A 115,099-nucleotide genomic window follows, 5' to 3' on the forward strand; every position below is an offset into this window, starting at 1 on the left:
GTCGACCACCGCGCCATCAACCTTCACCGCACCACCACTCAGCAGATCCCGCGCCTGCGCCGAGTTCTTCACCAGGCCAGCCCGGTTCAGCACGGCGGCGATCGGCAGATTTTCAGCAGCGGCCACTTCGATCTCCGGCAGGTCTTCTGGCAGCTCGCCTTCCTTCATGCGGTTACCCGCAGCACGGTGCGCATTGGCCGCGGCCTCTTCACCATGGAAACGCGCCACGATTTCCTCGGCCAGCTTGATCTTGATGTCACGCGGGTTGGCACCGTTCTCGACATCCGCCCGGAACTGATCGATCTCTTCCATCGAGCGGAAGCTCAGCAGCTCGAAGTAACGCCACATCAAGGTATCGGGAATCGACACAAGCTTGCTGTACATCACCCCAGGTGCTTCCTGGATGCCGACATAATTGCCCAGCGACTTGGACATCTTCTTCACGCCATCCAGCCCTTCAAGCAACGGCATGGTGACGATGTTCTGCGCCTCCTGGCCATAGGCGCGCTGCAGCTCGCGCCCCATCAGCAGGTTGAACTTCTGGTCGGTGCCACCCAGCTCGACATCGGCCTTCAAGGCGACGGAGTCGTAACCCTGCACCAGCGGATAGAGAAACTCATGGATCGCGATTGGCTGGTTGGTGGTGTAGCGCTTGTCGAAGTCATCGCGTTCGAGCATGCGCGCCACGGTGTACTGCGAGGCCAGACGAATAAAGTCGGCAGGCGTGAGCGTGTCCATCCAGGTGGAGTTGAACGCCACCTCGGTCTTCGCCGGGTCGAGAATCTTGAAGACCTGCTGCTTGTAGGTCTCGGCGTTGTCCAGCACCTGCTCGCGGGTCAGTGGCGGGCGGGTAGCGCTCTTGCCGCTGGGGTCGCCGATCATGCCGGTGAAGTCGCCGATCAGGAAGATGACCTGGTGGCCCAACTCCTGGAACTGACGCAGCTTGTTGATCAGCACCGTGTGCCCCAGGTGCAGGTCGGGCGCGGTTGGGTCGAAGCCCGCCTTGATGCGCAGCGGCTGGCCGCGCTTGAGCTTCTCCACCAGTTCCGACTCGACCAATACCTCTTCCGCACCGCGCTTGATAAGCGCCAGCTGCTCTTCAACCGACTTCATAGACAGACCCGCAACGCTAGGATTCAAGGGGAGCCAACCATACAAGATCGGCCATCAAATACAAGTTTCGCAACGGATTGTGACCCGAACGGCGCACCGCAACGTCTACGCGCCCTTGCGTGAGAATGGATTTGGTTATATTTTATACAGTTATTTCATCTTCATCATGTCATTCATCTTTTCCATTTCACCTTTTTCAAAGTCACCTTACCTATGACCAACGAAACGCCTAAAGCGCCCCCGCTTTATCCGAAAAGCCATCTGTTGGCCGCCAGCGGCATCGCCGCCCTTCTCAGTCTGGCTTTGCTGGTATTCCCGTCCAGCGAAGTGGAAGCCAAGAAAACCACCCTCAGCCTGGAGCTGGAAAGCCCGGCCGAACAGCTCAAGGACGAGTCCCGCGGCGCCCCGCTGGTACAGGCCGAGCAGAACAGCGACTCGCCCTTCGCCCAGATCGAAGGTGCAGAACCCGAAACCGCAAAGGCAGAACCCGTTCCAGCCCCTGCGACCAAACCGGAGGACAAGGCCCCGGGTCACCGCGAGGTGGTCGTCAGCCGCGGTGATACGCTCTCGACCTTGTTCAACAAGGTCGGCCTGCCTGCCAACGTCGTTCACGACGTACTGGCCAGCAACAAGCAGGCCAAGCAGTTCAGCCAGCTCAAGCATGGCCAGGTGCTGCAATTCGAGCTGGACAAGGACGGCCAGCTGGCAAGCCTGCACAGCAAGGTCAGCAACCTCGAGACCATCCGCCTGAACCGCACCGACAAGGGCTTCGCCTTCGAGCGCGAGGTCAGCAAGCCGGTGGTGCGCACCGCCTACGCCCATGGCGTGATCAAGAGCTCGCTGTCCGCCTCTGCCCAGCGCGCCGGCCTGTCCCACAGCATGACCATGGACATGGCGCGCATCCTCGGCTACGACATCGATTTCGCCCAGGACATCCGCCCGGGCGACGAATTCGACGTGGTCTACGAGCAGAAGATGATGGACGGCAAGGTGGTCGGCACCGGCAACATCCTCTCCGCCCGTTTCACCAACCGCGGCAAGACCTACACCGCCGTGCGCTACACCAACAAGCAGGGCAATACCAACTACTACACCGCCGACGGCAACAGCCTGCGCAAGGCGTTCATCCGCACCCCGGTGGATTTCGCCCGCATCAGCTCGCGGTTCTCCGCCGGCCGCAAGCACCCGATCCTCAACAAGATCCGTGCGCACAAGGGCGTGGACTACGCCGCGCCACGCGGCACGCCAATCAAGGCAGCAGGCGACGGTCGCATCGAGCTCGCCGGCCGCCGGGGCGGCTACGGCAACACCGTGATCATCGCCCACGGCAACTCGTACAAGACGCTCTATGGCCACATGCAGGGCTTCGCCAAGGGCATCAAGACCGGCTCCAGCGTCAAGCAGGGGCAGATCATCGGGTACATCGGCACCACCGGCCTTTCGACCGGCCCGCACCTGCACTACGAGTTCCAGGTCAATGGCGTGCACGTCGACCCACTGAGCCAGAAGGTGCCGATGGCCGATCCGATCGCCAAGGCCGAGCGCCAGCGCTTCAACCAGCAGAGCCAGCCCCTGATTGCCCGCATGGATCAGGAAAAGGCCACTCTGCTCGCAGCCAACAAGCGCTGAGCCCATGGCGCTCTACCTGGGGGTGATGTCCGGCACCAGCCTCGATGGCCTGGACATCGCCCTGATCGAGCAAGACGAGCAGCTGCGGCTGCTCGCCACCCACTACATCCCCATGCCCGTCGACCTGCGCCAGGACCTGCTCGGCCTCTGCGCCAGCGGCCCCGACGAGATCGCGCGTGCAGCCCTGGCAGAGAACCGCTGGGCCACGCTGGCCGCCCAGGGCATCAACCACTTGCTGGCCACCCAAGGCCTGGAACCCGAGGCCATTCGCGCCATCGGCAGCCATGGCCAGACTGTTCGCCATGAGCCGGCGCGCGGCTTCACCGTGCAGATTGGCAACCCGGCCCTGCTGGCCGAACTCACCGGCATCTGCGTGGTGGGCGACTTCCGCCGCCGCGACGTGGCGGCAGGCGGCCAGGGTGCCCCCCTGGTACCGGCATTTCACGAAGCCTTGTTCGGCCATCTTGGCCACAGCCTGGCGATCCTCAACGTAGGCGGCTTCAGCAACCTCAGCCTGATCGAGCGGGACCAACCGGTACATGGCTTCGACTGCGGGCCGGGTAATGTGTTGCTGGATGCCTGGATCGAGCGCAAGCAAGGCCAGGCCTTTGATGCCAATGGCGCCTGGGCGGCCAGCGGCTGCGTGCAGCACGATCTGTTGAAGGCGCTGCTGAGCGATCCGTTCTTCGCTGGCAGCGGCCCGAAGAGCACCGGGCGCGAGGTGTTCAACCTGCCATGGCTGGATGCCCACCTGGCCCGGCTATCCGCTTATCGCGACGAAGACGTCCAAGCCACGCTACTGGAGCTGACGGCCCACACCATCATCGAATCGCTACGCCAGGCTCAGTCAGGGACTCAAGCCCTGCTGGTCTGCGGTGGTGGCGCCCGCAACGGCGTCCTGATGGCTCGCCTGGCCGCCCTGCTGCCTGGGGCCAAGGTTGCCAGCACCGCCGCACATGGCGTGGACCCCGACTGGGTGGAGGCCATGGCCTTCGCTTGGCTGGCCCACTGTTGCCTGGAAGGCATTCCCGCCAATCGGCCCAGTGTGACCGCCGCCAGAGGCCTGCGCATCCTCGGCGCGATCTACCCCGCCTGAATGCAAAACGCCGCGCAAATGCGCGGCGTTTTTATGCCCGACCCGATCAGATCGAGAACGACGAACCGCAACCGCAGGTGGTGGTGGCGTTCGGATTCTTAATCACGAAGCGCGAGCCTTCCAGGCCCTCCTGGTAATCCACCTCGGCGCCGGCCAGGTACTGGTAGCTCATCGGGTCGACGACCAGCGCGACGCCTTCGCGCTCGACGATAGTGTCGTCATCGGCCACGTCCTCATCGAAGGTGAAGCCGTACTGGAAGCCCGAGCAACCGCCGCCGGTCACGAACACACGCAGCTTCAGCCGCTCGTTGCCCTCTTCGCTGACCAAGGTCTTCACCTTGTGCGCAGCCCCGGGGGTGAACTCCAAAGCCGTGGGGGTGAAGGATTCGACGCTCATGTTGATTCTCCCGGCGCAGTGCCGCCATAAAACTCGATGGGGCGTATTATCCGCTTGTCCGAGAAAATCGGTCAACAATTGTGCGGCTTTAGTCGGCCCCACGAAAAAGGCCCGCACGTGGCGGGCCTTGGCGACGTACGCTGGCTTACGGCAGCAGGCCCGCGTGGGACAGGCCCATGCGTTCATCCAGGCCGAACAGGATGTTGAGGTTCTGCACCGCCTGGCCCGACGCGCCCTTGACCAGGTTGTCGATCACCGACAGCACCACCACCAGGTCACCGCCCTGCGGCCGGTGCACGGCGATGCGGCAGACGTTGGCACCGCGCACGCTGCGGGTTTCCGGGTGGCTGCCGGCGGGCATCACGTCGACGAACGGTTCGTTGGCATAGCGCTTCTCGAACAGCGCCTGCAGGTCGACAGAAGTGTCGGCGACCGTCGCATAGAGCGTGGCATGGATGCCGCGGATCATCGGCGTCAGGTGCGGCACGAAGGTCAGGCCGATGTCCTTGCCGGCTGCCTGGCGCAGACCCTGGCTGATCTCCGGCAGGTGACGGTGGCCCTTGACCGCGTAGGCCTTCATGCTTTCACCAGCCTCACAGAACAGCGAGCCCACCGCGGCGCCACGCCCGGCGCCGCTGACGCCCGACTTGCAGTCGGCGATCAGGCGCGACGGATCGGCCAGGCCGGCTTCCAACAATGGCAGCAAGCCCAGCTGGGTAGCCGTCGGGTAGCAACCCGGCACCGCAATCAGGCGCGCTTGGCGGATTTTCTCGCGATTCACCTCGGGCAAGCCGTAGACCGCATCCTTGAGCAGCTCTGGAGCACCATGGGGCTGGCCGTACCACTTGCCCCACTCGACAGCGTCCTGCAGGCGGAAGTCGGCAGACAGGTCGATGACCTTGGTTCCGGCGGCCAGCAGCTCGCCGGCCAAGGCGTGGGCGACACCGTGGGGCGTGGCGAAGAACACCACATCGCAGGCCGCCAGGGTCTTGCTGTCCGGAACGCTGAACGCCAGGCCGTCGTAGTGGCCGCGCAGGTTCGGATACATGTCGGCAACCGCCACGCCCGCCTCGGAGCGCGAAGTGATGACCGCCACTTCGGCCTGTGGATGCTGCGCCAGCAGACGCAGCAGTTCGACACCGGTGTAACCCGTGCCGCCGACGATACCGACCTTGATCATGACGCTTGCCCCTTATCAACGAGACCACTGGAAAGCGCACGATAATAGGGGGCCAAGGCGCCTGTAACAACTCTTGGGATGACCCTTCGGCCCCTTGGCCTCTACTATCTGACGACCGTGAAAACCTGAAGGAACTCCCCATGCTCTATCTATGGATCAAGGCGCTGCATATCGTCAGCGTGGTCTGCTGGTTCGCCGGCCTGTTCTACCTGCCACGGCTGTTCGTCTATCACGCCCAAAGCCAGGACAGCATCAGCCTCGAGCGCTTCGTCACCATGGAGCGCAAGCTGTACCGGGGCATCATGAACCCGGCGATGATCGCCACCTATGTGTTCGGCGGCTGGATGCTGTACCTGAACCCCGGCTGGCTGAGCCAGGGCTGGCTGCACGCCAAGCTCACCCTGGTCGCGCTGCTCACCGTCTACCATCACATGTGCGGCGCCCAGCGCAAACGCTTCGCTGCCGGCACCAATACCCGCAGCCACGTGTACTACCGCTGGTTCAACGAAGCACCGGTGCTGATGCTGCTGGGCGTCGTAATTCTCGTGGTGGTCAAACCGTTCTGACGATATCCACCCGCCTACAGGAGTTTCGCCATGTCCCTGCCCGCCTCGCTCGCAAAACACCTGCGCCTGCCTCTGGTCGCGGCGCCGATGTTCCTGATCTCCAACCCCCGGCTTGTGCTGGCCTGTTGCGCCAATGGCGTGGTGGGCAGCTTCCCGGCCCTGAACCAGCGTGACAGTGCAGGGTTCAAGGCCTGGCTGGAGGAGATCGAAGCAGGGCTGGCCGAACTGCAGGCACCCGCTCCCTATGCGGTCAATCTCATCGTGCACCCGAGCAACCCGCGTCTGCAGGCCGACCTCGCACTGTGCGTCGAGCATCGGGTCCCCATCGTCATCACCAGCCTTGGCGCAGTGAAGGAGGTGGTCGACGCGGTGCACGGCTATGGCGGCCTGGTGTTCCATGACGTGACCACCCGCCGCCACGCCGAAAAGGCCGCAGAGGCAGGTGTCGACGGGCTGATCGCCGTGGCGGCCGGCGCCGGGGGCCATGCCGGCACCTGGAGCCCGTTCGCCCTGGTTGCGGAGATCCGCCAGTTCTTCGACAAGACCCTGCTGCTGGCGGGCTGCCTCAACCATGGCCACGAACTGCTGGCCGCGCAATTGCTGGGGGCGGACCTGGGCTACATGGGCACACGCTTCATCGCCACCCGCGAGAGCCAGGCCCAGGACGCCTACAAACAGATGATCCTGGGCGCAGGTGCGGCCGATATCGTGCATACCCCGGCGGTGTCCGGCATCCCCGCCAGCTTCCTGCGCCAGAGCCTCGAGCAGGCCGGGTACGACCTGGCCGCGCTCAAGAGCAACCACGAAGCCGGTAAGCTCAAGCCGCTGGACGAGGAAGCCAAGGCCTGGAAGACCGTATGGTCGGCCGGCCAGGGTGTCGGCGAAATCCATGACCTGCCCACTGCCGGTGACCTGATCGGGCGCTTGCAGGACGAATACCGAGCGGCCCTCGAACGCAGCCAGCAGCTGCGCAGCAACGCCTTGTAGCAAAACGGCCACGCTGTACACTAGGCGCCCCTTTCGCCCCAGGAGCCTTGCATGACCCGTTACGCCATGATCACTGGTGCTTCCAGCGGCCTGGGCCTGGCCCTGGCGGAGGCTCTGGCGCGGCGCGGGCGCAACCTGATCCTGGTGGCACGCCAGCGCGAAACGCTGGAGCCGGTGGCCATCGAACTCACCCAACGCTTTGGCGTGGAAGTGCTGTTCCGTGCCTGCGACCTCAGCCAACCCTTGCGCCTGTCGGGCTTCGTGCTCGAGCTGGAGGAAGGCGAGCGGCGTATCGATCTTCTGGTCAACTGCGCGGGGCAGCGCACCTACGGGCCATTCCTGGCGCATGAATGGGCCGATGAGCAGGACCTGCTCGAGGTCAACATCCTCGCGCTCAGTCGCCTGTGCCATGCGATCGGCAACCTGATGGCGATCCAGGGTGGCGGGCAGATCCTCAATGTCGCGGGACTTGCCGGCGTCGCCCCCGGCCCGTGGATGGCGGCCTACGCGGCCAGCAAGGCCTATGTGCTGAGTTTTTCCGAGGCGTTGCGCGAAGAGCTGAAACGCACCGGGATCAAGGTGTCGGTGCTGTGCCCCGGACCGGTGCGCTCAGCCAGACGTCGCATTCCCCGGCTGGAAGGCAACACCCGCTGCCTGAGCCCCGAGGAAATCGCCTTGTATGCGGTGCGCGCCCTGGACAAGAACCGTGCCCTGATCCTGCCCGGCAGGCGCAACCGCTGGCTGGCCTTCGCCCCACGCCTGCTGCCGCGCTGGCTGGCGCGCAAGCTGGCCGGTGTCATCCATCGGCGCTACTGCCCGGTCGGCATGGAATAGCCACTGGGCGAGCAGCGTCGGGCTCAGTACACTCAGCCCCGACACTCACCATGGAGCACGTGCTGTGGACGATCTATTCCTCAAAATCATCAACCGGGAAATCCCGGCGGATATCATCTACGAAGATGACCAGATCCTGGCCTTCAAGGACATTGCCCCAGCGGCACCTGTGCATTTTCTGGTTATTCCGAAAAAACACATCCGCACCCTCAACGACCTGACCGAAGAGGACAAGGCCCTGGCCGGCCATATCCTGTTCACCGCCCAGCGCCTGGCCGTCGAGCAGGGCTGCGAGGAAGGCTTCCGCGTGGTCATGAACTGCAACCCGAAAGGCGGCCAGACCGTCTACCACATCCACATGCACGTGCTTGGCCAGCGCCAGATGCACTGGCCGCCGGGCTGATCCAAGGCAAGCCCACCCAAGGGTATTGAGGTAGACTGTCGGGCATCACTTCAGCGGAGGTGCCCGATGGCTACCGAACGTCACTACTCGCCGCTCGACCGCTTGTTGCTGCAGGCCGATACCGCCATGCGCACCTTGCTGCCCTTCAGCGGCCAACCCGCCCGCCCCTCGCCGGCCATCGTCCAGCCGGACGCCGAGCTCGATGAGCAGCAGTCCCGCCATATCGCCGGCCTGATGCGCATCAACCACACCGGCGAAGTCTGCGCCCAGGCGCTGTACCAGGGCCAGGCCCTGACCGCCAAGCTGCCCCAGGTGCGCAAGGCCATGGAGCATGCGGCCGAAGAAGAAATCGACCACCTGGCCTGGTGCGAGCAGCGTATTCGCCAGCTCAACAGCCACCCCAGCGTGCTCAACCCGGTGTTCTACGGCCTGTCGTTCGGCATCGGCGCCCTCGCCGGGCTGGTCAGCGACAAGGTCAGCCTGGGCTTCGTCGCAGCCACCGAGCATCAGGTGTGCAAGCACCTGGACGAACACCTTGAGCAGATCCCCGAGAACGACGGCAAGTCCCGCGCCATCCTCGAACAGATGCGCGTCGACGAGGAACACCATGCCGAGTCCGCGCTGGAAGCCGGCGGCTACCGCTTCCCGGCGCCAGTGCGCTTTGGCATGAGCCTGCTGGCCAAGGTCATGACCAAGAGCACCTACCGTATCTGAGGTTTCCCCGCATGGACCGCTTCGACGCCAGGGACCTGGCTCGCGCCGTGACTGCCGGCATCCTGCAGCCCGGCCAAGACCAGGCCCTGCTGGCGTTCCTGCGCCAGCAACCGCCCAGCCGTGCCAGCTTCCAGCTGGCCCACGTCGCCTTCTACCTGGGCGCGCTGCTGATCATGGGCGCCATGGGCTGGATGCTCACCGAGGCCTGGATGCGCATCGGCGACAGCGCGCTGCTGGCTTTCGCCTTGCTGTATATCGTCGGTATCACCCTGTTCGCCCTCTCCCTGCAGCGTCGCGCCCAACCCATTGCCGCCGGCGTGCTGGCCGCCGTGGCCGTGAGCATCGTGCCGCTGGCGGTGTTCGCCATCGAGCGCTTGGTCGGCTGGTGGCCGCTGAACGACATCAGAGGTGGCTACGACTGGTACTTCACCCATGTACAGGGTGGCTGGGTGGTGATGGAGCTGGCGACGGTACTCGCCGGCCTGCTGATGCTGCGCCTGATTCCCTTCCCTTTCATCGTCATGCCGATTGCCGTGGCGCTGTGGTTCATGTCCATGGACCTCAGCGAATGGTTCCACGGTGAGGTATTCACCTGGGAACAACGGCGCACGGTATCGCTGTGGTTCGGCCTTGGCCTGCTGCTGGTGTTCCTCGTTGTCGACGGGCGCACCAAGCGCGACTATGCATTCTGGGGTTATCTCGCCGGGCTGGCGGCATTCTGGGGCGGGTTGACGCTGATGGACAGCAGCAGTGAATGGGGCAATTTCCTCTACTGCCTGGTCAACCTGGGACTGATGGGCCTGGCGGTGTTGCTGCGCCGGCCGGTATTCATGGTCTTCGGCGCGATGGGCGTGGCGGTCTACCTCGGGCATCTTTCCCACGAGGTGTTCGCCGATTCGCTGTTGTTCCCGGTGGTACTCAGCTTGATCGGCCTGGGTGTGATCGCCTTGGGCGTGCTCTACCAGAAACGCCGCGAGGCAATGAGCGAGCAGCTTCGAGCAAGATTGCCCGCCGGCCTGTTGCAGTGGCTGCCAGCGCTGCGTCGTTGATCGTGCGATTGGCGATGACCCGATTGCTGCAGAGCCTGGCGCTGGCCCTGGTCGCCTACCTGTTCGTCTGCCTGATGCTCGCCAGCGTCGGGCAAGATCCTTTCAGCCTGGAACTGCCAACGCTCACCGACCCCGAAAGCAACAGCACCGTCGAACTGTTGCTGGGTACATTACCCGGGCAACTGCTGTTCCTGCTGCTCGGTGGCTTTGTTGTCAGCCGCCGGTTGCTGGTCGGCACGTTCGTACTGGCCGGCATCATCACGGCGTGGCTGCAGTGCGCGCTGTTTGCCGAGCTCTTCGGCACCACCTGGAGCAACCTTGAAATCCTCATGTTGCTCGGCGTGAATACGCCGTGGCTGTTGCTCGCGCTGGTCCCCGGGCTGATGTTGCTGCTGGGCGCCGAACGCCTGCGCCAGCAAAGCGCCTGACGGTCAGGCGCCAGGGGCTTTCAACCGAGCTCGACGATTTCGTAACCGTGGGTGATCTCCACACCGGCACGCTCGAGCATGATCGACGCCGAGCAGTACTTCTCGGCCGACAGTTCCACTGCGCGCTTGACCTGCGCCTCTTTCAGCCCTCGCCCTTTGACCACGAAGTTCATGTGGATCTTGGTGAACACCTTGGGGTCTTCACCGGCACGCTCGGCTTCGAGGAAGGCTTCGCAGCTTTCCACGGCCTGGCGGGATTTCTTGAGGATGCTGACCACGTCGAAGCTGCTGCAGCCACCCAGGCCAAGCAGGAGCATTTCCATCGGGCGCACGCCCAGGTTGCGGCCTCCGGCTTCGGGCGGGCCGTCCATGACCACGACGTGGCCACTCCCCGACTCGCCAAGGAACATCGCTTCACCGGCCCACTGGATGCGTGCCTTCATCTATCCGGACTCCCGATCTCGTAAAAGGGTGTCAGCTTAGACCTTGCGAGGCTGTCGGAAAAGCTCAAGCCGCGTCGCTTTTGTGCCGATTCAAGTTGAAGTGTCTGATAAGCTGGCGCCAAATGACTGGCGCGTGCTGCCAGGCAGCCTCTATAAAAAGCCAATGCGTCGCATCGAACAGGATTTCGTGATGGTCTCCTCAGCCCTGCCACCCAAGATCAAGAACATCGACAAGCTGCTGGCCCACTGCCAACGCCGCCGCTACGCCGCCAAGAGCAACATCATCTGCGCCGGTGACCGGGCCGAGACCTTGTCGTTCATCATCAAGGGTTCGGTGACCATCCTGATCGAGGACGACGACGGCCACGAGATGATCATCGCCTACCTCAACAGCGGTGACTTCTTCGGCGAGCTGGGGCTGTTCGAACCCGCCGGCCAGGAGCATCAGCGCAGCGCCTGGGTCCGTGCCAAGACCGAGTGCGAAGTGGCCGAGATCGGTTACGACAAGTTCCGGGAGCTGGCGCGTCTGGAGCCGGACATCCTCTACGCCCTGGGTAGCCAGATGGCCCAGCGCCTGCGCAACACCACACGCAAGGTCGGCGACCTGGCGTTCTTCGACGTCACCGGCCGCGTCGCCCGCTGCCTGCTCGACCTGTGCAAGCAGCCTGATGCCATGACCCACCCCGATGGCATGCAGATCAAGATCACTCGCCAGGAGATCGGTCGTATCGTCGGTTGTTCACGGGAGATGGTCGGCCGCGTCCTCAAGGACCTCGAGGAACGCAGCCTGGTGCAGGTCAAGGGTAAGACCATGGTGGTCTACGGCACCCGCTAGGCTCTGTACGTAATGTATCTGCACTCGCCCATACTGCGTTGAAACGGGGCTCGGAATGCTCATGTACTCCAGTACACTCCGCTTCCTCCCCCCGTTTCGCCTTGTCTGGCCTTCGCGCAGACACATTTCGTACAGACCCTAGTCCGTAGGTAGCGCCGCGAGCACCTGCGCATAAGCTTGGTTCAGACGCTCGAACCACGGCGCGGCGGGCGCCACTTCGTGCAGGGCGATATGGCTGTCGGCCCGGCAGCGCTGCTCCAGGTCACAGCACTCGTTGAAGCGATTGACCGCCGCCACCATCGACTCGCGCTCGTTGTCCAGCAGCAACGCTCCATGTACCAGCACCACCGGGCGCTTGCCGCCCAGCCCCTGGCGCCAGCGCTGGGCCGTGCCGACCAGCTTGCGGCCATTGAGATTGACGTTGTAGCGGCCATCACAGAAGGCGCCGTCGATCTCGCCCACCGAGGCGACTCCGCCCCATTCGCGCAGGACATCGCACAGCGGCAGGCACAGACGCTCGTAGGCGTTCTCGATGCGACCATGGTCGCCTTCGCTGCGCGGCGCGGCATAGACCAGTGCCACGTTCACCGTTGCATGGGATTGCGGCACAGGCTCGCCGCCGGTTTCGCGCAGCAGCACCGGCCAACCGGCAATGGCCAGTTCCGCGCAGGCGGCCTCGAAGTTGTCCAGGCGGCTCATGCGTCGGGGCATGACCAGGGCATGGTCGGTCGGGCGCCAGAACAGCACGCCAGATTCGCGCTCGCCGCGGCACACGGCGGCCAGCAGGTCCTGTTCGGCATGCAGGCCTTGTTCGACGGTGAGTGCCAGGGGTTGATCGGTCATTGATCCACCTTTGATGTGATGTTCACCGGCCTCATCGCGGGGCAAGCCCGCTCCCACGCTGGGACGGTGCCGCAATGAGGCCCTCGAATACGAAAAAGCCGGCAAAAACGCCGGCTTTCGGTTCGATCAGTCCAGTTGCTGAACGGTCTTCTTCACTTGCTCGGGGAAGAACAACCGCTGCAGCTCCAGCCCTGGCTGTTCCGCGCGCATGAACGCCTCGCCGACCAGGAAGGAATACACCTCGTTGATTTCCATCAGCTCGACATCGGCCCGGTTGAGGATGCCGCTTTCGGTAATCGCCAGACGGTCACGCGGGATGCGCGGCAGCAGGTCGAGGGTGGTCTCCAGGCTGACCTCGAAGGTGTGCAGGTTGCGGTTGTTGACCCCGACCAGCGGTGTGTCGAGGGTCTTCAACGCACGCTCCAGTTCATCGCCATCATGCACTTCGACCAGCACGTCGAGACCGACGTCCTTGGCCGTGGCTGCCAGCTCGGCCATTTTCACGTCATCCAGCGCTGACACGATCAACAGCACGCAGTCGGCACCCAGGGCACGGGCCTCGACGATCTGATAAGGATCGACCATGAAGTCCTTGCGGATCACCGGCAGCGAAACGGCGGCACGCGCCTGCTGCAGGTAGATGTCAGCGCCCTGGAAGTAGTCCACGTCGGTCAGCACCGACAGGCAGGTCGCGCCACCCTTCTCGTAGCTGACGGCAATTTCCGCCGGCACGAAGTTTTCGCGGATCACGCCCTTGCTCGGCGAAGCCTTCTTGATTTCAGCGATGACCGCCGGCTGCTTGCGCCTGGCCTGCTCGATCAGGGCATTGGCAAAGCCACGCGGGGCATCGGCCGCCTTGGCCAGGCGCTCGAGCTCACCCAGGCTGACCCGCGCACTGCGCTCGGCCACTTCCTGGAACTTGCGGGCGATGATCCTTTCCAGCACCGTCGGTACACTCATGCTTCGTTCTCCACCTTGAATACCGCGGTAAAGGCGCCCAGTTCCTGGAGTTTTTCCCAGGCCAAGCCGGTGTGCAGGACATCGTGGGCCAACTCGACACCCTGGGCCAGGGTCATCGCGTGATCTGCGGCATACAGCGCCGCGCCAGCGTTGAGCACGATCATCTCGGCGGCCTTCTGGCCGTTCTCGGTCTTGCGCCGGCCCAGGGCATCGCGGATCAGTTCCAGCGAGGCCTGCGGGCCGTCGACCGCCAGGCCATGGAGGCTCTGGCTCTTCATGCCGAGGTCCTCCGGCTCGACCCAATACTCGGTGATCTGGTCGTTCTTCAGCTCAGCGACAAAGGTTGGCGCAGCCAGGCTGAACTCGTCCAGGCCATCCTTGGAGTGCACCACCAGCACATGCTTGCTGCCCATGCGCTGCAGCACTTCGGCCAATGGGCGGCACAGGGCCTGGGTGAACACGCCGACCACCTGGTGCTTCACACCGGCCGGATTCGTAAGCGGGCCGAGCATGTTGAACAAGGTACGCAGCCCCAGCTCGCGACGCGGGCCGGCGGCGTGCTTCATCGCGGTATGGTGGGTCTGGGCGAACATGAAGCCGATGCCGAGGCTGTCGATGCAGCGGGCCACCTGCACCGGGGTCAGGTTCAGGTAGATGCCGGCAGCTTCCAGCAGGTCGGCGCTGCCGCTCTTGCCGGAAACGGCGCGGTTGCCGTGCTTGGCCACCGTGCAGCCCGCAGCCGCCAGCACGAAGGCCGAGGCGGTGGACACGTTGAAGATGTTGGCGCCGTCGCCGCCAGTGCCGACGATGTCGACCACGCCGTCGAGGGTCTTGAGCTCGACCTTGTCGGCCAGCTCACGCATCACCGACACCGCGCCGACGATCTCGTCGATGCTCTCGCTCTTCATGCGCATGCCCATGAGGAAGGCGCCGATCTGCGCCTCGCTGCACTGGCCGGTCATGATCTGGCGCATGACGTCGCGCATTTCCTCGGTGGACAGGTCCAGGTGGCCGACAATGCGGCTCAAAGCGGTCTTGATTTCCATGATCGGTCCTTAACGGCGTCCGCCGGTCTGCTTGAGGAAGTTGGCGAACAGCTCGTGCCCCTGCTCGGTGAGGATGGATTCCGGGTGGAACTGTACCCCCTCCACGTTCAGGGTTTTATGACGCAGGCCCATGATCTCGTCGACGGAGCCGTCTTCATGCGCGGTCCAGGCGGTCACTTCCAGGCAGTCGGGCAACGTGTCGCGCTTGACCACCAACGAGTGGTAGCGGGTTACGGTGAGCGGATTGTTCAGGCCAGCGAACACACCCAGGTCGCGGTGGAACACCGGGCTGGTCTTGCCGTGCATCACCTGGCGGGCACGCACCACGTCACCGCCATAGGCCTGGCCGATGGACTGGTGGCCCAGGCACACGCCGAGGATTGGCAGCTTGCCGGCAAAGTGCAGGATGGCCTCGATGGACACACCGGCCTCGCTCGGCGTGCAGGGGCCCGGAGAGACGACGATGCGTTCGGGGTTCAGGGCTTCGATCTGGGCGATGGTCATTTCGTCATTGCGAATGACCTTGACCTCGGCACCGAGCTCGCCGAGGTACTGCACGACGTTGTAGGTGAAGGAGTCGTAATTGTCGATCATCAGTAACATCTGGAACGAACCTCTTGAATACTGACTTTTGATTCGAGCCTTCCCTGCTGCCATGGGCGCGGGAAAAATCCGCGGTGAGCGGCGGTTAAAGCGAAGGGAAGGCAAACAGGAGCGGGCCGGGCATGCCGGCAAGAGATAAAGTCAGGCGCGCCAACGCCAACGGGCGACGGCCTTGATAACGCGCATCAAGAGTTTGCTGACGATCAACACGGGGTAGGTCTCGTTCATACGTCAGGGCACAGTAGCCTACCGGGGCGACGGGCGCAATACGCCCGTAAACACTGGGAAACCAATGCGATGGTGGGCGAAGACCGGCGATTTGCTAAGGTCATGCGGCTTGCTTCGATAAAAACAACGAAAAGGATATTCATGCATGCGCAAGACTCCCTTCCTGTACTCCGCCCTCGGCATCCTCGCCCTGGCTTGCAGCCAGGCGATGGCCGGCCCCTCCCCTTATTCATCGCTCATCGTCTTTGGCGACAGCCTCAGTGATGCCGGGCAGTTTCCCGACCTGACCGGCGGCACGCCAGGCATGCGTTTCACCAACCGCGATGCCGATGGCAACTACGCGCCCGTCTCGCCGATGATCCTGGGGGGCAGGCTGGGCTTTTCGGGAACTGCCCTGGGACCATCGACATCACTCAGCAACCAGTTGCAAGGCACGCCCGACGGCAACAACTGGGCCGTGGGCGGCTACACCACCCAGCAGATCCTCGACTCGATCACCGACACTTCAAAAGCCGTCATCCCGCCCGGGCGCCCTGGCGCGGGGGCGGTCCTGCGCGAGCGTGACGGTTACCTGGCCAACGGCCTGCGCGCCGACCCCAATGCCCTGTACTACCTGACCGGTGGCGGCAACGACTTCCTCCAGGGCCTGGTCAACAGCCCCGCTACCGCAGCCGCAGCTGGCGCCCGCCTGGCGGCCAGCGCCCAGGCGCTGCAACAGGGCGGAGCGCGCTACATCATGGTCTGGCTGCTGCCAGACCTGGGACAGACACCGAACTTCAGCGGCACGCCCCAGCAAGGACCGCTGTCGCAGCTGTCCGGCGTGTTCAACCAGTCATTGGTCAGCCAGCTCGGGCAGATCGATGCCGAGATCATTCCGCTCAACATCCCCACCCTGCTGCAGGAGGCCCTCACCAGCCCCGCCCAGTTCGGCCTGGCCGCCGACCAGAACCTGGTCGGCACCTGCTACAGCGGCGACGGCTGCGTGGGCAATCCGGTCTATGGGCTGAATGGTACTACCCCGGACCCGACCCGGCTGCTGTTCAACGACTCGGTGCACCCGACCATCGCCGGCCAGCAACTGATCGCCGACTATGCCTATTCGATCCTGGCCGCGCCGTGGGAGCTGACCCTGCTCCCGGAAATCGCCCACGCCAGTATCCGCGCCCACCAGGATGAACTGCGCAACCAGTGGCAAACACCCTGGCAGGCCATCGGTCAATGGCAGGCTTTCGTCGCCACCGGCGGCCAGGACCTGGACTTCGGCAGCCAGCGCAGCGCCGCCAGTGGTGACGGGCGCGGCTACAACCTGACCCTCGGCGGCAGCTACCGGCTCGACGACGCCTGGCGCGTGGGGCTGGCGGCCGGTGTGTACCGGCAAAAGCTCGAGGCGGGCCAGGATGACTCGGACTACAAGCTCGACAGCTACCTGGCCAGCGCCTTCGCCCAGTTCCGCCAGGATCGCTGGTGGGCTGATGCGGCATTGACCGCCGGGCACCTGGATTACCGCGACCTCAAGCGCACCTTCGCCCTGGGTGTGAACGACCGCAGCGAGAAAGGCGACACCGATGGCGAGGCCTGGGCCGTCACCGGCCGGGTGGGCTACAACCTGGCGCCCGAGAGCAGCCACTGGCAACTGGCGCCGTTCATCAGTGCCGACTATGCGCGGGTCAAGGTCGATGGCTACGACGAGAAGAGCGGCCGCTCCACGGCGCTCGGTTTCGACGACCAGGAACGTACGTCGCGCCGGCTCGGAGCCGGCCTGCTGGGTAGCGTGCAAGTGCTGCCGACGACAAAGCTGTTTGCCGAGGTGGCCCGCGAGCATGAGTTCGAGGATGACCAGCAGAACCTGCGCATGCACCTGACCAGCCTGCCGGCAAACGACTTCACCCTCACCGGCTATACACCGCACAGCAACCTGACGCGGGCCAGCCTGGGGGTGAGCCATGAACTGGTGCCGGGGTTGAACCTGCGGGGGAACTACAACTGGCGCAAAAGTGATGAGTTGCGCCAGCAGGGGGTGAGCGTGGCGTTGAGTCTGGACTTCTGATTTGTCGGGGCCGCGTTGCGGCCCCGATCAACCTACTTGGAGCAGGTCTGCTCGGCCAGCGCCACCGCACGGAACATCGCCCGGCGCTTGTTGATGGTCTCTTCCCACTCCAGCGCCGGCACCGAGTCGGCGACAATGCCGCCACCGGCCTGCACATGCAGTTCGCCGTCCTTGATCACCGCGGTGCGGATGGCGATGGCGGTATCCATGTTGCCGTTCCAGGCAAAATAGCCCACCGCGCCACCGTAGACACCACGCTTGACCGGTTCGAGCTCGTCGATGATTTCCATCGCACGGATCTTCGGCGCGCCCGACAGGGTACCGGCCGGCAGGATCGCCCGCAGTGCGTCCATGGCGGTCAGGCCTTCCCGCAGCTGACCAGTGACGTTGGACACGATATGCATGACGTTCGAGTAACGCTCGATCACCATCTTCTCGGTCAGGCGCACACTGCCGGTGGACGATACACGGCCCACGTCGTTGCGGCCCAGGTCGATCAGCATCAGGTGCTCAGCGATTTCCTTGTCGTCCGACAGCAGGTCGTCTTCAAGCGCGCGGTCGGCTTCTTCGGTGGCGCCACGTGGGCGGGTACCGGCGATCGGGCGCACGGTCACCAGGTTGTCTTCCACCCGCACCAGCACCTCGGGCGAGCTGCCGACCACATGGAAGTCACCGAAATTGAAGAAGTACATGTACGGCGTCGGGTTGAAGCAACGCAGCGCCCGGTAAAGGTCGATGGGCGCGGCCTTGAAGTCGATGGACATGCGCTGGGACGGCACCACCTGCATGCAGTCACCGGCCAGGATGTATTCCTTGATCCGGCCCACCGCGCTTTCGTAGTCGTCACGGGTGTAGCTGGAACGGAACTCGGGCTCGGCCGCCTGCGGCCCGCTCAAGTCCAGGCCGCGGCGCGGGGTGATCGGCTGGCGGAGGGTGTCCAGCAAACCTTGCAGGCGGGCCTGGCCCTGCTCGAACGCTTGTTCTTCGGCTGGATCGACCAGCACGATCGCATGCATCTTGCCGGCCAGGTTGTCGAACACCACCACCGCGTCGGAGACCATCAGCAGGATATCCGGCACGCCCAGCGGATCGGGGTTCGGGCAGGCGCCCAGGCGTTTTTCCACGTAGCGCACGCAGTCGTAGCCGAAGTAACCGACCAGGCCACCATTGAAGCGCGGCAAGCCTGGGATGTCGGCGACCTTGTAACGGTCCTTGAACGCCTCGACGAAAGCCAGCGGGTCTTCGACGTCGTGGCTTTCCACCTCGACGCCATCCTGCAGGATGGTCACATGGTAGCCATGCACACGCATGACGGTGCGCGACGGCAGGCCGATCATCGAGTAGCGGCCCCATTTCTCGCCACCTTGCACGGACTCGAGCAGGTAGGAGTTGGGCTGGTCAGCCAGTTTCAGGTAGATCGACAGCGGCGTGTCGAAGTCAGCCAGGGTTTCGCAGGCCAGGGGGATGCGGTTGTAGCCGGCAGCGGCCAGGCGCAGGAATTCTTCGCGGGTCATGTGTAGCCTCGGGGCAAGCAGCAATGGGGGCGGGCAAATGGATGTACCGGCAGGCGCCGGCGGGCGGGAGTCAGGCGCGCCAGCGCCAGCGGGCCAGGGCCTTGATGACTTTCATCCAGAATTTGCCAGTAACCACCACGTCGTTGTCTCTGCTTTGCGGGGCTTGAAGGTCCGCCAACGTTATCCCAGTGTCGGTGACTAAGCAACCGGGCAGCAGCAGGCGCAGGTCGCTGAGCACCAGGCTGGGTGACTCCTCGTCGATGGGGCGGCCATGGTTGTAGCCATAGCTCAGGCCGACGCACTGCACCCCCGCGGCCTTGGCGGCCAGCACGTCGCTGCGCGAGTCGCCGACGAACAGCGCCTGCTCGGCGCTGACGCCGGCCATTTTCATCACAAACAGCAGCGCTGCAGGGTCAGGTTTCTTCTGTGGCAGGGTGTCGCCGCCGATGATCCAGCGGAAGTAGCGCCCGATCTTCATCTGGTCGAGCAAGGGGGCAACGAAGCGTTCGGGCTTGTTGGTGATCAGCGCCATCTCCACACCCTGCTTGCGCAACCAGCGCAGGGTGTCGCGCACGCCGGGGTAGACCACGGTGAGTTCATGGTTGTCGGCATAGGCCTCCATGAACAGCGCCAGCGCGCGCTCGGCCAGCTCGTCGTCCACCGCGGCGTGGTCGATACCACCGGCCAGGGCCCGGCGCACCAGCACCTGGGCGCCGTTACCCACCCAGTGGCGCACGGCCTCAAGGCCAGCAGGCGGTCGCCCGAGTTCGAGCAGCGTGCGGTCGACGGCTGCGGCCAGGTCGGGTACCGAATCGATCAGGGTGCCATCCAGATCGAACATCACCAGCCTGGGCAGTGTCCCCGGGAACAGCTGCTCGAAGCCGCTCATGCGCGTGCCAGCGCCATTTCGGCACGCATCTTGTCGATGACTTCCTTGTAGTCCGGGGCATTGAAGATTGCCGAGCCGGCGACGAAGGTGTCAGCGCCGGCAGCGGTGATCTCGCGGATGTTGTTGACGTTCACGCCACCGTCGATCTCCAGGCGGATGTCACGACCGCTGGCGTCGATCAGGGCACGGGCTTCGCGCAGCTTGTCGAGGGTGCCGGGGATGAACTTCTGGCCGCCGAAGCCTGGGTTGACGCTCATCAGCAGGACCATGTCGATCTTGTCCATCACGTACTTCAGCGCATCCAGGCTGGTGGCCGGGTTGAACACCAGGCCAGCCTTGCAGCCGCCGTCCTTGATGAGTTGCAGCGAACGGTCGATGTGCTGCGAGGCTTCCGGGTGGAAGGTGATGTAGGTGGCGCCGGCCTCGATGAAGTCACCGATGATACGGTCGACCGGGCTGACCATCAGGTGCACGTCGATGGGTGCGGTCACGCCGTACTTGCGCAGGGCACTGCAGACCATCGGACCGATGGTCAGGTTGGGCACGTAGTGGTTGTCCATGACATCGAAGTGGACGATGTCGGCCCCGGCGGCCAGGACCTTGTCGACGTCCTCGCCCAGGCGGGCGAAGTCGGCGGACAGAATGGAGGGGGCAATAGCGTAGGGCTGCATGGCGCACCTGTTGGGCAGAATCACGGTGGCGCGCATTGTAACTCAGGGAAGCGGATCGGGGCTGATTGGTATCAACGCCGGCGCGGCAGATGGTCGAACGGATGGCGTGGGAGCAGGCTTGCCCCGCGATTGCGATCGTGAATTCGATATGCCATCGCGGGGCAAGTCGGGTCGCCGCATCGCCGCTCCCACGTCACCCGCGTCGAAGATTCAACCTGGCTGCTGGGTCCTCAGTTTCTCACTGCGCCCGCGCAACCACTCCAGGGTCAGCAGCAGAATCACCGAGAAGGCGATCAACAAGGTGGCCGCCGCGGCGATGGTCGGGCTCAGGTTTTCGCGGATGCCACTGAACATCTGCCGTGGCAGGGTCGCCTGCCCAGGCCCGGCAAGGAACAGGGTCACCACCACCTCATCGAACGACGTGGCGAAGGCGAACAGCGCGCCGGAGATCACCCCGGGGGCGATCAACGGCAGGGTCACCCGACGAAAGGCCAGCAGAGGCGAGGCCCCAAGGCTCGCCGCCGCGCGCACCAGGTTGTAGTTGAACCCCTGCAGCGTAGCCGACACGGTGATGATCACGAACGGCACACCCAGCACCGCATGCACCAGGATCAGCGAGGTGAAGCTGTTACCCATGCCCAACGGCGCGAAGAACAGGTAGCTGGCCACGCCAATGATCACAACCGGCACCACCATCGGCGAGATCACCAGCGCCATCACCAGCGACTTGCCGGGGAAGTCGCCACGGGTCAGGCCGATGGCCGCCAGGGTGCCGAACACCATGGCCAGCAGCGTGGCTGCCGGGGCAACGATGATGCTGTTCTTCAGGGCGCGCATCCATTCGGCGGAGGCGAAGAAGTCCTGGTACCAGTGCAACGAGAAGCCTTGCAGGGGATAGACCAGGAAGCTCCCGCTGTTGAACGACAACGGGATGATTACCAGCACCGGCAACACCAGGAACAGCAGGATCAGGCCGCACAGGATGCGCAGGCTGTAGAACCACACCCGCTCCACGGGCGACATGTAAGGGCTCAGCATGACAAGGCTCCTCAGCTCAGGCGCAGGCGGCTGGCGCCGACCAGCCAGCTATAGATCAGGTACAGCAGCACGGTGGCCAGCAGCAACAGCCCGCCCAGGGCGGTGGCCATGCCCCAGTTGATGCTGGTGTTGGTGTAGAAGGCAACGAAGTAGCTGACCATCTGGTCGTTCGGGCTGCCCAGCAGCGCCGGGGTGATGTAGTAGCCGATGGCGAGGATGAACACCAGCAGGCAGCCGGCGCCGACACCGGCGTAGGTCTGCGGGAAGTACACCCGCCAGAAACTGGCGAACGGATGGCAGCCGAGGGAGATCGCCGCCCGCATGTAGCTGGGCGAGATGCCTTTCATCACGCTGTACAGCGGCAGGATCATGAACGGCAACAGGATGTGCACCATGGAGATGTACACGCCGGTACGGTTGAACACCAGCTCCAGCGGCTGATCGATGATGCCCATGGCCATCAGCGCACTGTTGATCAGCCCGCCTGACTGCAACAGCACGATCCAGGCCGCCACCCGCACCAGGATGGAGGTCCAGAACGGCAGCAGCACCAGGATCATCAGCAGGTTGCTCTGCCGGGTCGGCAGGTTGGCCAGCAGGTACGCCAGGGGATAGGCCAGCAACAGACAGATCACGGTGATCACCACACCCATCCACAGGGTGCGAGCGAAGATGTCCAGGTAGATGGCCTGGTCGGGGGTGGCCTTGGCCAATTCACCCAGGTCGTCGATACGGTGGTCCAGCGCGGCCAGCAGGTAGAACGGCGTGACACTGCTGGTGTTGCGACGGATCGCCTGCCAGTAGGCAGGATCGCCCCAACGCTCGTCGAGCGTCTGCAAGGCTTCTTTATAGGAGACAGGCTCGGCCTTGAACGGCAGCGCCCGCGCGGTCTTGGCCAACAGGCTGCGGTAGCCGGCCAGCTCCATGTTCAGGCGTTTGGAAAGGTCGCCCAGGGTCTGGTTCTTGCGAGACTCGGCCAGGTCCTGGCTCAGGGCCTTGTAGACCTCCTCGCCCGGCAGGCTCTTGCCATCCCACTGCGCCACTGCCTCGACGGTGCGCGGCAGGCCGGCGACCACCTCGGGGTTGCCGACGCTCTTGTACAACAGCGCCGCGATCGGCACCAGGAACACCAACAGGAGGAACAGCGCCAGCGGCGCGATCAACGCCTGGGCCTTCCAGCGGTTGACCCGCTCGGCATGCTTGAGGCGCTGCTTGAGGCTTTTACCCGCGCCTTCGTTGAGGGGCACTGCAATGGCCATGGCGAACTCCGCGATACAGGCTGAAATTGGGGCTGCTACGCAGCCCATCGCCGGCAAGCCGGCTCCCACAAGTACTGCACAGGTTTTATGGGAGCCGGCTTGCCGGCGATGAAGGCTCCAGATGGTTTACTTCTTAGCCGCCCAGGCGTTGAAGCGTTGCTCCAGCTGTTCGCTGTTGTCGGCCCAGAAGGCCACGTCGATCTGCACCTGGTTGGCAATGTTCTCGGGCGTGGTCGGCATGTCCTTCTTCACCTCGGCCGACAGCAGCTCTACCGCCTTGCTGTTGGCCGGGCCGTAGGCGATGTTCTCGGAGTAGGTCTTCTGCTGCTCGGGCTGGACGGTGTAGGCGATGAATTTCTTCGCCTCCTCCGCATCCTTGGCGCCTTTCGGGATGGCCCAGGCATCGAAGTCGTAGATGCCGCCGTTCCATACGACCTTGAGATTGCTTTCCTTCTGCACCGCGGCGATACGACCGTTGTAGGCCGAGCTCATGACCACGTCACCCGAGGCCAGGTACTGCGGCGGCTGGGCGCCGGCTTCCCACCACTGGATGCTCGGCTTGAGTTCGTCGAGCTTCTTGAAGGCGCGGTCCTGGCCTTCCTTGGTCGCCAGCACCTTGTACACCTCTTTGGGTGCGACGCCGTCAGCCATCAGGGCGAATTCGAGGGTGTACTTGGCGCCCTTGCGCAGGCCGCGCTTGCCCGGGAATTTCTTGGTGTCCCAGAAGTCGGCCCAGCTGGCAGGCGCGCTCTTGAGTTTGTCGGCGTTGTAGGCCAGCACCGTGGACCAGACGAAGAAGCCCACGCCGCACGGCTGAATGGCGCCGGGCACGAAGTCGCCTTCATTACCGAACAGTGCGGGATCAAGCTCTTCGAACATGCCTTCATCGCAACCCCGGGCCAACTCCGGCGACTCGACCTCGACCAGGTTCCAGCTGACGCTCTTGGTGTCGACCATGGCTTTGACCTTGGCCATCTCGCCGTTGTACTCACCGGCGACGATCTTGCCCTTGCCCGCCTTTTCCCATGGTTCGTAGAACGCCTTGGTCTGGGCCGCCTTGTTGGCGCCGCCGAAGGAAATCACGGTCAGGTCGGCCGCCATGGCCTGGCCGGCGGCGAACAGGCCAAGGGCCAGGGCGGTCAGTTTCAACTGCTTGCGCATTATTATTCTCTCCACAGTTCAGGGTTGGTGAAGCAATCCATCAATGGGCCTCGGCAATCGGATCGAGCGCGCGGGCGTGCTCCACCTCCCAGCCCAGCGGTACCACGTCGCCCACAGCCAGGGCCGGGTCGAGCTCGGCGATCGGCTGCTTGACGAAGAAATCGGCCTTGCCACAGACCTCCAGGCGCACCCGCACGTGGTCGCCGAGGTAGATGAACTCGGCGACACGACCGGAGAAGCGGTTGACGCAGTTCTCGCTGTGGCCGTTCAGGCGTACCCGCTCGGGGCGGATCGACAGGGTCACCGGGTCACCGGCCTGGCCAACGTTGACCGCCAGCGCATCGACCCGCTCGCCACGGGCCAGTTGCACCTGGCAACGATTACCGTCACTGGCCAGCAGGGTGCCGTTGATGCGGTTGTTCTCACCGATGAAGTTGGCGACGAAGGTGTTGCAAGGCTCTTCGTAAAGGGTGCGCGGGTCGGCGATCTGCTGGATCTCGCCCTGATGGAACACCGCCACCCGGTCGGACATGGTCAGCGCTTCGCCCTGGTCGTGGGTCACGTAGACCACGGTCACGCCCAGGCGCTGGTGGATATGCTTGATCTCCATCTGCATGTGTTCACGCAGCTGTTTGTCGAGGGCGCCGAGCGGCTCGTCCATCAGCACCAGTTGCGGCTCGAACACCAGGGCGCGGGCCAGCGCCACGCGCTGCTGCTGGCCACCGGAAAGCTGGCCGGGATAGCGCTTGGCGAAGGCATCGAGCTGGACCATGCCGAGTACGCGCTTGACCCGCTCGCTGACGTCGGTCTTGCTGAGGTTGCGCACGGTCAACGGGAAGGCCAGGTTCTCGGCCACGGTCATGTGCGGGAACAGTGCGTAGTTCTGGAACACCATGCCGATATCGCGCTTGTGCGGCGGCACATTGTTGATCGAGCGCCCGGCCAGCTGGATCTCACCGGCGGTAGGGGTCTCGAAACCTGCCAGCATCATCAGGCTGGTGGTCTTGCCCGAACCGGAAGGGCCGAGCAGGGTCAGGAACTCGCCCTTGCGGATGTCCAGGTTGAGGTCCTTGACGATCAGCGATTCGCCGTCGTAGCTCTTCTGCACACCTCGGAAGCTGACCAGCGTCTCGTTCGAATTCGCCTCGCTCATGCCCTGCACCTTCTTGTTGGAATGACTGCGTAGGCAAAAGCGTAGAAGACGCGCAAAGCCCCGGAAATCGGGGGCGCTGAGAGAATGCCATCATCCGGATGGAAGACTTCTTGTAGGGATCGCCCTACAAGGATGGCGTTTTCAGGTAACTCGAGCTTTGCCGGAGCTGCTTTAGCCGCGATCGCCCGCGAAGCGGGTGTCTGAGACAGCGGCGCTTGCATCGCGGCTAAAGCCGCTCCTACGCTGAGATCGCGTAAAAGCCATTGTCGTAACCAGAACACTCACACCAACTTGTGCTCCATGGCGTACTTCACCAGCTCCGCCAGCGAGTTGACCTTGAGCTTCTGCATCAGCCGCGCCTTGTGGGTGCTGATGGTCTTGCTCGACAGCGCCAGCTGCAGGGCGATGTCGTTGACGTTGGCGCCCTGGGCCAGGCGCTCGAACACCGAGAATTCGCGCTCCGACAGCAGCGTGTGCAGCGGCCGGGTTTCGGTCAGGCCCACCTCGAACACCATGCGGTCGGCCAGGGCCGGGTCGATGTAGCGCCCTCCCCCCGCCACCCGGCGGATGGCCGTGAGCAACAGCGCCGGGTCGCTGTCCTTGGTCGCATAGCCCGCCGCACCGGCCTTGAGTGCCCGCGCCGCCATCTGCGCCTCGTCATGCATCGACAGCATCAGGATCGCCGGCGGATTGTTCAGCGCGCGGATCCGCGGGATCGCCTCCAGGCCATTCACCCCAGGCATGGAGATATCCAGCAGCACCACCTCGCAGGGCGTGTGGCGCAGGGTCTCCAGCAACTGCTCGCCATTGCCCGCCTCGCCTGCCACCTGCATGTCCTTGGCCAGGCCGATCAATTGCTTGATGCCCTCCCGGACGATGGTGTGGTCTTCCGCCACCAGCACTCGAATCACGATTGTTTCTCCTGCTTCAAAGGAATCGCCACGCTCAGGCTGGTGCCCTCGCCCGGCTCGCTGTCCAGGCTCATGCTGCCACCGTGCATCAGCACCCGCTCACGCACACCCACCAGGCCGAACGAAGTCGGCCGTGCCGCCTCCATGGCAAACCCCACGCCGTCGTCTATCACGGTCATGCGCAACTGCCCGGCCTCGTGAACCAGCTCGATCTGCACCGTGTGCGCCTGGGCATGGCGCATGACGTTGGTCAGCGCCTCCTGCAAGATACGGAACAGGCCGATGGCCTTGGCATCGCTCAAGGGTGGCAGATTGTCCGGTACCTGCACCAGGCAGGGGATCTGCGTGCGTGCCTCGAAACGCCGCGCCTGCCACTCGATGGCCGAGGCGATGCCGGCGTCGAGGATCGGCGGGCGCAGGGCTGTTGCCACGTCGCGTACCAGCTGGAACAACTGGGCGATCAGGCGCTTCATGCTGGCCAGGCGCTCGTTGAGGGCGGGATCCAGCTCGGCGAACGCCAGTTCGCACATCGACACCTCAAGCTTGAGCACCGTGAGCATCTGCCCCAGTTCGTCGTGGACTTCCCGGGCAATCCGCGCCTTCTCCTCTTCGCGCACGCTTTCCAGGTGCGCCGACAACTCGCGCAATTGCTCCTGGGACCCGGCCAGCGCCAGCTCGGCCTGCTTGCCTTGGGTGATGTCCCAGACCACGCCGTCCCACACCATGCGCCCATCGGCCAGGCGGCGAGTGGTCGCCTTGATGTCGGCCCAGCGCTGCTCGCCCTGGCGGGTGAGGATACGCCCCTGCCAGGACCAGTCCTGATCGCTGGCCAAGGCCAGGTCCTGGACCCGATGGTAGTCGGCGCGATCCTCCGGGTGGACCAGGTTGCGCAGCCCCATCTGCGGGTGCTGGATCGCCGCCGGGGTGTAGCCAACCAGCGCCTCGCTGCCTTCGCTGATATAGGGAAATTCCGGGTCGCCTTCGGCCGGATCGCGCTCCAGGCGGAACACCAGCCCCGGCACGTTGCCAGCGATCCCCTTGAGCCGCGCCTCGCTTTCGCGCAACGCGGCCAGGTCGCGCCGGCGCTCGGTGACGTCGGCGAGGAACACCACCAGGTACTCGGCATCGCGAAAACGCAGGAACGACAGCGACAACTCGACCGGGAACAGGCTGCCGTCGGCGCGCCGACACTGGCTTTCGAACTGCTGCTCGCCGCCATCGCCGGTACGGGCTCGCTTCCACAGCTCCAGCCAGCGGTCCATCTTCAGGTTCGGCTCGATAACGACCAGCGGCAGTTCCAGCAGCGCCCCCTCGGCAAAGCCCAGCATGCGCTCGGCGGCATGGTTGGCGTAGCGCACATGGCTGTCCCAGTTGACCCAGAGAATGCCCACCGTGCTCTGGTCGATGGAAAACTGACTCAGGCGCAAAGCCTCCTCACGCACCTGGCGCTCGACCAGGCTCTCCCGGGCCGCCAGCAACCCGCGCTCCAGGCCGCGCTGCTGACGACGCTGCCAGGCCAGGGTGGCCAAGGCGCACAGCAACAGCAGGCCGAACAGCAAGGCCAGATTCTGCCAGAACCCGGCGGACTCGGAGAACCGTGGATACCTGGGCTGCAACCAGCGCTGGTGCATCTGCTCCAGGGTCTTGGCCGGCAGGGCCTGCAAGGCACGCTCAAGAATATCGGCCAGCACTGGCCAATCGCGCCGTGAGCCGACCCGCAGCAACTGCGGCAGACCGATATCACCCACCACCGCGAGGTCGGCAAACTCGCCTTCGCGCGACAGCCGGCTGAGCTGCGCCTCGTCCAGCACGGCGAAGCTGGCCTGCCCGCCCAACACCAACTGCAGGGCCTCGCGCTCGTCGGGTACACCCTGCAGGTTCAGATTGCCGTAGTTGCCGCGCAGGTAATCCGCCAAGGTACCGGGCATGCGTACCGCCACGCGTTCATTGCCGCTCAACTTTTCCAGCTCCACGGCTACCGCGCCGCTGCGCATGCCTACCACCAATTGCGGCACCCGCATGTAAGGGTCACTGAACAACCACAGCCGCAGGCTGGTCGGCGTTTGCATAAGGCCTGGGGCGAAATCGATCTCGCCCGTCTGCAAGGCATGCTCAAGGGCGGCCTGGTCGGCAAAGCCGCGCCAGGTCAAATCCAGGCCCAACGCCTCGGACAGGGCGCCGACCAGTTCGACGTTGGCCCCGTAGAATTGCTGCAGGCGGCGGTCGAACTGGGCATAGGGCGCCTGCAGTACCAGGCCGACGCGCAAGCCGCGGTGTTCGTCCAGCCATTGCTGCTGGGCTGGATCCAGCACCACGGCGGGCGGCGCCTGCGGCTTGCCCAGGGCGATCAAGGGTAGACACAACCAGCCGATAACCCACAGGCAACGCACTCGCTTCATCTCTACGCTCGTCTTGGCAATGACGGCCACCTGGCGTGGCCGTCGCGGGCAAATACCATTAGGCTGCCGGTATGATTCTGGCCTTGGATTGATCGATGTTCACACTTTATCGCACGACGCTGGCAATGTTCTGCCTGGCTTCGGCCCTGCCGTTTGCGGCTCAGGCCGACGACGCCGAGAAACCCGAAGCGCCCGCCGAGGCGGCCGCCCCCGCTCCGCGCCCACCGCTGCTCGAGCGTAGCCAGGACGATGCACTGGCCCTCGAGCGCCAGGTACCCAAGGCAGAACAACAGACCTTGCAGGCCAATGGTGAAAACTTCCTGGCGCTGTGGAAGCCGGCCAACGACAGCGATCCGCAAGGCGCGGTGATCATTGTCCCGGGCGCGGGCGAAAGCGCCGACTGGCCGACCACCGTTGGCCCGCTGCGCCGTGGTTTCCCCGATGTCGGCTGGGGCACCTTGAGCCTGAGCATGCCCGACCTGCTGGCCGAGCGCCCACAGGCGCGGGTCGAGGCCAAGCCTGCAGCCGAACCGAAAAAAGAGGATGGCGAGTCGGCTCCGGCCAAGGACACGCCCGCCGATGCCAACGCCAACGTCGCCCAGGCGACCGCGCCGGAAGCGGATACCGCCGAGAGCACCGACGCGGTCGAAGCCGATGAAAACAGCAGCGAGGGGGACGCCGAGCGCATATTCGCCCGCCTCGACGCCGCCGTGGCCTATGCCCAGCAGCAGAAGGCACGCAGCATCGTGCTGCTGGGCAGCGGCAGTGGCGCATACTGGGCCGCGCGTTATCTCAGCGAGAAGCAGCCGCCCCAGGTGCAAAAACTGGTGATGGTCGCCGCGCAGACACCCGCGCGAGTAGAGCATGACCTGCTGAGTCTGACGCCGACCCTGAAGGTGCCGACCGCCGACCTCTACTACGCCACCCGTACAGCCGATCGGCTCGCGGCGCAGCAGCGCCTGCAGGCCAGCAAGCGGCAGAAGAGCAGCCTGTACCGACAGCTTTCGCTGATGGCCGTGCCTGGCAACAAGGCGGCGGAGCAGGAACAACTGTTGCGGCGGGTACGCGGCTGGCTGACGCCGAAGGCAGAGTAAGAATGACCGCGCCTGCCTACTCCGGCAGGCGCGGCCTTGCCCGCAATGGCGTTACAAGCCCCGCCGCTTGCGGATCATGGCATAGGCCTGATGCAACTCACGGGTAAGCTCGGTCGCCTCGCGCACCTTCGCTTCGCTGGCGCCACTGCCCACCAGCTTGTCCGGGTGATGCCGGCTGAGCAATCGTCGATAGGCCTGCTTGACCCTGTCGGCCTCGGTGTCCGGTTCCACCCCCAGCAACCTCAGCGCCGCCGCATAGGTCATGACGCCGCCCTCGATCGACGACCGGCGCGGCTCATACTCCAGCGACAAGGCCTGCACCTGGTTGCGACTGAGCCCCAGTTGCTGGCCCCAGCCCAGCAACAGGTCGCGTTCCTGCCGCCCGGCCTTGCCGTCGGCCCAGACCATGCGCCAACAGGCGCGCAAGGTACCTTCGGCGCCGTGGGGCTGCACCCTGATACGGCGCAGGTAGTGCCCCAGGCGCTCCTTGCCCGACTTCCCGCGGTTGAACGCGGCAATCGCTCGCATCCGAGCAGGTTCCGCCAGGTCCAGACGGGACATCTCTTGTCGCGCCTGCTGGATGTGACCCTCGACAACCCTGCCATCACTCTTGGCCAAGCGGCCGAGCAACACGAACAACAACTCTTCGTCACGCAGCGCCGGACGCCCGCCCAGGCGCTCGCGCACGTCTTCCCAACCCTGCAGCCGCAGGCGCCGATCCATGGCCTGGCCCAGCAGCGCCCCCAGCAACGCACCGGGGATGCTGGCCACGGCGAAACCGGCACCGGCACCAATCACTGTGCTCGGCCACCACATATCAGGCACGCCCCCCGATCAGGCGCTCGACTTCGGCCAGACGCTCAAGGGTGCCGACATCGATCCAGTGCCCGCCATAGTGCTCGCCGCTCACCCGCCCTTCGGCCATTGCGCTGCGCAACAGGGGGGCCAGTTTGAACGCGCCGGGCTGACAGCCTGCGAATAGCGCCGGGTCCAGCACAGAGATACCACTGAAAGTCAGCGTTCCCGGGGCGTCATCGCCATCGCTCACCTGCCCGTCCGCCAGGCGGAAGTCGCCACGGCCGTGGTGGCCGGGGTTGTCCACCAGCACCAGATGCCCCAAGCCGTGCAGCGGCGCATTCAGGCCGGCGAAGTCGTAGTCGGTCCAGACATCGCCGTTGACCAGGATGAACGGCGCATCCCCCAGCAGCGGCAGCGCCTTGAAGATCCCACCACCGGTCTCCAGCGGCTCGCCCTCCGGCGAATAGCTGATCGCCAGGCCAAAGCGGCTGCCATCACCCAGGTGATCCTCGATCTGCTGGCCGAGCCAAGCGTGGTTGATGACCACCTCGCCAATACCGGCACGGGCCAGCGCCTCGAGGTGGTACTCGATCAATGGCTTGCCAGCGGCTCGCACCAGCGGCTTGGGCGTGTGCAGGGTCAGCGGGCGCATGCGCTCGCCCTTGCCTGCCGCCAGGATCATCGCCTTCATGAACGCGCCCCGGCCTGGAGTTCGGCAATCAGCTGGCCCAGCTCTGCCAGCTCAGGCCGGCGGCTGATCACCTCATCTATATAGGCAAAGAAACGCGGCACGTCGGCCAGGTAGCGTGGCTTGCCGTCGCGGTGGCAGATGCGCGCGAAGATACCGATCACCTTGAGGTGGCGCTGCACCCCCATCAGGTCGCTGGCACGCTGGAAGGCTTCGAAGTCAGCCTGTACCGGAATCCCGGCGGCCTTTGCCTTGTGCCAGTAATCATGCAACCAGCCCTCGACGCGGGCCTGGGGCCAGCTGAGGAAAGCGTCCTTGAACAGGCAGGTGATGTCGTAGGTGACCGGGCCGTAGACTGCGTCCTGGAAATCCAGCACGCCTGGATTTGGCGCACTGTGCATCAGGTTGCGCGGCATGTAGTCGCGGTGCACCAGCACCTTGGGCTGGGCCAGGGCACTGTCGATCAGCAGCTGGCTGAGCCGTTGCCAGGTGGCCTGCTGCGCGTCGCTGAAGCTCAGGCCAAGCGCGCGGCCCACGTACCACTCGGGGAACAGTTCGACCTCGCGGCGCAGCAGTGCGACATCGTAGCTGGGCAGTGGCGCGTCCATCGGCAAGCGCTGGAACGCCAGCAACGCATCGATGGCGTCGGCGAACAGGACATCGGCATTGCCCTGATCAATGATGTCCAGGTATGTCTGGCGGCCCAGATCCCCCAGCAGCAGGAAACCGCGCTCCAGGTCCTGGGCATGGATGACCGGCACGTTCACGCCCGCCGTGGCCAGCAGATGGTCGATGTCGACGAACGGGCGGCAGTTCTCCTGGGGCGGCGGCGCATCCATGATCACGAAGCTGTGCCCGGCGCCCTCCCAGCGGAAGTAACGGCGGAAACTCGCATCGCTGCTGGCGGCGGTCAGGCTGCCGGCGGGCACTTCGCCCCAGGCATTGGTACGGAAGAGGTTCTCCAGCTGCCCGGCAAGCCAGGCGGTCAGTTGTTGCAGGCGTACATCGTGATCGGGCATTACAAGGGTTCTCCGACGGCCCTAGCCGTCAAGCGGGTCATGCTTTATTATCCAGCATCTTTTTCAGACCATCGAGAGGCGTGCGGCCCCCACACGCGGGCAGATGGCACGCAGGAAGCCCGGACTAATAAGATGGCATTGAAATCCCCCGCGTTTCGTAGAAAGTTTCCGTTGCTCGTGACTGGCGGTTTGCTGGCCCTGCAACCCCTGGCCACGTCGTACGTGGTGGCGGCCGAGCAGTTCGACTGCCAAGTGTCCGCTTCCGGTGGCTGGGACTGCAAGCCCAAGACCGCTGCCAACCTGCCTCCGCGCCCGGTACACCCGGGCGCTGCCGCTGCCAGCGCGGGTGCCGAGGCACCCGGCGAAGTCGCCGCGGCAGAGGCCGAAAAGCCGATGCTGGTCACCGAGGCCAAGGGCCGCGGCCTGAAGTCGCGCAGCGAAGACTACAGCCATCTGGACTGGGTCCCGCGCGAGAAGCTCACTGCCGCGCAACTGGCCGAGACCGGCCCGTACTGCGGCGGCGCCTACATCGAGCCGACTCGCCCGGGCATGAACGACTCCACGCCCAAGGACGAGTCGCCGACCTACATCAACGCCAAGGTCTCCAAGTACCAGCAGGAGCAGCAGATCGCCACCCTCGCCGGTGACGTGGTCATGCGCCAGGGCAGCATGCAGGCCGAGGCCGACGAGGCCAACCTGTACCAGGCCGAAAACCGCGGCGAGCTCAAGGGCAACGTCAAGATCCGCGACAACGGCTCGCTGGTGGTTGGTGACGAGGCGCAGATCCAGCTCGATACCGGCGAGGCCCGGGTCGACAACGCCGAATACGTGATGCACAAGTCGCACATCCGCGGCAACGCGCTGTACGCCAAGCGTGCGGAAAACGCCATCATCCGCCTCAAGGACGGTACCTATACCACCTGTGAGCCGGGCAGCAACGCGTGGCAGCTCAAGGGCAACAACATCACCTTGAACCCAGCCACCGGCTTCGGTACCGCGACCAACGTGACGCTGCGGGTCAAGGATTTCCCGGTGTTCTACACACCGTACATCTACTTCCCGATCGACGACCGTCGCCAGTCCGGTTTCCTGCCGCCGTCGTTCAGCTCCAGCAGCGACACCGGCTTCATGCTGGTCACGCCGTATTACTTCAACCTGGCGCCTAACTACGACGCCACGTTGTACCCGCGCTACATGGCCAAGCGCGGCATGTTGATGGAAGGCGAGTTCCGCTACCTGACCAAGTCGAGCGAAGGGCAGTTCGGCGGCGGCTTCCTGAGCGATCAGGACGACGACCGCAAGAAACAGACGGACTACAAGAAAGACCGCTGGATGGTCAACTGGCAGCACAAGGGTGGTCTGGACGAGCGCCTGATGACCGAGGTGGACTACACCGACATCAGCGATCCGTTCTACTTCCAGGACCTGGAGACCGATCAGATCGGCGTACAAGGCCGTGACGTCCTGAACCAGCAGGGCGCATTGACCTACCGGGGTGACAGCTACACCGCGCGCTTGAATGTGCATGCCTACGAGATGGGAACCATCTCGCAGATCACGCCATACGACAAACTGCCGCAGATTACCTTCAATGGCATGTTGCCGTTCCACCCGGGCGGTTTCGATCTGAGCTACGAAACCGAGGCCGTACGCTTCGACCGTGACCTGAAGAACGATTTCGTACTGGACAAAGACGGTAACCCGGACACTTCTGCAGGTGGTATTCCCGGCCGTCGCCTGGATGAAAACGTTTCCGGTATCGCTCGCGCCAACGGTACCCGCCTGAACTTCGCTCCCGCCATCAGCCTGCCAATGCAAGCCAGCTATGGCTTCGTCACGCCCAAGCTGAAGTATGTCTATACCAATTACGATCTGGATCTGGACAGTCAGGGCAAGGCCCAGGCGATTGCACAGTCAGCGAACCCGGCCTATGGCAGCTACAGCAGCTCGCTTAACCGCGACATCCCGATCTTCAGCGTAGACAGCGGCCTGTACTTCGATCGCAACACCCAGCTGTTCGGTACCAATTACCGTCAGACTCTCGAGCCGCGCCTGTTCTACCTCTATGTTCCGTACAAGGATCAGAAGGATATCCCGCTGTTCGACACAGGCGAGAACACCTTCAGCTACTCCTCGCTGTTCCGCGACAACCGCTTCAGCGGTACCGACCGCATCGGCGACGAGAACAAGCTTTCGCTGGGCGTAACCAACCGCTGGATCGAGGACAACGGCTTCCAACGCCAGCGCTTCAGCATCGGCCAGGCGTTCTACTTCAAGGATCGCAAGGTACAGCTGCCAGGCATCGACTATCGTACCCGCGACGACAGCAAGTCTGATGTCTCACCGTACGCGCTGGAATACGAATACGCCTTCAACCGCGACTGGCGCTTCAACTCGGACTTCAACTGGGATCCGGACAGCCGCAGCACCCGCTCGGGTAGCGCGATGTTCCACTATCAGCCTGAAGACAATCCGAACAAGGTCGTCAACCTCGGCTACCGCTACCGCAACGACCTGATCACCTACGACTCGGCGACCGGTCTCTGGAAAGTCGGGGGTGGTGACTATGGCACTCCGGGCGATCCGAACTACATCAAGGATTACTACAAAATCCAACAGCACGACTTCTCGGTCATCTGGCCGATCGTGCCGCAGTGGAGCGTCATCGCTCGTTGGCAGCATGACTACAACCGTAATCGCACCCTGGAAGCGATGGGCGGCTTCGAGTACGACAACTGCTGCTGGAAGCTGCGCCTGATCAACCGCTACTGGATCGACTACGACGACTTCAGCCAGGCCGTCCCGAACAACGAGAAGGGCGACCACGGTATCTTCCTGCAGATCGTGCTCAAAGGGCTCGGTGGTGTAGTCGGCAACAAGGTCGAATCGTTCCTGGACCAAGGCATTCAAGGTTACCGTACCCGTGAAGAGCAAGCTTATTGATCGTCTGCGCCCGCTGATGCTGGGCGCCGCAATGCTGAGTGGCGCGGTGCATGCCGCGGTACAACCCATCGACCGCATCGTGGCCACCGTCGACAACGACGTGGTCATGCAGAGCCAGCTGGACCAGCGCGTTCGCGAAGTGCAGCAGACCATCGCCAAGCGTGGCGGCGGCGTGCCGCCCACCAGTGCGCTGGAACAGCAAGTGCTGGAACGCCTGATCGTCGAGAACCTGCAACTGCAGATCGGCGAGCGCTCTGGCATCCGCATCACCGACGAAGAGCTGAACCAGGCCGTCGGCACCATTGCCCAGCGCAATGGCATGTCGCTGGAACAGTTCCGCGCCGCCCTGGCCCATGACGGCCTGTCGTACGACGATGCCCGCGAGCAGATCAAGCGCGAGATGATCATCAGCCGCGTACGTCAGCGCCGCGTCGCCGAGCGTATCCAGGTGTCCGAGCAGGAAGTGAAGAACTTCCTCAACTCGGACCTGGGCAAGATGCAGATGTCCGAAGAGTACCGCCTGGCCAACATCCTCATCCCGACCCCCGAAGGCGCCAACTCGGAGGCCATCCAGGCCGCCGCGCGCCAGGTAGGCGATGTCTACCAGCAGCTCAGACAAGGCGCGGACTTTGGCCAGATGGCCATCGCTCGCTCGCGCAGTGAAAACGCCCTGGAAGGCGGTGAGATGGGCTGGCGCCAGGCAGGCCAGCTGCCACCAGACTTCGCCAAGATGCTCAGCAGCATGGCGGTCGGCGACATCACCCAGCCGATCCGCATTCCCAACGGCTTCATCATCCTGAAGCTGGAAGAGAAGCGCGGCGGGAGCCAGAGCGTGCTGCGCGACGAAGTGCATGTACGTCACATCCTGATCAAACCGAGCGAAATCCGCAGCGAAGCCGCCACCGAGCAACTGGCCGAGCGCCTGTACGACCGGATCCAGAACGGTGAAAACTTCGCCGAGCTGGCGAAGAGCTTCTCGGAAGACCCGGGTTCGGCGCTCAACGGCGGCGATCTCAACTGGGTCGACCCGAACAGCCTGGTACCTGAGTTCCGCGAGCAGATGGCCAACGCCGAGCAAGGCGTGGTGACCAAGCCGTTCAAGACCCAGTACGGCTGGCATGTGCTGGAAGTGCTGGGCCGCCGCGCCACCGACAGCACCGAACAGGCTCGCGAGCAGCAGGCCATGAACGTCCTGCGCAACCGCAAGTACGACGAAGAGCTGCAGAACTGGCTGCGCCAGATCCGCGACGAAGCCTACGTTGAAATCAAGCTGCCTGGCGCCGACCAGGTCGCCCAGTGAAACCCCTGCGCTTCGCCGTCACCCCCGGCGAGCCAGCCGGCATCGGTCCCGACCTGTGCCTGCTGCTCGCCGCCGAGGCCCAGCCCCACCCCCTGATTGCCATCACCAGCCGTGACCTGCTCGCCGAGCGGGCCACGCAGCTGGGCCTGGACGTCAAGCTGATCACGGTTGTACCGACCGCCTGGCCTGAGCAACCGGCTGCCGCCGGCAGCCTGTATGTCTGGGATACCCCCCTGGCCCGCCCGGTGACAGCCGGGCAGCTGGACAAGGCCAACGCCGCATTCGTCCTGGAAACCCTGACCCGTGCCGGGCAAGGCTGCCTGGACGGGCACTTCGCCGGGATGATCACCGCGCCGGTGCACAAGGGCGTGATCAACGAAAGCGGTATCGCCTTCTCCGGGCATACCGAGTTCCTCGCCGACCTCACCCACACCACGCAAGTGGTGATGATGCTGGCCACCCACGGGCTGCGCGTGGCACTGGTGACCACCCACCTGCCCCTGCGGGACATCGCCGAGGCCATCACCGGCGACCGCCTGGAGCGCGTCACCCGCATCCTGCATGCGGACATGCGCGACAAGTTCGGCATTGCCAACCCACGCATCCTGGTCTGCGGGCTCAACCCGCATGCCGGAGAAGGCGGCCACCTGGGCCGCGAAGAAATCGACATCATCGAGCCGGCGCTGCAGCGCCTGCGTGCCGAAGGCATGGACCTGCGCGGCCCGCTGCCGGCCGATACCCTGTTTACCCCAAAATATCTGGAGCACTGCGACGCGGTGCTGGCGATGTACCACGACCAAGGCCTGCCCGTACTCAAGTACAAGGGCTTCGGCGCCGCGGTCAACGTGACGCTGGGCCTGCCGATCATCCGCACATCGGTCGACCACGGCACCGCCCTGGACCTGGCCGGCACCGGCCGGATCGACACCGGCAGCCTGCGCGTCGCCCTGCAAACCGCCTACCAGATGGCCGAGAACCGACCATGACCGAGCAATACCAACACCGGGCGCGCAAGCGCTTCGGCCAGAATTTCCTGCATGACGCCGGAATCATCGACCGCATCCTGCGGGCGATCAACGCCAAGGCCGGCGAACACCTGCTGGAGATCGGCCCGGGCCAGGGCGCCCTGACCGAAGGCCTGCTGGGCAGCGGCGCTCAGCTGGACGTGGTGGAACTGGACAAGGACCTGGTGCCGATCCTGCAACACAAGTTCGCCGGGCGCGACAACTTCCGTCTGCACCAGGGCGATGCCCTGAAGTTCGACTTCAACCAGTTGGGCGTGCCTGAGCGCAGCCTCAAGGTGGTGGGCAACCTGCCCTACAACATCTCCACGCCACTGATCTTCCACCTCCTGGCCCATGCCAACCTGATCCGCGACATGCATTTCATGCTGCAGAAGGAAGTGGTCGAACGCATGGCCGCCGGCCCTGGCGGCGGCGACTGGGGCCGCCTGTCGATCATGGTGCAGTACCACTGCCGCGTGGAGCACCTGTTCAACGTCGGCCCGGGTGCCTTCAACCCGCCACCCAAGGTGGACTCGGCGATCGTGCGCCTGGTGCCCCACGAAGTGCTGCCCTACCCGGCCAAGAACCCCAAGCTGCTGGAGCACGTGGTGCGCGAAGCCTTCAACCAGCGCCGCAAGACCCTGCGCAACACGCTCAAAGGCGTGCTCGACAGCCAGGCCATCGAGGCCGCTGGCGTGGATGGCAGCCTGCGCCCCGAGCAGCTCGACCTGGCCGCCTTCGTGCGCCTGGCCGACAAGCTGGCCGAACAGCAGGCCTGACCGAGCCTGCGCAGGACAAGCCCGTCCCACCGTGGGAATGGGCTTGCCCCGCGCTCAGGCATGACTGGCCTCCACCCCCGCCAATGGCCTAGACTGCGTTATTGCGTCAGTTCGCCCAAGGCCCTTGCATGTCCGACCCCCGCTACCAGATCGACGTCAGCGTCGTGACCCGCTACCTCAAAGAACAATCCGACCCCGAAAGCAGCCGTTTCGCCTTCGCCTACACCATCACCGTGCAGAACAACGGCACGGTCAAGGCCAAGCTGATGTCCCGTCACTGGCTGATCACCAACGGTGACGGCGAAGTCGAGGAAGTGCGCGGTGCCGGTGTGATCGGCCAACAGCCGCTGATCGAGCCAGGCCAGAGCCACACCTACAGCAGCGGTGCGGTGATCAGCACCCGCGTCGGCACCATGCAGGGCAGCTATCAGATGTTCGCCGAAGACGGCAAACGCTTCGATGCCCAGATCGCGCCGTTTCGCCTGGCCGTGCCTGGGGCGCTGCACTGATGGCCACCTATGCCGTCGGAGACCTGCAAGGCTGTCTGCAACCACTCAAGTGCCTGCTCGAGCGCGTGCGCTTCGACCCGGCCGTCGATCGCCTGTGGCTGGTGGGCGACCTGGTCAACCGTGGCCCCGAGTCCCTCGAGACCTTGCGTTATCTCTACTCTATCCGCCATGCGCTGGTCTGCGTGCTGGGCAACCATGACCTGCACCTGCTGGCCGCCTGGCACAACGTCGAGCGCCTGAAGAAGAGCGACACCCTTCGCGAAGTCATAGAAGCCCCGGACGCCGACCAGCTGTTCGACTGGCTCCGCCAGCAGAAACTGCTGCACTACGACGAAGCCCGCGGCATCGCCATGGCCCATGCCGGTATCCCGCCGCAATGGACCCTGGGTAAAGCGCTGGAGCTGGCGGCGGAGGTCGAGGAAGTGCTGCGCGACGACAATCGCCTGAAACTGTATCTGGACGGTATGTACGGCAACGAGCCGAACAAGTGGAGCAAGGACCTGGCCGGCGTCGAACGCCTGCGAGTGATCACCAACTACTTCACCCGCATGCGCTTCTGCACCGCCACCGGCAAGCTCGACCTCAAGAGCAAGGAAGGCGCGGACAGCGCGCCCAAAGGCTATAAACCATGGTTCGCTCACCCGGACCGCCGCTCGCGCCATGTGAAGATCATCTTCGGCCACTGGGCAGCCCTCGAAGGCCGGGTCGACGCCCCCGGTGTGATTGCCCTGGATACCGGCTGTGTCTGGGGGGGCGCGATGACCCTGTACAATGTCGACAGCGGCGAATTCCACCGCTGCGACTGCACCCGCGAAGGCACCCCTCGCCCGCCGGCATCTCTCAACGATCAGCCATGAAGGAACCGCACCCATGAGCGAATTCAAGCGTATCTCCCCAGAACAAGCCCTCGCCCTGCGTGCCGAAGGTGCGATCGTTGTCGACATCCGCGACCCACAGGCGTTCGCCGCCGGCCATATCGCCGGCGCCACTCATCTGGATAATCACTCGGTAGCCGACTTCATCCGCAGCGCCGATCTGGACGCGCCTACACTGGTAGTCTGCTACCACGGCAATTCCAGCCAGAGTGCCGCCGCCTACCTGGTCGGCCAGGGCTTCTCCAACGTCTACAGCATCGATGGTGGCTTCGAACTGTGGCGTAACACCTACCCGGCGGAAACCGCCCAGGGCAGCGCCGAATAATTTTTTCATTTTTCCTGCAGCCCGCGCTTGGCGCGGGCTAGCGCCCGACCTGACGAACGGTCGTAGGCGTCTTCTCCGCTCCCCGCCCTTGACCTCTCGTATAACCAACTATCCTTAAGCCCAGGCCATCCAAAAAAGGGGAGAGCCGGTACACCGGCGTGCGGGTCATCGGTAGCGTTACAGGGTGTTCTGGGGGGTATACAGCAACCGGCAAAACCGGTTGCATGCCAGCATCGGCTGACTGATCCGGCGTCGTCTCCACGTATCGAGCGAGGTGACGTCATGAGCATTTTTAGCCACTTCCAACAACGTTTCGAGTCCACCCGCCAGGAAGAACTTTCGCTGCAGGAGTACCTCGAGCTGTGCAAAGAGGATCGCAGCGCCTATGCCTCGGCGGCCGAGCGGCTGTTGCTGGCCATCGGTGAACCAGAGCTGATCGACACCTCAAGCAACTCCCGGCTGTCGCGGATCTTCTCCAACAAGGTGATCCGCCGCTATCCGGCCTTTGCCGATTTCCATGGCATGGAAGAGTGCATCGACCAGATCGTCTCCTACTTCCGCCACGCAGCCCAGGGCCTGGAAGAGAAGAAGCAGATCCTCTACCTGCTGGGTCCGGTGGGCGGCGGCAAGTCGTCGCTGGCCGAAAAACTCAAGCAATTGATGGAAAAGGTACCGTTCTACGCCATCAAGGGCTCACCGGTCTTCGAGTCGCCACTCGGGCTGTTCAACGCCACCGAGGACGGTGCGATCCTCGAGGAAGAATTCGGCATTTCGCGCCGCTATCTCAATACCATCATGTCGCCCTGGGCCACCAAGCGCCTGCAGGAGTTCGGCGGCGATATCAGCAAGTTCCGGGTGGTGAAGCTCTATCCGTCGATCCTCAACCAGATCGCCATCGCCAAGACCGAACCGGGTGACGAGAACAACCAGGATATCTCGGCCCTGGTCGGCAAGGTGGATATCCGCAAGCTCGAGGAGTTTCCGCAGAACGACGCCGATGCCTACAGCTACTCGGGCGCGCTGTGCCGGGCCAACCAGGGCCTGATGGAATTCGTCGAGATGTTCAAGGCGCCGATCAAGGTGCTGCACCCGCTGCTCACCGCTACCCAGGAAGGCAACTACAACAGTACCGAAGGCCTGGGGGCGATCCCCTACACCGGTATCCTGCTGGCCCACTCCAACGAATCGGAATGGCACACCTTCCGCAACAACAAGAACAACGAAGCGTTCATCGACCGTATCTACATCGTCAAGGTGCCGTACTGCCTGCGCGTCAGCGACGAGATCAAGATCTACGACAAGTTGCTGATCAACAGCTCGCTGGCCAAGGCTCATTGCGCACCCGACACACTGAAGATGCTCGCCCAGTTCACCGTGCTTTCACGCCTGAAAGAGCCGGAGAACTCCAACATCTACTCGAAGATGCGCGTCTACGACGGCGAGAACCTCAAGGACACCGACCCCAAGGCCAAGTCGATCCAGGAGTACCGCGACTCCGCGGGCGTCGACGAGGGCATGAATGGCCTGTCGACCCGCTTCGCCTTCAAGATCCTCTCCAAGGTATTCAACTTCGATCCGCATGAGATTGCCGCCAACCCGGTGCACCTGCTGTACGTGCTGGAACAGCAGATCGAGCAGGAGCAGTTCCCTGCCGAAGTACGCGAGCGCTACCTGCGCTACCTCAAGGAGTACCTGGCGCCGCGCTACATCGAGTTCATCGGCAAGGAAATCCAGACCGCCTACCTGGAGTCCTACAGCGAGTACGGCCAGAACATCTTCGACCGTTACGTGCTGTATGCCGACTTCTGGATCCAGGACCAGGAGTACCGCGACCCGGAGACTGGCGAGATCCTCAACCGCATCGCCCTCAACGAGGAGCTGGAGAAGATCGAGAAGCCGGCCGGCATCAGCAATCCGAAGGACTTCCGCAACGAGATCGTCAACTTCGTGCTGCGCGCCCGTGCCAACAACAATGGCAAGAACCCCAGCTGGCTCAGCTACGAGAAGCTGCGGGTGGTGATCGAGAAGAAAATGTTCTCCAACACCGAAGACCTGCTGCCGGTCATCAGCTTCAACGCCAAGGCCAGCAAGGAAGACCAGCAGAAGCACAACGATTTCGTCACCCGGATGGTGGAACGTGGCTACACCGACAAACAGGTACGCCTGCTGTCGGAATGGTACCTGCGGGTCAGGAAATCGCAGTAAAAGCGGCACGCCCCGGGCGCTTGGCGGTGTGCCCCGGCACACCGCTGGCCCGTGGCGGCAGCGACTGCTTTTACTTGCAGCTCGTAGCTTGAAGCTTGCAGCTGTACCCAGCTACCGGAGGGCCCATGAGCTACGTTATCGACCGACGCCTGAACGGCAAGAACAAGAGCACGGTCAACCGCCAGCGCTTCTTGCGGCGTTACCGTGAGCACATCAAGAAAGCCGTCGAAGAGGCCGTGAGCCGCCGCTCCATCATGGACATGGAACACGGCGAGCAGATCAGTATCCCGGGGCGTGACATCGACGAACCGGTGCTGCACCACGGTCGCGGCGGCAAGCAGACCATCGTTCACCCAGGTAACAAGGAGTTCACCGCCGGCGAACACATCGCCCGGCCACAAGGTGGCGGCGGTGGCGGCGGGCGCGGCAAGGCCGGCAACTCCGGCGAGGGCATGGACGATTTCGTGTTCCAGATCACCCAGGAAGAATTCCTCGAATTCATGTTCGAAGACCTGGAGCTGCCCAACCTGGTCAAACGCCACCTTACCGGTGCCGACACCTTCAAGACCGTGCGCGCCGGCATTGCCAACGAGGGCAACCCTTCGCGCATCAACATCGTGCGCACCCTGCGCTCGGCCCACGCCCGTCGCATCGCCCTGACCGGCAGCAGCCGCGCGCTGCTGCGCGAGGCGCAAAAGGAGCTGGACCGACTCAAGGTCGAAGAGCCCGACAACTTCACCGACATCCAGGATACCGAGGCCGAGATCGAGCGCCTCAAGGCGCGCATCAATCGCCTGCCCTTCCTCGACACCTTCGACCTCAAGTACAACCTGCTGATCAAGCAGCCCAACCCCAGCTCCAAGGCGGTGATGTTCTGCCTGATGGATGTCTCCGGCTCCATGACACAGGCTACCAAGGACATCGCCAAGCGCTTCTTCATCCTGCTGTACCTGTTCCTCAAGCGTAACTATGACCGCATCGAGGTGGTGTTCATCCGCCACCACACCAGCGCCCGCGAAGTGGACGAGGAAGAGTTCTTCTACTCCCGCGAGACCGGCGGCACCATCGTCTCCAGCGCGCTCAAGCTGATGCAGGAAGTCATGGCCGAGCGCTACCCGGCCAGCGACTGGAACATCTATGCCGCCCAGGCCTCGGACGGTGACAACTGGAACGACGATTCGCCGATCTGCCGCGACATCCTCGCCAACCAGATCATGCCGCATGTGCAGTACTACACTTACGTCGAGATCACCCCACGTGAACACCAGGCGCTGTGGTACGAGTACGAGCGCATCGGCGAAGCATTTCCCGACACCTTCGCCCAGCAGCAGTTGGTATCGGCCGGCGATATCTACCCGGTCTTCCGTGAACTCTTCCAGCGCAGGTTAGCCACATGACCGCCAGAGAGCAGAGACGCCAACCCATTTCCACCGGCTCCGAATGGACGTTCGAGCTGATCCAGACCTACGACCGCGAGATCAGTCGCCTGGCCGCCCGCTACGCCCTGGATACCTACCCCAACCAGATCGAAGTCATCACCGCCGAACAGATGATGGACGCCTACGCCTCGGTCGGCATGCCGCTGGGCTATCACCACTGGTCCTACGGCAAACAGTTCCTCAGCACCGAGAAGTCCTACAGTCGGGGCCAGATGGGCCTGGCATATGAGATCGTGATCAATTCCGATCCGTGCATCGCCTACCTGATGGAAGAAAACACCATGTGCATGCAGGCTCTGGTGATCGCCCACGCCTGCTATGGCCACAACAGTTTCTTCAAGGGCAACTACCTGTTCCGCACCTGGACCGACGCCAGTTCGATCATCGACTACCTGGTGTTCGCCAAGCAGTACATTGCCCAGTGCGAGGAGCGTCATGGCATCGACGCTGTCGAGGACCTGATCGACTCCTGTCATGCGCTGATGAACTATGGTGTGGATCGCTACAAACGCCCCTACCCCATCTCCGCCGAAGAGGAACGGCGCCGGCAGAAGGAGCGTGAAGAGCATCTGCAACGGCAGATCAACGACCTCTGGCGGACCATTCCCAAGGGCGCCGAAAAGGGCGGCGACAGGGACGATGCGCGCTTCCCGGCCGAGCCCCAGGAGAACATTCTCTACTTCATCGAGAAGCACGCCCCGTTGCTCGAACCCTGGCAGCGCGAGGTGGTGCGCATCGTGCGCAAGATCGCCCAGTACTTCTACCCACAACGCCAGACCCAGGTGATGAACGAAGGTTGGGCGACCTTCTGGCACTACACGCTGATGAACGATCTCTACGACGAGGGCCTGATCACCGAAGGCTTCATGATGGAGTTCCTCCAGTCGCATACCAGCGTGGTGTTCCAGCCAGGCTTCGACAGCCCCTACTACAGCGGCATCAACCCATATGCCCTGGGCTTTGCGATGTACACCGACATCCGTCGCATGTGCGAGCACCCCACCGAGGAAGATCGCCGCTGGTTCCCGGACATCGCCGGCAGTGACTGGCTTTCGACCATCAAGTTCGCCATGAGCAGCTTCAAGGACGAAAGCTTCATCCTGCAGTACCTGTCGCCCAAGGTGATGCGCGACCTCAAGCTGTTCAGCATCCTCGACGACGACCAGCGTGACGACCTGCTGGTCCCGGCGATCCATGACGAGGCCGGCTACCGCACCATCCGCGAGCAACTGGCCGCCCAGTACAACCTGGGCAACCGTGAACCCAACGTGCAGATCTGGAGCATCGATCGCCGCGGCGACCGCTCGCTCACCCTGCGCCACCAGCAGCACAACCGCAAACCCCTGGGTGATTCCACCGAAGAGGTGCTCAAGCACCTGCATCGCCTGTGGGGCTTCGATATCCACCTGGAGACTGTTCAGGGCGACCAGGTGATGAAGACCCACCACATGCCGCCACGCGGCGAGCACAGCGAGGCCGGCGACTACGGACGCATGGACCTGGCCGTGGTGCACCACCTCTAGCGGCAGCCCACCTCCATTGCTGCCGACAAGGTATCCTGTCGCCAGTAATGGAGGTTCCACATGCAGATCTACAAGGTTGGCGGCGCCGTGCGCGACCGCCTGCTCGGCCGTCCGGTCAGCGACATCGACTGGCTGGTGGTCGGCGCCACGGTCGAACAGATGCAGGCCGAGGGCTTTCGCCCGGTCGGTGCCGATTTTCCGGTATTCCTTCACCCCAGGACGGGCGAGGAATATGCCCTGGCCCGTACCGAACGCAAGAGCGGGCGCGGGTATGGCGGTTTCACCTTCCACGCGAGCCCCGAAGTCACCCTCGAAGAGGATCTGGTTCGTCGCGACCTGACCATCAATGCCATGGCCGAGGACGAGCACGGCACCCTGCACGATCCCTACCATGGCAAGGCAGATCTCGAGCAGCGCCTCCTGCGCCATGTTTCCCCGGCATTCGCCGAAGATCCCCTGCGTGTACTGCGTGTTGCCCGCTTTGCCGCTCGCTACGCGCCGCTGGGCTTTCGTGTGGCCGATGAGACGTTGCAGCTGATGCACCAGATCGCCGAATCGGGCGAACTGCAGGCGTTGACCGCCGAGCGCAGCTGGAAGGAGATCGAGCGTGCGTTGATGGAAAGTGAGCCGCAGGTATTCATTGAGGTGCTGCGCAGCTGCGGCGGGCTGAGTGAGCTGATGCCCGAGCTGGAGGGCGCCACTACACTGGCCGCGCTGCACCAGGCCGCAAGGCACCAGCAGCCGCTGGCGGTGCGCTGGGCGTGCCTGCTACGCGGACTGCAGCCTGCCGCGCTGAAGGCGCTGAATCAGCGCTTCAAGGCCCCACGTGAATGCCAGGAACTGGCGATGCTGGTGGGGGAGTTTGCCGAGCGGGCGGACCAGGCTCCGCAACTGGAACCTGCAAGCCTGCTGGAGATGCTGCAGAAGTTCGACGTGTACCGACGGCCGCAGCGCTTCGAGGACTTCATCGCCGCCTGCGAGATGGCGGCGCTGGGTTCAGGTTATCCACAAGGCGAGTACTTGCGCGGGGCCGCTGAAGCGGCGCGCGCCGTGGATGTGAAACCGTTGCTGGAGGCCGGGCTTGCCGGCCAGGGCCTGGGCGAAGCGCTCAAAGGTGAACGACTGAAAGCGCTCGAAGCCTACAAGGCTGCTTGATCTGCCCGGCCTCTTCGCAGGTAGAACCGCGAAGAGGCCGGCGCAGGCTAAGCGGGGGTCAACTGCAACCCGCGCCATTCGAACGGTACCGGCGCCAGTACCTGCTCGATGCGCGCTTCCCGCCACAACTGCCCCATGGATTTGCCCTCGCCCGGGTGCACCAACTCCGGGGCCAGCAACGAAAGCGGCCAGAGCACGAAGGCGTTCTTCAGGATCTCCGCGCGCGGCAACACCAGGCCATCGAAGGTCCCGCACAGGTCATCGAACATCAGCACGTCGATATCCAGCGGCAGCCCCTTGCGGTCCGGCGCGTAGCGGCCATTGTCGGCCTCGATGAACTTGAGCCGGCGGTCGAGTTCCAGCAGCGGCAGCTCGGTGCGCCCGCGCACCACCAGGTTGTAGAACGGGCCACTCTTGATCCCCACGGCCTGGCTCTCGAACACCGCGGAACACTGCATGTCTTTGAGGATCCCGGCGAGGGCATCGAGCCCGGCGCACAAGTGCCGCTCACGCTCGATGTTGCTGCCCAGCCCAAGGTATACCGTGCTCAGAGACATCCGCGCTCGATCTCCACGCCAACACCACCACGGGCCGCCGGTACCGCGCCCGGCTTGGTGAGTTTCAGGCGCACCCAGGGAATGTTGAATTCCGCCATCAACACCGCGACCAAGCGCTCGGCGAAGGTCTCGACCAGCTCGAAACGGGCCTGTTCGGCGAACGCCTGGATACGTGCCGAGACACTGGCATAGTCCAGTGCCAGCGACAGGTCGTCACCGGCCGCCGCCGGGCGGTTGTCCCAGGCGAAGCTCAGGTCCAGGCGCAGGCACTGGCGAATATCCCGTTCCCAGTCATAGGCGCCGATCACGGTATCGACTTCCAGGCCTTCGATGAACACTCTGTCCAAGCACTTCTCTCCACAGCACGACAAGGGCGACGGGCGCCGTTAGAATCAGGGCGTCCTCGCCCGGAATAGTTAGCATGTTTTGGTCACTGGCGCTGCTTGCCTACCTGCTCGGCTCTCTGTCCTTCGCCATTGTCCTGAGCCGCCTCAGTGGCAGCCCCGACCCGCGCTCCAGCGGTTCCGGCAATGCCGGCGCCACCAACATGCTACGCCTGGCGGGCCGCAAACTGGCGATCCTGACGCTGCTCGGCGACCTGTGCAAGGGCATGTTGCCCGTGCTGCTGGCACGCCTGGCCGGGCTCGACCAGCAAGAGCAGGCCTGGGTAGGCATCTGCGCGGTGCTCGGCCACCTGTTCCCGGTGTACTTCCGCTTCAAAGGCGGCAAGGGCGTGGCCACCGCCGCCGGCATGCTCATGGCGCTGTACTTTCCAGCCGCCCTGCTGGCCATCGGCGCCTGGCTGCTGACCTTCTACCTGACCCGCACCAGTTCGCTCGCGGCGTTGATCGCCACACCGCTGACGCTGCCCTTGCTGGCCTGGCGCGAGCCTGAAGCACTGCTGCCGATGACCGTGCTGACGGTGCTGATCGTCTGGCGCCACCGCCGCAACCTGCGTGACCTGTTCGCCGGGCGCGAACGCCACTTCTGATGCGTTCGCACAAGCCCGGCTCACTTCATACTGCCGGCAACTGCTCCATCGGCCAGCGCGCCTGCACGCTGATCGCCAGGTCCTGCTGCTGCCCGGCCAACAGACGCTGGCAACCGGCATAGGCAATCATCGCACCGTTGTCGGTGCAGAAGCGTGGGCGGGCGTAGTAGACGTTGCCCTTGATGCTGGCCAGCATCTCTTCCAACGAAACACGCAAGGCCTTGTTGGCGCTCACGCCGCCGGCGATGACCAGGCGCTTGAGGCCGGTCTGCTTGAGGGCGCGCTTGCACTTGATGGTCAGAGTCTCCACCACCGCCTGCTGGAACGCCAGCGACACGTCGCAACGGGTTTGCTCGTTGTCGTCCCCGGCATCGCGGCATTGCTGCCAGGTATTCAGGGCAAAGGTCTTGAGGCCGCTGAAGCTGAACTGCAGGCCGGGGCGGTCGCACATCGGCCGCGGGAACACGAAGCGCCCGGGCGTGCCTTGTTCGGCCAGGCGGGCGATCTCGGGGCCACCCGGGTAATTGAGGCCGATCAGCTTGGCGGTCTTGTCGAACGCCTCGCCGGCGGCGTCGTCCAGACTCTCGCCCAGCAGTTCGTACTGGCCGATGCCATCGACCCGCACCAGCTGGGTATGGCCACCTGAGACCAACAAAGCGACGAACGGAAACTGCGGCGGCTGCTCTTCGAGCATCGGCGCCAGCAGATGGCCCTCCATATGGTGCACGCCGATCGCCGGAATATCCCAGGCGAACGCCAGTGCCTGGGCGCAAGAGGCGCCCACCAGCAGCGCGCCGACCAGGCCCGGGCCCGCGGTATAGGCGATGGCGTCGATCTCGGTGGCGACGCAGTCGGCCTCCTGCAGCACCTGGCGAATCAGGGGCAACATGCGTTTGACGTGATCGCGCGAGGCGAGCTCGGGCACCACGCCGCCATAGACGCGGTGCAGGTCGATCTGGCTGAACAGCGCGTCGGCCAGCAGGCCGCGTTCACTGTCGTATAATGCGACGCCAGTTTCGTCGCAGGATGTTTCCAATCCCAGTACTAGCATGGGTCCGTGCCTTGTGGAGGCTGAATTCGAAGGCGCGCATGATAGTCCCCGTGCCCGGTGCCGACCAGCGGTTTTCGATCAGAGGCTTTGCATTCCGGCCAGCTAAGGGTTAACATCCGCAACCCTTGAAAACCGACGTTCTCCAGCACACCTTATGTTTTGCCAGGAGCACGTCTACCCCGGTAATGAATTAAGGTAGCCCTGGATGCCAGCCGTCAAAGTTAAAGAGAACGAACCCTTCGACGTAGCTCTGCGTCGTTTCAAGCGCTCCTGCGAAAAAGCCGGTGTACTGGCTGAAGTTCGTAGCCGCGAGTTTTACGAGAAGCCGACCGCCGAGCGTAAGCGCAAAGCCGCTGCCGCTGTTAAGCGTCACGCGAAGAAAGTTCAGCGCGAACAGCGCCGCGCCGTTCGTCTGTACTAAGTACAGCCGTTCTACGCAAAGCTTCTGCCATGCCCGGCCTCGCGCCGGGCTTATGGTAGCGGTTGCTTGAAACCCTTGGCCATGCGCCTGGGGTGCCCCGGCAAAAGCCATGGGCAACCTGCCTCAACGCGTCAGAACTGGTCTTTGGCCAGGCGTGCACGTCTTTTCTGACGAGCCCTCACCGGCTACCGACGAGCACACACCTCTTCCTGCGACACCCCACGCCAAACCCGCGCACAAGCGTTTAGACTTGCCAGTTGCCAGATGACGAGGCTGCCATGGCCGGGCTGATTCCCCAGAGCTTTATCGATGATCTTCTCAACCGCACCGACATCGTCGATGTGGTGAGTTCGCGCATCCAACTGAAAAAGACCGGCAAGAATCTTTCCGCCTGCTGCCCGTTCCACAAGGAAAAGAGCCCCTCCTTCACCGTCAGCCCCGACAAGCAGTTCTACTATTGCTTCGGTTGCGGCGCTGGGGGTAACGCCCTCGGCTTTGTCATGGACCACGACAACCTGGACTTCCCCCAGGCAGTCGAGGAACTGGCCCGCGCGGCCGGCATGGAAGTCCCCCGCGAGGAAGGCCGCCGCGGGCAGAAGCCACGCCAGCCGACCGACTCGCCGCTGTACCCCTTGCTGGAGGCGGCCAGCGAGTTCTATCGCCAGGCCCTGCGCAGCCACGCCACCCGCAAGGCGGCAGTGGAATACCTCAAGGGGCGCGGCCTGTCCGGCGAGATCGCCCGCGACTTCGGCCTGGGCTTCGCGCCGCCGGGCTGGGACAACCTGCTCAAGCACCTGGGTGCCGACTCGCTGCAACAGAAAGTGATGATCGACGCCGGCCTGCTGATCGAGAACGCCGAAAGCGGCAAGCGCTATGACCGCTTCCGCGACCGGGTGATGTTCCCGATCCGCGACAGCCGCGGCCGGGTCATCGCCTTTGGCGGCCGGGTGCTGGGCGACGACAAGCCCAAATACCTGAACTCCCCGGAAACCCCGGTGTTCCACAAGGGCCAGGAGCTGTACGGCCTGTACGAGGCACGCAAGCACAACCGCAACCTCGACGAGATCATCGTCGTCGAAGGCTACATGGACGTGATCGCCCTGGCCCAGCAGGGTTTGCGCAATGCGGTGGCCACCCTCGGCACGTCCACCAGCGAGGAGCACCTCAAGCGCCTGTTCCGCGTAGTGCCCAGCGTGCTGTTCTGTTTCGACGGCGACCAAGCTGGTCGCAAGGCCGCCTGGCGCGCCCTGGAGGCGACCCTGTCGAGCCTGCAGGACGGCCGCCGCGCACGCTTCCTGTTCCTGCCCGAAGGCGAAGACCCGGACAGCCTGGTGCGCGCCGAAGGCACCGATGCCTTCCAGGCCCGCATCAACCAGCACGCCCAGCCACTGGCCGACTATTTCTTCGAGCAGTTGAGCAACGAGGCCGACCCGCGCTCGCTGGAAGGCAAGGCGCACATGGTGACGCTGGCCGCACCGCTGATCGAAAAGGTCCCGGGCGCCAACCTGCGCCAACTGATGCGCAACCGCCTGAAAGACATTACCGGCCTCGATCCGCAGCAGATGGAGCAACTGGCCCAGAGCGCGCCAGCACCCAGCGCACCGGATTACGACCCCGGCTACGACTACGACGCCATGGCAAGCTACGCGCCTGACCATGGCGACATGCACTACCAGCCCGACTATGCCGCGCCACAACAGGAGCAACGCCCCTGGACGCCGAACAAAGGTGGCGGCAAGAAGCAGTGGGACGGCAAACCCTGGGACAAGAAAGGCGGCAAGCCGTGGCAGCGCGATGGCCAGCGCGGCGAAGCACCGCCACGGGTACCCGCGCCAGTGGAACCACCGACGCTCTCGGCCCTGCGCACCTTGCTGCATCACCCGCTGCTGGCCGGCAAGGTCGAGGATGCCAGCCACTTCGCCGACGAAGAGCAACTGTACAGCCAACTGCTGGTGGCCCTCATCGAGGCCGCGCAGAAGAATCCTAAGCTAAGCTCAATGCAGCTGATCGCACGCTGGCACGGGACCGAACAGGGTCGCCTGCTGCGCGCCCTGGCGGAAAAGGAATGGTTGATCGATGCCGACAACCTTGAACAACAGTTTTTCGACACTATAACTAGCTTGTCCGCTCGCCAGCGCGAGCGCAGCCTGGAACATCTGCTCAGGAAAGCGCGTCTAAGTGAACTGAGTACAGAGGAAAAATCTCAGCTGCTTACCCTGCTGAGCCGTAATGTTCCCGCACAAAACCCGACCTCATCTGGCGCGTGAGGTCCATGCTCGGGTATAATCCTCGGCTTGTTTTTTGCCCGCCAAGACCTTCAGTGGATAGGGTGTTATGTCCGGAAAAGCGCAACAGCAATCTCGTATCAAAGAGTTGATCACCCGCGGTCGTGAGCAGGGCTACCTGACTTACGCGGAGGTCAACGACCACCTGCCAGAGGATATTTCAGATCCGGAGCAGGTGGAAGACATCATCCGCATGATCAACGACATGGGGATCAACGTATTCGAGAGTGCTCCGGATGCGGATGCCCTGTTGTTGGCGGAAGCCGACACTGACGAGGCCGCAGCCGAAGAGGCCGCCGCCGCATTGGCGGCTGTCGAGACCGATATCGGCCGCACGACCGACCCGGTGCGCATGTACATGCGCGAAATGGGTACCGTCGAGCTGCTGACCCGCGAAGGCGAGATCGAAATCGCCAAGCGTATCGAGGAAGGCATCCGTGAAGTCATGGGCGCCATCGCTCACTTCCCGGGTACTGTCGACTACATCCTCGGCGAATACGACCGTGTCACCTCCGAAGGTGGCCGTCTGTCCGACGTTCTCAGCGGTTACATCGACCCTGACGACAACATCGCCGCACCGACCGAAGAAGTACCGATCCCGGGTGCCAAGGCCGCTGCCGCGAAGGAAGAAAGCGACGACGAAGACGAAGAGAACGCCGATGGCGACGACGAGGAAGAGGCCGAAAGCGGTCCGGATCCGGTCGTTGCCGCCCAGCGTTTCGGTGCAGTCAAGGATCAGCTGGTCGATACCCTCAAAGTGCTGAAGAAGCACGGCCGAGGCCATAAAGACAGCATCAGTGCCATGCAGGCGCTGGCCGACCTGTTCATGCCGATCAAGCTGGTGCCGAAGCAGTTCGACGTTCTGGTCGAGCGCGTACGCGGTGCCCTGGATCGCCTGCGCCAGCAAGAACGCGCCATCATGCAACTGTGCGTGCGTGACGCGCGCATGCCGCGTGCCGACTTCCTGCGCCTGTTCCCGAGCAACGAGACCGACCAGACCTGGTCCGGTGACCTGGCCAAGCGCAACACCAAATGGGCCGCAGCCCTGGGTGAGAAAAACGCCGCCATCGTTGCCTGCCAGCAAAAACTGATCGACCTCGAGACCGAGACCGGCCTGACCGTCGCCGAGATCAAGGACGTCAACCGCCGCATGTCCATCGGTGAAGCCAAGGCTCGCCGCGCCAAGAAGGAAATGGTCGAGGCGAACCTGCGTCTGGTGATCTCGATCGCCAAGAAGTACACCAACCGCGGCCTGCAATTCCTCGACCTGATCCAGGAAGGCAACATCGGCCTGATGAAGGCGGTGGACAAGTTCGAATACCGTCGCGGCTACAAGTTCTCGACCTACGCCACCTGGTGGATCCGCCAGGCGATCACCCGCTCGATCGCCGACCAGGCGCGCACCATCCGTATCCCGGTGCACATGATCGAGACGATCAACAAGCTCAACCGTATTTCCCGCCAGATGCTGCAGGAAATGGGTCGCGAACCGACCCCGGAAGAGCTCGGCGAACGCATGGAGATGCCTGAGGACAAGATCCGCAAGGTCCTGAAGATCGCCAAAGAGCCGATCTCCATGGAAACCCCGATCGGTGACGACGAAGATTCGCACCTGGGCGACTTCATCGAGGACTCCACCATGCAGTCCCCGATCGACGTGGCCACGGTCGAAAGCCTCAAGGAAGCAACCCGTGACGTGCTCTCGGGCCTGACCGCACGCGAAGCCAAGGTGCTGCGCATGCGTTTCGGCATCGACATGAACACCGACCACACCCTCGAAGAAGTCGGCAAGCAGTTCGACGTGACCCGCGAGCGGATCCGTCAGATCGAAGCCAAGGCGCTGCGCAAGCTGCGCCACCCGACGCGAAGCGAGCACTTGCGCTCCTTCCTCGACGAGTAAAGACGAACCCCGGCCCAGGCCGGGGTTTTTCTTATGTGACAGAAGGTCGTGGCCCCTGTCTACCCAGCGGGCGGGAAGCCCGTCTACACTCGAATCAGACCCCCTGATCGAGAGGCCGCTATGCCCCTGATGCCGGCCTTCCTGTTGCTGATCCTGCTCGCCTGGAACACAACGGCCGGCGCCCTGACCCTGACCGACGAGGAACAAGCCTGGCTCAGCGCCCACCCGCAGCTGCGCCTGGGCGTCGATGCTTCATGGCCGCCGTTCGAATTCCGCGACCAGGAAGGTCGCTACCAGGGATTGGCCGCCGATTACATTGCCTTGATCCAGGAACGCCTGGGGATCACCCTCAAGCCGATCGAGCCCAGCAGCTGGACCGAAGTCCTCGCGCAGGCACGCAGCAACCGGCTCGACCTGCTGCCCGGCATCATGTCCACCCCGGAACGGCAGGGCTACCTGGCCTTCACCCGCCCTTACCTGGACTTCCCGATCGTCATCCTCGCGCACTCCGGCGGCGCGCAACCGCGCAACCTCAAGGACCTCTACGGGCTGAAGATCGCCGTGGTGGAGAACTACGCACCCCATGAGCTGCTGCGCACCCACCACCCGGACCTCAACCTGGTGGCCATGCCCAATGTCAGCTCCGCCTTGCAGGCCCTGGCTACCGACGAGGTGGACGCGGTGGTCGGCGACCTCGCTTCGAGTATCTGGAGCCTGCGCCAGCTCAAGCTCGACGGTTTGTATGTAAGCGGAGAAACGCCGTACCGCTACCAGCTGGCCATGGCCGTGCCGCGGGAACAGAAGATGCTCGTCGGCATCCTCGACAAGGTAATGGCCGATATGAGCAGCAGCGAAGTCAGCCACATTCAGCAACGCTGGGTGGGCAACGTCGTAGACCAACGGACTTTCTGGCACGACGTGCTGCTCTATGGCCTGCCGGCCGTGCTGGTGCTGATGGCCATCCTGGCAGTGGTGATTCGCATCAACCGCCGACTGAGTTCGGAGATTTCCCGGCGCATCGCCCTGGAACAGGAACTGCGCAGCAGCGAATACCACTACCGCGGCCTGATCGAGAGCCTGTCAGCGGTGGCCTGGGAAGCCGATGCCAACGACTTCAGCTACAGCTATGTATCGCCGCACGCCGAGGACCTGCTCGGCTACCCGACGGGAGAATGGCTCAAGCCGGGCTTCTGGCGCAGCATCCTGCATCCGGAAGATGCCCTGTGGGCGCAAGCCTACTGCGACAGCGAAACAGCCGCCGGGCGCGACCACAGCCTCGACTACCGGGTGATCCGCGCCGACGGCCATACGCTATGGGTGCGCAACATCGTCAGCATGATCGAACATGGCCACAAGTCGCTGATGCGCGGGTTGATGATCGACATCAGCGAAACCAAGCACACCGAAGATGCCCTGCGCCTGTCGGAGCAGAAGTTCGCCTCGGTGTTCCAGCAGTGCCCAGACATCCTGATCATCGCCCGGCACAGCGACGGCTGCCTGCTGGAGGTCAACGAAGCCTTCGAGGAACTGATCGGCCTGAGCCCAACCCAGGTGATCGGCCGCACCGCCACCGAACTCGGCCTATGGGGCGTGGCCGATACCGGGCCGGCCCTGCTCGAGCGCCTGCATCGCGGCGGCATCCGCAACCTGGAAATGACCTTCCGCCGCAACAACGGCGAGTTGTTCACCGGGCTGACCTCGGCCGAGACCTTCGACCTCGACGGCATGCCGGCGCTGGTGGTGGCGATCCGCGATATCAGCCAGTTGAAGGAAACCCAGCAGCAACTGCAGACCTCCGAGGAGAAGTTCGCCAAGGCCTTCCATGCCTCACCCGATGGCCTGTTGCTGTCACGCCAGAGCGATGGCCTGCTGCTGGAGGTCAACGAAGGCTTCTGCCGCCTTACCGGCTACGACATCAGCCCAACGGTCGACCAGACCTCGCTGGACCTGGGCATCTGGGTCGACCTCAACGAGCGCCAGCGCCTGGTCGATCATCTGCAGCGTGACGGTTTCGTGCGCGATTTCAGCTGCCACATCCGCCGCAGCGACGGGCAGATCCGCCTGTGTGAACTGTCCGCCCGGCCACTGCCCATCGGCGGCGTCGACTGCATGCTGACCATCGCCCGCGATATCACCGAACGCCACCTGATGCAGGAGAAGCTGCAACTGGCCGCCACGGTGTTCGAGAACACCGCCGAGGGCGTACTGATCACCGACACCGACCAGCGCATCAGCGCGGTCAACCGCGCGTTCAGCGAAATCACCGGCTACAGCGAAATCGAAGCCCTCGGCCAGACTCCGCGCCTGCTCGCCTCCGGCCAGCACGACAGCGCCTTCTACGTCGCCATGTGGCACCAGTTGACCGCCGAAGGCCACTGGCAGGGCGAGATCTACAACAAGCGCAAGAACGGCGAACTCTACCCCGGCTGGCTGACCATCAGCGCCGTGCGCAACCACGAACGCGAGATCACCCACTTCGTCGCCGTGTTCGCCGATATCTCCAGCCTCAAGCACGCCCAGGCCAAGCTCGACTACCAGGCCCACCACGACCCGCTGACCGGCCTGCCCAATCGCGCCCTGTTCGAAAGCCGCCTGCAGGCCGCGCTCAGCTGCGCCCAGGTATCCAACCGGCAGGGCGCGGTGCTGTTCCTCGACCTCGACCGCTTCAAGCACATCAACGACAGCCTCGGCCACCCGGTGGGCGACCTGTTGCTCAAAGGCATTGCCCAACGCCTCAAGGAGCAGGTGCGCGATGTCGACACCGTGGCCCGCCTGGGCGGCGATGAGTTCATCATCCTTTTGCCCGGCCTGCACAAGCCCAGCGACGCCAGCGCCATCGCCAACAAGCTGCTGGCCGGCTTCCACGCACCGTTCCAGGCCGGTGAACACGAGTTCTTCACCAGTGCCAGCATCGGCATCAGCCTGTACCCACAAGATGGTACCGATGTCGCCAGCCTGATCCGCAATGCCGACGCCGCCATGTACCGCTCCAAGGCCAAGGGCCGCAACCGGGTCGAGGCCTACACCCGCGAACTGACCACCCAGGCCAGCGAGCGCATCGCCCTGGAGCACGAACTGCGCCGCGCCATCGAGCGCAATGAGCTGAGCCTGTGCTACCAGCCCAAGTTCAGCCTCAAGACCCAGAGCCTGGTGGGCGCCGAGGCGCTGATCCGCTGGAGCCACCCAACCTTCGGCGACGTGCCCCCCGAGCGCTTCATCCACCTGGCCGAGGAAAACGGCACCATCCTCCAGCTCGGCGACTGGGTGCTGGAGCAAGCGTGCCGGCAAATGCACGCCTGGAAAACGGCCTACCACGCCTTCGGCCCGCTCTCGATAAACCTCGCCGGCGCCCAGCTGCGCCAGCCCAACCTGGCGCGGCGCATCGAGCAACTGCTGCGCAACTACCAGCTCAAGGCGGGCGACCTGCAACTGGAAATCACCGAAAATTTCATCATGAGCCAGGCCGAAGAGGCGCTGAGCGTACTGCACCAACTCAAGCAACTGGGCGTGCAGTTGGCCATCGACGACTTCGGCACCGGCTACTCCTCTCTCAGCTACCTCAAGCGCCTACCGCTGGACATCCTCAAGATCGACCAGTCGTTCATCCGCGGCCTGCCCGACGACCCCCACGACGCCGCCATCGCCCGCGCCATCATTGCCCTGGGCCGCAGCATGCAATTGACGATCATTGCCGAAGGCGTGGAGAACCAGGCGCAGCAGCGCTTCCTCGCCGCCGAAGGCTGCGAGCAGATCCAGGGCTACATCGTCAGCCTGCCCCTGCCACCGGACGAATTCGCGGCGACCTTTCTTCGCATAGCACAAACAGATCTTTCGGATGGCACGCTATCTAAACCCTCGTTATAATCCAGCGCTCCTGCTGAGGGCCTATAGCTCAGTCGGTTAGAGCAGAGGACTCATAATCCTTTGGTCCACGGTTCGAGTCCGTGTGGGCCCACCAACCTTGAAGCCGCGTATTACGCGGCTTTTGCGTTTTTGGCGGGATCGCCTCAGATACGGAATGCTCATGTGCAACTCGTAAACCCGAGTGCGAGCCGGGTCCTTTCCTCATCCGTTTTTGTGGGGCCGGCATCGCCTACGCCGCCCGGCCTGACTTTTGCTCGACGACTATTCGCATACAATCTACTCGTCAGCCGGCTCGAAGCGCTCGCCACGAAACACCCGACGTGGATTGCCACGCTCGATGCGGTGATGGAACAACCGCCGCTCCGCGCGCAGTTCGCTGTCGACCTGCTCTGCCTGTTGCGCCAGGCGTTGACCGATGAGCAGCAGCGCCAAGCGCTTGTTGGCGTGCTGGCTACGCTCGCTCTGTACCTTGACGCTGACGCCGCTGGCCAGGTGCGTGGCGCGCACTGCCGAGTCGGTGGTGTTGACATGCTGACCACCCGGCCCGGACGAACGCAAGGTCTCGAAGTGGATCTCGCTCGCCAATTCCGGTGCCGGTGGCGCAAACCGTGCGCCCCCAAAGAACCAGTTCTTGCGCGCATGCCCCGGCCGGTACGGACTGCCGCACGTCCATTGCAGCGAGCCCGTCCAGTGATCCGCCAGGCGCTCGGCCTGCTCGCCATCCAGTGCCAGCAACACCGAGCGCAAGGTACCGCGCCGCGGCCCCGGCTCTTCTTCGAGTATCCGTACCGCCACGGCCTGGGCATCCGCTTCGGCCTGCAGCCTGAGCAATGCCTTGGCCACTGCCAGGGCACACTCTTCCGGCCCCTGAGCCGCCGAGAGTTGCAGTAGGATCATCAGCAGCACCCTCCGCGCGTCTTGTAGGTGAGCACCGGTTTCAGTCGTGCCAGCACGCGAACCAACCCCGCTTCACGCAAGGCACCCACCACCGAATCGATAGCCTTGTAGGCCTCCGGCGCTTCCTCGTAGATCAGCGCCCGGTCGGCGCAGATCACGCGGCTGCCTAGTGCCGTACGACTCAGTTGCTCGACGCTGTAGCGCGAGGCGAGGCGGTCCTTGCACTCGCTGCGCATCCATTTGCGTCCGGCGCCATGGGCCAGGGACAACAGACTGCGCTCGTCGGCGATCGGCTGTACCAAGTAGCTGTAGTCGCCGCGCGAACCAGGGATCACCACCACCCCCTGATCCGACGGTGTGGCACCTTTGCGATGCAGCCAACCATCGAGCCCGTCGACCTGCGCTGGCGACACCAGGTTGTGGTTGATGTCGAGCAGTACATCGCCATCGGCACGCAAGCGGTCGAGCATGCGCCGGGCAATCAACTGACGGTTGGCTTCGGCAAAACGCAGCGCGCTGTCGTGCCGGCCCAGGTAATGAGTGCTGGCCTCGCTGCCCGCCTCCAGTCCGTGATGACCGAACAGGTCGACCTGCTCACGCAAGATCGCCTCGCCCAATCCACGCGAGCCGCTGTGCACCAGCAACAGCAGGTGTTTACGCTCGATGCCCAAGGCTGCCAGGGCCGCATCGTCGTAGTTTTCATCGAGTTGCTGCAGCTCGGCGAAGTGGTTACCACCACCAATGGTTCCTAGAGAACGCTCGTGCCCCGTGGCAGGCAAACCGAAGCTGGCGACGGCCTCCTGCCACGTCTCGTCGAGCGGCAGGTCGAGGTTGCCAAGGCGTTTCTCCAGCTTGTCCAGATGCAGCTTGGCGGTCGGGATGTCCGTGCGCCACAGCGCCATGCCACAGCCGATGTCATTGCCGACCAGCGCCGGGTACAAACGCCCCACGGAAAAGAATGCCGCGCCGACCGGATAGCCACGCCCCGGATGCAGGTCCGGCATGCCGGCCACCCGATGCATGCCCCCTAGGCGAGCGGTGGTTTCGAGTTGTTGGATCGCTTTTCCTTCGATCCAGGTGTCGTCCGCGGCGACCAATACGGCGCCGTCGGACAAATTGCGAATGCAAGTGCCCATAGTCCAATCCTGATGGGTTGAAACAAAAAGATGTTCGGATTGGCAGGCCAGAGGCCGGGCGTTGCGGTACCGCTAACGAGTAGCGGCGAATGCGATCAAGCCAGGCGCGACCTGCAAAGGGTGATCAACTGTTGCATGATGTACCTCCTTTGCTGTCGGGTGAGAGAAGGCGGGCATCTTAGGTGTGCAATTGCCACCTTGCAACAACCTTGATCACATTTTTACCAGGAGAACAACGTCATGGCCGAAAAACCTGACCGCTCCGCGGTACAAAAAACAATACACTGGCGCTACAGTGCCCAGCTTCCCCTGGATTTGTAGCTCAGGTCGCTCTGACCAGCGGCAAAGTGCCTTTAGCACACCCGTTCTATTTCGCCATCACTGCCGCGTTTCTAGAATCCCTCCATCGCTTCGGCACCGGGTCGGAGCCCAGTGATCGAGGGAACGTCACATGAACATCCAAGGAACGCTTGGCGCCCTGCTCGTTGTACCGATGCTGGCCACGCTCGCAGGTTGCGTGGCACCGGGCTCCTACAACCAGGGCCAGCAGCCCAGCCAGATGGCTGGCGGCAATGCCCCGTGCACACCCAGCGCAACCGACAACCTGATCTCCACAGGCCGCAGCCTGCTCAGCATCGCCAACTCCGTGCTCGAAACCAAGAACAGCATGAATGGCACTTCAGCCACCTATGACCAACGCATGCAGCTTGCGGAGAACGCGCAGAAGGTCAACAAAGGCAACCAGATGCTCGACAATGTCGAGAGCATGACTGCTGGCCTGAAGTCGCCTTGCGCCACGGCGCAAACCAGCGCGTCACGTTGATCAAATCCGATCAGGGCTGCGCAGCAGCCCCGGTCGTAAACGTCTCTCGGCGATTCAAGCCGACGCCAGCACCTTGCAGCCACGCCGCGAAATCTCGATCCTCGTGTAACTTGCCTCACCCAGCCCGCTGATCCGGTCAAGACAGGCGGCAGGGTCGTGCAGCGGCAGCTCCAGCAACTGCCGGGTATCGCGCTCCCACCAGCGCGATGCGAGCAGACGCTCGATCATCGCTTCCGGGTATCGATAACGCACGACCTTGGCTGGAAAGCCCGCCACCACGGCATAGGGCGGCACGTCCCGAGTCACCAGGGCGCGAGTGGCGACAATCGCGCCCGTGCCCACTTCGACGCCCTCCATGATCATCGCACCTTCGCCGATCCACACGTCATGGCCAATGCGTACCGGCGTGCTCGGCGGCTCGTATTGCCACTGGGTACCGGTGAACTGGAAAGGGTGGGAACTCAACCAGTCGGTGGGATGAGCGTATTTTTCCTGGCCGATGACCACCGCGCTGCCGATGGAGCAGTAGCGCCCGATCGACTCGACCACCTGCAGCGAACCGCCGCTGCGGATATAGGTGTGAGCCCCGATCGAGACATCCAGGGTGGCAGCGCTGACCGCCACATCGCCGATGCGCACCTCGGCCTCGAGCGCCAGCCTGGCGCGCTTGCCGAACTTGGAAATGCCCGTGCTCACCTTGCAACCGTGTTGGCGAATCCATCGCCGCCAGTACCAGTCCTTGAACTTCATGGGTCAATCACTCCTGCCATGGTCCAGGCTGCCGAGCGGCAGCGGCCCGCTATCGTACCGCCTTGCCAACGTAATGCCAGCCCTGGGCGCCTTGCGCGAATCGGTCGCGCTTGCATAGGCTAGCAGCTCGACAAAAGAGACCTACCATGCCGGCCACCTCCTCCATCACCCTCGACGCCATTGATCGCCAGTTGATCTCCCTGTTGCAGATCAACGCCCGCGAAAGCGTCGCCACGCTCGCCCGCCAACTGGGGATCGCCCGTACCACGGTGAACTCGCGCCTCGAACGCCTGGAACGCAACAAGGTGATCACCGGCTATGGCGTGCGCCTGGGGCAACGCCTGATCGGCGGCGGCCTGCAGGCGTACGTGGGGATCAAGGCGCAGCCGCGCTCAGGCAAGGACATCGTGCGCCACCTGAGCGCCATGGGGCAGGTCCAGCAGTTGTGCGCAGTCAGTGGCGAATTCGACTATGTGGCCTGGCTGCTCAGCGACTCACCGGAGCAGCTGGACCAGTTGCTCGACCTGATCGGCAGCCTCGAAGGAGTGGAGAAGACCACCACGTCGATCATCCTCAGCAGCAAGGTGGACCGCGGGCAGCCAGGCTGAGGCCCTCAGGCCTCCATCGCGTCGAGCAGCCCCTCCAGCAGCGCCCGTACCGTTTCCGCCGAATGCAGGATCGACCAGATCATCGCCCGCCCCGCCTCGGGGGCATGATGCTGGGCATAGTCGTCGGCGATTTCCTGGATGGCCCGGGCCAGCATGCTGGCATGGACCAGGGCGTCGGCGGCATCGACGCCGGGGCGTACGGTGAAGATAGGGGGATGGCTGGATTGGCAGGAGCAGAAGGACTGCTCGGTGGTTGGGTTCAGGGCGAGGGGTGGGTCGGGGACGATCTTTTTCATGGTGTTGCCTCCATTACCGGCTCAAGGAGGCCACCACGCAACCTTCTCACGGGAATGGGTGGCAGCCATGGGCGGGGTGAGAACCGGCGAAGTTGGAGGCTACATTCCGGCCAGGCAAAACCTGCCCGCGCACAGCTGCCATGACAGCATGCCTCCAGTTTGATCGCCGGGTTCTCACGCCCGATCACCGAATATGCGGTGACCGGCTGAAGTTAACCGCGAAGGTTTACCCGCACAGCCAGACCGGAGCGACAGGGCTTGTAGGATAGGTCTCGTTAAATTTCACGTCTGTAGGAAATAGTCTGACAAATACCGAACTGCTACCGCTTTCACGGGCCCGACGAAAAATTTGCAGTGGCCCTGAGATCGAGCGCCGCCCGCGCGGCGCATCGCGGATGAATCCGCTCCTACATTTGTTGCAACGTACCGAACCTGTCAGGTCATGGTTGCCAGCCTTGGCGCATGTCTTGAGATGAGTGGGGTGGCGGTAATGCCCACCGAAAAACCGCGTCGAGCACACAAGGCGTATAACCATGGCCTATCAGGCATGGCCACGTTGCAACAGATGTAGGAGCGGATTCATCCGCGATGCGCCGCGCGGGCGGCGCTCGATCTCAAGAACACCACAAGGCCAACGCCGAACACCTTTCAGCAAGAAATCGTCACTATTAAAAATGACCAACCCATTAAGACGAAACAAATCACATAACGACGTCAGTTTTCACCTTAATAACGAACACCCCGCTTCATAAAATGGCCACCAGGCATTCTCTATACTCAGGCTCCGCCCCCTGCGCAGCCCCTGGCAAGGTCATTACATGAACAAGAAAAACCGCCACCCCGCCGACGGCAAGAAACCCATCACCATCTTCGGCCCGGACTTCCCCTTCGCCTTCGACGACTGGCTGGAGCACCCGGCCGGCCTGGGCAGCATTCCCGAGGCGCGCCATGGCGAAGAGGTGGCGATCGTCGGTGGCGGTATTGCCGGGCTGGTGGCGGCCTACGAGCTGATGAAGCTGGGCCTCAAGCCCGTGGTGTACGAAGCTTCCAAGCTGGGTGGCAGGCTGCGTTCGCAGGTGTTCAACGGCACCGACGGCATCGTCGCCGAACTGGGCGGCATGCGTTTCCCGGTGTCGTCCACCGCCTTCTACCACTACGTCGACAAGCTGGGCCTGGAGACCAAGCCCTTCCCCAACCCGCTGACGTCGGCATCGGGCAGCACGGTGATCGACCTGGAAGGCCAGACCTACTACGCCGAGAAATCCGCCGACCTGCCGCAGTTGTTCCACGAAGTGGCAGACGCCTGGGCCGACGCCCTGGAGAGCGGCGCGCAGTTCGCCGACATTCAGCAGGCCATTCGTGACCGCGACGTACCGCGCCTGAAAGACCTGTGGAACAAGCTGGTGCCGCTGTGGGACGACCGCACTTTCTATGACTTCGTCGCCACCTCGCGCTCGTTCGCCAAGCTGAGCTTCCAGCACCGCGAGGTGTTCGGCCAGGTGGGCTTCGGCACCGGCGGCTGGGACTCGGACTTCCCCAACTCGATGCTGGAAATCTTCCGCGTGGTGATGACCAACTGCGACGACCACCAGCACCTGGTGGTCGGCGGCGTCGAGCAGGTGCCACAAGGCATCTGGCGCCATGTACCGGAGCGCTGCGTCCACTGGCCGGCAGGCACCAGCCTCAGCACGCTGCATGGCGGCGCGCCGCGCACCGGGGTCAAGCGCATTGCCCGCGCCAGCGATGGTCGCCTGGCGGTTACCGACAACTACGGTGACGTGCGCCACTACGCTGCTGTGCTCACCACCTGCCAGAGCTGGCTGCTGACCACCCAGATCGACTGCGAAGAGTCGCTGTTCTCACAGAAGATGTGGATGGCCCTGGACCGCACTCGCTACATGCAGTCGTCGAAGACCTTCGTCATGGTCGATCGCCCGTTCTGGAAGGACAAGGACCCGCAGACCGGCCGCGACCTGATGAGCATGACCCTCACCGACCGCCTGACCCGCGGCACCTACCTGTTCGACAACGGCGACGACAAGCCGGGGGTGATATGCCTGTCCTACGCCTGGATGAGCGACGCCCTGAAGATGCTGCCGCACCCGACCGAAAAGCGCGTGCAACTGGCCCTCGACGCGCTGAAGAAGATCTACCCCAAGACCGATATCGCCGGGCATATCATCGGCGATCCGATCACCATCTCGTGGGAGGCCGACCCGCACTTCCTCGGCGCCTTCAAGGGCGCGCTGCCGGGCCACTACCGCTACAACCAGCGCATGTACGCACACTTCATGCAGGCCGACATGCCCGCCGAGCAGCGCGGCATCTTCATCGCCGGTGACGACGTATCGTGGACCCCGGCCTGGGTCGAAGGCGCGGTGCAGACGTCGCTCAATGCCGTGTGGGGTATCATCAACCACTTCGGTGGCCAGACCCACCCGGACAACCCCGGCCCGGGCGATGTGTTCCACGAAATAGGTCCGATCGCCCTGGCCGACTGAGCGAAGGAGTAGCGCCATGCGCATCGCCCTGTACCAGGGCACGCCAAAGCCATTGGACGTGCCCGGCAACCTCGAGCGCCTGCAGCACCAGGCCCAACTGGCCGCCGCCAGCGGCGCGCAGTTGCTGGTGTGCCCGGAGATGTTCCTCAGCGGCTACAACATCGGCCTGGACCAGGTGGAACGCCTGGCCGAGGCCGAGGACGGCCCCTCGGCGATGAGCGTCGTCGAGATTGCCCAGGCGCACCGGATCGCCATCGTCTATGGCTACCCCGAGCGGGGCGAGGACGGGACGATCTACAACAGCGTGCAACTGATCGACGCCCATGGCCGCAGCCTGTGCAACTACCGCAAGACCCACCTGTTCGGTGAGCTCGACCGCTCGATGTTCAGCCCAGGCGCCGATCACTTCCCGGTGGTCGAACTGGACGGCTGGAAGGTCGGTCTGTTGATCTGCTACGACATCGAGTTCCCGGAGAACGCCCGGCGCCTGGCGCTGAACGGCGCTGAGCTGATCCTGGTGCCGACGGCGAACATGGCGCCCTACGACTTCGTCTGCCAGGTGACTGTGCGCTCGCGGGCGCAGGAGAACCAGTGCTACCTGGTTTACGCCAACTACTGCGGCAGCGAGGGCGAGATCCAGTATTGCGGGCAGAGCAGCATCATCGGGCCGGACGGCGATGTGCTGGCGATAGCCGGTCACGAGGAAGGACTGTTGCTGGCAGATCTGCAGCGCGAGCGGATATTGAAAGGGCGCGAAGCGTTTCCCTACTTGGCGGACCTGCGTCGGGATCTGCACTGATTGGGGCCACATTGCGGTACATCGCCACGACTAGCCGGCTCCCGTAGGGGGCCAGCCAGAACAGACAACCTCAGCATTGCGCGCTAGCATGGCGTCATGTCCGACGCCATCCGCCACCTTACCCTTGCCAACGGCCTGCGCCTGACCCTGCGCCATGCCCCGCGCCTCAAGCGCGCGGCGGCAGCGCTGCGGGTGCATGCCGGCAGCCACGATGCCCCGGCGTGCTGGCCGGGCCTGGCACACTTTCTCGAACATCTGTTCTTCCTCGGCACCGCGCGCTTCCCGCTGGACGACGGCCTCATGCGCTATGTCCAGGGCCTGGGGGGCCAGGTCAACGCCAGCACCCGCGAGCGCACCACCGACTTCTTCTTCGAAGTGCCGCCCACAGCGCTGGCCGGTGGGCTGGAGCGCCTGTGCCAGATGCTCGCCGAACCGGACTTCGCCATCGAGCGCCAGCGCCGCGAACGCGAGGTGATTCATGCCGAGTTCATCGCCTGGTCGCGCAACCTCGAAGCCCAACGCCAGTTCACCTTGTTGCAATCGGTGTCGGCGCGCCATCCGCTGAGCGCTTTCCATGCCGGCAACCGCTACAGCCTGCCGCTGGAAAGCCCGGCCTTCCAGCAAGGGCTGAGACGGTTCCATCAACGCCACTATCAAGGCAAGCAGCTCACCTTGAGCCTGGCCGGCCCGCAGTCGCTGGATGAGCTGACACTATTGGGCAGACAGTACGGCGAGCTGTTCGCCCGGGGTGCGGGCACCGTACGCAACCGGCCGCCCGCCTTGCTCGAAGCGCCTTTGCGCCAGCCAACCGCATGGGGTGCCCGTCATGACTGGCTGTTCGCCCATGACCACGTGCCGGAAGGCGCGGAGCAGGCGCTTGAATTGTTATTGGCCCAGCTCACCGACAGCCGGCCTGGCGGTTGGCTGGATGCCTTGCGCAAACGGGGCTGGCTGCAGGACTGCAAGGCGCAACAACTCCACGCCCATGCCGGGCAGTTGCTCTGGCATGTCCAATTGCAGCTGTCGGACGAGGCCTGCCTGGCCGAGGCCCGGGCGCTGCTGTATGGCTGGCTGGGTTTCCTGCGACAGCAGGATCCTGGACAGCTGAACCTGCGCTTCACTCAACTGCAGCAACGCCGGGAACAAGCTGGCAGCGCGCTCGAACTGGCCCAGCGCGACAGCGCCGGCCGGCCGTTCAGCGGCCTGTCCGCCCAAGGCCTGATCGCCTTCGATGCACTGTTGGCCGACCTGCCATCCATGGCTGCAGGGGACTGGCAACTGCCCCCCGAGGAAGCGCTGCTGGCAGACGCACTGCCCACGATCGGCAGGGCATTGCCAGCCGCGCTCGCTATCGGCCACTGCCTGCCGCCAGCCCGCCAGTTCGCGGCCCTGGACCTGCGCTGGCAGGTTCCGTCACCTCTGCGCCAACGCCTGTGGACCGTTCTTGAGCACAGCCTTCGACCGTTGCGCGAGCGTGCCACGCAGGCGGCATTGCAACTGGGCTTCGAGGCCTGCGGCGAGTACTGGCAGTTGCGCCTGAAGGGGCATCCCCTGGCCGTGATCAACGCCACACAGGAGGCGCTTGCGTTGCTGCGCGTGCCTGCCAGGCAGCATTGGCACGCGCCAGCGGCAGCCGAAGCCCCCTTGATACCGATTCGTGCCTTGCTCAAGGCACTGCCGGACTCTTTGCTGAAGGGCGCAATGCAACCACTACCGGCCTGCACGCAGGACCAGGCGCAGCTCGATTCACTCTGGCAGCAGGCTCGGTGGCAGGGGTTGGCGCAAGGATTCGACGCGGCGCAACAGCGGGCGCTGGGAACCGTGTTACAAGGCCTCATGGGCCAGCCTGCCGAGCCTTCAGCACCACGCCCGATCCAGGGACGCCACTGGCGGCAAATCCAGACTTCGGGCAGCGAGCCCGCACTGTTGCTGTTCTGCCCATTGCCTGCGCATCTGCAGCCCACCGGCCGCCTGCTCGCCCAGCTGTTGCAAGGCCCGGTCTATCAACGCCTGCGCGTCGAGTTGCAGTTGGGTTATGCAGTGTTCAGCGCCTTTCGTCAGATCGAAGGCTACGGTGGGCTCCTGTTCGGCGTGCAATCGCCGCACGCCAACCACGCAGAGATTCTTGGCCACCTGCTGGAACTGCTGGGTCAAGGCGTCGCGCTGGACGCCGCTGCCCGTGCGCAGTTGGCAGACCAGTTCGACGAAGCGGCGATGAGCAATGCCGATGTCGTGCAATGGGCCTGGCAGGCACATATGGCGACACATAATCCGGACCTGTCGCGGATGCGACGGTCTATTCTCAACGTCGAACAAGCTCAGTTGGACGAACTGCTGCAACAACTCATCGAAGCCAGGCACGGTTGGCGGTGCCTGGCCAATGCCGCCGCCCCAGACGCAAAATGGCAATGACGCATGGGAGGATTGTTACCGTTTGTGCAAGGGCACATTTCGAATAATTAACCTTTCGGTACAATTTTTTCTTGTAAGATAGCGCAATCTCGGTCAATGGAACCTCTCGTGCCTGAGAGAACCCAATAATGAACCGACCACCTCAAACCCCATCCGGAAGGAGCAACCCCATGTGGACCAAACCTGCATACACTGACCTGCGTATCGGCTTCGAAGTGACCATGTACTTCGCCAACCGCTAAGCGGCAGTGCGTTACGACGCCTCGGCCCGCCGGGGCGTTGTCGTTTTTCGGATCAGCGTTTACGAGGGCGCGCATGTACATCCAGATTCTCGGTTCCGCCGCCGGTGGCGGCTTCCCCCAGTGGAACTGCAACTGCGTCAACTGCAAGGGCTACCGCGACGGCACCCTGCGCGCCACGGCGCGTACCCAGTCGTCCATCGCCCTGTCCGACGACGGCGAGCACTGGATCCTGTGCAATGCCTCACCGGACATCCGCGCCCAGCTCCAGGCCTTCGCGCCAATGCAGCCGGCCCGTGCCCTGCGTGACACCGGTATCGATGCCATCGTCCTGCTCGACAGCCAGATCGACCACACCACCGGCCTGCTCAGCCTGCGCGAAGGCTGCCCGCACCAGGTGTGGTGCACCGACATGGTCCACCAGGACCTGACCACCGGCTTCCCGCTGTTCAACATGCTCAGCCACTGGAACGGCGGGCTGGTGTGGAACCGCATCGAGCTCGCTGGCAGCTTCGTCATCGACGCCTGCCCGAACCTGCGCTTCACTCCCTTCCCGCTGCGCAGCGCCGCGCCGCCCTATTCGCCGCACCGTTTCGACCCGCACCCCGGCGACAACCTCGGGCTGCTGGTGGAGGACACCCGCACCGGCGGCAAGCTGTTCTACGCACCGGGCCTGGGCCAGGTCGACGCCAAGCTGCTGGAGATGATGCATGGCGCCGACTGCCTGCTGGTCGACGGCACCCTGTGGGAGGATGATGAGATGCAGCGCCGCGGCGTCGGCACCCGCACCGGCCGCGAAATGGGCCACCTGGCGCAGAATGGCGCGGGCGGCATGCTCGAGGTGCTGGACGGCTTCCCGCGTCAGCGCAAGGTGCTTATCCACATCAACAACACCAACCCGATCCTCGACGAAGACTCGCCGGAACGCGCCGAAGTACAGCGTCGGGGCGTGGAAGTCGCCTTCGATGGCATGAGTATCGAGCTGTAAGGAGGCCCTGTGAGCGACGCAACGCCGATGTCCCCTGCCGAGTTCGAGCAGGCCCTGCGCGCCAAGGGCGCCTATTACCACATCCATCACCCCTACCACGTGGCGATGTATGAAGGCCGCGCCAGCCGCGAGCAGATCCAGGGCTGGGTGGCCAACCGCTTCTACTACCAGGTCAACATCCCGATGAAGGATGCGGCGATCCTGGCCAACTGCCCGGACCGCGAAATCCGCCGCGAGTGGATCCAGCGCCTGCTCGACCACGACGGCGCACCCGGCGAGGACGGCGGCATCGAGGCCTGGTTGCGCCTCGGTCAGGCCGTGGGCCTGGACCCGGACCAATTGCGCAGCCAGGAGCTGGTGTTGCCCGGCGTGCGCTTTGCCGTCGACGCCTACGTCAACTTCGCCCGCCGCGCCAGCTGGCAGGAGGCCGCCAGCAGCTCGCTGACCGAACTGTTCGCCCCGCAGATCCACCAGTCGCGCCTGGACAGCTGGCCGCAGCACTATCCGTGGATCGACCCAGCCGGCTATGAATACTTCCGGACCCGCCTGGGCCAAGCCCGGCGTGATGTGGAACACGGCCTGGCGATCACCCTGCAGCACTACACCACCCGCGAAGGGCAGGAGCGCATGCTGGAGATCCTGCAATTCAAGCTGGATATCCTGTGGAGCATGCTCGATGCCATGAGCATGGCCTATGAACTGAACCGCCCGCCGTACCACAGCGTCACCGCCGAGCGGGTCTGGCACAAGGGGATCGCCCTATGAGTTTCGACCGTCAACAAGTGCCCGCCTGGCGCCCCGGCTATCGTTTCCAGTACGAGCCCGCGCAAAAGGGCCATGTGCTGCTGTACCCCGAGGGGATGATCAAGCTCAACGACAGCGCCGGCCTGATCGGCGGGCTGATCGATGGCCAGCGCAGCGTCGCCGCGATCATCGGCGAGCTGCAACAGCAGTTCCCCGGTGTGCCCGAAGTCGCCGACGACATCGAGCAATTCATGGAGGTGGCCCGTGCCGAACACTGGATCACCCTCGCCTGAGGTACCGGTAGGCCTGCCGCTATGGCTGCTGGCCGAACTCACCTACCGCTGCCCGCTGCAGTGCCCGTACTGCTCGAACCCGCTGGATTTCGCCGAGCAGGGCAAGGAGCTGAGCACCGAGCAGTGGTTCAAGGTGATGGCCGAAGCCCGCGAGATGGGCGCCGCGCAGATTGGTTTTTCCGGCGGCGAACCGCTGGTGCGCCAGGACCTCGCCGAGCTGATCGGCGAAGCCCGGCGCCTGGGCTACTACACCAACCTGATCACCTCCGGCATCGGCCTGACCGAGCAGAAGATCGCCGCGTTCAAGCAGGCCGGGCTGGACCATATCCAGATCAGCTTCCAGGCCAGCGACGAGCAGGTGAACAACCTGCTGGCCGGCTCGAAGAAGGCTTTCGCGCAGAAGCTGGAGATGGCCCGGGCAGTGAAGGCCCACGGCTACCCGATGGTGCTCAACTTCGTCACCCATCGGCACAACATCGACCGGATCGACCGCATCATCGAGTTGTGCATCGCCCTTGAGGCCGACTTCGTGGAGCTGGCCACCTGCCAGTTCTACGGCTGGGCGCACCTCAACCGCCTTGGCCTGCTGCCGACCCGCGCCCAGCTGGAACGGGCCGAGCGCATCACCAATGAGTACCGCGACAAGCTCAAGGCCGAAGGCAGCCCGTGCAAGCTGATCTTCGTCACCCCCGACTACTACGAAGAGCGCCCCAAGGCCTGCATGAATGGCTGGGGCAGCCTGTTCCTGACCATCACCCCGGACGGCACCGCCCTGCCCTGCCATGGCGCGCGCCAGCTGCCGGTGCAGTTTCCCAATGTGCGCGACCATGACCTGCGCCACATCTGGTACGACTCGTTCGGCTTCAACCGCTTCCGGGGCTATGACTGGATGCCCGAGCCGTGCCGCTCGTGCGACGAGAAGGAAAAGGACTTCGGCGGCTGCCGCTGCCAGGCCTTCATGCTCACCGGCGATGCCAGCAAGGCCGACCCGGTGTGCGCCAAGTCACCGGACCACGGCATCATCCTCAAGGCCCGCGAGGAAGCCGAGCACGCCACGTTGGAGATTGAACAGATGACCTTCCGCAACGAGCGCAACTCCCATGTCATTGCCCGCGGCTGAGTTCAGCGCCACCCAGGCGGTGGCCGCCGGGACCGACTTCGCCGAACTGAAGGTCGGCGAACACGGTGTGTTCTGGAACGAGTTCCGGCCGGCCGATGGCGCTTGTCGGATCTGGCATTGGCGCGACCACCAGGCGCGCTGTCTTACCCCGGACGGGTTCAGTGTGCGCAGCCGGGTCTACGAGTACGGCGGCGGCAGTTTTTGCCTGAGCGACGAAGGGCTGGTGTTCGTCAACGAACAGGACCAGCAGGTCTACCTGCAGGCACTGGACGGCAGCTTGCCGCGCCGGCTCACCCATGCCGACGACCGCCGCTACGGTGATGTGCAGTGGCATGCGGGCGAGGTGCTGGCCGTCGAAGAGCAGCATGGCGAACAGGTCGTGCATCGCCTGGTGAGTCTCTCGACGGAGCATCGGCAAATCCTGGCCGAAGGGGCCGACTTCTACGCCTCGCCCACGCTGAGCCCAGACGGCAAGCGGCTGGCCTGGATCGAATGGGACCGGCCGGCGCAACCCTGGACCGTCACCCGCCTGATGTGCCGGGAGCGCGAGCCTTCTGGCGTCTGGGGCGCGGCACGCTGCGTCGCCGCGCAGGACGAATCCTTGCAGCAGCCCCGCTTCGATGAACAAGGCTGCTTGTACTGCCTCTCCGACCGCGACGGTTTCTGGCAGCCCTGGGGCGAACTCGACGGACACTGGCAACGCCTGCCCGCCGCATCCGCAGACCACGCCGCCGCTCCCTGGCAGCTAGGCGCCAGCACCTGGTTGGCCCTCGGCTCCGCCAGCTACCTGGCCAGCTGGTTCGAGGGCGGTTTCGGGCAACTGGGGTTGCGCCGCGACAGCGGCGAAGTGGAGCGTTATGCCAGTGCATACACGCGGTTCCGTAGCCTGGCCTTGGATAACGAGCGGATCTATGCAGTGGCCGCCTCGCCGATCAGCCCAGCGGCGGTGATCGCCATCGACCGGCGCAGCCACGAAGTCGAAGTACTGGCAGGCGGCGCCGAGGTACTGCCGGTGGAATGCATCAGCCGCCCGCAGCCGATCCGCTATGCCAGTGGTGATGGCTCGGCCCACGGTTTCTTCTATCCAGCCATGCAAGGTACGGCCGGCCTACCCCCACTGGTGGTGTTCATCCATGGCGGCCCGACGTCGGCCTGCTACCCGGTGCTCGACCCGCGTATCCAGTACTGGACCCAACGCGGCTTCGCCGTCGCCGACCTCAACTACCGGGGCAGCAGCGGCTACGGTCGCGCCTATCGCCAGGCGCTGCACCTGCGCTGGGGCGAATGCGACGTCGAGGACGCCTGCGCGGCAGTCAGGCATCTTGCCGAGCAGGGCCTGATCGACCCGGCCCAGGCGTTCATACGCGGTGGCAGCGCCGGGGGCTACACCACCCTGTGCGCCTTGGCCTTCCAGGATGTGTTCCGTGGCGGCGCCAGCCTGTACGGCGTCAGCGACCCCGAGGCGCTGGGCCGGGCCACCCACAAGTTCGAAGGCGACTATCTGGACTGGCTGATCGGCGACCCGCAACGCGATGCCGAGCGATATCGCCAGCGCACACCATTGCTGCACGCCGGGCAAATCAAGGTACCGGTGATTTTCTTCCAGGGTGAGCTGGATGCGGTGGTGGTACCGGAGCAGACACGCAACATGCTTGAAGCCCTCAAGGCCAATGGCATCGAGGCCGAGGGGCATTTCTACGCGGGCGAGCGACATGGCTTCCGCCAGGCGGCGAACCTTGCGCATGCACTTGAGGAAGAGTGGAAGTTCTACTGCCGGTTGCTAGGCCGGTAACTCACCTGGGGCTGCTGCGCAGCCCCAGTCTTCAGCGCTTGGCAATGATGTACACCGCGTGCACGATCCCGGGGATGTAACCCAGCAAGGTCAGCAGGATGTTCAGCCAGAACGCGCCACCGAACCCTACCTGGAGGAAAACGCCCAGCGGCGGCAGGAGGATGGCGATGATGATACGGATGAAGTCCATGCAATGCGCTCCTTGAAGGTGTATCAACACAGACTAGCCGCACCTGCCGGAGGTTCCACCGGGCAAAAAAACGCCCCTGGCCATGTATTTCAGACCAGAGGCGATGCGCAGGAACGCGAGACGGTTCGTTGAAATTCTGTACGTCGGCTGCCGGGTCAGGCCGGCACTTCACGGCGATTGTGCTGCTGGGCATGCAGCCGGGTGAACGCCCGGGCCAGGCGCAAGAGCATCTCGTCGATGTTGCCCTTGCTCACGGTCAATGCCGGCGAGAAGCGCACCACGTCGGCCTGCGGCGCATTGAGCAGCAAGCCTTCCTGCAACGCAGCCTCGACCAGCTGCGCCGCGGTACCCTCGCGTAATTGCAGCCCCCACAACAGCCCCTGGCCGCGCACTTCGCCCTGGCCGTAGCGACCAGCCAGGCGGCTGAGGCCATCGCGCAGGTGGCGACCACTGTCCATCACCTGCTCGAAGAACCCCGTCTCCAGCACGGTCTGCAGCACAGCCAGCCCGGCAGCGCTCATCAGTGCGTTGCCATGGTGGCTGCCTTCCAGCTCGCCCGGCTCGGCGCAGCAGGCACGCCCGCGGGCCAGCAGCGCGGCCAACGGCACACCACCACCGAGTCCCTTGCCGAGAGTGATGATGTCAGCCCGCACGCCGTAGGTTTCTTCTGCCAACAGGGCGCCGCAACGTCCTACACCGGTCTGCACCTCATCGAGGATCAGCAGAATGCCCAGCTCACGGCACAAGCGCTCGACACCCTGGAGGTACTCACGGGTGGCCGGGATCACGCCGGCCTCACCCTGTATCGGCTCGAGCATGATCGCCACGGTGCGCGAGTCGACCGCCGCATGCAGCGCCGCCAAGTCGTTGAACGGCACCTTGCTGAAGCCCGGCAAGCCGGGCTCGCAACGGTTGCATGGCAGCGGGTCGGACGCCGACAACGCCCCGAGCGTGCGCCCATGGGAGCCTTGGCTGGCGGTAATGATGTGATAGGCGCCGTTGCGGTGCAGCTGGCCCCATTTGCGCGCCAGCTTGATCGCACCCTCGCAGGCCTCGGCGCCACTGTTGAGCAGGTAGGCCTGATCACTGCCGGTGCGCTGGCACAGCAGCTCGACCAGATTCAGCAGGCCGCGGCTGTGATAGCCCGCGCCAGGATTGATCAAGGCCTGGGCCTGGTCGCCCAGGGCCTTGACCAGCACGCTCGGGCTGTGACCCAGGCTGTTCACCGCGCAACCCTGGGTGAAGTCCAGGTAGGCGTGACCCTCGTCGTCCCACAACCACGATCCCTGGCCTCGCACAAACACGTGCGGCGCACGTTCGATGCTGGGCATCAGTCGCTCGCGGGAGCACTGCGCGGCGGCGGGCACGCTCACCGAGGCACGCTCGGGCTCAGCGACGGCGGGTGCCGAACGGCGCAGGTTGAACAGGTTCATCGGGACTCCGGCCAATCACGGTGGTGGGTGTTCAAGGTTCCGGTCTGGCGCCGGAATTGAATATTCTGCCTTGCCTATCAAAAGTGTTTTTCAGCTGGGGTAACAATCGCCGGGATGAGCGCTGTAACCCGTTGGAATACGGCGATAGACTAGGCCTCTGGTCGTTTCGCGGCCATTTCGTTTTCTCAGCTTTTTCGATAAGTATCACTTATGGATTTTCGCCAACTGCGTTACTTCGTCGCGGTCTATGAAGAAGGCCATGTGGGCCGCGCCGCCGAACGCCTGTCGCTGTCCCAGCCCGCGCTGTCGCAGCAGATTCGCCAGCTGGAGCACAGCCTCGACCTGAGCCTGTTCGAACGCAGCAACAAACGCCTGCTGCCCACGCTAGCCGCGCATACCCTGTACAACCACGCCGTGCCCTTGCTTGATGGCCTGCAACGGGCCCATGAGGCCATGGGCAACTTCAAGGGCCAGTCGCTGCGCACCCTGGCCATCGGCGTACTGCAGACCGTACGGCCAAGCCTGGTGCCACAGCTTCTGGAGCGGGTGCGCAAAGCCCAGCCGCACCTGGTGGTACAGATCTATGAACTGTCGGGGTCGGAGATCGAGCGGCGCCTGCTCAACGGTAGCCTGGACATCGGCATCAGCTACCTGCCGCCACGCCAGCCAGGGCTGCATGGCTTGCTGCTGTACGAAGATGAACTGCAGTTGGTCATCCCCCGTACCCACCCCTTGAAGGACTTCAAGAAGGTCTCGATCCGTCAGGCGGCCGAGTTGCCGATGCTGATGCTTGGCGAGGAATTCCAGATCCGCCAGATCTGGAAGGCACAGCTGGCCAGCCAAGGGCGCAGGCCGCAGGTGCAGGCCGAGATGAACAACATGGCGGGGATCCTCGACAGCCTGGCGCACACGGCGCTGGTGACCATCCTGCCGGGCCGGGCCAAGGATGCCGCGCAGGACGACCAGGAGCTGCTGTGGAAGCCCCTCAGCGAGCCACGTATTCCGCTGAAGGTAGGCCTGGTGTTCCGTGACGCGCAACGTCAACAGGCCTCGGTCGAGCTGCTGCGCAGCTTGCTGGAGGAAGAGGCCGACCCACGCCAACTGGGGATATCGCCGCTGGACGCGCTTGGCTGAAACACGCGCACAAAGAAAACCCCGCCTAAGCGGGGTTCTCCAGACTGTTTCCCTTCGACATCCCTATCATCCCGCCATCCTGGCAGGAAATCCTTCTTGTCCCTGTTCTATCTTTTCGCGCTTCCTGCGCAACTTCCTTGTAAGGCGTCCTGCTCTGTCCATTGCGCGTCCTGCGCTACGTCCATGTAAGAAAGAGTAACCGTGGATCCAATCTTAGGAAAGAGGCGAAACGTCACCACGTCGTGTAAGCCAAAGCTTACAAAAGAGGTCCATTCATAAACATGCGCCGCCGACCAAACAAAAAGGCCGCCCCCGCAGCCGAAATTGCATCCGGTGCGGGGGCGGCCTCATGCCGCAACAGGGCTGCCAGGCAGCCCGGCGGGGTCAGAACTGCGCAGCGTCCAGCAGGTACAGCGACTCGCTACCGGCCTTTACCGAAGCTGCCAGCGAATGAACACGCGGCAGCAGGCGGGCAAAGTAGAACCGTGCCGTGCCCAGCTTGGCGCCATAGAAGTCAGCATCCCCTTCGCCGGCCTTGGCGGCACGCGCCATCAGTGCCCACATGTAGGCATAGGCGACATAACCGAATGCGTGCAGGTACTCGACCGAAGCCGCGCCGATCTCATTGGGGTTGCCCTTGGCCTGATCCAGCACCCAGTTGGTCAGCTCGTCGAGCTGGTCGAGGGAGGCTGCCAGGGGCTTGGTGAACTCGCCAAGGTCAGCAGCGCTGGCGGCGATGAACTCGCGGATCTCGTCGGCGAACAGCTTGTAGTAGGCGCCACCACTTGCCACCACCTTGCGGCCGACCAGGTCCAGTGCCTGGATACCGTTGGTGCCTTCGTAGATCTGGGTGATGCGTACATCGCGCACCAACTGCTCCTGGCCCCATTCGCGGATGTAGCCATGGCCGCCGAAGACCTGCTGGCCATGCACGGTGCACTCCAGGCCCAGGTCGGTAAGGAAGGCCTTGGCCACCGGGGTCAGCAGCGCTACCAGTTCCTCGCTGCGCTTGCGGGTCGTGGCGTCTTCGCTGTACTTGGCGCTGTCGAGCTGCATCGCCACATAGGTGGAGAACGCGCGGCCGCCTTCGGTCAGCGCCTTCATGGTCAGCAGCATGCGCCGCACGTCCGGGTGGACGATGATCGGGTCGGCCACTTTGTCCTTGGCCTGCGGCCCTGTCGGGGCGCGGCTCTGCAGACGGTCACGGGCGTATTCCACGGCATTCTGGTAGGAGCGCTCGGCCGAGGCCAGGCCCTGGATGCCGACACCCAGGCGCTCGTAGTTCATCATGGTGAACATGGCCGCCAGGCCCTTGTTCGGCTCGCCGACGATATAGCCGACCGCTTCGTCGAAGTTCATCACGCAGGTGGCCGAGCCCTGGATGCCCATCTTGTGCTCGATCGAGCCGCAAGTGGCCGGGTTGCGCGCGCCGAGGCTGCCATCTTCGTTGACCAGGAACTTGGGTACCAGGAACAGCGAGATGCCTTTCGGGCCTGCCGGTGCATCCGGCAGCTTGGCCAGTACCAGGTGGATGATGTTCTCGGTGAGGTCGTGCTCGCCGCCGGTGATGAAGATCTTGGTGCCGCTGACCTTGTAGCTGCCGTCGGCCTGGGGCTCGGCCTTGGTGCGGATGATGCCCAGGTCGGTACCGGCGTGGGGCTCGGTGAGGCACATGGAGCCGGCCCAGACACCCGAGTACATGTTCGGCAGGTACTTTTCCTTGAGCGCTTCACTGGCGTGGGCATTGATCGACAGGCAGGCGCCGGCGGTCAGCATCGGGTACAGGCCGAAGGCCAGGCTCGAGGCATTGACCATTTCCTCGACCTGGGCCGAAACGACCTTGGGCATGCCCATGCCACCGAAGAGCGGATCGCCGCCAACGCCGACCCAGCCCCCTTCGGCATAAGTGTTGTATGCCTCGATGAAGCCCGCCGGGGTGCGCACCGAGCCGTTGTCCCAGTGGCAACCCTCTTCGTCGGCGGCACGGCTCAGCGGCGCGATGGTCTTGCCGGTGACCTTGCCGGCCTCCTCCAGCACCGCCATGGCCGTATCGGCATCGACTGCCTCGGCAAGGCCGGGCAGTTGCGACCAGAGCGTGGCCACGTCGAAGACTTCATTGAGGACGAAGCGCATATCGCGCAGGGGCGCTTTATATTCAGCCATGACAACCTCTCGCTATAAGGGTCGGGGCGGCCCGTGAAGGCCGCGGCACTGGGATGACCGCAGTGTAACCGAACAACTTTTACGAGACATAGGGTCATCATGCGACCGAATGGTCAGGCATAGTCACGCGCTAACCCGCCATGCGCACGGCCCCACGCCGCGACTGCTGACCGAAGGTCATGACGCAGTTACGCCCCGCTCCCTTGGCGCTGTACAGCGCCTGGTCGGCGGACTTGAGCACTTCGTCGGGGTTGCGGTGCTCGACCTGGCGCTCGGCGACGCCGATGCTGATGGTCACCGACACCGTGGTGTTGGCGCCGCCCCCACGGCGCTGGCGACCGGTGGAGTCATCCTGCGGTCGACTGTTCTGGTCGCGCAACTGGATCGCATAGTTGGCGATCATCTCGCGCACCGCCTCCAGGTGCGGCAGGCATTCTTCGGCGGTCTTGCCGGCGAACACCAGGGCGAACTCCTCGCCACCGTAACGGTAGGCGCGCCCGCCCCCGGTCACCTTGGACAAACGGCTGGCAACCAGGCGCAACACCTGGTCGCCGACATCGTGACCATGGGTGTCGTTGAATTTCTTGAAGTGGTCGACGTCGGTCATGGCGATCACATAGTTGCGCCCCAGGCGTTGCATGCGCTCGTTCAGGGCGCGCCGCCCCGGCAGGCCGGTCAGCTCGTCGCGGAAGGCCATCTGGTAGGCCTCGTGGGATACCGCGGCGGCGATCATCAGCATCACCTGGCTGCACATGATGTTCAGGGTGAACGGCAGGATGAAGGTCTTGGGCAGCATCCAGAAAATGCCGATCAGGCCGATGATCTGCGCGGCATGCAACGGCCTGGGCTCACGCAGGTACTGCACCACCAGCAGGATGAACACCGCCAGGAACAGCGGATAAGCCAACTGGATGAGGCTCATCCACTGGCCATGCAGCGAGGGCCAGCGGATCTCGGCCAGCCAGCCCAGCAGCGCCTCGGGGAAACTTTGCTCCAGCGCCACCGCCACGCTGCTCACGGCGAACAGCACGGCGAACCGGGCCAGCAGGTCCTGGGCCAGGTGCGTGCGTTCCTGCCAGGCGCCATACAGGCCGAACAGCGCCGGCAACAACAGGCAGACCAGGTGGAAGATCACCGCGGCATCCTCGCGGACCCGGCCATTGTCGCGGTAGAAATCAGTCTGGGTGTCGAGCAGGAAATAGGCGATGTACACCGTGACCATCAGGAACAGCTCACGCTGGCGGCGATACACCGCGCAGTAGGCGCCGCCCAGCAACAGGACCAAGGTGGGCAGGACATTGAACAGCGATGTGAAGAAGACGCTGAGGTCCCTCACATAGGCTGCAGCGAGCCCCGCCAGCAGAAGGATCAGCGATGGCAGAAAGTGGCTCGCACGTACAGCGGATAGACGAAACAAGGGTAATCTCCGACCCGGCAGATCAATAATGGCATTGTGCCCCTACTTCATCGGCAGCGCACATGAATAGATGAATTTACGGACGCTTTAACGGCAAGGATGGCGGCCAGCTTGAGACTTTCTCGTAACTGGATGCGACATTTGCCTATAGGAGTACTCCATCGCGGGGCATGGGTGTGCCCCGCGCCAAGCGGCTTCGCGCAAAGTCGCAGGCAAAAAAAAACCGCCTGCCGGTAAGGGCAGGCGGTTTCGTGCAACCGTCTTGGCTTAGATGGACAGACCGAAGTCTTCTTCCTTCATCGCCATCAGGTTGTCCGCGCCGGACAGAATGGCCGCCACGTGGGTGCGGGTACGTGGCAGGATGCGCTGGAAGTAGAAGCGCGCAGTCTGCAGCTTGGCGGTGTAGAACGCCTCTTCGCTGGTGCCGGCCGCCAGTTTCTCGGCTGCCAGGCGGGCGATGTCGGCCCAGAAGTAGGCCAGGCACGCATAGCCGGAGTACATCAGGTAGTCCACCGAAGCGGCACCCACTTCCTCGCGGTCCTTCATCGCGGCCATGCCGATCTTCATGGTCAGCTCGCCCCATTCCTTGTTGATCGCGGCCAGCGGCTCGACGAACTCCTTGGTGGCGGCGTTGCCTTCCTGGGATTGGCAGAACTTGTGAACGATCTTGGTGAAGCCCTTGAGCGCCTCGCCCTGGGTCATCAGCACCTTGCGACCGAGCAGGTCGAGCGCCTGGATGCCGGTGGTGCCTTCGTACAGCATGGAAATACGGCTGTCGCGTACGTTCTGCTCCATGCCCCATTCGGCGATGAAGCCGTGGCCGCCGTAGATCTGCACACCGTGGTTGGCAGACTCGAAGCCGACTTCGGTCATGAATGCCTTGGCAATCGGGGTCAGGAAGGCCAGCAGCGCGTCGGCCTTCTTGCGCTCTTCCTCGTCCTGGCTGTACTTGACGATGTCCACCTGCTTGGCGGTGAAGTAGACCATGGCGCGGTTGCCTTCGGCGAACGCCTTCATGGTCAGCAGCATGCGGCGCACGTCCGGGTGGACGATGATCGGGTCAGCGGCTTTTTCCGGTGCTTTCGGGCCGGTCAGCGAGCGCATCTGCAGGCGATCGCGGGCATACTTCAGGCCGCCCTGGAACGCCACTTCGGCGTGGGCCAGGCCTTGCAGCGCGGTACCCAGGCGAGCGGTGTTCATGAAGGTGAACATGCAGTTCAGGCCCTTGTTCGCCGGGCCGATCAGGTAGCCGGTGGCGCTGTCGAAGTTCATCACGCAGGTGGCGTTACCGTGGATGCCCATCTTGTGCTCGAGCGAGCCGCAGCTCACGCCGTTGCGCTCGCCCGCGCCGCCTTCGGCGTTGGGCAGGAACTTCGGCACGATGAACAGCGAGATACCCTTGGTGCCGGCCGGCGCATCGGGCAGGCGGGCCAGGACGATGTGCACGATGTTATCGGCCATGTCGTGTTCACCGGCCGAGATGAAGATCTTGGTGCCGGACACTTTGTAGCTGCCGTCGGCCTGAGGTTCGGCCTTGGTGCGCAGCATGCCCAAGTCGGTGCCGCAGTGCGGCTCGGTCAGGCACATGGTGCCGGTCCATTCGCCGGACACCAGTTTGGTCAGGTAGGTCTCCTGCTGCTCGGGGGTACCGTGCTCGGAGATGGTGTTCATCGCGCCATGGGACAGGCCTGGGTACATGCCCCACGACCAGTTCGACTCACCGACCATTTCGCTCAGGGCCAGGCCCAGCGACTCAGGCAGGCCCTGGCCGCCGTGCTCGGCGTCGTGGGCCAGGCTCGGCCAGCCGCCTTCGACGAACTGCTGGTAGGCTTCCTTGAAGCCGGTCGGGGTCTTCACGCCCGCCTCGCTCCATGTGCAGCCTTCCAGGTCGCCGACGCGGTTCAGCGGGGCCAGTACCTCTTCACAGAACTTCGCGCCTTCCTGCAGGATCGCGTCGACCATGTCGGGCGTGGCGTCCTGGCAGCCCGGCAGGCTCTGATAATGCGCCTCATAGCCGAGCAGTTCGTCGCGGACGAAGCGGATATCACGCAAGGGGGCTTTGTAATCAGGCATTGCGATGAACCTCTGTGATGAGTTCGGTAGGGAGACCGCGGGTACCGACCAGCTCTTGGCGGCTTTCGGTCAAACAGTTGTTTGAAACTTACGTTTAGGAGGCCTCGCTGTCAAGGAGGGCTAACAATGGCATTTATGCCGCCGAATATGACGATTCAGCCAAACACCCTCAAACGCATCGCGGGGCAAGCCTGCTCCCACGAATGGAAGCGGGCTTGCCCCGCGAAGTAAGCGAATGTGGTTCAGCGAATCAGGCGTAGGTGTCGATGAACCGACCGAGCATTTCATCGGAAGCCTTGGCGACTTTGGCACCTAGTTCGACTTCGTGCTTGCCCAGGGCCAGTTGCACGGTGCTGGTGGCTAGATCCATCTGCTGACTGCGGTCAACGCCGCGCAGGCGCTCGGCCTGGTAGTCGGTGGACTGCCCGCTGGTGCCACGCTCGACGGCGCCGCTGGCGATCTGCTGGGCGGCCTGGTCGACACGGTTATGGCCGTTCTGGATGGCACCCAGGCCCGCGTAGTAGGCGGAGCTCGCATTGATTTCCATGTCAGGACTCCATGACGCTGGATGATGAACAGGCCTTATTAAAGCAGCAGACTGGGAAAAAGGCCCGTTTAAATCCCTAATAGCCTAGTGCCAGCTGATAGGTAAAGGCCTAATCCAACAGGTCCAGGTGCAAATGCTCGGCCACTGCGGCGGCGCTCGCCTGCTTCAACCAGGGTACGCGCCCCAGGCATGGCGCGGGCAGCCGCTCGGCCAGGCTCGACAGGTTCTCCTCCAGGCGCGATGTACGCGGATCGACGATGTTCGCCACCCAACCGGCCAGTTGCAGGCCGTCGCGGGCGATGGCTTCGGCGCTGAGCAAGGCGTGGTTGATACATCCCAACCGCACCCCTACCACCAGGATTACCGGCAGTTTCAGGGCAATGGCCAGGTCTGACAGGTTGGCATGGTCGGACAACGGCACCCGCCAGCCACCTGCCCCTTCGATCAAGGTGAAGTCGGCGTGCTGCGCCAGCACCTGCTGCATCGCATCACGCAGCACCGGCACGCTCAATACCACCCCCGCCTCGTGCGCCGCCACGTGTGGAGCGATGGCCGGCTCGAAAGCGAAAGGGTTGACCGCTTCATAGGGCAGTTTGATCGAGCTTTCATCGATCAACGCCAGGGCATCGCTGTTGCGCAACCCTCTGGGCGTCACCATGCACCCGGATGCCACCGGTTTGGCCGCCAACGTGCTCAGCCCCGACTGCATGGCAGCATGCAGCAGACCCGCGGCGATGGTGGTCTTGCCGACATCGGTGTCGGTGCCAGCAACGAAATAGGCCTGGCTCATGTCACTGCTCTCCGGCCAGCGGTTTGCGCAAGACGCCATACACCACCTGATAGGTGGCAGGCAGCCCCTGAGGCTGGCGGAACTGTTCATAGGCCTGCAACAGGCCCTGCATCCGCGCACGTCCGGTCAACCCCGATGGGCGCCCCGGATTGAGGTTGTGCGCACCCAGTGCCTTGAGCTCGTGGGTCAGGCTGCGCACGTCGGGGTAGTGCAGTACATGGGGACGCCGCTCCAGGTCGATCACCTCCAGGCCGCTGTCCGCGCATAGACGCTGGTAATCCTCGAAACGCCGGAAGCGATTGACATGCACCATGCCATCGACGGCTTGCCAGCTGGCACGCAGCTCATCGAGGGTGCCCACGCACAAGCTGCTGAATGCCAGCACCCCGCCTGGACGCAGCACCCGCCGCGCCTCACCCAGCACGCTGGCGAACTGGCCGCACCACTGCACCGCCAGGCTGCTGAACAGCAGGTCGACACTGCCATCGCGCAACGGCAGACGCTCGGCGTCACCTGCCACATGGTGCCGGGCGCCGCCGTGCTCACGGGCATGGCGCAACATGCCCTCGGCGATGTCCACCGCCACACCATCGGCATCTTTGAAGCGCTCGGCCAGGACCCGGCTGAAATGGCCGGTGCCACTGCCCATGTCCAGCCAGCGCACAGGGGCAAGACCTGCGGGCAGTTTCTCCAGCAACGCCATGCCTACGGCGCGCTGCAGGGCCGCGACACTGTCGTAGCTGGCCGCGGCGCGGGAAAACGAAGCCGCCACCTGGCGCTTGTCCGGCAGGGCACCGGGCAAGGTGGGCTGGGAAAGATCAGTCATCGCCACTCTCATGCAGGAAACTCTTGATGCCCGCCGCCAGCTCCTGCGGGTACTCCAGCAGGAAGGCGTGGGAACTGTCTTCGACCAGGCCGACTTCCACGTCGGGCAACAGGTCGCTCAGGGCCTTGGCAGCCTCCACCGGCACCAGCGCGTCACTGCCGGCAAACAGGTGCAGCTGCGGGCCGCCGTATTGCTCCAGGGCAGCGCGTGTATCAAGGCTGGCCAGCACCTCCAGCCCGGTGGCCAGGTACAGCGGATCGGTGTCGGGCACGCCGACGCCCAGTTGGCGCAGCAAGGTGCGTGGTTGCTGCGCGCCGTCGCTGCACAAGGTACGGAAACGCTTGAGGGTCACCTGGGTATGGCTGCGGCAGCCATCGAGGAAGGTACCGAAGGTATCCGGCGCCATCCCGTGCGGCCAATCCGGCCGAGCGACGAAACTGGGGTTGCTGGCCAGGGTGAGCAAGCCGCAGCAATGATCGCCGCGCTTGTGCGCCAGGGCGCTGGCAAGCATGCCACCCAGCGACCAGCCGCCCAGCCACACGTCGTTGGGCAGCTTGCGGTCGAGGTAGTCGACCCAGGCCAGCGGGTCGTTGTCGGGCAGATCCGGCAACGGCATCAGTTCGACCTGCAGGCGCGGGTCCTGGGCACGCAGGCTGGCGGCCAGCGGCTCCAGTGAGGCGGTGCCCAGCCCCCAGCCGGGCAGAAGGATCATTCGGTTACGCATCGGCGGACTCCAGCTGTGGATAACACTCGGCCAATGCATTCAACAATAGCTGCACCTGCGCCTCGCTGTGGGCGGCGCTCAGGGTCACCCGCAGACGGGCACTGCCGGCGGGCACGGTGGGTGGGCGAATCGCCGTGACCAGCAGCCCGCGCTCGCGCAGCAAGCGGGACAATGCCAGCGCCCGCCCCGCATCGCCGATAAGGATCGGCTGGATTGCGGTGTGGCTGTCCATCAGGGTCAGGCCTATCTCCTCGGCGCCCGCGCGGAACTGCCGGACCAGCGCGGCCAGGTGCTCACGCCGCCAGCGCTCCCGACGCAACAGCTCCAGCGCCTTGAGTGTGGCGCACGCCAATGCCGGCGGCTGGCTGGTGGTGTAGATGTAGGGCCGGGCGAACTGCACCAGTGCCTCGATCAGGTCCTCGCTGCCGGCAACGAAGGCGCCAGCGGTGCCACAGGCCTTGCCCAGCGTGCCGATCAGCACCGGCACGTCATCGACACCCAGGCCGAAATGCTCGACCAGGCCGCCGCCGTTGGCGCCCAAGGTACCAAAGCCATGGGCATCGTCGACCATCAACCAAGCGTCGCGGCTGCGCGCGGCCTTGGCCAGGGCCGGCAGGTCGGCGCAGTCGCCATCCATGCTGAACACGCCATCGGTGACCACCAGGGTATTGCCGGTAGCTTTCTCCAGGCGACTGCTCAGGCTGGCCGGGTCGTTGTGCAGGTAGCGACTGAAGCGGGCGCCACTGAGCAGCCCGCCGTCGAGCAGGGAAGCGTGGTTGAGGCGGTCCTGCAAGACTGTGTCGCCCTGCCCCACCAGCGCGGTGATGGCCCCGAGGTTGGCCATGTAGCCGGTGGAAAACAGCAATGCCCGTGGCCGCCCGGTCAACTCGGCCAGCGCTTCTTCAACGGCATGGTGCGGCGTGCTGTGGCCGATCACCAGGTGCGAGGCGCCACCGCCGACACCCCAGCGCTCGGCGCCATCGCGCCAGGCCTTGATCACCTCGGGGTGATTGGCCAGGCCCAGGTAGTCATTGCTGCAGAAGGCCAGCAGCGGCTGGCCATCGACCACCACCTGCGGCCCTTGCGGGCTTTCCAGCAGCGGCCGTTGCCGATAGAGGTCCGCGGCACGCCGTTCGGCCAGCCGCGCGGCGAGATCGAAGGCCATGCTCAGGCCGAGGCTGCGTCGTAGAACAGCTCGCTGCTGCGCTGCTCGACCAGCGCCTGCTCGATGGCGGCCTGGTGCACTTCGTCGGCGTGCTCTTCGCGAGCTTCCGGCTGGATACCCAGGCGGGCGAACAGCTGCATGTCCTTGTCGGCCTGCGGGTTGGCCGTGGTCAGCAGCTTCTCGCCGTAGAAGATCGAGTTGGCCCCGGCCATGAACGCCAGGGCCTGCATCTGCTCGTTCATCTGTTCACGGCCAGCCGACAGGCGCACGTGGGACTTGGGCATGAGGATCCGGGCAACGGCGAGCATGCGGATGAAGTCGAACGGATCGACGTCTTCCTCGTCGGCCAGCGGCGTGCCGGCAACCTTGACCAGCATGTTGATCGGCACCGACTCCGGGTGCTCGGGCAGGTTGGCCAGCTGGATCAACAGGCCTGCGCGGTCGTCCAGCGACTCGCCCATGCCAAGGATGCCGCCGGAGCAGATCTTCATGCCGGCGTCACGCACGTAGGCCAGGGTCTGCAGGCGTTCGCTGTAGGTACGGGTGGTGATGATGCTGCCGTAGAACTCCGGCGAGGTATCGAGGTTGTGGTTGTAGTAGTCCAGGCCGGCCTGGGCCAGAGCCTGGGTCTGCTCCTGGTCGAGCTTGCCGAGGGTCATGCAGGTTTCCAGGCCCATGGCCTTGACCCCTTTGACCATCTCCAGCACGTAGGGCATGTCCTTGGCCGAGGGATGCTTCCACGCCGCGCCCATGCAGAAGCGGGTCGAACCGATGGCCTTGGCCCGGGCGGCCTCCTCCAGCACCTTCTGCACTTCCATCAGCTTCTGTTTTTCCAGCCCGGTGTTGTAGTGGCCGGACTGCGGACAATATTTGCAATCTTCCGGGCAGGCGCCGGTCTTGATCGACAGCAGCGTGGAGACCTGCACACGGTTGGGGTCGAAATGCGCGCGGTGCATGGTCTGGGCCTGGAACAGCAGGTCATTGAACGGCTGCTGGAACAGTGCCTTGACCTCGGCCAGGGACCAGTCGTGACGGGTTGTTGCAATTGCGCTGGCGCTCATCGGCGTTTCCTTATCTATGGTCTGACTGACGCCGGGACAGGAAAACCCTCCAGCGCATAACGGATAGCTCGCATAGTCACGGAAGGCCCATGAACTGTCAACCAATCAAGAAGATACCGGTTTACATCTGTATAAATATCGATCAGTCCTGTTTGCTCTGCGACGAGCCCGCAGGGCAGCCCTATCCCCTGTGCCTCGCCTGCGAGCAGGCGCTGCCCTGGCTGCAAGAGCAATGCCGCCGTTGCGCGCTGCCCCTGGCGTTGGACGACCTTCTCTGTGGCAACTGCAGCCGCCGCCCACCGGCATTCAAACGGGTGATCGCGCCCTGGCATTACGGCTTTCCCGTCGACAGCCTGATAAGCCGCTTCAAGCACAACAGCCAGTGGCCCCTGGGGCGGTTGCTGGCCCAATTGCTCGGCCAGAGCCTGAGCCAGCACTATCACGAAGGCTTGCCACGGCCTGACTGCTTGTTGCCCGTTCCCCTGGCCGGGCGTCGACTGCGCCAGCGCGGCTTCAACCAGGCGGCGATGCTCGCCCGCTGGCTCGCCAGACAATTGCGCCTGCCCTGCGACGAGCACCTGCTGCAGCGGGTGCGCGATACACCGGCGCAACAGGCGCTCGGCGCCAAGGCCCGGCAACGCAACCTGCGCCAGGCTTTCGCCCTCACCCCGGGCAGTGAACTGGAGGGCCTGCACCTGGCGTTGGTCGACGACGTGCTGACCACCGGGGCAACCGCGCAGACCATCGCCAGGTTGCTGCGCAAGGCCGGTGCCCGGCGGGTGGATATCTACTGCCTGGCGCGCACACCGCGCCCGGGCCAGGCTTGACTTGCCCCGGTGACGGCGGCAACGTCGCGGGACCTACACCACGCCTGATGCCCGCCCATGTCCCTGCCCGCCTTGCTCACCCAGCACATCGCCCGCCGCCCACAGCGCATCGCCCTGCTGCAACATGTCGCCGAGCAGGGGTCCATCACCCGCGCCGCCAAGGCTGCGGGGATCAGCTACAAGGCCGCCTGGGATGCCATCGACGAACTCAACAACCTGGCCGCGCAGCCCCTGGTCGAACGCAGCACCGGGGGCCGCGGCGGCGGTGGCGCCCGGCTGTCCGCCGAAGGCGAACGGGTACTGCGCCTGTACCAGCGCCTGCAGGCGTTGCAGGCAGAAATCCTGGAATCCGCCGAGGACAGCAACGACCTCGCGTTGCTCGGCCGGCTGATGCTGCGCACCAGTGCGCGCAACCAGTTGCAAGGGCGGATCAGCGGGCTGCGCCGCGAAGGCCGGCATGACCGCATCAGCCTGGACCTGGGCGGCGGCCTGGAGATCGAGGCCTTGATCACCCGGGGTAGTACCGAGCGCCTGGAGCTGGCACTGGGGGGCACGGTGGTGGCGCTGCTGAAGGCGGGGTGGGTGCAGTTGCTGGGGCCGGACGAGCTGGCGGAGCAAGGCAGCAATTGCCTGAAGGCCAAGGTCGAGGAGCTTGTCGGTGAGCAGGACGGTCCAGTCGAGGTGCGCCTGGCACTGGGTAACGGGCAGACCTTGTGCGCTTTCGCCGAGGCTGACTGGCTGGCGCAGTATCAAGTCGGGCCGCAGAGCATGATGCGGGTGCAGTTCCATCCGTCGTTCGTGTTGCTGGGGGTGCCGGTCTAACCGGCTACGACAAGGGCGGGGCCTGCCATGTGATTGGGGTAACATGCAGCCACGTCGTCCCCGCGCCTGGAGCCTTTCATGTCCCACCCCTTCGACACCCTCACCCCCGACCTCGTGCTGGACGCCGTGGAAAGCCTGGGCTTTCTCAGCGATGCGCGGGTGCTGGCGCTCAACAGCTACGAAAACCGTGTCTATCAGGTGGGCATCGAGGGGGAACAACCGCTGATCGCCAAGTTCTACCGCCCTGGGCGCTGGAGCGATGCGGCAATCCTCGAAGAACACGCCTTCACCGCCGAGCTCGCGGAGTGCGAAGTGCCCGTGGTGGCGCCGCTGTTGCACGAGGGCCGCTCCTTGTTCGAGCACCAGGGGTTTCGCTTTGCCCTGTTCCCGCGCCGTGGCGGCCATGCTCCGGAGCCGGGCAACCTCGACCAACTGTACCGCCTGGGTCAGTTGCTCGGGCGCTTACATGCCGTGGCAGCCATCCGGCCATTCGAACATCGTGAACAGCTGGCTGTGGACAACTTTGGCCATGCCTCGCTCAACACCCTGCTGGACGGCGGCTTCGTTCCTCGCGAGCTGCTGCCGGCCTTCGAATCCGTGGCCCGCGACCTGCTCAAGCGGGTCGAGGATATCTACGCCCGCACCCCGCACCAGCGAATCCGCCTGCACGGCGACCTGCACCCCGGCAACCTGATGCACCGCGACGATATCTACCATGTGGTCGACCTCGACGACTGCCGCATGGGCCCGGCGGTGCAGGACCTGTGGATGATGCTTGCCGGCAGCCGCGAGGAACGCCTCGGCCAGCTGGCCGAATTGATCGACGGCTACAACGAGTTCCACGACTTCGACCCGCGCGAGCTGGCCCTGATCGAGCCACTGCGCGCCCTGCGCCAGCTGCACTACAGCGCCTGGCTGGCGCGGCGCTGGGATGACCCGGCATTCCCGCGCAGCTTCCCGTGGTTCGGCCAGCCGCGCTACTGGGGTGACCAGATCCTGGCCCTGCGCGAACAGATGGCCGCTCTCGATGAACAACCGTTGAAATTGTTCTAGAAGCGCGCCGCGCTCTGTCTACAATAGGCGTCGCTTTATTTAGCTACCTAAGCAAGGATTCTGCATGCACGCCGCAAACCCGCGTCGCGGGTATATTCTGGGCCTTGGCGCCTACATCATCTGGGGCCTGTTCCCCCTGTACTTCAAAGCGATCCAGAGCGTCCCGGCGGTGGAGATCATCGTCCATCGGGTGCTTTGGTCGGCGCTGTTCGGCTCGCTCCTGCTGCTGGTATGGAAGCACCCCGGCTGGTGGCGCGAACTGCGCGACAACCCCAGGCGCCTGGCCATCCTGGCCCTGAGCGGCACGCTGATCGCCGGCAACTGGCTGACCTACGTATGGGCGGTGAACAACGGGCGCATGCTCGAGGCCAGCCTGGGCTACTACATCAACCCGCTGATCAACGTACTACTGGGCATGTTGCTGCTCGGTGAGCGCCTGCGCCGCCTGCAATGGCTGGCAGTGGGCCTGGCGGCCCTCGGCGTGGCGCAACAGGTCTGGCAGGTCGGCAGCCTGCCCTGGGTATCGTTGGCGCTGGCCCTGTCGTTCGGCTTCTACGGCCTCATCCGCAAGCAGGCACCGGTCGCGGCGCTGCCCGGCCTGGTGGTCGAAACCTGGATGCTGGTACCACTGGCGATCGGCTGGCTGCTGCTGCACCCGACGGCCAACAGCGCCAGCCTGGCGTTCTTCAACAGCAGCGAGGCCCTGTGGCTGATCGCCGCCGGCCCGGTCACCCTGATACCTCTGGTGTGCTTCAACGCCGCCGCACGCCACCTGCCGTACACCACCCTGGGCTTCCTGCAGTACCTGGCGCCGACCTTGGTGCTGCTGCAGGCGGTGTGGCTGTTCGATGAGCACCTGACCTCCAGCAACCTGCTGGCGTTCGCGTGCATCTGGGCGGGGCTGGCGGTGTACAGCGTCGATGCCTGGCTGAGTTTGCGCAAGCGCGCCTGATCAATTAGTGATCAAACAGCTGCAGAGCACGGAATTCGTGGTCTGCAGCAAGGTCTCCAGAGGTTATCCACACCCTCGTCCCCGTGGTTTGTGCACAAGCGCCTGATAACTGGGTATTTTTTGCTCAATGCTGGCTAACCGGCGTGGCTATTGGGCTGTAGCGGTACGCCCCCAGGTTATCCACAGGGGCGTCCCCGTTAAATCGGGATAACCGTGGGAGCGGCGGTTCGCCGTTGCGACTTGCCCGCGATTGCCTGCAGTCAATCCTCCGGCCGCAACCGCAACTCCACCATCAGGTCATCCGCCAGGCTCTCCAACCTTGCCTGCAAATCATCCAGCGACAAGGTCAACGGCAGCGCCAGCAGCGCATCGGCCTGGAACAACGGCTCGCTGCTCATCGGCGCCGGGCGCACCTCGGTGCTCAGACGCTCCACGTTCACCCCAAGCTCCGCCAGCAGGCGGGTAATGTCGCGAACGATGCCGGGCCTGTCGTTACCCACCAGTTCCATCGCGATCGGTTTCCAGGTGCAAGACGGCTCGATGCCGCTTTCGGCGATCAACACTCGAATGCCGTGGTCGCCCAGTTTCTGCAACGACTCGACCAGTTCGGCGTAGTTCTCCGCCGGTACCGCCACCCGCAAGATCCCGGCGAACTGGCCGGCCATGCGTGACATGCGGCTTTCCAGCCAGTTGCCATTGTGATCGGCGATGCACTGGGCGATACGTTCTACCTGCCCGGCCTTGTCAGGGGCGATCACGGTCAGTACAAGATGGTCCACGGGGCCACTCCTTCATTCGTCTGCAAGCGCCGCCGCAGATGGGGGCGATACGGGGATCGAATCAGTATAGGCAAGGCGCGGCAACCTGCCGCAGGACAGTCAAGGCAACTCATCGTGTACTGTTTCAAGATTTATCTGGAACAATCCACCTGTTTTTTGCGAACATGTCGTCTCCCAGCGTGACCCCATGCGACCAATCGGTCGCAGAGCGACGCTTTTAGTCTGATGTTTACCTGCCTGCTGCTTCATGTAGTATGCATCGGCGCGGACTACAAAAACGTCGTTTCGATGTCTGCCAAGGCGCCTGTGAAAATACGCCAACCGCCCGCCGGCCCGTCTGGCGAGCCGCACCCAGCCGCCCCGGATCACGCGGGCATGCACTGGTGCCGTGTTTAGAGAAGCGCTACAGGCTTAATACAGAAGAGCGAAAGCGAAATAGCTGAGCAGAGGTGAGGCAAGCAATGACTGGATACGTTCAAGTCGGTGGCCTTCAGGTCGCCAAGGCCCTGTACGACTTCGTCAACGACGAAGCGATCCCTGGAACCGGCATCAAGGCCGATGCGTTCTGGGCCGGGGCGGCAGAGATCATTAAAGACCTCGCTCCGAAGAACAAAGCCCTGCTCGCCAAGCGCGACGAGCTGCAGGCCAGGATCGACGCCTGGCACCAGGCCCGTAAAGGCCAGGCCCACGACGCCGTGGCCTACAAGGCGTTTCTCGAGGAAATCGGCTACCTGCTGCCAGCCGTCGAGGACTTCCAGGCCACCACCCAGAACGTCGATGAAGAGATCGCGGTCATGGCCGGCCCGCAGCTGGTGGTGCCGGTGATGAACGCCCGCTTCGCCCTGAACGCCGCCAACGCCCGTTGGGGCTCGCTGTATGACGCGCTCTACGGCACCGATGCCATCAGCGATGAAGGCGGCGCTGAAAAAGGCCAGGGCTACAACAAGGTTCGTGGCGACAAGGTGATCGCTTTCGGCCGCGCCTTCCTCGACCAGGCCGCACCACTGGCCGCCGGCTCCCATGTCGACTCCACCGCCTACCGCATCGAAGGCGGCAAGCTCGTGGTCGCGCTCAAGGGCGGCAGCAACAGCGGCCTGCGTGACGATGCCCAGCTGATCGGGTTCCACGGCGATGCCGCCGCGCCGACCGCGGTGCTGCTCAAGCACAACGGCCTGCACTTCGAGATCCAGGTCGACGCCAGCACCCCGGTCGGCAGCACCGACGCCGCCGGCCTGAAAGACATCCTGATGGAATCGGCACTGACCACCATCATGGACTGCGAAGACTCGGTCGCCGCCGTCGACGCCGACGACAAGGTCATCGTCTACCGCAACTGGCTGGGCCTGATGAAAGGCGACCTGGCCGAAAGCGTGAGCAAAGGCGGCAAGACCTTCACCCGCACCATGAACCCGGATCGCGAATACGCCGCGCCCAATGGCGGCAGCGTGACCCTGCACGGCCGCTCGCTGCTGTTCGTGCGCAACGTCGGGCACCTGATGACCAACCCGGCGATCCTCGACGCCCAGGGCAATGAAATCCCCGAAGGCATCCAGGACGGCCTGTTCACCAACCTGATTGCCCTGCACAACCTCAACGGCAACACCAGCCGCAAGAACACCCGTACCGGCAGCGTCTACATCGTCAAGCCGAAGATGCATGGCCCTGAAGAGGTGGCGTTCGCCGCCGAGATCTTCAGCCGCGTCGAAGACCTGCTGGGCATGAAGCGCAACACCGTCAAGGTCGGCATCATGGACGAGGAGCGCCGTACCACGGTCAACCTCAAGGCCTGCATCAAGGCTGCGGCCGAGCGCGTGGTGTTCATCAACACCGGCTTCCTCGACCGCACCGGTGACGAGATCCACACCTCCATGGAGGCCGGCGCCGTGGTGCGCAAGGGCGCCATGAAGAACGAGAAGTGGATCGGCGCCTACGAAAACAACAACGTCGATGTCGGCCTGGCCACCGGCCTGCAGGGCCGCGCGCAGATCGGCAAGGGCATGTGGGCCATGCCCGACCTGATGGCCGCCATGCTCGAGCAGAAGATCGCCCACCCGCTGGCCGGTGCCAACACCGCCTGGGTACCGTCGCCGACCGCCGCCACCCTGCACGCCCTGCACTATCACAAGGTCGACGTGCAGGCCCGTCAGCGCGAGCTGGCTTCGCGCACCCAAGCGCAGGTCGACGATATCCTCACCATCCCGCTGGCGGCCAACACCAACTGGTCGGCCGAGGAAATCCGCAACGAGCTGGACAACAACGCCCAGGGCATCCTCGGCTACGTGGTGCGCTGGATCGACCAGGGCGTGGGCTGTTCGAAAGTGCCGGACATCAACGATGTCGGCCTGATGGAAGACCGTGCCACCCTGCGGATTTCGGCCCAGCTGCTGGCCAACTGGCTGCGCCATGGCGTGGTCACCCAGGAGCAGGTGCTGGAAAGCCTCAAGCGCATGGCCGCGGTGGTGGACAAGCAGAACGCCGGTGACGCCCTGTACCGCCCGATGGCGCCGAACTTCGATGACAACATCGCGTTCCAGGCCGCCGTAGAGCTGGTGGTAGAGGGAGCCAAGCAACCGAACGGCTACACCGAGCCGGTCCTGCACCGTCGTCGTCGCGAGTTCAAGGCGCGCAACGGGCTGTAGGTCATCAAGGGGCCGCTTTGCGGCCCAATCGCCGGCAAGCCGGCTCCCACAGGTCAGCACTATCCTTGTGGGAGCCGGCTTGCCGGCGATTGGGCTGTGAAGCAGACCCAGTACGATTAATCCATTCTCAGTTCTTTGCGTACCAGCTCCAGCAACTTGCCCAGGTCCACCGGCTTGAGCAGAAAGTCCACTACCCCCAGGTGCATCACGTCCACCGCCTCCTTCACATCGGTGTCGCCCGACACCACGATGATCGACAGCGCCGCCCGCTCGGACTCGCGAACCTGGCGAATCAGCTCCAGGCCATCCTTGGGCTCCATGCGCAGGTCGGTGATCATCAGCGCGATCCGCGGTTCGTAATGCAGCTTCAACATCGCTTCCTGCGCGCCGTCAGCCGTCATGCAGGCGATACCTCGGCTCTTCAGGTACAGGCTCAGCGCCTCGCTGTTCACCGGGTTGTCGTCCACCACCAGCACCACGGGACGAGCCGCGACAGGCGCACTCACCCCGGCCAGTGCCTCGCGCTCGGCGTCACTCAGTATGTCGTCATGCTCGGCCATGGCCCATCTCGTCAAAAAAATCTCGTTCACAGCTTAGGACCGCGGAATTTACATAGCCCGGTTCGCCTTTCGTCGGGTCCTTGACAGCCTCGCTCTAGACTTACGTCCAATGGGCACCACACTACGGCCAGCCGACCATGGGGGCCGAGAACAACAAAGCCGACCCCTATAGATAGATATATATAGTTCGGCGTAGCGATACGGTCAGCTTCATGAGCAAAAAGGACGCCTATACCCAGGCCGGCAGGACAGCGGTACTGCAAAACATCCAGGGCACCCTGCAGTTCCTGCAGCGTTTCCCGCCGTTCAACCAGATGGAACACAGCCACCTGGCCTACCTGGTGGAACAGTGCCAGCTGCGCTTCTACGCAGGCGGCGAAAGCATCATCACGCCGGCCGAGGGCCCGGTCGAGCACTTCTATATCGTCAAGCAGGGATGCGTGGTCGGCGAACGCCACCATGTCACCAAGCCAGGCACCGAGACCACCTTCGAGATCACCAGCGGTGAATGCTTCCCGCTGGCGGCCTTGCTCGGCGAGCGGGCCACCCGCACCGAGCACCTGGCCGGCGAGGACACCTTCTGCCTGCAACTGGACAAGGCCGCGTTCATTCGTGTGTTTTCCATGTCCGAGGTGTTCCGCGACTTCGCCCTGCGCGGCGTCAGCAGCCTGCTCGACCAGGTCAACCAGCAAGTGCGCCAGCGCGCCGTGGAAACCCTGGGCACCCAGTACTCGCTGAACACGCCGCTGGGCGAGCTGGCGCTGCGCCACCCGGTGGTGTGCACGCCAGACACGCCACTGCGCGAAGCCGTGCGGCTGATGCACGAGCAACAGGTTGGCAGCATCGTGATCATCGATGAGCAGCGCCACCCCATCGGCATCTTCACCCTGCGCGACCTGCGCCAGGTGGTGGCCGACGCCAGCGCCGAACTGACCGCGCCCATCGAGCGCTACATGACCGCTAAACCGTTCTACCTGAGCCCCCAGGCCAGTGCGTTCGACGCCGCCATGGCGATGACCGAGCGCCACATTGCCCATGTCTGCCTGGTGGACAACCAGCGCCTGTGCGGGGTGATTTCCGAGCGCGACCTGTTCTCCCTGCAACGCGTCGACCTGGTGCACCTGGCCCGCACCATCCGCCATGCACCGCGGCTGGACAGCCTGGTGTCACTGCGCGGCGAAATCGGCCAGCTGGTCGAACGCATGCTCGCCCACGGCGCATCCTCGACGCAGATCACCCAGATCATCACCCTGCTCAACGACCACACCGTGTGCCGGGTGATCGAACTGGCCATCGCCGAGCGCGGCGACCCCGGCGTGCCGTTCAGCTGGTTGTGCTTCGGCAGCGAGGGCCGCCGCGAGCAGACCCTGCACACCGACCAGGACAACGGCATTCTTTTCGAGGCCCGTGACGGCGCCGAAGCCGAGGCGATCCGCGCACGCTTGCTGCCGTTGGCCCAACAGATCAACCACAACCTGGCCCAGTGCGGCTTCACCCTGTGCAAAGGCAACGTGATGGCCGGCAACCCCGAGCTGTGCCTGTCGCGTGGCGAGTGGGCGCGGCGCTTCGCCGGCTTCGTGCGCGAAGCCAGCCCCGAGAACCTGCTGGGCTCGAGCATCTACTTCGACCTGCGCGTGGTCTGGGGCGACGAGCAAGGCTGCGAGCAACTGCGCCAGGGCCTGCTGGAGCAGGTCGCGGACAACCGTATCTTCCAGCGCATGCTGGCCGACAACGCCCTGCGCCAGCGTCCGCCGGTCGGGCGCCTGCGCGAGTTCGTGCTGACCCGCCAAGGTGACGACAAGGCCGCCACCCTCGACCTCAAGGTGCAGGGCCTGACCCCGTTCGTCGATGGCGCCAGGCTGCTGGCCCTGGCCCATGGCATCACGGCGTGCAATACCCTGGAGCGGCTGCGCCAGCTGATCACCAAGGGCATCATCGACCCGCTCGACGGCGCCGCCTATGAAGAGGCCTACCACTTCATCCAGCAGACCCGCATGCAGCAGCACCAGCGCCAGAGCCGCGAGAACATGCCTTACTCCAACCGGCTCGACCCCGACAGCCTCAACCACCTGGACCGGCGCATCCTGCGCGAGTCCCTGCGCCAGGCCCAGCGCCTGCAGAGCAGCCTGGCCTTGCGGTACCAGTTGTGAACCTGTTCGCCTGGTTGCGCCCCACAGCTCCCGAACTCGATGCGGCGCTGCAGCGGCGCCTGGCCGCGCTGCCCGGCCCTGCGCCTCTGGGTGTGTGCTCCCTGCGCGAACAGCGCTGGGTGGTGCTCGACCTGGAGACCAGCGGCCTTAATCTCAATCGCGACCAGGTGCTGTCGATCGGCGCGGTGGCCATCGAGGACGGTGCCATCGACCTCGGTCGGCCGTTCGAGCGGACCCTGCGCCGCCCCGAACAGAGAACCAACGCCAGCGTGCTGATCCACGGCCTGGGCCCAAGCGCCCTGGCCGCCGGCTGCGAACCGGCCGAAGCCCTGCTCGACCTGATGACGTTCATCGGCGACAGTCCGGTGCTGGCGTTCCATGCCCCGTTCGACCAGCGCATGCTGGCCCGGGCGTTGAAGGACAGCCTGGGCCTGCGCCTGCAGCATCCGTTTCTCGATGTGGCGGAGCTGGCGCCGATGCTCAACCCCGACACCGTGCTGCGCGAGGCCGGGCTGGACGACTGGATTGCCCGTTTCGGCCTCGAAGTCCAGGCCCGTCACCATGCCAGCGCCGATGCCCAGGTGACCGCGGAACTGGCGTTGATCCTGTTCAGCCAGGCGCGCCGCCAGCAACTGGACAGCCCGCTGCAGCTGGAGCAGCGGGTGCGCCAGTGGCGACGACGCAAGGCGCAGCACCACGGCCTCTGACTTTTATCGCGCTCCCCTGACATGCTGGCAATCCGATAAGCGTCAATTGCGCCCTCCCCCCTGCCTCTGCCACAATCGCGAATAATTATCGTTAGTTAACGCATTCTTTCCCGGGGAACGCTTCTTGACGTCTGCGCACAGTCCACATGCCGAACTGGTCGGCGCGCTGTACCGCGACCATCGCACCTGGCTGCTGGCCTGGCTGCAGCGCAGCACCGCCTGTCGCCAGCGTGCCGAGGACCTGAGCCAGGACACCTTCGTGCGCCTGCTCGGCCGCGAGCGCCTGGACGCCCCCCGCGAACCCCGCGCCTTTCTGGTCGCCGTGGCCAAGGGCCTGTTGTTCGACCACTTCCGTCGTGCCGCCCTCGAGCAGGCCTACCTCGCGGAACTGGCGCTGCTGCCCGAAGCCGAGCACCCGTCACCGGAACAGCAACACCTGATCCTCGAAGACCTCAAGGCCATCGACCGCTTGCTGGGCAAACTGTCGAGCAAGGCCCGGGCAGCCTTCCTGTACAACCGCCTGGACGGCCTGGGGCACGCCGAGATCGCCGAGCGCCTCGGGGTGTCGGTCTCGCGCGTGCGCCAGTACATCGCCCAAGGCCTGCGCCAGTGCTATGTCGCCCTTTACGGGGAGCCGACATGAAGCATGCCCCGGTTTCCAGCAAGGTGCTGGAAGCGGCCATCGCCTGGAAGCTCTGCCTCGACGAAGGTAGCGGTACCCCGGACGAACGCAGCGAGTTCACGCGCTGGCACGCCGCCCACGAGGAGCACGCCCGCGCCTGGCTGCAACTGGGCATGCTCGACCAGCGCGTCAACGCTGCCGCCGGGCCGGTACGCCACACCCTGCTGCAATCCCGGGCCGGGTTGCGCCAGCGCCTGGGCGGCCTGGCCGGCATGCTGCTGCTTGGCGGCCTGCTGGCCTGGGCTGGCGCACCGTCACTGTCGCCCACCTACTGGCTGGCCGACCAACGCACCAGTACCGGCGAGTTGCGCACCCTGCGCCTGGAAGACGGCACCCTGCTCAGCCTCAACAGCCAGACCGCGGTGGACATCGACTTCCAGGGCGAACAACGGCTGATTGTCCTGCACCAGGGCGAGATCTCGGTGGAAACCGGCCACAAGGACAGCCGCCCATTGCTGGTGCGCACCGAGGAAGGTCGCCTGCGCCCGCTGGGTACCCGCTTCCTGGTCAAGCGCGAGGAGGCCGGCACACGCCTGGAGGTGCTGCAGGCATCGGTAGCCGCCAAACCCCAGCACAGCGGCGACGAGCAGGTGCTGCGCGAAGGCCAGCAAGTGCTGATGAGCGCCGACGGCCTTGGCAGTGTCAGCCCCGTGGCGGTCGGCAGCGACGCCTGGACCCGCGGCATGCTGGTGGTGGACAACGTGCGCCTGGCCGACCTGGTGGCCACCCTCGGCCAGTACCGTAGCGGCCACCTGGGCGTCAGCGACGCAGTGGCCGAGCTACGCGTGAGCGGCAGTTTCCCGCTGACCGACACCGACCTGGCCCTGGCCTCGCTGCAACCGGTGCTGCCGGTGAAGATCGAACGGCATACGCCGTGGTGGGTCACCGTTACCGCCAAATAGCCCCAGCCAGACCACCCTTTGGGAGCCGGCTTGCCGCCTCCCAAAGGGTTTTGCAAATCAGTCGTATTTTTTTTCAGACCCCCCTGTCACTTTCCCACTCTCGCTCGGCAAGGAAGCAGTCAGCACTATTTCGTCGAGGAGCCGCTGAATGTCCCGTGCCGTTGATGCTTTGCTTCGCCCCAGCCTGATGGCCCTGGCCATCGGCCTGGCCACCCCGTTGGCCAGCACCGCCCTGTTCGCCGCCGAACAGTCCGCCATGCGTGCCTACAACCTGCCCAGTGCACCGCTGGCCAGCACCCTGAACCAGATCGCCAGCCAGGCCGGTATCGCCCTGGCGCTGGATCCGGCGCTGGTCAGTGGGCGCAATTCGGCGCCGGTAAGCGGCCAGTACAACGGTATCGGCGCGCTACAGGCAGCCCTGCGTGGTACCGGCCTGCAGTTGCAGCAAAGCAGCGCCGGCAGCTACAGCCTGGTGGCGGAAGGCAGCCTGGCGCTGCCGGAAACCAACATCGACGCCAACAGCAGCTTTGAAAGTGCCTGGGGTCCGGTGGAGGACTATACCGCCAAGCGCACCGCCGCCGGCACCAAGACCGACACCGCGCTGGTCGAAGTCCCACGCTCCATTTCCGTCGCCACCCGCCAGCAGATGAGCGACCGCGGCGTGCAGAGCCTGGATGATGCGGTGAAGTACATGCCCGGCATCGTCTCCGCCAGTTTCGGCAGCGACACCCGCTATGACTGGATGCGCGTGCGCGGCTTCGAGCCGACCCAGTTCCTCGACGGCCTGCCCCTGCCCCGCGGCGTCTATGCCAACCCGAAAGCCGAAACCTGGAACCTCGACCGCCTTGCGCTGCTGCGTGGCCCGGCCTCATCGGTGTATGGCCAGACCCCACCCGGCGGCCTGCTGGACATGGTCAGCCGCCGCCCCCAGGCCGAGAGCAGCCACGAGATCCAGTTGCAGTACGGTAGCGACAACCACCGGCAGATCAACTTCGCCAGCACCGGCAAGCTTGATGAGCAGGGCCAGTTCCTCTATGGCGTCAGCGGCGTGGTGCGCGACAGCGGCACACAGATCGACCATATCGACAACAAACGCTACAACATCGCCCCAAGCCTGACCTGGAACATCGACGAAGACACCTCGCTGACCTTCCTCAGCCAGTTCACCCGCGACGATACCGGCGCCACCAGCCAGTTCTACCCGATCCAAGGCACCAAGATCGACATGCCGTTCGGCAAGGTCTCCCGCCACAAGAACCTGGGTGACCCGGATTACGAATACTACGACCGCACCTACTACGCGCTGGGCTATGCCTTCGAACATCGTTTCAACGATGTCTGGCAGTTCCGCCAGAACGTGCGCTACACCAAGAGCGAGTTGTCATTCCAGGCGCTCACCGTTGGTGCCTACTTCCAACCCGGCGGCCCGGTGGACAACGAGGGCAATGCCAACCGCATGTCCACCAACGTCGATGAGGACATCAGCCAATTCGCGCTCGACAACAACTTCCAGGCCGACTTCACCACTGGTGACATCAGCCACACGGTTCTGATCGGCCTGGACCACCAGCGCACCGAGTCCGACTTCCTCTCGATCTATGGCTTCGACGTACCAGCCACCAACGTCAACAACCCGGTGTACGGCTTGCCGATCATCCGCCCAGACCGCTCCGCGGCCTATCTGGACTACAACCAGAAAACCGTGCAGACCGGGCTCTACATCCAGGACCAGATGGCGCTCGACAAATGGCGCCTGACCCTGGGCGGGCGTGAAGACTGGGTGCATACCGGCACCACGTTCCGCAACAAGGGCAATGCCACCAACACCCAGCGCGACAAGCAGTTCAGCGGCAACGCGGCGCTGAGCTACGTGTTCGATTCAGGCTTTGTTCCCTATCTGTCCTATGCCGAGTCGTTCCAGCCAAGCAGCGGCTCGAACGCAGACGTCGAGAAGTCGTTCAAACCGACCGAAGGCCAGCAATGGGAGCTCGGCATCAAGTACCAGCCACCTGGCTCCAACACCCTGTTGTCTGCGGCCGTGTATGACCTCACCCAGAAGAACGTGACCGTCACCAACAACGTGGGTGGGGTGCCGGTCTCCAGCCAGACCGGCGAGGTCAAGGTCCACGGCCTGGAGCTGGAAGCCGTCTCCGACGTCACCGACAACCTGAAAGTGATCGCCGCCTACACCCTGGCCAAGTCCGAAGTCCAGAAAGGGCCGCACAAAGGCAACCGTCTGCAGCAGATGCCCAACCAGCAGGCCTCCTTGTGGGCCGACTACACCTGGCATACCGGTGTGCTTGACGGCTTCGGCATTGGCCTTGGCGCACGCTACACCGGCAACCGCTACGGTGACGAAGCCAACACCTGGCTCGGCAAGAGCAAGGCCTACACTGTGTTCGACGCTGCGGTGCACTACGACCTGGGCCGCCTGGACAGCAGCCTCAAAGGCGCCTCGGTGGCGGTCAACGCCAGCAACCTGCTGAACAAGGACTACCTCTCGACCTGCGACGGCTACTACTGCTACTACGGCGACCAGCGCAGTGTCGTCGCCAGCGCCACCTACAAGTTCTGAGTGACCGAAGCCATCGCGGGGCCAGCCCGCTCTCACGATTGGTGGGAGCGGGCTGGCCCCGCGATGGCGTAAGGAGCCGTGATGAAAAGCCAAACCATCCGCCGCTGGTCAGTGATCCACACCTGGAGCAGCCTGGTGTGCACGCTGTTCCTGCTGCTGCTGGCCCTGACCGGCCTGCCGCTGATCTTCCACCACGAGTTGGAACATGTGCTGGGCGATGCCCCCGAACTGCGCGAAATGCCGGCCGGCACCCCGCACCTGGACCTGCAGCAACTGGTGCTCAAGGCCGAGCAACACCGCCCTGGCGAAGTCATGCAGTACTTCGGCTACGAAGAGGACGAACCCAACGGCGTGGTGGCGATCATGGCCGCCACTGCCGGCACCCACCCGGACCAATCGCACACCTTCATGCTCGATGCCCGCACCGGCGAGGCCGTGGCCATGCCGGCGGCCAACGGCGGTTTCATGATGCTGATGCTGCGCCTGCACGTGGACATGTTCGCCGGGCTGCCCGGCAAGCTGTGGCTGGCCTTCATGGGCCTGCTGTTCGTCGTCGCGATCGTCTCCGGCACGGTGCTGTACGCGCCGTTCATGCGCCGCCTGGAGTTCGCCACGGTGCGCCACGACAAATCCCGGCGCCTGCGCTGGCTCGACCTGCACAACCTGATCGGCGTGGTCACCCTGACCTGGGCCCTGGTGGTCGGCGTCACCGGGGTGATCAGCGCCCTGTCCGACCTGGTGATCGCCGCCTGGCGCAACGACAGCCTGGCGGCCATGGTCGCGCCCTACCGCGATGCACCGCCGCTCACCGAGCGCGCTCCGGCCACGCAACTGCTGAAGATCGCCGAACAGGCCGCGCCCGGCATGCGCCCGGACTTCATTGCCTTCCCCGGCACCCGCTTCTCCAGCGAGCACCACTATGCGGTGTTCATGAATGGCGCCACCAACCTGACCTCGCACCTGTTCACGCCGATCCTGATCGACGCGCGCACCCTGGAGGTGACTGCCGTGGGCGAGCGCCCCTGGTACATGGACGCCATGGGCCTGTCACAGCCCCTGCACTTCGGCGACTACGGAGGCCGACCGATGCAGATCCTCTGGGCCGTGCTCGATATCCTGACCATCATCGTGCTGGGCAGCGGCCTGTACCTGTGGTGGGGCAAGCAACGCAAATCGCGGGAGGCGCGGGCATGAGCCACAAGTCGCAAAGCACAGGAAGGATCTTCGCCTGGCCGGCGCTGATCGCCTTGCTCAGTGCGGCCGGACTGTTTGCCGCACTGCTCGGGGATGGGATGTGGGATGTTCTGGCCTGGGTGGGGCTAGGTGTTTCAGCCGGCCTCGGGCTGAGTGGGTTCTGGCGGCGATAGGCTGCCAGTCACTCAAGCATCCAACCGCGGCAACACCTGGTCCAGTCGCTGGTACAGCGCGCTGCCACTCGGCCAGTTGCGCAACAACCGAGCCCGGTCCCGGGCGAAAGCCGGGGCAAAACTGAGCTGGGTGGCATGTTGGCACATGGCGTCGAGGTCGATCAGCGACCATTGCCCGTCCTGCCAGAACAGGTTGTGGCCCTTGAAGTCGCCATGGCTGATACGCTCGCGGATCAGCTGTTGCATCACCCGCACCAGGGCCTCGACCTGCTCGTCGGGCGCCTCGCCGCTTTCCACATAGGGCGCGAAGCATTCGATCAGGTCCGGCCCGTCGGCGTACTCGGTGACCAGATAGGCGCGGCTGCGCAGGCCCAGGGTACGCTGCTCCAGCACCGCCAATGGCCGTGGCGTGGCAATGTCGAGAAACTCAAGGCGATGTCCCTCGATCCACGAATGCCAGGCTCGGCTCGGGCGCCAGAAGCGCTTGAACCAGTGCGCGGTGTTCTTGATGTTGTAGCGCTTGAGCACCAGCGTGCGGCCGGCCACCTCGATACGCGCCACGCTGGCCGCGCCACCGGTCTTGTACAGGTGACCCCGGTCGATCAGCGCATCGGCCTGCTCGAGCACCGGCAGCAGCGCCTCGACTTCGCCGCGACGGATGGCGCGCAGGCCCGACAGGCTACGTTCGACGCTGAACAGCGTGCATTCGCGCCCGGCCTTGGCCAGGTAGTCCTTCAGGCGCCAGTTGCGCACCTTGTCCACCTGCTTTTGCAGCGCTTCCAGCGGCAGCGCATGCTCGGCGTTGGCCAGGATGTAATGCACCAGCGCCTCCTCGATAAAAGGCTCCAGGCGCTTGGGCAACTGGGCGAAGAACACCCCGAGGTTTTCCAGCACGCGCTGGCGCGACAGCTGCTGGCCGGGCGTTTCGGCCTTGATGCCGGCGCCGTCGATCAGGTACAGCTGACCGTCCTCGCGCAGCAGGTTGTCCAGGTGCAGGTCTTCCTGCCACAAACCCTTGGCATGCAGGTGTGCGATGGCGGTCAACGCCTCGCCAAGCACCAGGTGCTGCTCGTCGGCGAGCATCGGCAATGATTCCACCTTGGCCCAGGCGTCACCCAGGCTTTCGGCGTGATCGAGGTATTCGAACAACAGCCAGCCACCTTCGCCTTCCTTGAGGCCATCGACCAGCAGCCGCGGCGTGGTCAGGCCCTGATCGGCCATCAGTCGGGCGCCATCGCGTTCGCGCTGGAAGTGGCGGGCGGCGTTGCCGCCGACCAGCAACTTGGCCAGGACCTTGGTGCCACGCCAGATACCGGCGCCGACATAGCGCTGGCCCGGCAGCACACGCAGCAGGCTGAGCAGTTGCAGGTCGGCGCTGCCCGCCGCGTCGGCGAGGGTGATGGTCAGGGGCAGGCTTGGGCTGCGCCCGGCCTCCTTCAATTCGGACAGGCGCATCAGCGGGCCTCTTTGTGACGGCGGCGTTGGGTCAGGCGTTGCAGCCAGGTGGAAACCAGGGCGCTGTCTGCCGGCTGCTCCAGGTAGGCGGCCAGCAGCACACGCACGTCTGCCTCGCTCCAGGCCCGGGCACGCCGTAGCAGCGGCTCGAGGTCCTTGACCCGGTCACGCATGCCGAACAGCAGCGGACGGGTCTTCTCCAGGTCGATCAACTGTGCCTGCCAGCCCTCGCGGCGCTCACGCAGGAAGATGTGCTTGGGGTAGAAGCAACCGTGCATCTGCCCGGCACCGTGCAGGGTGCGCGCCAGCTGGCCACAGGCCTGGAGGATGCCCTGGCGTTGCGGCGCGGGTGTCTGCGGCCAATGGCCGAGCAAATGCTCAAGGTCGGTCCATTCGTCCAGCGCCCGGGTCATGAGGATCGCCCGGTGTTGGCCGGCCTGTTTGCGCTCCCCATAGAAGACCGCCTGCAGTGCCGGGATATCGAGCTTCTGGTAACGACTGATGTTGCGAAACTCACGGGCGAAGGTCGGCTCGCCGAACGGCCGGTGCAGGCTGCGAGTCAGGTAGTCGCTCTGGCGCTTGAGGTAGTAGCCCTTGCCCTCGAGCTCGAGGCGGAACACGCTGCTCCAGCCGCCGCGGCCGGTGTTGGGTTCATCCACGGCGTCCAGTTGCAAGGCCCAGAGCGCCTCGAAGTCGCCCAGTCCGTGGCGTTGCAGCAGCGCCTGGTCGGCACTGGCCAGGTAGTCGGTCATTCCCTTCCCTCGAAAAAGCTCAGCACCTGACGGATGCGCTTCTTGTCGCGCGCATGCAGGCGCGCATGCCCGCGGTACTGCAGGTAGAAGCGCAGGCGCTGGGTCGCCGACAGGTGATACTTGGCGACCTTGTCCAGGCAGGCCAGGTCCTTGATCAACCGGTGGCGCAGCATGAAGCCGCGCCAGAAGTCGCCGGTCGGGCAATCGATGAAGAACAGCGTGCCCTGGTCATCGACCAGCAGGTTGCGCCATTTGAGATCGTTGTGGGCGAAATGGTGATCGTGCATCACCCGGGTGTGCCGCGCCAGCTGGCGGCTGACATGATCGACCCAGGCTGCATCACGCAGGCGCGGGTCATCGCGCTCGGCCAACGCAGAGAGATCCTCGGTGCGTGGCAGTTCGCGGGTGATCATCGCCCCACGGCCAAACGCCAGGCCCTGGCGCTCGAGGCCCCAGGCGACCACGTCGGCGGTGGGGATGCCCCACTTGGCGAACTGCTTGAGGTTCTGCCACTCGGCCTTGACTCGCGGGCGCCCCAGGTAGCGGCGCATGTGCTTGCCGGCGCCGGTGTAGCGTTTGACGTAGTAGTTGACCCCGTCCCGTTCGATACGGATGACCTCGCTCAACGGGTCGCGGGTCAGGCGCTCGCCCTGGATGGCGAACACCGCGTCGATACTGCCGAAATCGGCCGCCAGGTGCGCATACTCGGGCGCCAGGTTCCAGCTCGCCATCAGAGTGCGTCCCCGTAACGTTGCTTGCGGTCGTAGAGTTTCTGCGCCTTGCGCTCCAGCCAGGCGAGCAGTGCGGCCTCGTCCTTGAGCACCTGGCGCAACGGGCGCTGGAAATAGCCACGCAAGAAGCGCAGCTTGTCACGGCGGGTCAGGCCGATGTCCAGGGCCGAGAAATACAGGGCGGCCAGGTCCTTGTCGCGCCAGCGGCGGCTGACCGTCGCCCGGGTCTGGGCACGGTGCAGGTCGATCACCGACAGCCGGAAGTCGTCGGCCGTCACCGGGCGATCGGTGTGCAGCAGGAAGTGGCAGATGTAGCAGTCGCGGTGGTTGACCCCGGCGCGGTGCATGCCGCCGGTCATCTTCGCCACCTCGGCGATCAGCGCGCGCTTCAGGCGCGGCGCTGGCGGCTGCTTCACCCAGTCGATGCTGAAGTCTTCCAGGCTGACGGTCGGCGCCAGCTCCTCGGTGACGATGAACGAGTGCTGGGTGGCCGGATTGCCGCCACGCTCGCCATAAGCCACCGCGGTCATGGTCGGCACGCCGACTTCATGCAGGCGCTGGATCGCACGCCATTCCTGGCCGGCGCCAAGCACCGGCAGCTTGGCGCTGAACAGGTTCTTGAAGATCTCGCCCCAGCCGATGCCACGGTGGATCTTGACGAAGAAGCCCGCGCCATCGACCTCGGTACGCAGGGTGCGACGGCCTTCCAGCTCGCGGTACACCTCGCCCTGCAGGGCTTCGACGGCGTCGAAGGGGTCACGCCCGGCCCACAGGCGCTTGAACGGTTCGGCCAGTATCAGCTTCATGCGGTTTCCTGCCCAAGGATCACGTCGGCGGCATGCTGCGGCATGCTGTACAGGTCGGCGGTGGCGGCGAACGCCACGCCGTTGCTCGACCAGGATGCACGGGCCGCGGCGTCTTCGAGCATGCGTTGCAGATAGGCGTTGAGCTGGTCCTGCTCGAACGGCTCGTCCAGCACCAGGCCGCTGTCGGCCTCGGCGATGTAGTGGGCATAGCCGCACACCTGCGATACCAGCACCGGCAGGCCGGCGACCAGCGCCTCGAGCAATACGGTACCGGTGTTTTCGTTGTAGGCCGGGTGGATCAGCAGATCGGCGCCAAGCAGGAAGCGCGGGATATCGCTGCGCCCCTTGAGGAACTGCACCTGGTCACCCAGGCCGAGAGCCGTGCTCTGCACCTGGAACAGCTTGGGGTCGTCCTGGCCGATGACCATCAGTTTCGTGCGCTTGCGCAGGGCCGACGGCAGCGCCGCGAGGGCCTTGAGGCTGCGGTCGACGCCCTTGGTCTTGAAGCCCGAGCCGATCTGCACCAGCAGCAACTCGTCGTCGGCCAGGCCGAACTCCTGGCGGAAGGCGGCGCGGATGGCCTCGGCGTCGGCCGGACGCCGGCGGTCCTGGGAAATGCCCGGCGGCAGCAGGTGGAAACGCGCCTCGGGCGTGCCGTAGTGCTTGATGAACAGCGGCTGCTGCACCTCGGAGATCATCAGGATCTCGGTGCGTGCATCCTTGGCGAACACCGCCCGCTCGTATTCGGCGAAGTGGCGATAGCGGCCCCAACGGCGGTAGAGGCCGCCGCGCAGGGTCTGGGCCTTGTCTTCAAAGCAGCCGTCAGCGGCGTAGTAGACGTCCAGGCCGGGCATCTTGTTAAAGCCGACCAGGCGATCGACCGGACGCTTGGCCAGGTCCGCCGCCATCCACGCACTGAGCTTCTCGTTGCGGCGGTGGTTGAACAGCGCCTTGACCGGCGCCACCAGCACCTCGAAGCCCGGTGGAATGTCACCTTCCCAGATCAGCGTGTACACACGGATCTGGTGGCCACGCTTCTGGCATTCGAGGGCGATGCGCATGAAGTCACGCTGCAGCCCGCCAAAGGGGAAATACTTGTAGAGCACAAAAGCCAGTTGCATCAACGAACATCCTCAGCCAGCAGCAGCGCGCTCAAGCGGCCCGCCACATGCTCGGGATTCAGGCGAGTGAAGCACAGCGGCCACTCGCGTTTGAGATCGAACCGGCGCAGGTCCTCGGCGCTCGGTTTGTAGGTGCACTTCTTCTGCAGGCACGGGGCGCAGGGGAAGTCGCTCGCCTGGTGGATCTGGGCGCGTCCGTAGGCACCGGTCAGACCAGGGTTGGTGGGGCCGAACAGGGAGATGGTCGGCACATCCAGGGCGGCGGCCAGGTGACCCAGGCCGGTGTCCACCGCCACGCAGGCCTTGGCGGCGGCCAGCACACGGGCCACGCCCGCCAGGTTCAATTTGGGCAGCACCTGGCAATTGTTCAAGCCCTGGGCGATGCGCTCGGCGCGGGCTTTTTCCGCAGGGTTGCCCCATGGCAGCATCACTTGCAGCTTGCGCCGGCCCATGCGCTCGGCCAGCTCGCGCCAGTAGGCCTCGGGCCAGTGCTTGGTGGCCCAGGTGGTGCCGTGCAGGAACACCACGTAAGGCGCGGCGGGCGGCAGTTGCAGGCGGTTGAGGTCAAGGCCGTAGTTGCCCAGCCCTTCCGGGAGGTCGTAGGCCAGGGCCAGGGCGAACAGTTGGCGCACGCGCTCAACGGCATGCTGGCCGACAGCGACCGACAGCCTCCGGTCGTAGAAGCGGCTGGCCCAGCCCTCACGGGCCGAGTAACGGTCCAGGCCGGCTACCGGCGCTTTCACGTAACGGGTCAGCCAGGCCGACTTGACCAGGCCCTGGGCATCGATCACCAGGTCGTACTTGCGCTCGCGCAGGCGCTGCTTGAAGGCCTTCCACTCGCCGCTCTTGAGCGTCTGCCAGATATTCTTGCGCCAGCGGCGGATAGCCACCGGAATCACCTGGTCGACCGCCGGGTGCCAGCTGGGGATCTCGGCGAAGCCCTCCTCCACCACCCAGTCAAAACGGATGCCGGGGATGGCATGGGCGGCGTCGGTGAGCGCCGGCAAGGTATGGATGACGTCACCCAGCGACGACGTCTTGATGATCAGAACCCGCACTCAGTCGACCTCGGCCACGGTTGCGATCAGGTCGGAGCCACCCAGGCTGTGCAAGGCGGCGATCACTTTCGCCGGCTCCAGCAGCCGCAGGCAGTTGTAGTGGCCGAAGCGGCAGGTGCGGTCGAAGCAGGGGCTGCATTCGATACCGGTGCGCACCACTTCCACCTGGTCGGCCAGCGGCGGGGTAAAGCCCGGCGAGGTCGAGCCATACACCGCCACGAGCGGACGGTTGAGGGCGGCGGCCACGTGCATCAGCCCGGAGTCATTGGACACCACCGCGCTGGCGCAGGACATCAGGTCGATGGCCTCGGCCAGCGAGGTCTCGCCGGCCAGGTTGCAGGATTCTTCACGCAGGCCCGGGATCAGCCGGTCGCGGATCTGCTCGCCAACCGGGTGGTCGTTCTTCGAACCGAACAACCACACCTGCCAGCCCTGGCGGATCATCGCCTCGGCCACCTCGGCGTAATGCTCGGCGGGCCAGCGCTTGGCCTCGCCGAACTCGGCGCCGGGGCACAGGGCGAGCACCGGACGGTCCAGCTCCAGGCCAAACTTGGCCAGGGCGGCCTCGCGGCTGGCGGCCTCGATTTGCAGGGCCGGGCGCGGATACGGCTTGGGCAGCTCGGTACCCGGTGCGTAGGCCAGGGCCATGAAGCGCTCGATCATCAGCGGGTAGCGCGCCTTGTCCAGCTTGCGCACATCGTTGAGCAGCAGGTAGCGCATCTCGCCGCGCCAGCCGGTGCGCTTGGGGATGCCGGCGAAATACGGCACCAGCGCCGACTTGAGCGAATTGGGCAGCAGGATCGCCTGGTCGTACTGGCCGGCCAGCGACTTGCCGATGCGCCGTCGCGTGGCCAGCTCCAGCGCGCCGTGGCCGAGCGGGAAGCTCAAGGCCTGGCGCACCTCGGGCATGCGTTCGAGGATCGGCCGGCTCCACTCGGGTGCCAGCACGTCGATCACGCAGTCGGGGTGCTGCTGTTTGAGGCTCTGGAACAGGGTCTGCGCCATCACCATGTCGCCGACCCAGCTCGGGCCAATGATCAGTATTCTCATGCTTTATCCAGAAACATTCGGGGAGGCTGCAGGCTGCGCTACAACCTGGCCTCCCCTCTTTATATTCAGGCTATGTGGCGGACAGTGTACCACCGAGGGCGCGCTGCGCCCTTTTCGCCGGCAAGCCGGCTCCCACATGGACCGCATTCACCTGTGGGAGCCGGCTTACCGGCGAAAAGGCCGCAAAGCGGTCCCGACAATCTCAGCTCAAACCCAACTGTCCCCAGATCCGCCGCACCTCGCGACGCTCCTCGGCGAACTGCGCCGCGTCGATCACCCCGGCCTGCTTCTGCAACGCCTGGCGGTGCGAGGCCGAGCGGAACGCCTTGTACAGCTCGCGCAGCAGCACGGCGTCGGCGGCGGGCATCAACCCGGCCTGTTCGAGCTCTTCGAGGATACGGATGTTGTCGGTCCAGCGCAGTATGGCCGGATGGTCGTGGGACCAGGCCAAAGCGGCGTATTGCACCATAAATTCGATATCCACGATACCGCCGGCATCCTGCTTGATATCGAAGGGCTGCCCGGCATCGAAGGCATTGCCCGCCGTGCCTGCGGCGGTGATCTTGGTGCCCAGGTTGTCACGCATCTTGGCGCGCATCTCGCTCACTTCGACGCGTAGCTTGTCCAGGTCACGAGGCTGGCCGAGCACCTTGGCCCGCACGCCCTCGAACGCACTCGCCACCTGCGGACAACCCACCAGCACCCGGGCCCGCACCAGGGCCTGGTGTTCCCAGGTCCAGGCCTCGTTCTGCTGGTAGCGCTCGAAGGCGCCCAGCGAGCTCACCAGCAACCCCGAGGCGCCGGACGGACGCAAGCGCATGTCCACGTCATAGAGCTGGCCGGAGTTGGTCTGGGTGGTCAGCAGGTGGATGATGCGCTGGCCCAGGCGGGTGTAGAACTGCGCGCTGTCGATGGGCTTGGCACCGTCGGTTTCGGCGTTCGGGTCGCCATCGTGGATGAACACCAGGTCCAGGTCCGAGCCGTGGCCCAGCTCGAGGCCGCCGACCTTGCCGTAGCCGACGATGATGAAGCCAGGGTCGCACAGGCTGCCGTCGCTGCGCTTGGGCTGGCCATGGCGCGCCACGGTCTGGCGCCAGGCCAGGGCCAGCACCTGGTCGAGAATGGCCTCGGCGAGCCAGGTCAGGTAGTCGCTGACCTTCATCAACGGCAGGTTGCCACTGATCTCCGAGGCGGCCACGCGCAGACTGTGAGCCAGCTTGAAGTGGCGCAGGGCCTCCATCTGCTGTTCCAGGTCGTCCTCGGGGATACGGGTGAGCCGCTCGCGCAGCTCGGCGGCCAGCTCCGGTGCCAGCGGCGGGCTGAACAGCCGGCCTTCGTTGAGCAGCTCGTCGAGCAGCAGCGGGTAACGGGCCATCTGCTCGGCAATCCATGGACTGGCCGCGCACAAGGTCAGCAGACGGCGCAGGGCACCGGGGTTTTCGGTAAGCAGCACCAGGTAGGCGGAGCGGCGCGCCACCGCCTCGACCAGTGGCAGCACCCGCTCCAGCACCAGGTCCGGGTTGTCGTGCTCGACCGCTTGGGCCAGCAGCCGGGGGATGAAGGCATCCAGGCGTTCACGACCGATGCGCTGCATCGAACGCAGCGTCGGGCTGACCCGCAAGGCATTGAGCCGACGCAGCGCCTCGGCAGGCTGGTGGAAACCGGCCTCCTGCAACTGGCGCCCGGCGGCTTCTTCATCCTGGGCCTGCTCCCACAGGGGCGACCATTCGCCACCGACTACGAGTTCGCCCTCGGCCTCATCCTCATCCGGATCGGCGATCACCTGGCGGAAATGCCAGTCGATCCGCCCGCGCCAGTGCATCAGTTGGGCATGGAAACCGTCCCAATCGGCAAAGCCCAGCATATAGGCGATGCGCGCGCGGTCGGTCGGGTCATCCGGCAGCATCTGGGTCTGGCGGTCGGCGATGGCCTGGATCGCGTGCTCGGTATAACGCAGGAACTCGTAGCCGTCGCGCAGCTCGGCGACCACCGCCGGTGGCAGGTAGCCCTGGCCCTCCAGGGTGGTCAGCACCTTCAGCAGCGGCCGCTGCTGCAGGCTCAGGTCGCGCCCGCCATGGATCAGCTGGAATGCCTGGGCGATGAACTCGACTTCGCGGATGCCGCCGGCCCCCAGCTTGATGTTGTCGGCCATGCCCTTGCGCCGCACCTCCTGCTGGATAAGCTGCTTCATGGTGCGCAGCGCTTCGATGGCGGAGAAGTCCAGGTAACGCCGATAGACGAACGGCCGCAGCATTTCCTGCAGCTGCGCACCGGCCGCCTGGTCGCCGGCCACCACCCGCGCCTTGATCATGGCGTAGCGTTCCCAGTCGCGCCCCTGGTCCTGGTAGTACTGCTCCAGGGCATTGAAGCTGAGCACCAACGCCCCGGCAGAGCCGTACGGGCGCAGGCGCATGTCGACACGGAACACGAAGCCATCGACGGTGACCGGGTCGAGCGCCTTGATCAGGCGCTGGCCCAGGCGGGTGAAGAACTCCTGGTTGTCCAGCGAGCGCTTCACGCCTTCGGTTTCACCGCCCTCGGGGAAGGCGAAGATCAGGTCGATGTCCGACGACAGGTTCAGTTCCACCGCGCCCAGCTTGCCCATGCCCAGCACCACCAGGTGCTGGGGCTGGCCGCTGCGATTGCCGATGGGGGTGCCAAACTGCTGGCAATGGCGCGGGTAGAGCCATTGATAGGCTTCGTCGATGCTGGCGTCGGCCAGGTCGGACAGGTCGCGGCAGGTCTCGGCCAACGCTGCCTGGCGGGTCAGGTCGCGCCAGATGATGCGCAACTGCTGGCGGTTGCGCTCGCGGCGCAGGTTGCGCGCCAGTTCGTCCTCGCTTTGCGCGGCCTGGGCGACGACGTGGATGTGAGCGCGCAGTTGCCCCGGGGTGTATGCCCGGTCCATAGCGCCACTGGCCAGCAGCTCGAACAGCACCGCCGGATCGCGCTGGGCCTGCTCCAGGACGAAGTCGCTGGCGGCGGCGACCTGGTCGAACTGGCGCCGATGCTCGACGCCCAGGCTGTCCAGTTGCAGGTCAGCATGACCGGCCAAGGCATCGCGAAGAAATTGCTGGTTGCGAGCGACCAGTGGTTGGAGAGCGGCAGGCAGATCGAGCGGCAAAGGCAGGCGCATGGTCTATCCTTGATCGGCGTGAAAGAGAGCGGTTGGGGAGGTCAAACGGGGGTTGGACCACGGTTGGACTGTCGTACAAAAGTTGGAAATAGCTGATAAAGCCGAAAAATTGGCAAAACCCATCAAGATTCACCTGCTCGCGACACACCGCCAACCAACATGAACGTTTTTCCTCACAACCCGGGATGCGACCAAACGTCGCATTTGTGTAGTTTTACTACTACGCCCAACGTGCAAAAGCATGAAATGCGAAAGCATTTGTAGTAAAACTACACCGCGCCGGATGACTGTCCGGTAATCCAAGAATTCACGACGTCTGCCCATAAGGCCAGTCGCAAACTCAGGCCATCGATTCTGGTGGCCTTTCCGCCCTGGAGCAAGCCATGCAAGACCTCGATCCAATCGAAACCCAGGAATGGCTGGATGCCCTGGAGTCGGTCCTCGACAAAGAAGGCGAAGACCGCGCTCATTACCTGATGACCCGTATGGGCGAGCTGGCCACCCGCAGTGGCTCGCAGCTGCCGTATGCCATCACCACGCCGTACCGCAACACCATCCCTGTCACCCACGAAGCACGCATGCCCGGCGACCTGTTCATGGAACGCCGCATTCGCTCGATGGTGCGTTGGAACGCCCTGGCCATGGTCATGCGCACCAACCTGAAAGACTCGGACCTGGGCGGACACATCTCCAGCTTCGCCTCCAGCGCTACCTTGTATGACATCGGCTTCAACTACTTCTTCCAGGCCCCGACCGACGAACACGGCGGCGACCTGATCTTCTTCCAGGGCCACGCTTCGCCAGGCGTCTACGCCCGCGCCTTCATGGAAGGCCGCATCAACGAAGAACAGATGAACAACTTCCGTCAGGAAGTGGACGGCAACGGCCTGTCTTCGTACCCGCACCCGTGGCTGATGCCTGACTTCTGGCAGTTCCCGACCGTTTCGATGGGCTTGGGCCCGATCCAGGCGATCTACCAGGCGCGCTTCATGAAGTACCTGGAAGCCCGTGGCTTCATCCCGGCCGGCAAGCAGAAGGTCTGGTGCTTCATGGGCGACGGCGAGTGCGACGAGCCGGAATCCCTGGGCGCGATCGCCCTGGCCGGCCGCGAGAAGCTGGACAACCTGATCTTCGTCATCAACTGCAACCTGCAGCGCCTCGACGGCCCGGTTCGCGGCAACGGCAAGATCATCCAGGAACTCGAAGGCGTGTTCCGTGGCGGTGGCTGGAACGTCAACAAAGTCGTCTGGGGCCGCTTCTGGGACCCACTGCTGGCCAAGGACACCAACGGTGCCCTGCAGCGCCGCATGGACGAAGTCATCGACGGCGAGTACCAGAACTACAAGGCCAAGGACGGCGCGTACGTCCGTGAGAACTTCTTCAACACCCCAGAGCTCAAGGCCATGGTCGAAGACCTGTCCGACGACGAGATCTGGAAGCTCAACCGTGGCGGCCACGACCCGTACAAGGTCTACGCGGCATACCACCAGGCCGTGAACCACAAAGAGCAGCCGACCGTCATCCTGGCCAAGACCATCAAGGGTTACGGTACCGGTGCCGGCGAAGCCAAGAACACCGCGCACAACACCAAGAAGGTCGACGTCGACAGCCTGCGTCACTTCCGTGACCGCTTCGACATCCCGGTCAAGGATGCCGACCTTGAGAACCTGCCGTTCTTCAAGCCTGAAGAAGGTTCTGCCGAAGCCAAGTACCTGGCCGAGCGCCGTGCTGCCCTGGGCGGTTTCGTGCCTCAGCGTCGCGCCAAGAGCTTCAGCGTGCCGACCCCGCCACTGGAAACGCTGAAAGCGATCCTCGACGGCTCGGGCGACCGCGAAATCTCCACCACCATGGCCTTCGTGCGTATTCTGGCGCAGCTGGTCAAGGACAAGGACATCGGCCAGCGCATCGTCCCGATCATCCCGGACGAAGCCCGTACCTTCGGTATGGAAGGCATGTTCCGCCAGTTGGGCATCTACTCGTCGGTCGGCCAGCTCTACGAGCCAGTCGATAAAGACCAGGTGATGTTCTACCGCGAAGACAAGAAGGGCCAGATCCTCGAGGAAGGCATCAACGAAGCCGGCGCCATGTCGTCGTTCATCGCTGCCGGTACCTCGTACAGCTGCCACAACCAGCCGATGCTGCCGTTCTACATCTTCTACTCGATGTTCGGCTTCCAGCGCATTGGCGACCTGGCCTGGGCCGCTGGCGACAGCCGCACCCGTGGCTTCCTGATCGGCGGTACCGCCGGCCGTACCACCCTGAACGGTGAAGGCCTGCAGCACGAAGACGGTCATAGCCACATGATGGCGGGCACCATCCCGAACTGCCGCACCTACGATCCGACCTACGGCTATGAGCTGGCGGTGATCATCCAGGACGGCATGAAGAAGATGACCGAAGAGCAACAGGACATCTTCTACTACATCACCGTGATGAACGAATCCTACCAGCAGCCAGCCATGCCGGCCGGTGTCGAGGAAGGCATCATCAAGGGCATGTACCTGCTCGAGGAAGACACCCGCGAAGCCGCGCACCACGTACAGCTGATGGGCTCCGGCACCATCCTGCGCGAAGTCCGCGAAGCTGCGAAGATCCTGCGTGAAGAGTTCAACGTCGGCGCCGACGTGTGGAGCGTCACCAGCTTCAACGAACTGCGTCGCGACGGCCTGGCCGTGGAACGCGCCAACCGCCTCAAGCCTGGCCAGAAGCCTCAGCAGACCTACGTCGAAGAGTGCCTGGCCGGTCGCAAGGGCCCGGTCATCGCCTCCACCGACTACATGAAGCTGTTCGCCGAGCAGATTCGCCAGTGGGTGCCGAGCAAAGAGTTCAAAGTCCTGGGTACCGACGGTTACGGTCGCAGCGACAGCCGCAAGAAGCTGCGTCACTTCTTCGAAGTCGACCGCCACTTCGTGGTGCTGGCTGCCCTGGAAGCC

Annotated in this window: 100 protein-coding genes, 1 tRNA gene and 1 pseudogene (2 of these 102 cut by a window edge); 54 read left to right on the forward strand and 48 right to left on the reverse strand. The window is 64.4% G+C overall.

The window, feature by feature from the left end; genetic code table 11:
* A protein-coding gene (gene tyrS / locus CCOS191_RS24660) for a tyrosine--tRNA ligase (RefSeq protein ID WP_046857354.1) crosses the window boundary here: on the reverse strand, window positions 1-1,113 show its 5' portion. The gene continues 87 nt to the left of window position 1, outside the view; the window shows 1,113 of its 1,200 coding nt (coding positions 1-1,113); it begins with the start codon at window positions 1,111-1,113; its stop codon lies off the left edge, out of view.
* Between the two features lie 213 nt (window positions 1,114-1,326).
* Here tyrS and CCOS191_RS24665 point away from each other — a divergent pair, with 213 nt between their 5' ends.
* Entirely contained in the window at window positions 1,327-2,742 is a 1,416-nt protein-coding gene (locus CCOS191_RS24665) for a peptidoglycan DD-metalloendopeptidase family protein (RefSeq protein WP_046857355.1), read from the forward strand.
* 4 nt (window positions 2,743-2,746) lie between these two features.
* Window positions 2,747-3,838 carry an anhydro-N-acetylmuramic acid kinase gene (locus tag CCOS191_RS24670; RefSeq protein ID WP_046857356.1) on the forward strand — a complete coding sequence of 364 codons (1,092 nt, stop codon included), beginning with the start codon at window positions 2,747-2,749 and terminating at the stop codon, window positions 3,836-3,838.
* Window positions 3,839-3,884: 46 nt separating this feature from the next.
* On the opposite strand, the gene erpA is transcribed toward CCOS191_RS24670, so the two are convergent.
* A complete protein-coding gene (erpA, locus tag CCOS191_RS24675; RefSeq protein ID WP_046857357.1) occupies window positions 3,885-4,235 on the reverse strand; it encodes an iron-sulfur cluster insertion protein ErpA in 351 nt (116 codons plus the stop codon).
* Window positions 4,236-4,380: 145 nt separating this feature from the next.
* Window positions 4,381-5,415, reverse strand: a complete 1,035-nt coding sequence (gene argC, locus CCOS191_RS24680; protein ID WP_046857358.1) for an N-acetyl-gamma-glutamyl-phosphate reductase — start codon at window positions 5,413-5,415, stop codon at window positions 4,381-4,383.
* Between the two features lie 140 nt (window positions 5,416-5,555).
* Here argC and hemJ point away from each other — a divergent pair, with 140 nt between their 5' ends.
* The 7 genes from hemJ to CCOS191_RS24715 all read left to right on the forward strand — a co-directional run bounded on the left by hemJ (window position 5,556) and on the right by CCOS191_RS24715 (window position 10,396).
* Window positions 5,556-5,981, forward strand: a complete 426-nt coding sequence (gene hemJ, locus CCOS191_RS24685; RefSeq protein WP_023629310.1) for a protoporphyrinogen oxidase HemJ — start codon at window positions 5,556-5,558, stop codon at window positions 5,979-5,981.
* Window positions 5,982-6,011: 30 nt separating this feature from the next.
* On the forward strand, window positions 6,012-6,968 hold the full coding sequence (locus CCOS191_RS24690) for an NAD(P)H-dependent flavin oxidoreductase (RefSeq protein ID WP_046857359.1): 957 nt from the start codon (window positions 6,012-6,014) through the stop codon (window positions 6,966-6,968).
* Window positions 6,969-7,019: 51 nt separating this feature from the next.
* Window positions 7,020-7,802, forward strand: coding sequence for an SDR family NAD(P)-dependent oxidoreductase (locus CCOS191_RS24695; RefSeq protein ID WP_023629308.1), 783 nt, complete (start codon window positions 7,020-7,022; stop codon window positions 7,800-7,802).
* Window positions 7,803-7,866: 64 nt separating this feature from the next.
* The gene (locus CCOS191_RS24700) at window positions 7,867-8,205 is read left to right on the forward strand and encodes a histidine triad nucleotide-binding protein (RefSeq protein WP_011531867.1); all 339 of its coding nucleotides are present in this window, start codon (window positions 7,867-7,869) and stop codon (window positions 8,203-8,205) included.
* A gap of 66 nt (window positions 8,206-8,271) precedes the next feature.
* Window positions 8,272-8,919 carry a 2-polyprenyl-3-methyl-6-methoxy-1,4-benzoquinone monooxygenase gene (gene coq7, locus CCOS191_RS24705; protein ID WP_023629307.1) on the forward strand — a complete coding sequence of 216 codons (648 nt, stop codon included), beginning with the start codon at window positions 8,272-8,274 and terminating at the stop codon, window positions 8,917-8,919.
* A gap of 11 nt (window positions 8,920-8,930) precedes the next feature.
* The gene (locus CCOS191_RS24710) at window positions 8,931-9,968 is read left to right on the forward strand and encodes a hypothetical protein (RefSeq protein ID WP_046857360.1); all 1,038 of its coding nucleotides are present in this window, start codon (window positions 8,931-8,933) and stop codon (window positions 9,966-9,968) included.
* A gap of 14 nt (window positions 9,969-9,982) precedes the next feature.
* Complete coding sequence (locus tag CCOS191_RS24715) at window positions 9,983-10,396, forward strand: hypothetical protein (protein WP_231867458.1); 414 nt, start codon at window positions 9,983-9,985, stop codon at window positions 10,394-10,396.
* 20 nt (window positions 10,397-10,416) lie between these two features.
* On the opposite strand, the gene CCOS191_RS24720 is transcribed toward CCOS191_RS24715, so the two are convergent.
* Entirely contained in the window at window positions 10,417-10,839 is a 423-nt protein-coding gene (locus CCOS191_RS24720; RefSeq protein ID WP_023532673.1) for an OsmC family protein, read from the reverse strand.
* A 190-nt stretch (window positions 10,840-11,029) separates the two neighbouring features.
* On the opposite strand from CCOS191_RS24720, the gene crp reads away from it, so the two are divergent.
* Window positions 11,030-11,674, forward strand: coding sequence for a cAMP-activated global transcriptional regulator CRP (crp, locus tag CCOS191_RS24725; protein ID WP_031314625.1), 645 nt, complete (start codon window positions 11,030-11,032; stop codon window positions 11,672-11,674).
* Window positions 11,675-11,812: 138 nt separating this feature from the next.
* Here crp and CCOS191_RS24730 read toward each other — a convergent pair whose 3' ends face one another.
* From CCOS191_RS24730 to CCOS191_RS24745, 4 genes are all read right to left on the reverse strand, one after another.
* Window positions 11,813-12,517, reverse strand: coding sequence for a lipoate--protein ligase family protein (locus tag CCOS191_RS24730; RefSeq protein WP_046857361.1), 705 nt, complete (start codon window positions 12,515-12,517; stop codon window positions 11,813-11,815).
* A gap of 126 nt (window positions 12,518-12,643) precedes the next feature.
* A complete protein-coding gene (gene trpC, locus CCOS191_RS24735) occupies window positions 12,644-13,477 on the reverse strand; it encodes an indole-3-glycerol phosphate synthase TrpC (RefSeq protein WP_046857362.1) in 834 nt (277 codons plus the stop codon).
* The gene (trpD, locus tag CCOS191_RS24740; RefSeq protein ID WP_046857363.1) at window positions 13,474-14,523 is read right to left on the reverse strand and encodes an anthranilate phosphoribosyltransferase; all 1,050 of its coding nucleotides are present in this window, start codon (window positions 14,521-14,523) and stop codon (window positions 13,474-13,476) included. The genes trpC and trpD overlap by 4 nt, the downstream gene beginning before the upstream one ends.
* A 9-nt stretch (window positions 14,524-14,532) precedes the next feature.
* Window positions 14,533-15,126 carry an aminodeoxychorismate/anthranilate synthase component II gene (locus tag CCOS191_RS24745; protein ID WP_046857364.1) on the reverse strand — a complete coding sequence of 198 codons (594 nt, stop codon included), beginning with the start codon at window positions 15,124-15,126 and terminating at the stop codon, window positions 14,533-14,535.
* A gap of 373 nt (window positions 15,127-15,499) precedes the next feature.
* Here CCOS191_RS24745 and estP point away from each other — a divergent pair, with 373 nt between their 5' ends.
* Window positions 15,500-17,401 carry an esterase EstP gene (gene estP / locus CCOS191_RS24750; protein WP_046857365.1) on the forward strand — a complete coding sequence of 634 codons (1,902 nt, stop codon included), beginning with the start codon at window positions 15,500-15,502 and terminating at the stop codon, window positions 17,399-17,401.
* 32 nt (window positions 17,402-17,433) lie between these two features.
* Here the strand turns inward: estP and trpE are convergent, their stop codons facing one another.
* The 9 genes from trpE to CCOS191_RS24795 form a co-directional block, all read right to left on the reverse strand.
* Window positions 17,434-18,915, reverse strand: a complete 1,482-nt coding sequence (gene trpE / locus CCOS191_RS24755) for an anthranilate synthase component I (RefSeq protein ID WP_046857366.1) — start codon at window positions 18,913-18,915, stop codon at window positions 17,434-17,436.
* Between the two features lie 70 nt (window positions 18,916-18,985).
* Window positions 18,986-19,804, reverse strand: coding sequence for a phosphoglycolate phosphatase (locus tag CCOS191_RS24760; protein WP_023630656.1), 819 nt, complete (start codon window positions 19,802-19,804; stop codon window positions 18,986-18,988).
* Entirely contained in the window at window positions 19,801-20,475 is a 675-nt protein-coding gene (rpe, locus tag CCOS191_RS24765) for a ribulose-phosphate 3-epimerase (RefSeq protein ID WP_031315131.1), read from the reverse strand. The genes CCOS191_RS24760 and rpe overlap by 4 nt, the downstream gene beginning before the upstream one ends.
* Before the next feature lie 210 nt (window positions 20,476-20,685).
* Entirely contained in the window at window positions 20,686-21,513 is an 828-nt protein-coding gene (locus CCOS191_RS24770; protein ID WP_046857367.1) for an ABC transporter permease, read from the reverse strand.
* 11 nt (window positions 21,514-21,524) lie between these two features.
* On the reverse strand, window positions 21,525-22,772 hold the full coding sequence (locus tag CCOS191_RS24775; protein ID WP_046857368.1) for an ABC transporter permease: 1,248 nt from the start codon (window positions 22,770-22,772) through the stop codon (window positions 21,525-21,527).
* Between the two features lie 126 nt (window positions 22,773-22,898).
* Window positions 22,899-23,933 (reverse strand): ABC transporter substrate-binding protein, encoded by a 1,035-nt coding sequence (locus CCOS191_RS24780; protein WP_046857369.1) that lies wholly within the window; start codon window positions 23,931-23,933, stop codon window positions 22,899-22,901.
* Window positions 23,934-23,973: 40 nt separating this feature from the next.
* On the reverse strand, window positions 23,974-25,086 hold the full coding sequence (locus CCOS191_RS24785; protein ID WP_046857370.1) for an ABC transporter ATP-binding protein: 1,113 nt from the start codon (window positions 25,084-25,086) through the stop codon (window positions 23,974-23,976).
* Between the two features lie 281 nt (window positions 25,087-25,367).
* A complete protein-coding gene (locus CCOS191_RS24790; RefSeq protein WP_172670942.1) occupies window positions 25,368-26,000 on the reverse strand; it encodes a response regulator in 633 nt (210 codons plus the stop codon).
* Window positions 25,994-28,396: a PAS domain-containing sensor histidine kinase gene (locus CCOS191_RS24795; RefSeq protein ID WP_046857371.1), complete on the reverse strand. Its 2,403-nt coding sequence runs from the start codon at window positions 28,394-28,396 to the stop codon at window positions 25,994-25,996. The genes CCOS191_RS24790 and CCOS191_RS24795 overlap by 7 nt, the downstream gene beginning before the upstream one ends.
* 95 nt (window positions 28,397-28,491) lie before the next feature.
* Here CCOS191_RS24795 and CCOS191_RS24800 point away from each other — a divergent pair, with 95 nt between their 5' ends.
* Window positions 28,492-29,490 carry an alpha/beta hydrolase family protein gene (locus CCOS191_RS24800; protein WP_046857372.1) on the forward strand — a complete coding sequence of 333 codons (999 nt, stop codon included), beginning with the start codon at window positions 28,492-28,494 and terminating at the stop codon, window positions 29,488-29,490.
* Window positions 29,491-29,541: 51 nt separating this feature from the next.
* Here the strand turns inward: CCOS191_RS24800 and CCOS191_RS24805 are convergent, their stop codons facing one another.
* The 3 genes from CCOS191_RS24805 to CCOS191_RS24815 are packed head-to-tail and all read right to left on the reverse strand — an operon-like array spanning window position 29,542 to window position 31,995.
* Entirely contained in the window at window positions 29,542-30,306 is a 765-nt protein-coding gene (locus CCOS191_RS24805) for a TerB family tellurite resistance protein (RefSeq protein WP_038707236.1), read from the reverse strand.
* A gap of 1 nt (window position 30,307) precedes the next feature.
* Window positions 30,308-30,979, reverse strand: coding sequence for an N-acetylmuramate alpha-1-phosphate uridylyltransferase MurU (murU, locus tag CCOS191_RS24810; protein WP_046857373.1), 672 nt, complete (start codon window positions 30,977-30,979; stop codon window positions 30,308-30,310).
* Window positions 30,976-31,995, reverse strand: coding sequence for an aminoglycoside phosphotransferase family protein (locus CCOS191_RS24815; RefSeq protein ID WP_046857374.1), 1,020 nt, complete (start codon window positions 31,993-31,995; stop codon window positions 30,976-30,978). The genes murU and CCOS191_RS24815 overlap by 4 nt, the downstream gene beginning before the upstream one ends.
* 132 nt (window positions 31,996-32,127) lie before the next feature.
* Here CCOS191_RS24815 and CCOS191_RS24820 point away from each other — a divergent pair, with 132 nt between their 5' ends.
* The 11 genes from CCOS191_RS24820 (at window position 32,128) to CCOS191_RS24870 (ending at window position 46,052) form a co-directional block, all read left to right on the forward strand.
* Entirely contained in the window at window positions 32,128-34,938 is a 2,811-nt protein-coding gene (locus tag CCOS191_RS24820) for an LPS-assembly protein LptD (RefSeq protein WP_046857375.1), read from the forward strand.
* Window positions 34,919-36,238 carry a peptidylprolyl isomerase gene (locus CCOS191_RS24825; protein WP_046857376.1) on the forward strand — a complete coding sequence of 440 codons (1,320 nt, stop codon included), beginning with the start codon at window positions 34,919-34,921 and terminating at the stop codon, window positions 36,236-36,238. The genes CCOS191_RS24820 and CCOS191_RS24825 overlap by 20 nt, the downstream gene beginning before the upstream one ends.
* Entirely contained in the window at window positions 36,235-37,224 is a 990-nt protein-coding gene (pdxA, locus tag CCOS191_RS24830) for a 4-hydroxythreonine-4-phosphate dehydrogenase PdxA (protein ID WP_046857377.1), read from the forward strand. Before CCOS191_RS24825 ends, pdxA begins: the two co-directional genes overlap by 4 nt.
* Complete coding sequence (rsmA, locus tag CCOS191_RS24835) at window positions 37,221-38,021, forward strand: 16S rRNA (adenine(1518)-N(6)/adenine(1519)-N(6))-dimethyltransferase RsmA (protein ID WP_046857378.1); 801 nt, start codon at window positions 37,221-37,223, stop codon at window positions 38,019-38,021. Before pdxA ends, rsmA begins: the two co-directional genes overlap by 4 nt.
* A gap of 128 nt (window positions 38,022-38,149) precedes the next feature.
* Window positions 38,150-38,530 (forward strand): Co2+/Mg2+ efflux protein ApaG, encoded by a 381-nt coding sequence (apaG, locus tag CCOS191_RS24840; protein ID WP_046857379.1) that lies wholly within the window; start codon window positions 38,150-38,152, stop codon window positions 38,528-38,530.
* Window positions 38,530-39,387, forward strand: a complete 858-nt coding sequence (locus tag CCOS191_RS24845; protein WP_046857380.1) for a symmetrical bis(5'-nucleosyl)-tetraphosphatase — start codon at window positions 38,530-38,532, stop codon at window positions 39,385-39,387. Before apaG ends, CCOS191_RS24845 begins: the two co-directional genes overlap by 1 nt.
* A gap of 13 nt (window positions 39,388-39,400) precedes the next feature.
* Window positions 39,401-39,730 carry a thiosulfate sulfurtransferase GlpE gene (gene glpE / locus CCOS191_RS24850; protein ID WP_046857381.1) on the forward strand — a complete coding sequence of 110 codons (330 nt, stop codon included), beginning with the start codon at window positions 39,401-39,403 and terminating at the stop codon, window positions 39,728-39,730.
* Between the two features lie 282 nt (window positions 39,731-40,012).
* The gene (locus CCOS191_RS24855; protein WP_023629260.1) at window positions 40,013-41,935 is read left to right on the forward strand and encodes a PrkA family serine protein kinase; all 1,923 of its coding nucleotides are present in this window, start codon (window positions 40,013-40,015) and stop codon (window positions 41,933-41,935) included.
* A gap of 125 nt (window positions 41,936-42,060) precedes the next feature.
* On the forward strand, window positions 42,061-43,332 hold the full coding sequence (locus CCOS191_RS24860; RefSeq protein ID WP_046857382.1) for a YeaH/YhbH family protein: 1,272 nt from the start codon (window positions 42,061-42,063) through the stop codon (window positions 43,330-43,332).
* The gene (locus tag CCOS191_RS24865) at window positions 43,329-44,897 is read left to right on the forward strand and encodes a SpoVR family protein (RefSeq protein WP_046857383.1); all 1,569 of its coding nucleotides are present in this window, start codon (window positions 43,329-43,331) and stop codon (window positions 44,895-44,897) included. Before CCOS191_RS24860 ends, CCOS191_RS24865 begins: the two co-directional genes overlap by 4 nt.
* Before the next feature lie 60 nt (window positions 44,898-44,957).
* Window positions 44,958-46,052, forward strand: coding sequence for a multifunctional CCA addition/repair protein (locus CCOS191_RS24870; RefSeq protein WP_046857384.1), 1,095 nt, complete (start codon window positions 44,958-44,960; stop codon window positions 46,050-46,052).
* A gap of 47 nt (window positions 46,053-46,099) precedes the next feature.
* On the opposite strand, the gene folK is transcribed toward CCOS191_RS24870, so the two are convergent.
* Together folK and folB are read right to left on the reverse strand one after the other, a co-directional pair.
* On the reverse strand, window positions 46,100-46,609 hold the full coding sequence (gene folK, locus CCOS191_RS24875; protein WP_046857385.1) for a 2-amino-4-hydroxy-6-hydroxymethyldihydropteridine diphosphokinase: 510 nt from the start codon (window positions 46,607-46,609) through the stop codon (window positions 46,100-46,102).
* Window positions 46,600-46,956 carry a dihydroneopterin aldolase gene (folB, locus tag CCOS191_RS24880; RefSeq protein WP_046857386.1) on the reverse strand — a complete coding sequence of 119 codons (357 nt, stop codon included), beginning with the start codon at window positions 46,954-46,956 and terminating at the stop codon, window positions 46,600-46,602. Before folB ends, folK begins: the two co-directional genes overlap by 10 nt.
* Window positions 46,957-47,030: 74 nt before the next feature.
* Between folB and plsY the strand changes: the two genes are divergently transcribed.
* Window positions 47,031-47,600: a glycerol-3-phosphate 1-O-acyltransferase PlsY gene (plsY, locus tag CCOS191_RS24885; protein ID WP_046857387.1), complete on the forward strand. Its 570-nt coding sequence runs from the start codon at window positions 47,031-47,033 to the stop codon at window positions 47,598-47,600.
* A 25-nt stretch (window positions 47,601-47,625) separates the two neighbouring features.
* Here plsY and tsaD read toward each other — a convergent pair whose 3' ends face one another.
* Window positions 47,626-48,651, reverse strand: coding sequence for a tRNA (adenosine(37)-N6)-threonylcarbamoyltransferase complex transferase subunit TsaD (gene tsaD, locus CCOS191_RS24890; protein WP_046857388.1), 1,026 nt, complete (start codon window positions 48,649-48,651; stop codon window positions 47,626-47,628).
* 205 nt (window positions 48,652-48,856) lie between these two features.
* On the opposite strand from tsaD, the gene rpsU reads away from it, so the two are divergent.
* The 5 genes from rpsU to CCOS191_RS24915 all read left to right on the forward strand — a co-directional run bounded on the left by rpsU (window position 48,857) and on the right by CCOS191_RS24915 (window position 57,215).
* Window positions 48,857-49,072, forward strand: a complete 216-nt coding sequence (rpsU, locus tag CCOS191_RS27710) for a 30S ribosomal protein S21 (RefSeq protein ID WP_003255575.1) — start codon at window positions 48,857-48,859, stop codon at window positions 49,070-49,072.
* A gap of 278 nt (window positions 49,073-49,350) precedes the next feature.
* Window positions 49,351-51,339: a DNA primase gene (gene dnaG / locus CCOS191_RS24900; RefSeq protein ID WP_046857389.1), complete on the forward strand. Its 1,989-nt coding sequence runs from the start codon at window positions 49,351-49,353 to the stop codon at window positions 51,337-51,339.
* Window positions 51,340-51,406: 67 nt separating this feature from the next.
* Window positions 51,407-53,257 carry an RNA polymerase sigma factor RpoD gene (gene rpoD, locus CCOS191_RS24905; protein WP_046857390.1) on the forward strand — a complete coding sequence of 617 codons (1,851 nt, stop codon included), beginning with the start codon at window positions 51,407-51,409 and terminating at the stop codon, window positions 53,255-53,257.
* A 120-nt stretch (window positions 53,258-53,377) separates the two neighbouring features.
* Window positions 53,378-57,121, forward strand: a complete 3,744-nt coding sequence (locus CCOS191_RS24910; RefSeq protein ID WP_046857391.1) for an EAL domain-containing protein — start codon at window positions 53,378-53,380, stop codon at window positions 57,119-57,121.
* Between the two features lie 17 nt (window positions 57,122-57,138).
* Window positions 57,139-57,215, forward strand: a tRNA-Ile gene (locus CCOS191_RS24915).
* A 182-nt stretch (window positions 57,216-57,397) separates the two neighbouring features.
* On the opposite strand, the gene prfH is transcribed toward CCOS191_RS24915, so the two are convergent.
* Entirely contained in the window at window positions 57,398-58,018 is a 621-nt protein-coding gene (prfH, locus tag CCOS191_RS24920; RefSeq protein ID WP_046857920.1) for a peptide chain release factor H, read from the reverse strand.
* On the reverse strand, window positions 58,018-59,154 hold the full coding sequence (locus CCOS191_RS24925; RefSeq protein ID WP_046857392.1) for an RNA ligase RtcB family protein: 1,137 nt from the start codon (window positions 59,152-59,154) through the stop codon (window positions 58,018-58,020). Before CCOS191_RS24925 ends, prfH begins: the two co-directional genes overlap by 1 nt.
* Window positions 59,155-59,605: 451 nt before the next feature.
* Between CCOS191_RS24925 and CCOS191_RS24930 the strand changes: the two genes are divergently transcribed.
* The gene (locus CCOS191_RS24930) at window positions 59,606-59,977 is read left to right on the forward strand and encodes a hypothetical protein (RefSeq protein WP_046857393.1); all 372 of its coding nucleotides are present in this window, start codon (window positions 59,606-59,608) and stop codon (window positions 59,975-59,977) included.
* Between the two features lie 54 nt (window positions 59,978-60,031).
* Here the strand turns inward: CCOS191_RS24930 and CCOS191_RS24935 are convergent, their stop codons facing one another.
* The gene (locus tag CCOS191_RS24935) at window positions 60,032-60,727 is read right to left on the reverse strand and encodes a CatB-related O-acetyltransferase (protein WP_046857394.1); all 696 of its coding nucleotides are present in this window, start codon (window positions 60,725-60,727) and stop codon (window positions 60,032-60,034) included.
* 146 nt (window positions 60,728-60,873) lie between these two features.
* Here CCOS191_RS24935 and CCOS191_RS24940 point away from each other — a divergent pair, with 146 nt between their 5' ends.
* On the forward strand, window positions 60,874-61,335 hold the full coding sequence (locus CCOS191_RS24940) for an Lrp/AsnC family transcriptional regulator (RefSeq protein WP_046857395.1): 462 nt from the start codon (window positions 60,874-60,876) through the stop codon (window positions 61,333-61,335).
* Between the two features lie 5 nt (window positions 61,336-61,340).
* On the opposite strand, the gene CCOS191_RS24945 is transcribed toward CCOS191_RS24940, so the two are convergent.
* Window positions 61,341-61,631 carry a DUF3077 domain-containing protein gene (locus CCOS191_RS24945; protein WP_028689051.1) on the reverse strand — a complete coding sequence of 97 codons (291 nt, stop codon included), beginning with the start codon at window positions 61,629-61,631 and terminating at the stop codon, window positions 61,341-61,343.
* An 818-nt stretch (window positions 61,632-62,449) separates the two neighbouring features.
* On the opposite strand from CCOS191_RS24945, the gene CCOS191_RS24950 reads away from it, so the two are divergent.
* From CCOS191_RS24950 to CCOS191_RS24985, 9 genes are all read left to right on the forward strand, one after another.
* Complete coding sequence (locus CCOS191_RS24950; protein WP_046857396.1) at window positions 62,450-64,132, forward strand: flavin monoamine oxidase family protein; 1,683 nt, start codon at window positions 62,450-62,452, stop codon at window positions 64,130-64,132.
* Window positions 64,133-64,148: 16 nt separating this feature from the next.
* Window positions 64,149-64,931 carry a carbon-nitrogen hydrolase family protein gene (locus CCOS191_RS24955; protein WP_046857397.1) on the forward strand — a complete coding sequence of 261 codons (783 nt, stop codon included), beginning with the start codon at window positions 64,149-64,151 and terminating at the stop codon, window positions 64,929-64,931.
* A 96-nt stretch (window positions 64,932-65,027) separates the two neighbouring features.
* Complete coding sequence (gene pqqF / locus CCOS191_RS24960; protein ID WP_046857398.1) at window positions 65,028-67,343, forward strand: pyrroloquinoline quinone biosynthesis protein PqqF; 2,316 nt, start codon at window positions 65,028-65,030, stop codon at window positions 67,341-67,343.
* A gap of 170 nt (window positions 67,344-67,513) precedes the next feature.
* Window positions 67,514-67,585: a pyrroloquinoline quinone precursor peptide PqqA gene (gene pqqA / locus CCOS191_RS27715; protein WP_003243383.1), complete on the forward strand. Its 72-nt coding sequence runs from the start codon at window positions 67,514-67,516 to the stop codon at window positions 67,583-67,585.
* Window positions 67,586-67,658: 73 nt separating this feature from the next.
* On the forward strand, window positions 67,659-68,570 hold the full coding sequence (pqqB, locus tag CCOS191_RS24965) for a pyrroloquinoline quinone biosynthesis protein PqqB (RefSeq protein ID WP_046857399.1): 912 nt from the start codon (window positions 67,659-67,661) through the stop codon (window positions 68,568-68,570).
* A 27-nt stretch (window positions 68,571-68,597) separates the two neighbouring features.
* Entirely contained in the window at window positions 68,598-69,335 is a 738-nt protein-coding gene (gene pqqC, locus CCOS191_RS24970; RefSeq protein WP_172670943.1) for a pyrroloquinoline-quinone synthase PqqC, read from the forward strand.
* A complete protein-coding gene (gene pqqD / locus CCOS191_RS24975; protein ID WP_046857401.1) occupies window positions 69,332-69,607 on the forward strand; it encodes a pyrroloquinoline quinone biosynthesis peptide chaperone PqqD in 276 nt (91 codons plus the stop codon). The genes pqqC and pqqD overlap by 4 nt, the downstream gene beginning before the upstream one ends.
* Complete coding sequence (gene pqqE, locus CCOS191_RS24980; RefSeq protein ID WP_038707229.1) at window positions 69,579-70,727, forward strand: pyrroloquinoline quinone biosynthesis protein PqqE; 1,149 nt, start codon at window positions 69,579-69,581, stop codon at window positions 70,725-70,727. The genes pqqD and pqqE overlap by 29 nt, the downstream gene beginning before the upstream one ends.
* The gene (locus CCOS191_RS24985) at window positions 70,708-72,519 is read left to right on the forward strand and encodes a S9 family peptidase (RefSeq protein ID WP_046857402.1); all 1,812 of its coding nucleotides are present in this window, start codon (window positions 70,708-70,710) and stop codon (window positions 72,517-72,519) included. The genes pqqE and CCOS191_RS24985 overlap by 20 nt, the downstream gene beginning before the upstream one ends.
* Window positions 72,520-72,550: 31 nt before the next feature.
* Here CCOS191_RS24985 and CCOS191_RS27720 read toward each other — a convergent pair whose 3' ends face one another.
* Window positions 72,551-72,709 (reverse strand): YqaE/Pmp3 family membrane protein, encoded by a 159-nt coding sequence (locus tag CCOS191_RS27720; RefSeq protein ID WP_003177654.1) that lies wholly within the window; start codon window positions 72,707-72,709, stop codon window positions 72,551-72,553.
* A gap of 155 nt (window positions 72,710-72,864) precedes the next feature.
* Window positions 72,865-74,142 carry an aspartate aminotransferase family protein gene (locus CCOS191_RS24995; protein ID WP_046857403.1) on the reverse strand — a complete coding sequence of 426 codons (1,278 nt, stop codon included), beginning with the start codon at window positions 74,140-74,142 and terminating at the stop codon, window positions 72,865-72,867.
* Between the two features lie 210 nt (window positions 74,143-74,352).
* On the opposite strand from CCOS191_RS24995, the gene CCOS191_RS25000 reads away from it, so the two are divergent.
* A complete protein-coding gene (locus CCOS191_RS25000; protein ID WP_046857404.1) occupies window positions 74,353-75,276 on the forward strand; it encodes a LysR family transcriptional regulator in 924 nt (307 codons plus the stop codon).
* 384 nt (window positions 75,277-75,660) lie between these two features.
* Here the strand turns inward: CCOS191_RS25000 and CCOS191_RS25005 are convergent, their stop codons facing one another.
* From CCOS191_RS25005 to bioB, 9 genes are all read right to left on the reverse strand, one after another.
* The gene (locus CCOS191_RS25005) at window positions 75,661-77,439 is read right to left on the reverse strand and encodes an acyl-CoA dehydrogenase C-terminal domain-containing protein (protein WP_046857405.1); all 1,779 of its coding nucleotides are present in this window, start codon (window positions 77,437-77,439) and stop codon (window positions 75,661-75,663) included.
* 130 nt (window positions 77,440-77,569) lie between these two features.
* Entirely contained in the window at window positions 77,570-78,856 is a 1,287-nt protein-coding gene (locus tag CCOS191_RS25010; protein WP_046857406.1) for a GGDEF domain-containing protein, read from the reverse strand.
* A gap of 267 nt (window positions 78,857-79,123) precedes the next feature.
* The gene (locus CCOS191_RS25015; protein WP_046857407.1) at window positions 79,124-80,929 is read right to left on the reverse strand and encodes a phenylacyl-CoA dehydrogenase; all 1,806 of its coding nucleotides are present in this window, start codon (window positions 80,927-80,929) and stop codon (window positions 79,124-79,126) included.
* A gap of 250 nt (window positions 80,930-81,179) precedes the next feature.
* Window positions 81,180-81,476 (reverse strand): hypothetical protein, encoded by a 297-nt coding sequence (locus CCOS191_RS25020; protein ID WP_046857408.1) that lies wholly within the window; start codon window positions 81,474-81,476, stop codon window positions 81,180-81,182.
* Between the two features lie 109 nt (window positions 81,477-81,585).
* Entirely contained in the window at window positions 81,586-82,266 is a 681-nt protein-coding gene (gene bioD, locus CCOS191_RS25025) for a dethiobiotin synthase (protein WP_046857409.1), read from the reverse strand.
* 1 nt (window position 82,267) lies between these two features.
* Window positions 82,268-83,092: a malonyl-ACP O-methyltransferase BioC gene (gene bioC / locus CCOS191_RS25030; RefSeq protein WP_046857410.1), complete on the reverse strand. Its 825-nt coding sequence runs from the start codon at window positions 83,090-83,092 to the stop codon at window positions 82,268-82,270.
* Window positions 83,085-83,816: an alpha/beta fold hydrolase gene (locus CCOS191_RS25035; protein ID WP_046857411.1), complete on the reverse strand. Its 732-nt coding sequence runs from the start codon at window positions 83,814-83,816 to the stop codon at window positions 83,085-83,087. The genes bioC and CCOS191_RS25035 overlap by 8 nt, the downstream gene beginning before the upstream one ends.
* Window positions 83,809-84,981, reverse strand: coding sequence for an 8-amino-7-oxononanoate synthase (gene bioF, locus CCOS191_RS25040; protein WP_046857412.1), 1,173 nt, complete (start codon window positions 84,979-84,981; stop codon window positions 83,809-83,811). The genes CCOS191_RS25035 and bioF overlap by 8 nt, the downstream gene beginning before the upstream one ends.
* Window positions 84,982-84,983: 2 nt before the next feature.
* Complete coding sequence (bioB, locus tag CCOS191_RS25045) at window positions 84,984-86,042, reverse strand: biotin synthase BioB (protein WP_046857413.1); 1,059 nt, start codon at window positions 86,040-86,042, stop codon at window positions 84,984-84,986.
* Window positions 86,043-86,131: 89 nt separating this feature from the next.
* Between bioB and CCOS191_RS25050 the strand changes: the two genes are divergently transcribed.
* The 4 genes from CCOS191_RS25050 (at window position 86,132) to rarD (ending at window position 89,696) form a co-directional block, all read left to right on the forward strand.
* Complete coding sequence (locus CCOS191_RS25050) at window positions 86,132-86,869, forward strand: ComF family protein (RefSeq protein WP_046857414.1); 738 nt, start codon at window positions 86,132-86,134, stop codon at window positions 86,867-86,869.
* 57 nt (window positions 86,870-86,926) lie between these two features.
* Window positions 86,927-87,691: a TOBE domain-containing protein gene (locus CCOS191_RS25055; RefSeq protein ID WP_046857415.1), complete on the forward strand. Its 765-nt coding sequence runs from the start codon at window positions 86,927-86,929 to the stop codon at window positions 87,689-87,691.
* Between the two features lie 78 nt (window positions 87,692-87,769).
* Complete coding sequence (locus CCOS191_RS25060) at window positions 87,770-88,744, forward strand: serine/threonine protein kinase (RefSeq protein ID WP_046857416.1); 975 nt, start codon at window positions 87,770-87,772, stop codon at window positions 88,742-88,744.
* Window positions 88,745-88,808: 64 nt separating this feature from the next.
* A complete protein-coding gene (gene rarD / locus CCOS191_RS25065; protein ID WP_046857417.1) occupies window positions 88,809-89,696 on the forward strand; it encodes an EamA family transporter RarD in 888 nt (295 codons plus the stop codon).
* 260 nt (window positions 89,697-89,956) lie between these two features.
* Here rarD and CCOS191_RS25070 read toward each other — a convergent pair whose 3' ends face one another.
* Entirely contained in the window at window positions 89,957-90,475 is a 519-nt protein-coding gene (locus CCOS191_RS25070) for a glycine cleavage system protein R (RefSeq protein WP_046857418.1), read from the reverse strand.
* Between the two features lie 461 nt (window positions 90,476-90,936).
* Here CCOS191_RS25070 and CCOS191_RS25075 point away from each other — a divergent pair, with 461 nt between their 5' ends.
* Window positions 90,937-93,114 (forward strand): malate synthase G, encoded by a 2,178-nt coding sequence (locus CCOS191_RS25075; protein ID WP_046857419.1) that lies wholly within the window; start codon window positions 90,937-90,939, stop codon window positions 93,112-93,114.
* A gap of 116 nt (window positions 93,115-93,230) precedes the next feature.
* Here the strand turns inward: CCOS191_RS25075 and CCOS191_RS25080 are convergent.
* Window positions 93,231-93,681 (reverse strand): annotated as a pseudogene (locus tag CCOS191_RS25080) (response regulator).
* Between the two features lie 205 nt (window positions 93,682-93,886).
* On the opposite strand from CCOS191_RS25080, the gene CCOS191_RS25085 reads away from it, so the two are divergent.
* The 7 genes from CCOS191_RS25085 to CCOS191_RS28265 all read left to right on the forward strand — a co-directional run bounded on the left by CCOS191_RS25085 (window position 93,887) and on the right by CCOS191_RS28265 (window position 102,057).
* A complete protein-coding gene (locus CCOS191_RS25085) occupies window positions 93,887-95,824 on the forward strand; it encodes a putative nucleotidyltransferase substrate binding domain-containing protein (RefSeq protein WP_046857421.1) in 1,938 nt (645 codons plus the stop codon).
* Entirely contained in the window at window positions 95,821-96,531 is a 711-nt protein-coding gene (locus CCOS191_RS25090) for a 3'-5' exonuclease (RefSeq protein WP_046857422.1), read from the forward strand. The genes CCOS191_RS25085 and CCOS191_RS25090 overlap by 4 nt, the downstream gene beginning before the upstream one ends.
* 124 nt (window positions 96,532-96,655) lie before the next feature.
* Entirely contained in the window at window positions 96,656-97,174 is a 519-nt protein-coding gene (locus CCOS191_RS25095) for an RNA polymerase sigma factor (protein ID WP_038707220.1), read from the forward strand.
* The gene (locus CCOS191_RS25100) at window positions 97,171-98,115 is read left to right on the forward strand and encodes a FecR domain-containing protein (RefSeq protein ID WP_046857423.1); all 945 of its coding nucleotides are present in this window, start codon (window positions 97,171-97,173) and stop codon (window positions 98,113-98,115) included. The genes CCOS191_RS25095 and CCOS191_RS25100 overlap by 4 nt, the downstream gene beginning before the upstream one ends.
* Before the next feature lie 148 nt (window positions 98,116-98,263).
* Window positions 98,264-100,690: a TonB-dependent siderophore receptor gene (locus CCOS191_RS25105; RefSeq protein WP_046857424.1), complete on the forward strand. Its 2,427-nt coding sequence runs from the start codon at window positions 98,264-98,266 to the stop codon at window positions 100,688-100,690.
* 81 nt (window positions 100,691-100,771) lie between these two features.
* A complete protein-coding gene (locus CCOS191_RS25110; protein WP_046857425.1) occupies window positions 100,772-101,884 on the forward strand; it encodes a PepSY-associated TM helix domain-containing protein in 1,113 nt (370 codons plus the stop codon).
* A complete protein-coding gene (locus tag CCOS191_RS28265) occupies window positions 101,881-102,057 on the forward strand; it encodes a hypothetical protein (RefSeq protein ID WP_172670908.1) in 177 nt (58 codons plus the stop codon). Before CCOS191_RS25110 ends, CCOS191_RS28265 begins: the two co-directional genes overlap by 4 nt.
* Window positions 102,058-102,069: 12 nt before the next feature.
* Here CCOS191_RS28265 and CCOS191_RS25115 read toward each other — a convergent pair whose 3' ends face one another.
* The 8 genes from CCOS191_RS25115 to glnE all read right to left on the reverse strand — a co-directional run bounded on the left by CCOS191_RS25115 (window position 102,070) and on the right by glnE (window position 112,166).
* On the reverse strand, window positions 102,070-103,512 hold the full coding sequence (locus CCOS191_RS25115) for a lipopolysaccharide kinase InaA family protein (RefSeq protein ID WP_046857426.1): 1,443 nt from the start codon (window positions 103,510-103,512) through the stop codon (window positions 102,070-102,072).
* Window positions 103,512-104,264, reverse strand: coding sequence for a lipopolysaccharide kinase InaA family protein (locus CCOS191_RS25120; RefSeq protein ID WP_023630142.1), 753 nt, complete (start codon window positions 104,262-104,264; stop codon window positions 103,512-103,514). Before CCOS191_RS25120 ends, CCOS191_RS25115 begins: the two co-directional genes overlap by 1 nt.
* Window positions 104,261-104,995: a lipopolysaccharide kinase InaA family protein gene (locus CCOS191_RS25125; RefSeq protein WP_046857427.1), complete on the reverse strand. Its 735-nt coding sequence runs from the start codon at window positions 104,993-104,995 to the stop codon at window positions 104,261-104,263. Before CCOS191_RS25125 ends, CCOS191_RS25120 begins: the two co-directional genes overlap by 4 nt.
* Entirely contained in the window at window positions 104,995-105,801 is an 807-nt protein-coding gene (gene rfaP, locus CCOS191_RS25130) for a lipopolysaccharide core heptose(I) kinase RfaP (protein ID WP_046857428.1), read from the reverse strand. The genes CCOS191_RS25125 and rfaP overlap by 1 nt, the downstream gene beginning before the upstream one ends.
* Window positions 105,798-106,922: a glycosyltransferase family 4 protein gene (locus tag CCOS191_RS25135; RefSeq protein WP_046857429.1), complete on the reverse strand. Its 1,125-nt coding sequence runs from the start codon at window positions 106,920-106,922 to the stop codon at window positions 105,798-105,800. Before CCOS191_RS25135 ends, rfaP begins: the two co-directional genes overlap by 4 nt.
* A complete protein-coding gene (gene waaC, locus CCOS191_RS25140) occupies window positions 106,922-107,980 on the reverse strand; it encodes a lipopolysaccharide heptosyltransferase I (protein ID WP_046857430.1) in 1,059 nt (352 codons plus the stop codon). The genes CCOS191_RS25135 and waaC overlap by 1 nt, the downstream gene beginning before the upstream one ends.
* A complete protein-coding gene (gene waaF, locus CCOS191_RS25145) occupies window positions 107,981-109,030 on the reverse strand; it encodes a lipopolysaccharide heptosyltransferase II (RefSeq protein ID WP_046857431.1) in 1,050 nt (349 codons plus the stop codon).
* A gap of 202 nt (window positions 109,031-109,232) precedes the next feature.
* Window positions 109,233-112,166 (reverse strand): bifunctional [glutamate--ammonia ligase]-adenylyl-L-tyrosine phosphorylase/[glutamate--ammonia-ligase] adenylyltransferase, encoded by a 2,934-nt coding sequence (gene glnE / locus CCOS191_RS25150; RefSeq protein ID WP_046857432.1) that lies wholly within the window; start codon window positions 112,164-112,166, stop codon window positions 109,233-109,235.
* A 383-nt stretch (window positions 112,167-112,549) separates the two neighbouring features.
* Here glnE and aceE point away from each other — a divergent pair, with 383 nt between their 5' ends.
* Window positions 112,550-115,099: the 5' portion of a pyruvate dehydrogenase (acetyl-transferring), homodimeric type gene (gene aceE / locus CCOS191_RS25155; protein ID WP_046857433.1), read on the forward strand. 96 nt of this gene lie beyond the right edge of the window; 2,550 of the gene's 2,646 nt are visible here — the first part of the coding sequence; its start codon is at window positions 112,550-112,552; its stop codon lies off the right edge, out of view.

It is taken from the genome of Pseudomonas sp. CCOS 191 (assembly GCF_001007005.1).
In the GTDB taxonomy this organism is placed as follows: Bacteria; Pseudomonadota; Gammaproteobacteria; order Pseudomonadales; family Pseudomonadaceae; genus Aquipseudomonas; species Aquipseudomonas soli.

Coding starts and splice junctions, on each gene's coding strand:
- dnaG (WP_046857389.1), top strand. CDS start 49,351: ATGGCCGGGCTGATTCCCCAGAGCTTTATCGATGATCTTCTCAACCGC.
- CCOS191_RS24720 (WP_023532673.1), bottom strand. CDS start 10,839: ATGAAGGCACGCATCCAGTGGGCCGGTGAAGCGATGTTCCTTGGCGAG.
- CCOS191_RS24760 (WP_023630656.1), bottom strand. CDS start 19,804: ATGAGCGGCTTCGAGCAGCTGTTCCCGGGGACACTGCCCAGGCTGGTG.
- CCOS191_RS24745 (WP_046857364.1), bottom strand. CDS start 15,126: ATGTTACTGATGATCGACAATTACGACTCCTTCACCTACAACGTCGTG.
- CCOS191_RS24865 (WP_046857383.1), top strand. CDS start 43,329: ATGACCGCCAGAGAGCAGAGACGCCAACCCATTTCCACCGGCTCCGAA.
- glnE (WP_046857432.1), bottom strand. CDS start 112,166: ATGCGCCTGCCTTTGCCGCTCGATCTGCCTGCCGCTCTCCAACCACTG.
- CCOS191_RS24695 (WP_023629308.1), top strand. CDS start 7,020: ATGACCCGTTACGCCATGATCACTGGTGCTTCCAGCGGCCTGGGCCTG.
- CCOS191_RS25075 (WP_046857419.1), top strand. CDS start 90,937: ATGACTGGATACGTTCAAGTCGGTGGCCTTCAGGTCGCCAAGGCCCTG.
- CCOS191_RS24910 (WP_046857391.1), top strand. CDS start 53,378: ATGCCCCTGATGCCGGCCTTCCTGTTGCTGATCCTGCTCGCCTGGAAC.
- CCOS191_RS24930 (WP_046857393.1), top strand. CDS start 59,606: ATGAACATCCAAGGAACGCTTGGCGCCCTGCTCGTTGTACCGATGCTG.
- pqqC (WP_172670943.1), top strand. CDS start 68,598: ATGTCCCCTGCCGAGTTCGAGCAGGCCCTGCGCGCCAAGGGCGCCTAT.
- CCOS191_RS24670 (WP_046857356.1), top strand. CDS start 2,747: ATGGCGCTCTACCTGGGGGTGATGTCCGGCACCAGCCTCGATGGCCTG.
- CCOS191_RS24770 (WP_046857367.1), bottom strand. CDS start 21,513: ATGCTGAGCCCTTACATGTCGCCCGTGGAGCGGGTGTGGTTCTACAGC.
- coq7 (WP_023629307.1), top strand. CDS start 8,272: ATGGCTACCGAACGTCACTACTCGCCGCTCGACCGCTTGTTGCTGCAG.
- CCOS191_RS24795 (WP_046857371.1), bottom strand. CDS start 28,396: ATGAAGCGAGTGCGTTGCCTGTGGGTTATCGGCTGGTTGTGTCTACCC.
- trpC (WP_046857362.1), bottom strand. CDS start 13,477: ATGAGTGTACCGACGGTGCTGGAAAGGATCATCGCCCGCAAGTTCCAG.
- waaF (WP_046857431.1), bottom strand. CDS start 109,030: ATGAGAATACTGATCATTGGCCCGAGCTGGGTCGGCGACATGGTGATG.
- tsaD (WP_046857388.1), bottom strand. CDS start 48,651: ATGCTAGTACTGGGATTGGAAACATCCTGCGACGAAACTGGCGTCGCA.
- CCOS191_RS25125 (WP_046857427.1), bottom strand. CDS start 104,995: ATGGCGAGCTGGAACCTGGCGCCCGAGTATGCGCACCTGGCGGCCGAT.
- pqqF (WP_046857398.1), top strand. CDS start 65,028: ATGTCCGACGCCATCCGCCACCTTACCCTTGCCAACGGCCTGCGCCTG.
- CCOS191_RS24855 (WP_023629260.1), top strand. CDS start 40,013: ATGAGCATTTTTAGCCACTTCCAACAACGTTTCGAGTCCACCCGCCAG.
- bioF (WP_046857412.1), bottom strand. CDS start 84,981: ATGGCCTTCGATCTCGCCGCGCGGCTGGCCGAACGGCGTGCCGCGGAC.
- CCOS191_RS24710 (WP_046857360.1), top strand. CDS start 8,931: ATGGACCGCTTCGACGCCAGGGACCTGGCTCGCGCCGTGACTGCCGGC.
- murU (WP_046857373.1), bottom strand. CDS start 30,979: ATGAAGGCGATGATCCTGGCGGCAGGCAAGGGCGAGCGCATGCGCCCG.
- CCOS191_RS25000 (WP_046857404.1), top strand. CDS start 74,353: ATGGATTTTCGCCAACTGCGTTACTTCGTCGCGGTCTATGAAGAAGGC.
- CCOS191_RS24935 (WP_046857394.1), bottom strand. CDS start 60,727: ATGAAGTTCAAGGACTGGTACTGGCGGCGATGGATTCGCCAACACGGT.
- folK (WP_046857385.1), bottom strand. CDS start 46,609: ATGTCTCTGAGCACGGTATACCTTGGGCTGGGCAGCAACATCGAGCGT.
- CCOS191_RS25020 (WP_046857408.1), bottom strand. CDS start 81,476: ATGGAAATCAATGCGAGCTCCGCCTACTACGCGGGCCTGGGTGCCATC.
- argC (WP_046857358.1), bottom strand. CDS start 5,415: ATGATCAAGGTCGGTATCGTCGGCGGCACGGGTTACACCGGTGTCGAA.
- rfaP (WP_046857428.1), bottom strand. CDS start 105,801: ATGAAGCTGATACTGGCCGAACCGTTCAAGCGCCTGTGGGCCGGGCGT.
- CCOS191_RS25060 (WP_046857416.1), top strand. CDS start 87,770: ATGTCCCACCCCTTCGACACCCTCACCCCCGACCTCGTGCTGGACGCC.
- trpE (WP_046857366.1), bottom strand. CDS start 18,915: ATGACCCGCGAAGAATTCCTGCGCCTGGCCGCTGCCGGCTACAACCGC.
- CCOS191_RS25055 (WP_046857415.1), top strand. CDS start 86,927: ATGTCCCTGCCCGCCTTGCTCACCCAGCACATCGCCCGCCGCCCACAG.
- rarD (WP_046857417.1), top strand. CDS start 88,809: ATGCACGCCGCAAACCCGCGTCGCGGGTATATTCTGGGCCTTGGCGCC.
- CCOS191_RS24950 (WP_046857396.1), top strand. CDS start 62,450: ATGAACAAGAAAAACCGCCACCCCGCCGACGGCAAGAAACCCATCACC.
- CCOS191_RS25120 (WP_023630142.1), bottom strand. CDS start 104,264: ATGACCGACTACCTGGCCAGTGCCGACCAGGCGCTGCTGCAACGCCAC.
- CCOS191_RS24860 (WP_046857382.1), top strand. CDS start 42,061: ATGAGCTACGTTATCGACCGACGCCTGAACGGCAAGAACAAGAGCACG.
- glpE (WP_046857381.1), top strand. CDS start 39,401: ATGAGCGAATTCAAGCGTATCTCCCCAGAACAAGCCCTCGCCCTGCGT.
- CCOS191_RS25110 (WP_046857425.1), top strand. CDS start 100,772: ATGAAAAGCCAAACCATCCGCCGCTGGTCAGTGATCCACACCTGGAGC.
- CCOS191_RS25015 (WP_046857407.1), bottom strand. CDS start 80,929: ATGCCTGATTACAAAGCCCCCTTGCGTGATATCCGCTTCGTCCGCGAC.
- rsmA (WP_046857378.1), top strand. CDS start 37,221: ATGACCGAGCAATACCAACACCGGGCGCGCAAGCGCTTCGGCCAGAAT.
- CCOS191_RS24845 (WP_046857380.1), top strand. CDS start 38,530: ATGGCCACCTATGCCGTCGGAGACCTGCAAGGCTGTCTGCAACCACTC.
- rpe (WP_031315131.1), bottom strand. CDS start 20,475: ATGCAGCCCTACGCTATTGCCCCCTCCATTCTGTCCGCCGACTTCGCC.
- bioC (WP_046857410.1), bottom strand. CDS start 83,092: ATGACTGATCTTTCCCAGCCCACCTTGCCCGGTGCCCTGCCGGACAAG.
- CCOS191_RS28265 (WP_172670908.1), top strand. CDS start 101,881: ATGAGCCACAAGTCGCAAAGCACAGGAAGGATCTTCGCCTGGCCGGCG.
- CCOS191_RS24815 (WP_046857374.1), bottom strand. CDS start 31,995: ATGCCCGATCACGATGTACGCCTGCAACAACTGACCGCCTGGCTTGCC.
- CCOS191_RS25115 (WP_046857426.1), bottom strand. CDS start 103,512: ATGCGCCTGTCCGAATTGAAGGAGGCCGGGCGCAGCCCAAGCCTGCCC.
- CCOS191_RS24665 (WP_046857355.1), top strand. CDS start 1,327: ATGACCAACGAAACGCCTAAAGCGCCCCCGCTTTATCCGAAAAGCCAT.
- CCOS191_RS24955 (WP_046857397.1), top strand. CDS start 64,149: ATGCGCATCGCCCTGTACCAGGGCACGCCAAAGCCATTGGACGTGCCC.
- CCOS191_RS24785 (WP_046857370.1), bottom strand. CDS start 25,086: ATGAGCGAGGCGAATTCGAACGAGACGCTGGTCAGCTTCCGAGGTGTG.
- trpD (WP_046857363.1), bottom strand. CDS start 14,523: ATGGAAATCAAGACCGCTTTGAGCCGCATTGTCGGCCACCTGGACCTG.
- CCOS191_RS24800 (WP_046857372.1), top strand. CDS start 28,492: ATGTTCACACTTTATCGCACGACGCTGGCAATGTTCTGCCTGGCTTCG.
- estP (WP_046857365.1), top strand. CDS start 15,500: ATGCGCAAGACTCCCTTCCTGTACTCCGCCCTCGGCATCCTCGCCCTG.
- CCOS191_RS24690 (WP_046857359.1), top strand. CDS start 6,012: ATGTCCCTGCCCGCCTCGCTCGCAAAACACCTGCGCCTGCCTCTGGTC.
- CCOS191_RS25135 (WP_046857429.1), bottom strand. CDS start 106,922: ATGCAACTGGCTTTTGTGCTCTACAAGTATTTCCCCTTTGGCGGGCTG.
- CCOS191_RS24805 (WP_038707236.1), bottom strand. CDS start 30,306: ATGTGGTGGCCGAGCACAGTGATTGGTGCCGGTGCCGGTTTCGCCGTG.
- CCOS191_RS25085 (WP_046857421.1), top strand. CDS start 93,887: ATGAGCAAAAAGGACGCCTATACCCAGGCCGGCAGGACAGCGGTACTG.
- erpA (WP_046857357.1), bottom strand. CDS start 4,235: ATGAGCGTCGAATCCTTCACCCCCACGGCTTTGGAGTTCACCCCCGGG.
- CCOS191_RS25035 (WP_046857411.1), bottom strand. CDS start 83,816: ATGCGTAACCGAATGATCCTTCTGCCCGGCTGGGGGCTGGGCACCGCC.
- CCOS191_RS24870 (WP_046857384.1), top strand. CDS start 44,958: ATGCAGATCTACAAGGTTGGCGGCGCCGTGCGCGACCGCCTGCTCGGC.
- CCOS191_RS27720 (WP_003177654.1), bottom strand. CDS start 72,709: ATGGACTTCATCCGTATCATCATCGCCATCCTCCTGCCGCCGCTGGGC.
- CCOS191_RS25005 (WP_046857405.1), bottom strand. CDS start 77,439: ATGGCTGAATATAAAGCGCCCCTGCGCGATATGCGCTTCGTCCTCAAT.
- CCOS191_RS24780 (WP_046857369.1), bottom strand. CDS start 23,933: ATGCGCAAGCAGTTGAAACTGACCGCCCTGGCCCTTGGCCTGTTCGCC.
- CCOS191_RS24995 (WP_046857403.1), bottom strand. CDS start 74,142: ATGAACCTGTTCAACCTGCGCCGTTCGGCACCCGCCGTCGCTGAGCCC.
- rpoD (WP_046857390.1), top strand. CDS start 51,407: ATGTCCGGAAAAGCGCAACAGCAATCTCGTATCAAAGAGTTGATCACC.
- apaG (WP_046857379.1), top strand. CDS start 38,150: ATGTCCGACCCCCGCTACCAGATCGACGTCAGCGTCGTGACCCGCTAC.
- CCOS191_RS24820 (WP_046857375.1), top strand. CDS start 32,128: ATGGCATTGAAATCCCCCGCGTTTCGTAGAAAGTTTCCGTTGCTCGTG.
- CCOS191_RS25100 (WP_046857423.1), top strand. CDS start 97,171: ATGAAGCATGCCCCGGTTTCCAGCAAGGTGCTGGAAGCGGCCATCGCC.
- bioD (WP_046857409.1), bottom strand. CDS start 82,266: ATGAGCCAGGCCTATTTCGTTGCTGGCACCGACACCGATGTCGGCAAG.
- prfH (WP_046857920.1), bottom strand. CDS start 58,018: ATGATCCTACTGCAACTCTCGGCGGCTCAGGGGCCGGAAGAGTGTGCC.
- CCOS191_RS25050 (WP_046857414.1), top strand. CDS start 86,132: ATGAACTGTCAACCAATCAAGAAGATACCGGTTTACATCTGTATAAAT.
- CCOS191_RS24775 (WP_046857368.1), bottom strand. CDS start 22,772: ATGGCCATTGCAGTGCCCCTCAACGAAGGCGCGGGTAAAAGCCTCAAG.
- pqqB (WP_046857399.1), top strand. CDS start 67,659: ATGTACATCCAGATTCTCGGTTCCGCCGCCGGTGGCGGCTTCCCCCAG.
- CCOS191_RS24730 (WP_046857361.1), bottom strand. CDS start 12,517: ATGACCGATCAACCCCTGGCACTCACCGTCGAACAAGGCCTGCATGCC.
- CCOS191_RS25105 (WP_046857424.1), top strand. CDS start 98,264: ATGTCCCGTGCCGTTGATGCTTTGCTTCGCCCCAGCCTGATGGCCCTG.
- plsY (WP_046857387.1), top strand. CDS start 47,031: ATGTTTTGGTCACTGGCGCTGCTTGCCTACCTGCTCGGCTCTCTGTCC.
- CCOS191_RS24925 (WP_046857392.1), bottom strand. CDS start 59,154: ATGGGCACTTGCATTCGCAATTTGTCCGACGGCGCCGTATTGGTCGCC.
- rpsU (WP_003255575.1), top strand. CDS start 48,857: ATGCCAGCCGTCAAAGTTAAAGAGAACGAACCCTTCGACGTAGCTCTG.
- crp (WP_031314625.1), top strand. CDS start 11,030: ATGGTCTCCTCAGCCCTGCCACCCAAGATCAAGAACATCGACAAGCTG.
- hemJ (WP_023629310.1), top strand. CDS start 5,556: ATGCTCTATCTATGGATCAAGGCGCTGCATATCGTCAGCGTGGTCTGC.
- bioB (WP_046857413.1), bottom strand. CDS start 86,042: ATGAGCGCCAGCGCAATTGCAACAACCCGTCACGACTGGTCCCTGGCC.
- CCOS191_RS24715 (WP_231867458.1), top strand. CDS start 9,983: ATGACCCGATTGCTGCAGAGCCTGGCGCTGGCCCTGGTCGCCTACCTG.
- CCOS191_RS24940 (WP_046857395.1), top strand. CDS start 60,874: ATGCCGGCCACCTCCTCCATCACCCTCGACGCCATTGATCGCCAGTTG.
- pqqD (WP_046857401.1), top strand. CDS start 69,332: ATGAGTTTCGACCGTCAACAAGTGCCCGCCTGGCGCCCCGGCTATCGT.
- CCOS191_RS24985 (WP_046857402.1), top strand. CDS start 70,708: ATGTCATTGCCCGCGGCTGAGTTCAGCGCCACCCAGGCGGTGGCCGCC.
- CCOS191_RS24945 (WP_028689051.1), bottom strand. CDS start 61,631: ATGAAAAAGATCGTCCCCGACCCACCCCTCGCCCTGAACCCAACCACC.